The 105301-nt window shown below is 66.9% G+C and carries 106 protein-coding genes and 7 pseudogenes (1 of these 113 running past the window's edge); 38 read left to right on the plus strand and 75 right to left on the minus strand.

Going from position 1 to position 105301, the window contains the following annotated elements; translation table 11 throughout:
• The 12 genes from ligD to HWX03_RS32665 all read right to left on the minus strand — a co-directional run.
• Positions 1 to 1355: the beginning of a DNA ligase D gene (gene ligD / locus HWX03_RS32615; protein ID WP_175874096.1), read on the minus strand. The gene continues 1480 nt to the left of window position 1, outside the view; only the first 1355 of its 2835 coding nucleotides appear in the window; it begins with the start codon at positions 1353 to 1355; its stop codon lies beyond the left edge, outside the window.
• A gap of 39 nt (positions 1356 to 1394) precedes the next feature.
• Positions 1395 to 2408: a Ku protein gene (locus HWX03_RS32620; RefSeq protein ID WP_175874097.1), complete on the minus strand. Its 1014-nt coding sequence runs from the start codon at positions 2406 to 2408 to the stop codon at positions 1395 to 1397.
• An 82-nt stretch (positions 2409 to 2490) separates the two neighbouring features.
• The gene (locus HWX03_RS32625) at positions 2491 to 2646 is read right to left on the minus strand and encodes a hypothetical protein (protein ID WP_175874098.1); all 156 of its coding nucleotides are present in this window, start codon (positions 2644 to 2646) and stop codon (positions 2491 to 2493) included.
• 129 nt (positions 2647 to 2775) lie between these two features.
• Positions 2776 to 3162 (minus strand): DUF3022 domain-containing protein, encoded by a 387-nt coding sequence (locus tag HWX03_RS32630; protein ID WP_175874099.1) that lies wholly within the window; start codon positions 3160 to 3162, stop codon positions 2776 to 2778.
• Positions 3159 to 3320, minus strand: a complete 162-nt coding sequence (locus tag HWX03_RS32635) for a DUF1328 family protein (RefSeq protein WP_006498332.1) — start codon at positions 3318 to 3320, stop codon at positions 3159 to 3161. Before HWX03_RS32635 ends, HWX03_RS32630 begins: the two co-directional genes overlap by 4 nt.
• A 46-nt stretch (positions 3321 to 3366) precedes the next feature.
• The gene (locus HWX03_RS32640) at positions 3367 to 3555 is read right to left on the minus strand and encodes a DUF3008 family protein (RefSeq protein ID WP_174434824.1); all 189 of its coding nucleotides are present in this window, start codon (positions 3553 to 3555) and stop codon (positions 3367 to 3369) included.
• Positions 3556 to 3627: 72 nt separating this feature from the next.
• Complete coding sequence (locus HWX03_RS32645; RefSeq protein WP_175874100.1) at positions 3628 to 5061, minus strand: RNA polymerase factor sigma-54; 1434 nt, start codon at positions 5059 to 5061, stop codon at positions 3628 to 3630.
• Positions 5062 to 5279: 218 nt separating this feature from the next.
• The gene (locus tag HWX03_RS32650) at positions 5280 to 5717 is read right to left on the minus strand and encodes a DUF892 family protein (protein ID WP_244132836.1); all 438 of its coding nucleotides are present in this window, start codon (positions 5715 to 5717) and stop codon (positions 5280 to 5282) included.
• Between the two features lie 76 nt (positions 5718 to 5793).
• A complete protein-coding gene (locus tag HWX03_RS32655; protein ID WP_175874101.1) occupies positions 5794 to 6108 on the minus strand; it encodes a hypothetical protein in 315 nt (104 codons plus the stop codon).
• A 47-nt stretch (positions 6109 to 6155) separates the two neighbouring features.
• Complete coding sequence (locus tag HWX03_RS32660) at positions 6156 to 6467, minus strand: hypothetical protein (RefSeq protein ID WP_175874102.1); 312 nt, start codon at positions 6465 to 6467, stop codon at positions 6156 to 6158.
• Positions 6464 to 6721, minus strand: a complete 258-nt coding sequence (locus tag HWX03_RS37115) for a hypothetical protein (RefSeq protein ID WP_244132837.1) — start codon at positions 6719 to 6721, stop codon at positions 6464 to 6466. The genes HWX03_RS32660 and HWX03_RS37115 overlap by 4 nt, the downstream gene beginning before the upstream one ends.
• Before the next feature lie 182 nt (positions 6722 to 6903).
• Positions 6904 to 7206 (minus strand): hypothetical protein, encoded by a 303-nt coding sequence (locus tag HWX03_RS32665; RefSeq protein WP_175874103.1) that lies wholly within the window; start codon positions 7204 to 7206, stop codon positions 6904 to 6906.
• 158 nt (positions 7207 to 7364) lie between these two features.
• On the opposite strand from HWX03_RS32665, the gene HWX03_RS32670 reads away from it, so the two are divergent.
• From HWX03_RS32670 to HWX03_RS32680, 3 genes are all read left to right on the plus strand, one after another.
• Positions 7365 to 7619, plus strand: a complete 255-nt coding sequence (locus tag HWX03_RS32670) for a hypothetical protein (RefSeq protein WP_175874104.1) — start codon at positions 7365 to 7367, stop codon at positions 7617 to 7619.
• Between the two features lie 88 nt (positions 7620 to 7707).
• Positions 7708 to 8139 (plus strand): CBS domain-containing protein, encoded by a 432-nt coding sequence (locus tag HWX03_RS32675; RefSeq protein WP_175874105.1) that lies wholly within the window; start codon positions 7708 to 7710, stop codon positions 8137 to 8139.
• Positions 8140 to 8230: 91 nt separating this feature from the next.
• On the plus strand, positions 8231 to 8713 hold the full coding sequence (locus HWX03_RS32680; protein WP_175821395.1) for a PRC-barrel domain-containing protein: 483 nt from the start codon (positions 8231 to 8233) through the stop codon (positions 8711 to 8713).
• Positions 8714 to 8844: 131 nt separating this feature from the next.
• Here HWX03_RS32680 and HWX03_RS32685 read toward each other — a convergent pair whose 3' ends face one another.
• Positions 8845 to 9324 carry a response regulator gene (locus HWX03_RS32685; protein WP_175874106.1) on the minus strand — a complete coding sequence of 160 codons (480 nt, stop codon included), beginning with the start codon at positions 9322 to 9324 and terminating at the stop codon, positions 8845 to 8847.
• 232 nt (positions 9325 to 9556) lie between these two features.
• Between HWX03_RS32685 and HWX03_RS32690 the strand changes: the two genes are divergently transcribed.
• On the plus strand, positions 9557 to 10219 hold the full coding sequence (locus HWX03_RS32690; protein WP_175874107.1) for a UdgX family uracil-DNA binding protein: 663 nt from the start codon (positions 9557 to 9559) through the stop codon (positions 10217 to 10219).
• Positions 10220 to 10275: 56 nt separating this feature from the next.
• On the opposite strand, the gene HWX03_RS32695 is transcribed toward HWX03_RS32690, so the two are convergent.
• The 7 genes from HWX03_RS32695 to HWX03_RS32725 form a co-directional block, all read right to left on the minus strand.
• The gene (locus HWX03_RS32695) at positions 10276 to 10887 is read right to left on the minus strand and encodes a hypothetical protein (RefSeq protein WP_175874108.1); all 612 of its coding nucleotides are present in this window, start codon (positions 10885 to 10887) and stop codon (positions 10276 to 10278) included.
• Between the two features lie 58 nt (positions 10888 to 10945).
• Positions 10946 to 11560, minus strand: a complete 615-nt coding sequence (locus HWX03_RS32700) for a DUF4142 domain-containing protein (protein ID WP_175874109.1) — start codon at positions 11558 to 11560, stop codon at positions 10946 to 10948.
• A gap of 40 nt (positions 11561 to 11600) precedes the next feature.
• Complete coding sequence (locus tag HWX03_RS32705) at positions 11601 to 12458, minus strand: SDR family oxidoreductase (protein ID WP_175821401.1); 858 nt, start codon at positions 12456 to 12458, stop codon at positions 11601 to 11603.
• 127 nt (positions 12459 to 12585) lie between these two features.
• Complete coding sequence (locus HWX03_RS32710) at positions 12586 to 13152, minus strand: hypothetical protein (protein WP_175874110.1); 567 nt, start codon at positions 13150 to 13152, stop codon at positions 12586 to 12588.
• A gap of 60 nt (positions 13153 to 13212) precedes the next feature.
• On the minus strand, positions 13213 to 13512 hold the full coding sequence (locus tag HWX03_RS32715; protein ID WP_174389227.1) for a DUF2795 domain-containing protein: 300 nt from the start codon (positions 13510 to 13512) through the stop codon (positions 13213 to 13215).
• A 27-nt stretch (positions 13513 to 13539) separates the two neighbouring features.
• Positions 13540 to 14568 carry an SDR family oxidoreductase gene (locus tag HWX03_RS32720; protein WP_175874111.1) on the minus strand — a complete coding sequence of 343 codons (1029 nt, stop codon included), beginning with the start codon at positions 14566 to 14568 and terminating at the stop codon, positions 13540 to 13542.
• Between the two features lie 27 nt (positions 14569 to 14595).
• Positions 14596 to 14997 carry a BON domain-containing protein gene (locus HWX03_RS32725; RefSeq protein WP_175874112.1) on the minus strand — a complete coding sequence of 134 codons (402 nt, stop codon included), beginning with the start codon at positions 14995 to 14997 and terminating at the stop codon, positions 14596 to 14598.
• Positions 14998 to 15241: 244 nt separating this feature from the next.
• On the opposite strand from HWX03_RS32725, the pseudogene HWX03_RS32730 reads away from it, so the two are divergent.
• Positions 15242 to 15394, plus strand: a pseudogene (locus HWX03_RS32730) (glycosyltransferase family 1 protein); the annotation flags it as partial.
• A pseudogene (locus HWX03_RS32735) lies at positions 15389 to 15610 on the plus strand (SDR family NAD-dependent epimerase/dehydratase); the annotation flags it as partial. The pseudogenes HWX03_RS32730 and HWX03_RS32735, both read left to right, overlap by 6 nt.
• Positions 15611 to 15632: 22 nt before the next feature.
• Here the strand turns inward: HWX03_RS32735 and HWX03_RS32740 are convergent.
• The gene (locus tag HWX03_RS32740) at positions 15633 to 17939 is read right to left on the minus strand and encodes an ATP-binding protein (RefSeq protein ID WP_175874113.1); all 2307 of its coding nucleotides are present in this window, start codon (positions 17937 to 17939) and stop codon (positions 15633 to 15635) included.
• Positions 17940 to 18043: 104 nt separating this feature from the next.
• Here HWX03_RS32740 and HWX03_RS32745 point away from each other — a divergent pair.
• Positions 18044 to 18169, plus strand: a pseudogene (locus tag HWX03_RS32745) (PIG-L family deacetylase); the annotation flags it as partial.
• Between the two features lie 77 nt (positions 18170 to 18246).
• Here HWX03_RS32745 and HWX03_RS32750 read toward each other — a convergent pair.
• Entirely contained in the window at positions 18247 to 19614 is a 1368-nt protein-coding gene (locus tag HWX03_RS32750; RefSeq protein WP_175874114.1) for a sigma-54 dependent transcriptional regulator, read from the minus strand.
• Between the two features lie 341 nt (positions 19615 to 19955).
• On the opposite strand from HWX03_RS32750, the gene HWX03_RS32755 reads away from it, so the two are divergent.
• Complete coding sequence (locus HWX03_RS32755; RefSeq protein ID WP_175874115.1) at positions 19956 to 21005, plus strand: sigma-54 dependent transcriptional regulator; 1050 nt, start codon at positions 19956 to 19958, stop codon at positions 21003 to 21005.
• 38 nt (positions 21006 to 21043) lie between these two features.
• Here the strand turns inward: HWX03_RS32755 and HWX03_RS32760 are convergent, their stop codons facing one another.
• From HWX03_RS32760 to HWX03_RS32785, 6 genes and pseudogenes are all read right to left on the minus strand, one after another.
• Positions 21044 to 21994: a glycosyltransferase family 4 protein gene (locus tag HWX03_RS32760; RefSeq protein ID WP_175874116.1), complete on the minus strand. Its 951-nt coding sequence runs from the start codon at positions 21992 to 21994 to the stop codon at positions 21044 to 21046.
• Positions 21984 to 22427: a glycosyltransferase family 9 protein gene (locus HWX03_RS32765; RefSeq protein ID WP_347879545.1), complete on the minus strand. Its 444-nt coding sequence runs from the start codon at positions 22425 to 22427 to the stop codon at positions 21984 to 21986. Before HWX03_RS32765 ends, HWX03_RS32760 begins: the two co-directional genes overlap by 11 nt.
• 66 nt (positions 22428 to 22493) lie before the next feature.
• The gene (locus HWX03_RS32770; protein WP_175874117.1) at positions 22494 to 23021 is read right to left on the minus strand and encodes a hypothetical protein; all 528 of its coding nucleotides are present in this window, start codon (positions 23019 to 23021) and stop codon (positions 22494 to 22496) included.
• A gap of 171 nt (positions 23022 to 23192) precedes the next feature.
• A pseudogene (locus HWX03_RS32775) lies at positions 23193 to 23911 on the minus strand (ABC transporter transmembrane domain-containing protein); the annotation flags it as partial.
• Between the two features lie 5 nt (positions 23912 to 23916).
• On the minus strand, positions 23917 to 24780 hold the full coding sequence (locus HWX03_RS32780) for a BON domain-containing protein (protein WP_175874118.1): 864 nt from the start codon (positions 24778 to 24780) through the stop codon (positions 23917 to 23919).
• 186 nt (positions 24781 to 24966) lie between these two features.
• Positions 24967 to 25338 carry a chemotaxis protein gene (locus tag HWX03_RS32785; RefSeq protein ID WP_175874119.1) on the minus strand — a complete coding sequence of 124 codons (372 nt, stop codon included), beginning with the start codon at positions 25336 to 25338 and terminating at the stop codon, positions 24967 to 24969.
• Between the two features lie 293 nt (positions 25339 to 25631).
• Here HWX03_RS32785 and HWX03_RS32790 point away from each other — a divergent pair, with 293 nt between their 5' ends.
• On the plus strand, positions 25632 to 27224 hold the full coding sequence (locus HWX03_RS32790; protein WP_175874120.1) for an ATP-binding protein: 1593 nt from the start codon (positions 25632 to 25634) through the stop codon (positions 27222 to 27224).
• 19 nt (positions 27225 to 27243) lie between these two features.
• Here HWX03_RS32790 and HWX03_RS32795 read toward each other — a convergent pair.
• The 3 genes and pseudogenes from HWX03_RS32795 to HWX03_RS32805 form a co-directional block, all read right to left on the minus strand.
• Positions 27244 to 27540, minus strand: a pseudogene (locus HWX03_RS32795) (alcohol dehydrogenase catalytic domain-containing protein); the annotation flags it as partial.
• 145 nt (positions 27541 to 27685) lie between these two features.
• Positions 27686 to 28156 (minus strand): hypothetical protein, encoded by a 471-nt coding sequence (locus HWX03_RS32800; protein WP_175874121.1) that lies wholly within the window; start codon positions 28154 to 28156, stop codon positions 27686 to 27688.
• Positions 28157 to 28186: 30 nt separating this feature from the next.
• A complete protein-coding gene (locus HWX03_RS32805) occupies positions 28187 to 28825 on the minus strand; it encodes an NAAT family transporter (protein ID WP_175874122.1) in 639 nt (212 codons plus the stop codon).
• Between the two features lie 122 nt (positions 28826 to 28947).
• On the opposite strand from HWX03_RS32805, the gene HWX03_RS32810 reads away from it, so the two are divergent.
• Entirely contained in the window at positions 28948 to 29166 is a 219-nt protein-coding gene (locus HWX03_RS32810; RefSeq protein ID WP_071336166.1) for a DUF6566 family protein, read from the plus strand.
• A gap of 49 nt (positions 29167 to 29215) precedes the next feature.
• Here HWX03_RS32810 and HWX03_RS32815 read toward each other — a convergent pair whose 3' ends face one another.
• Together HWX03_RS32815 and HWX03_RS32820 are read right to left on the minus strand one after the other, a co-directional pair.
• Entirely contained in the window at positions 29216 to 29593 is a 378-nt protein-coding gene (locus tag HWX03_RS32815) for a DUF5594 family protein (RefSeq protein ID WP_175874123.1), read from the minus strand.
• A gap of 42 nt (positions 29594 to 29635) precedes the next feature.
• Positions 29636 to 31165: an FAD-dependent oxidoreductase gene (locus HWX03_RS32820; protein WP_175874124.1), complete on the minus strand. Its 1530-nt coding sequence runs from the start codon at positions 31163 to 31165 to the stop codon at positions 29636 to 29638.
• A 233-nt stretch (positions 31166 to 31398) separates the two neighbouring features.
• Here HWX03_RS32820 and HWX03_RS32825 point away from each other — a divergent pair, with 233 nt between their 5' ends.
• On the plus strand, positions 31399 to 32559 hold the full coding sequence (locus tag HWX03_RS32825) for an NAD-dependent formate dehydrogenase (protein ID WP_175874125.1): 1161 nt from the start codon (positions 31399 to 31401) through the stop codon (positions 32557 to 32559).
• Positions 32560 to 32586: 27 nt separating this feature from the next.
• Here the strand turns inward: HWX03_RS32825 and HWX03_RS32830 are convergent, their stop codons facing one another.
• From HWX03_RS32830 to HWX03_RS32850, 5 genes are all read right to left on the minus strand, one after another.
• Complete coding sequence (locus HWX03_RS32830) at positions 32587 to 34011, minus strand: PLP-dependent aminotransferase family protein (RefSeq protein WP_175874126.1); 1425 nt, start codon at positions 34009 to 34011, stop codon at positions 32587 to 32589.
• A gap of 361 nt (positions 34012 to 34372) precedes the next feature.
• Positions 34373 to 34621 (minus strand): hypothetical protein, encoded by a 249-nt coding sequence (locus tag HWX03_RS32835; protein ID WP_175821428.1) that lies wholly within the window; start codon positions 34619 to 34621, stop codon positions 34373 to 34375.
• Positions 34622 to 34654: 33 nt separating this feature from the next.
• Positions 34655 to 35110: a DUF1269 domain-containing protein gene (locus tag HWX03_RS32840; protein WP_174389202.1), complete on the minus strand. Its 456-nt coding sequence runs from the start codon at positions 35108 to 35110 to the stop codon at positions 34655 to 34657.
• 84 nt (positions 35111 to 35194) lie between these two features.
• Positions 35195 to 35647 (minus strand): phosphate-starvation-inducible PsiE family protein, encoded by a 453-nt coding sequence (locus HWX03_RS32845; RefSeq protein ID WP_175874127.1) that lies wholly within the window; start codon positions 35645 to 35647, stop codon positions 35195 to 35197.
• Positions 35648 to 35657: 10 nt separating this feature from the next.
• Positions 35658 to 36035, minus strand: a complete 378-nt coding sequence (locus HWX03_RS32850) for a LysR family transcriptional regulator (protein ID WP_175874177.1) — start codon at positions 36033 to 36035, stop codon at positions 35658 to 35660.
• A gap of 413 nt (positions 36036 to 36448) precedes the next feature.
• Between HWX03_RS32850 and HWX03_RS32855 the strand changes: the two genes are divergently transcribed.
• From HWX03_RS32855 to HWX03_RS32875, 5 genes are all read left to right on the plus strand, one after another.
• Positions 36449 to 37528, plus strand: a complete 1080-nt coding sequence (locus HWX03_RS32855) for a Dyp-type peroxidase (RefSeq protein WP_175874178.1) — start codon at positions 36449 to 36451, stop codon at positions 37526 to 37528.
• Positions 37521 to 38336: a family 1 encapsulin nanocompartment shell protein gene (locus tag HWX03_RS32860; RefSeq protein ID WP_175874128.1), complete on the plus strand. Its 816-nt coding sequence runs from the start codon at positions 37521 to 37523 to the stop codon at positions 38334 to 38336. The genes HWX03_RS32855 and HWX03_RS32860 overlap by 8 nt, the downstream gene beginning before the upstream one ends.
• Positions 38337 to 38428: 92 nt before the next feature.
• The gene (locus HWX03_RS32865) at positions 38429 to 38698 is read left to right on the plus strand and encodes a hypothetical protein (RefSeq protein ID WP_174432921.1); all 270 of its coding nucleotides are present in this window, start codon (positions 38429 to 38431) and stop codon (positions 38696 to 38698) included.
• A 617-nt stretch (positions 38699 to 39315) separates the two neighbouring features.
• Positions 39316 to 42168 carry an AAA family ATPase gene (locus HWX03_RS32870; protein ID WP_175874129.1) on the plus strand — a complete coding sequence of 951 codons (2853 nt, stop codon included), beginning with the start codon at positions 39316 to 39318 and terminating at the stop codon, positions 42166 to 42168.
• 123 nt (positions 42169 to 42291) lie between these two features.
• Complete coding sequence (locus HWX03_RS32875) at positions 42292 to 44571, plus strand: FdhF/YdeP family oxidoreductase (RefSeq protein ID WP_175874130.1); 2280 nt, start codon at positions 42292 to 42294, stop codon at positions 44569 to 44571.
• 134 nt (positions 44572 to 44705) lie between these two features.
• On the opposite strand, the gene HWX03_RS32880 is transcribed toward HWX03_RS32875, so the two are convergent.
• On the minus strand, positions 44706 to 46127 hold the full coding sequence (locus HWX03_RS32880; RefSeq protein WP_175874131.1) for a cytosine permease: 1422 nt from the start codon (positions 46125 to 46127) through the stop codon (positions 44706 to 44708).
• Positions 46128 to 46512: 385 nt separating this feature from the next.
• Between HWX03_RS32880 and HWX03_RS32885 the strand changes: the two genes are divergently transcribed.
• Positions 46513 to 47436: a LysR substrate-binding domain-containing protein gene (locus tag HWX03_RS32885; protein ID WP_175874132.1), complete on the plus strand. Its 924-nt coding sequence runs from the start codon at positions 46513 to 46515 to the stop codon at positions 47434 to 47436.
• A 66-nt stretch (positions 47437 to 47502) separates the two neighbouring features.
• On the opposite strand, the gene argE is transcribed toward HWX03_RS32885, so the two are convergent.
• The 4 genes from argE to HWX03_RS32905 all read right to left on the minus strand — a co-directional run bounded on the left by argE (position 47503) and on the right by HWX03_RS32905 (position 51256).
• Positions 47503 to 48666 (minus strand): acetylornithine deacetylase, encoded by a 1164-nt coding sequence (argE, locus tag HWX03_RS32890; RefSeq protein WP_175874133.1) that lies wholly within the window; start codon positions 48664 to 48666, stop codon positions 47503 to 47505.
• The gene (locus HWX03_RS32895) at positions 48659 to 49336 is read right to left on the minus strand and encodes a DUF1028 domain-containing protein (RefSeq protein ID WP_175874134.1); all 678 of its coding nucleotides are present in this window, start codon (positions 49334 to 49336) and stop codon (positions 48659 to 48661) included. The genes argE and HWX03_RS32895 overlap by 8 nt, the downstream gene beginning before the upstream one ends.
• Positions 49333 to 49782, minus strand: coding sequence for a RidA family protein (locus HWX03_RS32900; protein WP_175874135.1), 450 nt, complete (start codon positions 49780 to 49782; stop codon positions 49333 to 49335). Before HWX03_RS32900 ends, HWX03_RS32895 begins: the two co-directional genes overlap by 4 nt.
• Before the next feature lie 127 nt (positions 49783 to 49909).
• A complete protein-coding gene (locus tag HWX03_RS32905; RefSeq protein ID WP_175874136.1) occupies positions 49910 to 51256 on the minus strand; it encodes an NAD(P)/FAD-dependent oxidoreductase in 1347 nt (448 codons plus the stop codon).
• 319 nt (positions 51257 to 51575) lie between these two features.
• Here HWX03_RS32905 and HWX03_RS32910 point away from each other — a divergent pair, with 319 nt between their 5' ends.
• Together HWX03_RS32910 and HWX03_RS32915 are read left to right on the plus strand one after the other, a co-directional pair.
• Complete coding sequence (locus tag HWX03_RS32910) at positions 51576 to 52454, plus strand: AraC family transcriptional regulator (RefSeq protein WP_175874137.1); 879 nt, start codon at positions 51576 to 51578, stop codon at positions 52452 to 52454.
• Between the two features lie 77 nt (positions 52455 to 52531).
• Complete coding sequence (locus HWX03_RS32915; RefSeq protein ID WP_175874138.1) at positions 52532 to 54274, plus strand: thiamine pyrophosphate-binding protein; 1743 nt, start codon at positions 52532 to 52534, stop codon at positions 54272 to 54274.
• A 282-nt stretch (positions 54275 to 54556) separates the two neighbouring features.
• Here HWX03_RS32915 and HWX03_RS32920 read toward each other — a convergent pair whose 3' ends face one another.
• Both HWX03_RS32920 and HWX03_RS32925 read right to left on the minus strand, forming a co-directional pair.
• Positions 54557 to 56263: a GMC family oxidoreductase N-terminal domain-containing protein gene (locus HWX03_RS32920; protein WP_175874139.1), complete on the minus strand. Its 1707-nt coding sequence runs from the start codon at positions 56261 to 56263 to the stop codon at positions 54557 to 54559.
• Positions 56264 to 56573: 310 nt separating this feature from the next.
• The gene (locus HWX03_RS32925; RefSeq protein WP_175874140.1) at positions 56574 to 57179 is read right to left on the minus strand and encodes a TetR/AcrR family transcriptional regulator; all 606 of its coding nucleotides are present in this window, start codon (positions 57177 to 57179) and stop codon (positions 56574 to 56576) included.
• Positions 57180 to 57324: 145 nt separating this feature from the next.
• On the opposite strand from HWX03_RS32925, the gene HWX03_RS32930 reads away from it, so the two are divergent.
• Positions 57325 to 58275 (plus strand): hypothetical protein, encoded by a 951-nt coding sequence (locus HWX03_RS32930; RefSeq protein ID WP_175874141.1) that lies wholly within the window; start codon positions 57325 to 57327, stop codon positions 58273 to 58275.
• A 132-nt stretch (positions 58276 to 58407) separates the two neighbouring features.
• On the opposite strand, the gene HWX03_RS32935 is transcribed toward HWX03_RS32930, so the two are convergent.
• Genes HWX03_RS32935 through HWX03_RS37370 form a run of 6 tightly spaced genes read right to left on the minus strand, consistent with a single transcriptional unit; the run spans position 58408 to position 63376 of the window.
• Entirely contained in the window at positions 58408 to 59466 is a 1059-nt protein-coding gene (locus HWX03_RS32935; RefSeq protein ID WP_175874142.1) for a maleylacetate reductase, read from the minus strand.
• A 12-nt stretch (positions 59467 to 59478) separates the two neighbouring features.
• Positions 59479 to 59823: a Dabb family protein gene (locus HWX03_RS32940; protein WP_175874143.1), complete on the minus strand. Its 345-nt coding sequence runs from the start codon at positions 59821 to 59823 to the stop codon at positions 59479 to 59481.
• 11 nt (positions 59824 to 59834) lie between these two features.
• On the minus strand, positions 59835 to 60746 hold the full coding sequence (locus HWX03_RS32945) for an intradiol ring-cleavage dioxygenase (RefSeq protein ID WP_175874144.1): 912 nt from the start codon (positions 60744 to 60746) through the stop codon (positions 59835 to 59837).
• Positions 60747 to 60757: 11 nt separating this feature from the next.
• Positions 60758 to 61960, minus strand: a complete 1203-nt coding sequence (locus HWX03_RS32950) for an alpha/beta fold hydrolase (protein WP_175874145.1) — start codon at positions 61958 to 61960, stop codon at positions 60758 to 60760.
• Positions 61953 to 62930: an NAD(P)-dependent oxidoreductase gene (locus HWX03_RS32955; RefSeq protein WP_347879546.1), complete on the minus strand. Its 978-nt coding sequence runs from the start codon at positions 62928 to 62930 to the stop codon at positions 61953 to 61955. Before HWX03_RS32955 ends, HWX03_RS32950 begins: the two co-directional genes overlap by 8 nt.
• Complete coding sequence (locus HWX03_RS37370; protein WP_347879547.1) at positions 62927 to 63376, minus strand: YciI family protein; 450 nt, start codon at positions 63374 to 63376, stop codon at positions 62927 to 62929. Before HWX03_RS37370 ends, HWX03_RS32955 begins: the two co-directional genes overlap by 4 nt.
• A gap of 16 nt (positions 63377 to 63392) precedes the next feature.
• Here HWX03_RS37370 and HWX03_RS32965 point away from each other — a divergent pair, with 16 nt between their 5' ends.
• On the plus strand, positions 63393 to 65090 hold the full coding sequence (locus HWX03_RS32965) for an extracellular solute-binding protein (protein ID WP_175874147.1): 1698 nt from the start codon (positions 63393 to 63395) through the stop codon (positions 65088 to 65090).
• A gap of 130 nt (positions 65091 to 65220) precedes the next feature.
• On the opposite strand, the gene HWX03_RS32970 is transcribed toward HWX03_RS32965, so the two are convergent.
• From HWX03_RS32970 to HWX03_RS33000, 7 genes are all read right to left on the minus strand, one after another.
• On the minus strand, positions 65221 to 66453 hold the full coding sequence (locus HWX03_RS32970; RefSeq protein WP_175874148.1) for a porin: 1233 nt from the start codon (positions 66451 to 66453) through the stop codon (positions 65221 to 65223).
• Positions 66454 to 66663: 210 nt separating this feature from the next.
• Positions 66664 to 67386, minus strand: a complete 723-nt coding sequence (locus HWX03_RS32975; protein ID WP_175874149.1) for a TetR/AcrR family transcriptional regulator — start codon at positions 67384 to 67386, stop codon at positions 66664 to 66666.
• A 122-nt stretch (positions 67387 to 67508) separates the two neighbouring features.
• Positions 67509 to 68759 (minus strand): MFS transporter, encoded by a 1251-nt coding sequence (locus HWX03_RS32980; RefSeq protein ID WP_175874150.1) that lies wholly within the window; start codon positions 68757 to 68759, stop codon positions 67509 to 67511.
• Positions 68760 to 69551: 792 nt separating this feature from the next.
• Complete coding sequence (locus HWX03_RS32985; RefSeq protein ID WP_175874151.1) at positions 69552 to 69998, minus strand: hypothetical protein; 447 nt, start codon at positions 69996 to 69998, stop codon at positions 69552 to 69554.
• 212 nt (positions 69999 to 70210) lie between these two features.
• The gene (locus tag HWX03_RS32990) at positions 70211 to 70822 is read right to left on the minus strand and encodes a hypothetical protein (RefSeq protein WP_175874152.1); all 612 of its coding nucleotides are present in this window, start codon (positions 70820 to 70822) and stop codon (positions 70211 to 70213) included.
• Between the two features lie 29 nt (positions 70823 to 70851).
• Positions 70852 to 71145: a RebB family R body protein gene (locus HWX03_RS32995; protein WP_175874153.1), complete on the minus strand. Its 294-nt coding sequence runs from the start codon at positions 71143 to 71145 to the stop codon at positions 70852 to 70854.
• Positions 71146 to 71259: 114 nt separating this feature from the next.
• On the minus strand, positions 71260 to 71817 hold the full coding sequence (locus HWX03_RS33000; RefSeq protein ID WP_175874154.1) for a sigma-70 family RNA polymerase sigma factor: 558 nt from the start codon (positions 71815 to 71817) through the stop codon (positions 71260 to 71262).
• Between the two features lie 410 nt (positions 71818 to 72227).
• On the opposite strand from HWX03_RS33000, the gene HWX03_RS33005 reads away from it, so the two are divergent.
• Positions 72228 to 72902 carry a Crp/Fnr family transcriptional regulator gene (locus HWX03_RS33005; protein WP_175821444.1) on the plus strand — a complete coding sequence of 225 codons (675 nt, stop codon included), beginning with the start codon at positions 72228 to 72230 and terminating at the stop codon, positions 72900 to 72902.
• Between the two features lie 86 nt (positions 72903 to 72988).
• Here the strand turns inward: HWX03_RS33005 and HWX03_RS33010 are convergent, their stop codons facing one another.
• The 4 genes from HWX03_RS33010 to HWX03_RS33025 form a co-directional block, all read right to left on the minus strand.
• Entirely contained in the window at positions 72989 to 73312 is a 324-nt protein-coding gene (locus HWX03_RS33010; RefSeq protein ID WP_175874155.1) for a RebB family R body protein, read from the minus strand.
• A gap of 181 nt (positions 73313 to 73493) precedes the next feature.
• The gene (locus HWX03_RS33015; protein ID WP_174432907.1) at positions 73494 to 73862 is read right to left on the minus strand and encodes a RebB family R body protein; all 369 of its coding nucleotides are present in this window, start codon (positions 73860 to 73862) and stop codon (positions 73494 to 73496) included.
• A gap of 193 nt (positions 73863 to 74055) precedes the next feature.
• Complete coding sequence (locus HWX03_RS33020) at positions 74056 to 74388, minus strand: RebB family R body protein (RefSeq protein WP_069619142.1); 333 nt, start codon at positions 74386 to 74388, stop codon at positions 74056 to 74058.
• Between the two features lie 80 nt (positions 74389 to 74468).
• Entirely contained in the window at positions 74469 to 75110 is a 642-nt protein-coding gene (locus tag HWX03_RS33025) for a hypothetical protein (RefSeq protein WP_175874156.1), read from the minus strand.
• Between the two features lie 932 nt (positions 75111 to 76042).
• On the opposite strand from HWX03_RS33025, the gene trpS reads away from it, so the two are divergent.
• Positions 76043 to 77056, plus strand: a complete 1014-nt coding sequence (gene trpS, locus HWX03_RS33030) for a tryptophan--tRNA ligase (RefSeq protein WP_175874157.1) — start codon at positions 76043 to 76045, stop codon at positions 77054 to 77056.
• 9 nt (positions 77057 to 77065) lie between these two features.
• Here the strand turns inward: trpS and HWX03_RS33035 are convergent, their stop codons facing one another.
• The 4 genes from HWX03_RS33035 to HWX03_RS33050 all read right to left on the minus strand — a co-directional run bounded on the left by HWX03_RS33035 (position 77066) and on the right by HWX03_RS33050 (position 81063).
• Positions 77066 to 77479 carry a VOC family protein gene (locus HWX03_RS33035; protein ID WP_175874158.1) on the minus strand — a complete coding sequence of 138 codons (414 nt, stop codon included), beginning with the start codon at positions 77477 to 77479 and terminating at the stop codon, positions 77066 to 77068.
• Positions 77480 to 77571: 92 nt separating this feature from the next.
• Complete coding sequence (locus HWX03_RS33040) at positions 77572 to 78492, minus strand: bestrophin family ion channel (RefSeq protein WP_174432902.1); 921 nt, start codon at positions 78490 to 78492, stop codon at positions 77572 to 77574.
• A 160-nt stretch (positions 78493 to 78652) separates the two neighbouring features.
• On the minus strand, positions 78653 to 79660 hold the full coding sequence (gene cydB / locus HWX03_RS33045; protein WP_174432901.1) for a cytochrome d ubiquinol oxidase subunit II: 1008 nt from the start codon (positions 79658 to 79660) through the stop codon (positions 78653 to 78655).
• A 2-nt stretch (positions 79661 to 79662) separates the two neighbouring features.
• The gene (locus HWX03_RS33050) at positions 79663 to 81063 is read right to left on the minus strand and encodes a cytochrome ubiquinol oxidase subunit I (RefSeq protein WP_174432900.1); all 1401 of its coding nucleotides are present in this window, start codon (positions 81061 to 81063) and stop codon (positions 79663 to 79665) included.
• A gap of 422 nt (positions 81064 to 81485) precedes the next feature.
• Between HWX03_RS33050 and fdhD the strand changes: the two genes are divergently transcribed.
• The 7 genes and pseudogenes from fdhD to HWX03_RS33085 form a co-directional block, all read left to right on the plus strand.
• Positions 81486 to 82358 (plus strand): formate dehydrogenase accessory sulfurtransferase FdhD, encoded by an 873-nt coding sequence (fdhD, locus tag HWX03_RS33055; protein WP_175874159.1) that lies wholly within the window; start codon positions 81486 to 81488, stop codon positions 82356 to 82358.
• A complete protein-coding gene (glp, locus tag HWX03_RS33060; RefSeq protein ID WP_175874160.1) occupies positions 82355 to 83569 on the plus strand; it encodes a gephyrin-like molybdotransferase Glp in 1215 nt (404 codons plus the stop codon). The genes fdhD and glp overlap by 4 nt, the downstream gene beginning before the upstream one ends.
• A 217-nt stretch (positions 83570 to 83786) precedes the next feature.
• A complete protein-coding gene (gene moaA / locus HWX03_RS33065; protein ID WP_175874161.1) occupies positions 83787 to 84911 on the plus strand; it encodes a GTP 3',8-cyclase MoaA in 1125 nt (374 codons plus the stop codon).
• Between the two features lie 47 nt (positions 84912 to 84958).
• Entirely contained in the window at positions 84959 to 85531 is a 573-nt protein-coding gene (locus HWX03_RS33070; RefSeq protein WP_175821457.1) for a molybdenum cofactor biosynthesis protein MoaE, read from the plus strand.
• Between the two features lie 52 nt (positions 85532 to 85583).
• Positions 85584 to 85841 (plus strand): molybdopterin converting factor subunit 1, encoded by a 258-nt coding sequence (gene moaD, locus HWX03_RS33075; RefSeq protein WP_006498429.1) that lies wholly within the window; start codon positions 85584 to 85586, stop codon positions 85839 to 85841.
• A gap of 106 nt (positions 85842 to 85947) precedes the next feature.
• Positions 85948 to 86316: a LysR substrate-binding domain-containing protein gene (locus HWX03_RS33080; protein ID WP_175874162.1), complete on the plus strand. Its 369-nt coding sequence runs from the start codon at positions 85948 to 85950 to the stop codon at positions 86314 to 86316.
• A gap of 113 nt (positions 86317 to 86429) precedes the next feature.
• A pseudogene (locus tag HWX03_RS33085) lies at positions 86430 to 86528 on the plus strand (IS5/IS1182 family transposase); the annotation flags it as partial.
• Positions 86529 to 86538: 10 nt separating this feature from the next.
• Here the strand turns inward: HWX03_RS33085 and HWX03_RS33090 are convergent.
• Positions 86539 to 87090, minus strand: a complete 552-nt coding sequence (locus HWX03_RS33090; RefSeq protein WP_244132838.1) for a TetR/AcrR family transcriptional regulator — start codon at positions 87088 to 87090, stop codon at positions 86539 to 86541.
• Between the two features lie 747 nt (positions 87091 to 87837).
• Between HWX03_RS33090 and HWX03_RS33100 the strand changes: the two genes are divergently transcribed.
• The 4 genes and pseudogenes from HWX03_RS33100 (at position 87838) to HWX03_RS37120 (ending at position 90462) form a co-directional block, all read left to right on the plus strand.
• Entirely contained in the window at positions 87838 to 88506 is a 669-nt protein-coding gene (locus HWX03_RS33100) for an FAD-dependent oxidoreductase (protein ID WP_175874164.1), read from the plus strand.
• Positions 88466 to 88717 (plus strand): annotated as a pseudogene (locus HWX03_RS33105) (class II aldolase/adducin family protein); the annotation flags it as partial. The gene HWX03_RS33100 and the pseudogene HWX03_RS33105, both read left to right, overlap by 41 nt.
• Before the next feature lie 123 nt (positions 88718 to 88840).
• Positions 88841 to 90148, plus strand: a complete 1308-nt coding sequence (locus HWX03_RS33110; protein WP_175874165.1) for an MFS transporter — start codon at positions 88841 to 88843, stop codon at positions 90146 to 90148.
• 74 nt (positions 90149 to 90222) lie between these two features.
• On the plus strand, positions 90223 to 90462 hold the full coding sequence (locus tag HWX03_RS37120) for a DUF4147 domain-containing protein (RefSeq protein WP_244107298.1): 240 nt from the start codon (positions 90223 to 90225) through the stop codon (positions 90460 to 90462).
• A 175-nt stretch (positions 90463 to 90637) separates the two neighbouring features.
• Here the strand turns inward: HWX03_RS37120 and HWX03_RS33120 are convergent, their stop codons facing one another.
• A complete protein-coding gene (locus HWX03_RS33120; protein WP_174434541.1) occupies positions 90638 to 92062 on the minus strand; it encodes a PLP-dependent aminotransferase family protein in 1425 nt (474 codons plus the stop codon).
• 570 nt (positions 92063 to 92632) lie between these two features.
• Between HWX03_RS33120 and HWX03_RS33125 the strand changes: the two genes are divergently transcribed.
• Positions 92633 to 94807, plus strand: coding sequence for a DUF4132 domain-containing protein (locus tag HWX03_RS33125; protein WP_175874166.1), 2175 nt, complete (start codon positions 92633 to 92635; stop codon positions 94805 to 94807).
• Positions 94808 to 94829: 22 nt separating this feature from the next.
• Here HWX03_RS33125 and HWX03_RS33130 read toward each other — a convergent pair whose 3' ends face one another.
• From HWX03_RS33130 to HWX03_RS33140, 3 genes are all read right to left on the minus strand, one after another.
• Entirely contained in the window at positions 94830 to 95750 is a 921-nt protein-coding gene (locus HWX03_RS33130; protein ID WP_175874167.1) for a hypothetical protein, read from the minus strand.
• An 86-nt stretch (positions 95751 to 95836) separates the two neighbouring features.
• Positions 95837 to 96160 (minus strand): TfoX/Sxy family protein, encoded by a 324-nt coding sequence (locus HWX03_RS33135; RefSeq protein WP_174434104.1) that lies wholly within the window; start codon positions 96158 to 96160, stop codon positions 95837 to 95839.
• Positions 96161 to 96216: 56 nt separating this feature from the next.
• Entirely contained in the window at positions 96217 to 97953 is a 1737-nt protein-coding gene (locus HWX03_RS33140) for a site-specific integrase (RefSeq protein WP_175874168.1), read from the minus strand.
• A gap of 481 nt (positions 97954 to 98434) precedes the next feature.
• Here HWX03_RS33140 and HWX03_RS33145 point away from each other — a divergent pair, with 481 nt between their 5' ends.
• The gene (locus HWX03_RS33145; protein WP_175874169.1) at positions 98435 to 99616 is read left to right on the plus strand and encodes a tetratricopeptide repeat protein; all 1182 of its coding nucleotides are present in this window, start codon (positions 98435 to 98437) and stop codon (positions 99614 to 99616) included.
• Positions 99617 to 99696: 80 nt separating this feature from the next.
• Here the strand turns inward: HWX03_RS33145 and HWX03_RS33150 are convergent, their stop codons facing one another.
• Entirely contained in the window at positions 99697 to 99888 is a 192-nt protein-coding gene (locus tag HWX03_RS33150) for a DUF2964 family protein (RefSeq protein ID WP_027786097.1), read from the minus strand.
• 16 nt (positions 99889 to 99904) lie between these two features.
• The gene (locus HWX03_RS33155; protein ID WP_175874170.1) at positions 99905 to 100384 is read right to left on the minus strand and encodes a universal stress protein; all 480 of its coding nucleotides are present in this window, start codon (positions 100382 to 100384) and stop codon (positions 99905 to 99907) included.
• A gap of 297 nt (positions 100385 to 100681) precedes the next feature.
• Between HWX03_RS33155 and HWX03_RS33160 the strand changes: the two genes are divergently transcribed.
• Both HWX03_RS33160 and HWX03_RS33165 read left to right on the plus strand, forming a co-directional pair.
• The gene (locus tag HWX03_RS33160; RefSeq protein WP_175874171.1) at positions 100682 to 101443 is read left to right on the plus strand and encodes a fumarylacetoacetate hydrolase family protein; all 762 of its coding nucleotides are present in this window, start codon (positions 100682 to 100684) and stop codon (positions 101441 to 101443) included.
• Positions 101444 to 101477: 34 nt separating this feature from the next.
• Positions 101478 to 102890, plus strand: coding sequence for a 3-deoxy-D-arabino-heptulosonate 7-phosphate synthase (locus HWX03_RS33165; RefSeq protein WP_175874172.1), 1413 nt, complete (start codon positions 101478 to 101480; stop codon positions 102888 to 102890).
• 42 nt (positions 102891 to 102932) lie between these two features.
• On the opposite strand, the gene HWX03_RS33170 is transcribed toward HWX03_RS33165, so the two are convergent.
• Together HWX03_RS33170 and HWX03_RS33175 are read right to left on the minus strand one after the other, a co-directional pair.
• Complete coding sequence (locus HWX03_RS33170; protein ID WP_175874173.1) at positions 102933 to 103982, minus strand: AraC family transcriptional regulator; 1050 nt, start codon at positions 103980 to 103982, stop codon at positions 102933 to 102935.
• Positions 103983 to 104214: 232 nt separating this feature from the next.
• Positions 104215 to 105267, minus strand: coding sequence for an RNA-guided endonuclease TnpB family protein (locus HWX03_RS33175; protein WP_175874174.1), 1053 nt, complete (start codon positions 105265 to 105267; stop codon positions 104215 to 104217).
• Positions 105268 to 105301 lie beyond the last annotated feature (34 nt).

Genomic DNA, 105301 nt, shown 5'->3' on the forward strand with positions numbered 1-105301 from the left:
CGGCCAGCGCGATAGCGCGAATCCGCACGCTTGCCGATCAGCCCTTCGAGGCCCGCGTCGCAGGCGCTCGCGATCAGCGACGCGACGTCCTCGCCGAGATCCGGCGAAAAGCGCACGCGCGCCGGGTCGCTGTCCGCGAGCAGCGGTTCGAGCAGCGCGCGACGGGCCGTGAGCGGCGCGTCGCGCAGGTCGTATCCGTCGAGATAAGGCAGATCGAATACGAAGAAGGTGACCGTGTCCGAGCGGTCCGCGCCGAACGCGTTCTGCAGCGCCTGGAAATCGGGCAGGCCGTTTTCGCCGAGGACGACGGCCTCGCCGTCGAACCATGCGTCGTCGACGTCGAGCGCCGCGAGCGCGTCGCGCTGCGCGCGCAGCTTCGCGGTCCAGTCCCGGCCTTCGCGCGTCATCAGCGTGACGCGCCGGCGCGCGCCCTTGCCGGCAATACGCGCGAGGATCCGGTAGCCGTCGAACTTCAGTTCGTAACACCAGCCGCCGTGGGTCGGCGGTGCGTCGACCAGCGTCGCGAGTTGCGGCGCGACGCGCTCGGGCAGCGGCGCGCGCACCGCGCCTTCGACTTGCGACGGTTCGGCGGGGCGGGGGCTTTCGTGGCTTTCGTGGCTTCCGTGTTTTCCGTGGCTTTCGTGTCGCGCGGCACGGGCATCGCCGTCCGCGTCGTCCGCGCGGTTCGCGCCGTTCGACCCGTGGCGCCGCGTCGCGCGCTTGCGCGCCGCGCCGTTGGACGCACCGTCATGCACGCTGCCCGGCCGCTCGCCGACGACGTCGAATTCATCGGCGCTGCGCGCGGCGTCGTCGCGCTCCTTGATCAGCAGCCATTGCTCCTGACGCCCTTCCTGTCGCCCGCTGCGCACGAGCGCCCAGCCGCCATGCAGCTTCTCGCCGTCGAGCCGGAACGTCAGCTTGCCCGCCCGATAGCCTTCGCGCGCGTGCGCGACGCCGCCATCGGGCGTCCACGTGCCTTCGTCCCAGACGACGACCGACCCCGCACCGTAATGCCCGGCCGGAATCTCGCCTTCGAACGACGCGTATTCGAGCGGATGGTCCTCGACATGCACAGCGAGCCGCTTCACCTGCGGATCGAAGCTCGGCCCCTTCGGCACGGCCCACGACTTCAGCGTGCCGTCGAGTTCGAGCCGGAAGTCGTAGTGCAGCCGTCGCGCGTGGTGCTCCTGGATCACGAAGCGCAGCGGATGGCCTGCGCGGGCGGCAGGCTTTGCCTTCGGTTTCATGTCCGATTTCGTCCCCGCCTTCGCGCGACGTTTCCCGTGCGCCCCTTCGGGCTCGGGCGTCGCGCCGAAATGGCGCTTGCGGCGATACGGATCGAGCTTGCCGGCCATCGCGTCACCTCGTCGGAATCGGAGTCGGTGTCATCGGTATCACGCCGCGTGCTTGCGGCGCGCGGCGGTCTTCTTCGCCGCAGGGTCGCTCGTCGCGCTGCGTTTCGCGGCGGTCTTCTTCGCGGCGGTTTTCGTCGCCGCGCCTTTCGATGCGGGTTTCGCCGCCGGCTTGCGGCGCGCGCCGCCCCGCGACGACGACGACGCGCCGTCCTCCGCTTCGTCGCGCTCTTCACGCAGATCCGCCGCCCGCGCGCCGGCGCCGCCCTTCAGGCTGCGCTTCAGCAGCTCGGTGAGATCGACCACGTTGCTCGCCGCGCGGCCGGTCTGCGGGGGCCGGTCCTCGATCTCCTCGACCTTGCCCGCACGCACCTTGCGCTCGACCAGTTCGAGGATGTCGTTGCGGAACGTGTCGTGATATTCGTCGGGCGTCCATTTGCCGGACATGTCGTCGATCAGCTTCTTCGCCATGCCGAGTTCGCGCGCGGTGACGCCCGCGCCCTTCGCGTCGCCGGCCGGCACCGACAGCTCGTCGAGCGGCCGCAATTCCTCCTGCCAGCGCAGCGTATCGAGCGCGAGCATCGGCCCGACCGGGATCAGCGCGCCCAGATGCTGGCGGTCGCGCATCACCACGAGCGCGATGCCGATCTTGCCGCTGTCCTTCAGCGCGTCGCGCAGCAGCGCGTAGACCTTCTCGCCCTTGCGGTCGGGCACCAGGTAGTACGGCGTGTCGAGATAGAGAAACGACACGGCGTCCTCGTCGACGAAGGTCAGGATGTCGACGGTCTGCGTCGATTCCGGGTTCGCCGCGCGGATTTCGTCGTCGCTCAGCACGACGTAGCGTTCCTTCTCGTACTCGTAGCCACGCACGATGTCCTCGCGCGTGACTTCCTTGCCGGTGCGCTTGTTGATCTGCCGATAGCCGATCGGGTCCATCGAGCGCTTGTCGAGCATCCGGAACGACGGCTTCACGGTGCGCGTCGCCGGGAACAGTTGCACGGGCACGTGCACGAGCCCGAAGCTGATCGCGCCTTTCCATATCATCCGCGGTGCCATACGTGTTCCTCCTTGCCGAATGCGCGCCCGCCCGAGGGCAGGCGCGCCGTCCGGCGCAAGCCGCTGTCGGCCGCTTTCGGCCCTATGCCGGCAGCTCCGCCGCCTGCTGTTCGCGCGCCCACACGCGATGCTGGCCGATGTGATCCGACAGCGTGTTCGATTTCGCGCTGTCGTGCGGTGGCGTCGGTTGCGTCGGTTGCGTCGGTGGGGTCTCGCCGGCGGATGGGGGATTCTTCATTGTCAGGCATCCTCATGGAATTCTGTAGGGAGCCGCTGCCGCACGGTGACGCGCCGCGGCACGCGCGCGCGGACGGCAGGGAAAGCCGGCCCGGCGCGTCGCGAACGCGCCCGCGGGCCGGCTGCGGTGTCAGGGCGCGCGCAGCGCCGCGTCGAATTCGGCGCGCGTCACGTCGAGCGCCACGTTGCATTCGATCACGGTATCCTCGATGCGCGGCTTGTGCTCGTCCACCCCGCGCCGCGCGCGGTCGCATAGCTGCGTGCGCACGCGCAGCCGATCGGGCTCGTCGAGCAACGCGTAGCGTTCGATCACGTCCGCATCGAACCGCATGTCGACCGTGCAGCGCCATTCGCGCGCGTCCTCGTCGGACGGCACGCGCACCCACGACACGTGAACCGTCAGCCGGCCCGATGCGTCGTCCGGCTGCACGACGACGGTCGACTGCGACGGAAACCCGATCGCGAACGCGTGCTCGAGTTCCTTCACGCGCTGCGATCGGTCGGGGGTCACGCTCATCGTCGGACGACGCCCAGCAGCAGCGTGACCAGGAAGATCACGACGAAGATGTAGAACAGGATCTTCGCGATCTCGGCCGCGCCAGCCGCGATGCCGCCGAACCCGAACACGGCCGCGATGATCGCGATGACGAAGAAAATGATGGCGTATCGAAGCATGGAACCCTCCTGGATGACAGCAGTCGTCACTAAACGTCGGCGCCGGTCACGCATCGTGCTTGTGTTTCGGTTTGCCGTGCGTGGGCGTGGACGCCATTTTCTCGAGCTCTTTCTCGCTCATCGACTTGGCCATCGATTTCGCCGGCGGCTTGAGATCCTTCATTTTCGTGTCACCGCGCTTGGCCGACAGCGCGGCCCCTGCGGCGCGCTGCTGGGCCTGGGATTTGGCTGGCATGGTTGCGCTCCTCTCGTTGGCGCGCGAGCCGACGCAACGCGCGGCACGCGCGGGGTTGGAACAATCGGGCCGTCACGCGGCGTCGCGACGCCGCAGGTCGGCCGGCGGAATCTTCATCGCCTGGCGATACTTCGTCACCGTGCGACGCGCAAGAAGGATGCCGCGGCCCGCGAGGTTCTCCGCGAGCGCGACGTCGGACAGCGGGTCGGTATGCCGCTCGGCCGCGATCATGTCGCGGATCAGCACCTTCGCGGCAGACGCCGAACACACGCCCTTGCCGGCCGCCTCGAGCTTGCGCGGGAAGAAATGCTTGAACTCGAACGTGCCGTGCGGCGTGGCCATGTACTTGTTGCCGGTCGCGCGCGATACGGTCGATTCGTGCAGGTCGAGCTCTTCCGCGATGTCGCGCAGCACCAGCGGCTTCATCGCGATCTCGCCGTAGCGGAAGAAATCGCGCTGCCGCGCGACGATGCATTCGCCCACGCGCTGAATCGTGTCGAAACGCTTCTGCACGTTGCGGATCAGCCAACGCGCTTCCTGCAGTTGCTGGCCGAGCGGCGAATCGCGCTCGCCGCTCGACTGCGCGAACAGCGTCGCATAGCGCTCGTGCAGGCGCGCACGCGGCAGCACGGCCGGATTGATCGTGACGATCCACTCGTCGCGCACCTGGCGCACGATCACGTCGGGCACCACGTAATCGCCGCGCGTGCTGCCGTAGTGACTGCCCGGGCGCGGGTCGAGCCCGCGCACCAGCGCGCAGGCCGCGTGCAGCGTCGGCTGATTGCAGCCGAGGCGCCGCTGGATCTCGGCCGTCTCGCGCCGCGCGAGCCGCTCCAGATGCTCGCGCGCGATCGCTTTCGCTTCCGCGAGCGCCGGCGTGCCGGCCGGAATCGCATCGAGCTGCAACACCAGGCATTCGGATAACGAACGAGCGGCGATGCCCGGCCGGTCGAGCATCTGCACGAGCCGCAGCGCGACCGCGAGATCCTGCTCCGACAGCAGCCACGCCGGATCGGCGGCGACCAGAAGTTCGGGAAGCTCCTGACGCAGGTAGCCGTCGTCGTCCAGCGCATCGATCACGAGGCGCGCGGCTTCGCGGTCGCGCTTGTTGAGCGGATAGAGCCGCAGCGCATCGTGCAGTTGCTGATGCAGCGACGGCTCGGCAGCCATCCATTCGCCGGGCGACAGACCGTCGCCGTCCTCGCCCTGACGGCTCGTGCCGCGCGGCGCGGGCGCGGCGGTAAACGGCACCTCGCCTTCCGGCGGGCGGATGTCGTCGTGCTCGGGCGCCGCTTCGGGCGCGGCGGCTTCGATCGATTGCTCGGGTGTCTCCGCAGCGGTTTCCTCGTCGCCCTGGCCATCTTCGAGAAACGGGTTCATGTCGAGCGCCTGACGCAATTCCTGTTGAAATTCAAGCGAGGACAGCTGCAGCAGCCGCAGCGACTGCTGAAGCCTCGGCGTAAGTGCGAGATGCTGTCGCATCTGCAGCGCAAGCGAGACGGGCATCGAAAGCCTCCTGACGGTTCGGTTCGCGGTATGTCTTCTACCGGACGTCATGCAGCTTCCGTGCCAGTCGCGCGAAGCGCGATACGTCGCGGGTCTCGCGGGTTCGTACCCCGTCTCGCCACCCGCCGAGGCCGCTTTTTTACAAGCCGGGGGGAAGTTTGGGGAACGTATTTCGCTCACGGGAACGCGCGCCCCGCACGGTCGGGCCGAGCGCTCCGTCACCGCTTCGCATCGATGCGGTCGACCGCCGAACGATCGAGAAAGGCGGTCGTCAACTCGGGCAGATAGCGCAGCAGCCATGCGGCCATGTCGCGCTCCTGCTGCAGGATTCGCCCGCAACACGCGCGGATCTCCTCTTCGCCGGCCGCGTGCGCCGCCGCGACGAGCGCCGTGTACGCGGCAATCTCGAGCTGCTCGAACGCATAAGCGACCAACGCCGTCTTCACGACTTCGTCGTCCGCCAGCATGCCGCTCGCGATCTGCCCGTACGCGGCGACGCGCGCGGCGAGATCCCTGGTCGCCGACGGCGACGTGCCGAGCCGCATCAGGCACGCTTCGACGAGCGCCTGCTGACCGAGCGTCTCGTCGAGATGCAGCCGAAGCCGGTCCTGCAATGGCGGATAGTGGCCGACCCGCTTCATCTGCGCGCCGATCATCGTCTCGGCCTAGGGCCGCATCGCGGTGCGGCGTGCCGCGACGCGTCGCCGCGAGGCGTCCCCGCAACGCGTCGTGTCAGTACTGCTTCGGCGGCGGCGTGCCCGGCAGCGGCGGGTCGCCCTGCGTGCCGTTCGGGCCCGGCGACGGCACGTCGGCCGGTACGTCGACGGTCGTGCTCTGCGGCATCGTGTTGCCCGGCGACGGACGCGTGTCGTAGCGCGTATTCGCATCCGGCATCGTCGTGGTCGACTGCGCGCCGCGGCCGTCGGGGGGCGCGGGCGGCGCCGGATGCGCGCCATAGGGGCCGCTGGTCGGTTGCGTGCATGCGCCCAGCGCGCACGCGGCAGCGAACGCACAGGCGCCTGCGCGTATCGTCTGGATCGTGTTCATCGACATCCTCCTTTCGACGGCTCGGGGCAACGCCATGATGGCACCGCTCACAGCCGGTTGAAATGGAAATCGCCCGCGTACGCGGTCGGTGCGCGGCGCGCCATCATCGTGTCGAATTCGGCCGCGACGCGCGTGAGCGTGCCGCGTTGCCGTTCGACGTCGGCCCGTTCGAGCGCGGCGAAGGCGTCGGGGTCGAACGTGACGGTCAGCGACGCCGGACGGCCGTCGACGCGAAAACCGATATGCAACGCACCGGCCGGCTGTTCCTCCACATGGAACGCGATTGCGCGCGCTTCGAAATGGCGGCCGAACGTCTCGGCGATGTCGCGCAGCATGCCGGGATTCACGCGAATGCTCATGGCAGTCCCTCCCTTTTCGTTCGCGGCCGTGCGCCCACCGACCTTGCGCCCACCGACCCTGCACGCACCGGCGGCTCGCGCGACGGCGGCTCGTGTTCGGGCGGCGCATGCCCGGGCGGGTCACCCTCCGGTTGCCGGTACGGCTCGGGCAGGTCCGGCGGCACGTCGTCGGGATCGGGCGGCTCGGGGTCCGGCTCGATGTCGGGGAGCGGCGGCTCGGGCCGTTGCAGCCACTGCGCGGGTTCGGGTGTCATCGGCTTCCATCGTTGCGAGGCTCGGGTCGGGATCGGCGCGACGGCCGCGTACCGAAGGTTCGCAAACCGCGTGCCGTCCGTTCACGCCGCCCGCATGCGGGAATCGATACGCAGGCGCGCAGTCCAGCACAAAGCGCCATGTCTTCGCTACACCGCTCGCTGCAAAACTTGCAAGCGCGCCGCTACGCGTCGTACGCGGCCATCACGAGCCACAGCTCGCGGCCATCGTCCCGCACGCGCGCGGCGAGCGCATACGGATCCGCCGGCTCGCACGCGCGCTGCAGCGCAAAGCGCGCGGGTTCGGTCGCGCCGAACGTCTCGTCGCCGAGCCGCCGCACGTCGGCCTTGCCTTCGAACATCCGGCGCTCGGGCCGGTAGATCAGCGGTTCGTGCTTCCACGTATCGAAATGGATCTTCACCGAATCGAATCCGCCGCCGCATACGTTGATCTCATAGCGCACCCCTGGTCGTCGTTTCGGAATCATCGTCGTGCCTCCCGCTCGATGTGCGCGCAGCAGGCACGCTGTTGCGCTGTGTCGTCATGGTCGTCGTCGTTGCAGCTGCAAGTCGCGTGCCATGTGTGCGAACCGGGAACGCCGGTTGCGGCACAGCCGGCTCATCGTCCCCGATACGGAGCACCGCCATGAAGGATTCGACCCGGCACGGCTACGACGCACCGGCACACGAGCGGCAGCCCGACCCGCAACCGCCGCTGAAGGACCGGGACCGCACGCACACGCGCCACTCGGAGCGTCATATCGACAAGCAGCTCGAGGACACGTTTCCGGCGAGCGACGCGCCCGCGACCGGCGGCATCACGCGCATCGAGCCCGACACGCCGCCCGGCACGCACGACGACGGGCCGTGGCAGGACAAGCGCAAACGCGACGACGAATGACACGACGGCCGCGCGCACGGCATGCGGTTTGCTGGATCGAAGCGGCCGCATCGGCACATTGCTTCACCCCACTCGCAAGGAGAATTTCATGCATCGCGTCAACGAAATCATGTCGCAGGACGTCGTGCGGATCGCCCCGACCGACTCGATCCGTCACGCCGCCCAACTGATGGAGCGCTACGACATCGGCGCGCTGCCCGTGTGCGACAACAACCGGCTGATCGGGATGGTGACGGACCGCGATCTCGCGGTGCGCGCGATCTCGGCCGGCAAGCCGCCGGAGACGCGGATCCACGAGGTCGCGTCCGGCCCGACCGAATGGTGCTTCGACGACGATTCGCTGGACGAGATCCAGCACTACATGGCCGACGCGCAACTGCGCCGGCTGCCCGTCGTCGATCACGACAAGCGGCTGGTCGGCATGCTGTCGCTCGCCGACATCGCGACGCGCACGGCCAGCCCCGAACGCGACGACGTGGCGAACACGCTGGAAGGCGTGTCGCAACCGAAGCAGACGTGACGGAGCGATTTCCGCCCCGCCTCGACAACCCCGCGCGACCCGCAGGGCCCGCCCCGGGCACGGTCGCGCCCCACACAGCCTGGAGGAAACCATGCAGACTTCCGATCAAGGTCAGACCCGCATCATCGGCAAGGGCGCCGCGACGGCGGCCGGCCCCGGCCCCGACGTGATGGCGGCCGATACGCTGGAAGGCGACAAGGTCTATACGACGGACGGCGACGATGTCGGCAAGATCAAGGACATCATGCTCGACGTGCGCTCCGGCCGCATCGCGTACGCGGTGCTGTCGAGCGGCGGCATCCTCGGCATCGGCGACAAGCTCCACGCGATTCCGTGGAGCGCGCTGACGCTCGACACCGAACGCAAGTGCTTCCTGCTGTCGGTATCGTCCGAGCGGATTCGCAACGCGCCGGGGTTCGACAAGGACCATTGGCCGGCGATGGCCGATCCGCAATGGGCCCAGCCGCTGCACGAGTTCTACGGCAGCACCCCGTACTGGAGTGCCGGCGACGAGCTCGGGCTGACCGACCCGACCGAAGAGCTCGACGATCCGCGCACGCGCGGCCGCCACTGACCGCTCCCTGACGCGGCGCCGGTTCACCGGCGCATCCGTTCCGCATTCGTTCGATACGCCCCGCTCGCGCGGGGCGTTTTTTTGCCCGCGCCGCGGCGGCGGATGCCGCGCCCCACACGCCGCCAGCCTTTTTACAAGGGTCGTGTAACGCCCTCGTCCGGTGTCACCGCGCCGCCGCTCGCCGATTCGAGGTAGCCCAGCAGCCGGTGCGGCGTCAGCGGCTTCGCGCAATGCGCATCGAAGCCGGCCTCCTTCGCCTGTTCGCGATCCCGCTGCGACGCGAGCCCGCTGCACGCGATCAGCAGCATGTCCGACGTTTGCGGATCGCCGCGCAGCCGCGTCGCCAGTTCCAGCCCGTCGAGGCCCGGCATCGCGATGTCGAGCACGACCGCGAACGGCTGCCAGTCGCGCGCGACGTCGCACACGGCGAACGGATCGTCGGCGACCCGGCACTCGAAGCCGCGCGCCTCGAGCAGCAGGCGCAGCGCATCCGCCGCATCGCGATAGTCGTCGACGACCAGCACGCGGCGCGGGCGGCGCGGCACGCTGTCGGGCGCGCGCCACAGCAGCACGTCGTCGGCGGCCGGATCGTCGCCGGGGTCGGGTTGCATCTGCTTCTCCTGTCGTGGGACGGGCTTGCCACGCAAGGCGCGCGCCCATCCCGACTGCATGCGGCATGCCGGTTGCTGCCTCCGTCGCATCGTCGACACAGGAGTCTTTCATGCGCACGATGCGGCTTCGATCATCCGGTTTGCTTCCCTCTGCGCGTGCGACAGCACGCGCGCCCGCATGTTCCGCACGATCGCGCCGCGCGGCGGGTTCGGCCTGTGCCGGAGGCGCCGCATGACCCGCAAAGCGCCCGACCCTCCGGCGCCGCCGCCCGACGACGATGCTCCCCGCACGCTCGACGCGTGCCGCCGCTGCGCGCTGTGGGAACACGCGACGCAGCCGGTGCCGGGCGCCGGGCCCGTCGATGCGACGATCATGCTGGTCGGCGAGCAGCCGGGCGACCAGGAGGACCGCGCGGGCCTGCCGTTCGTCGGCGCGGCCGGCCGCATGCTCGACCGCGCGCTCGACGAAGCCGGGATCGACCGCACGCACGTGTACCTGACGAACGCGGTCAAGCACTTCAAATGGGAACCGCGCGGCAAGCGGCGGCTGCACAAGACGCCCGCGCAGCGCGAAGTGGCCGCGTGCCGCTACTGGCTCGAACGCGAGCTGGAAACCGTCCAGCCGCGCGTGGTGGTCGCGCTCGGCGCGACGGCGCTGCGCGCGGTGCTGCAGGACAACGACGCGACGCTCGAGCGCACGCGCGCGCCGGTGCGCACCGCCGACGGCCGGCTCGTCGTCGCGACCTATCACCCGTCGTACGTGCTGCGCACGCGCGGCGCCGATTCCCGCGAACACGCGTACCGCACGCTGGTCGACGCGTTGCGCACCGCGTCGCGCCTCGCGCGCGAGCGACGCCACGGCGACGGGCGCCCGTCGCACGGGGACGCCGGATGAGCGGACTGGACGAAGACGCGCGGGCGACGGCCGAGGCGCCGCCGCCCGCCCGGGCGTTACATCATCTTGCCGCGCGAGCGCTCGGCACGTGCCGCATCGGCGGCGGACTCCACCTTCTTCACTTCCTCCGGCGGCGGCAGCACCGCCTTGAAGCCCATCGACTCGATCCACATCTCGCGCGCCCAGCCACGCGTGTGATACAGGTGATGATCCTCGTCGGCCTCGACCTCGTCGTGCGCGGCCTTCAGCGCATTCGCGGCGTCACCGTCGGGCAACTGGTCGGCCGCATAGCCGATCAGCTCCCAGTTCAGGTGGTCCTTGGTTTCGGCCAACACCACGCACTCGGCCGCAACCACCTGCGCGACTGCCGGGTCGGCCTGCTTCTTCGCCTGCTCGATCACCTGCACCAGCGACTTGCCGGTGGCGGCCACCGCGGCGCGCCCCGGCGATTGCGTATCGGGATCGAGGCCGAGCGTGTCGAATACCTTGCGCAGCACCTCCTGGTGATGCAGCGTCTCGCGGTGATACTTCTCCCATTCCTTGTGCAGGTCCTCGTCGGTCGCGCACTGGAGCGCGGCCTCGTAGATCTGCGCGCCGCCAAGCTCGGTCTCGTATGCCTGACAGAGCAGTTCGAGGATACCTTCGTGCTTCGATTGCCGTTGGGCCATGACTGCTTCTCCGAAAAAGCGGGCCGCACGTGCGGCCCAGGGGTGAACCGGGCGCGCGTTATTGCGCACCCACCTTGCGTGCGACCGTCTCCGCCATGCTCAGGTGATGCTTGAGCGTCGGCAGCGTGGCCTGCGCGAACGCGCGCAGTTGCGCGTCCTTGCCGTCGCGCGCTTCGTCTTCGAACAACGCGACCGCCTTCTTGTGCGCATCGGGGCCGGCCGCCGCGAGATACGCGGTGTCGAAGTCGCGCCCGCTCTTGCCGCGCAGCGCCTCCACGTCAGGATCGGTGATTTGTTCAATCTGCGGCTTCATGCCCTGGCGCGTGGCGATTTCGTTCAGCTTCGCGTTCGCCTTGCCGTGATCCGCGACCATCCGTTTCGCGAAAGCACGCACGTCCGGCGACTGCGCCTGCTTCAGCGCGAGCTGGCTGGCCTGCACTTCCGCCTTGCCGGCCATCGCGGCCTTGTCGACGAACTCCGCGTCGACGCCCTTCGGCGCTTTCGCGATGCCGGGGTCGCCTGCGCCGGCCGCGCCCGACGACGGATTGATCACGCCGCCCGGCACATGCGCATTCGACGCGGGCGGCTCGCTCGGCATCTGCGCGCGGGCGAGCCCCGACGCGGCGAGCACGCCGGCGGCGAGCGCCGCGATCGTCCAGTGGGGTTGTCTCATCTGCTGTCTCCTTGTTCCTGGTACTTGCGTGAGCGCGGCATCAGCCGCCGACGATCGAGCCGCCGTTCGGATGCAGCGTCTGCCCGGTCATATAGCTCGCGCCGTCCGACGCGAGCAGCACGTAGCAGTCGATCAGTTCGTCCGGCTGCCCCGGCCGCTTGAGCGGCACGTTCGAGCCGAATTTCGCGACCTGTTCGGGCGTGAAGGTCGACGGAATCAGCGGCGTCCAGATCGGCCCCGGCGCGACCGCGTTCACGCGGATGTCGCGTTCGGCCAGCTCGATCGCCAGCGAGCGCGTGAACGCGACGATCGCGCCCTTGGTCGCCGAGTAGTCGGGCAGTTTCGGGCTGCCGTGATACGCGGTGACCGACGCCGTGTTGACGATGCGCCCGCCCGGCTTCAAGTGCGGCAGCGCCGCCTGCGTGCAGAAGAACATCCCGTACACGTTCGTGCGGAACGTGCGCTCGAGCTGTTCCTCGGACACGTCCTCGATGCCCGGCTGCGGATGCTGCTCGCCCGCATTGTTCACGAGCACGTCGAGGCGGCCGAGCCGTTCGACCGTGCGGGCGACCGCGTCGCGCGCCTGCCGCCGGTCGCCGACGTCGCACGCGATCGCCTCGCAGCGCCGGCCGGCCTGCTCGATCAGCTGCTTCGTATGCGCCGCGTCGTCGGATTCCGTCAGGTAGACGATCGCGACGTCCGCGCCTTCCTTCGCGAAACCGATCGCCACGGCGCGGCCGATCCCGCTGTCGCCGCCCGTCACCAGCGCGACCTTGCCGGCGAGCTTGCTGCTACCGACGTAGTCGGCCGCTTCATCGCGCGGCTTCGGGTGCATGTCGCGCTCGGTGCCCGGCTGATGCGCCTGCTTCTGCGGCGGCGGGGTCTGTGCGGTGGTCATGGGTTCCTCCTTGAACGGATGCCGCCGATGCTGCGCAAGCGGCGTGCCGCGCGCGGCGCACGCCGGCCCGCACGCGGCGGCCGTGTCTCGACGGTTGGCGTTGCAAGCGTTTGGAAAAAGGGCGTATTCAGCGCGGGCCGCCGGACGCGGCCTCGTCGGGCCGGCGCACCGGATCGAAATCGCGCCACTCGCCGTCCTGCCAGTCGCCTTCGACGCGCTCGATCGACTTCGCGCCGGTCGCGCGCAGCACGTCTTCCGCGGCCGGCGCGGTGTCGGGCGTCACGCGCGCGGCGAGGATCACGCCCGTGTCGCTCTGCGCGAGCGTGCCCTTGCCTTCGGCCTGCTCGCCGCGCATCCGGCCGAGCGCGCCGCCGAATGCGCCGAGATACGCGCCGGCCAGCGCGCCCGCGGCCGGCACGAACCAGTAGTGCAAGCCGAGCGCATACACGATCAATCCGACGACGACGCCGATCAGCAGCCCGCGGATCGCGCCGATCATCGCGCCGCGCCCGCCCGGCTTCGCCGCCGTGTCGGCATACACGTCGCCGCCGATCGGAAAGCGCGCGTGCTGGCCGCCGGGGTTCAGGAAGAAGATCGACACGTCGTCGGGCCCGAACGCGCGCTCGTAGAGGTGACGCGCCCCACCTTCCGCTTCATCGAACGTCGTGAAACGGCCTGCGACGATCATCGTCATGGTCGTGCTCCTCGTGATGGGTGCGCCGCGCGCTCCCGCACGCGGCGCGACGGGCGACGCTTACATCAGCCGCCCGAGTTCCTTCGATATCGACGCCGGCGTGTCGTACTCGCGCTCGGGAATCTTGCGCAGCATGTCGAGCACCTCGCGGGCCGCATGCGAGCGCTCCGCGCACTGCACGACGTCCGACTTGCTGGCCGGGTAGTCCATCCCCTTCAGCGCCTTCTGCACGTCGACCGGGCTCGGCGGCTTGCCGTGGCCCGTCTGATGGCCGCCCTTGTCGTGGTCCTGCTGCGTGCGCTCGCCTTCGTGCGCGCGCGAGTGGCTGTATTCGTGGCCCGTATGTTGTCGGGATGTCATGAAAGCCTCCTTGGAAAACGAACGAAATCACGCGGACGACCGGCGCGCCCGCGCGAACGCGGCAAACACCAGCGCCGCCGCGCCGAGCGCGACCGCGCCGGCGACCTTCGGCCGCTGCACCACCGTGTTGTACGCACAGGTGCGCAGCACCGGCCCTTCCATGCCTTCGCGCTCGTGCAGCGCGTGGCGCGAGTCGTACAGCGCGTTGTCATCGCGCGGCCGCGCGGGCCGCACCGTGCGCTGGCCGCGCGAGAACAGCGTGGCCGCGACGCGATCGAACAGGCGCGGCGCGTGATACGCGCTCGCCGACGTGAACTTGGCGGCGCCGCCGACGAACAGCGTGCGGCGCGCGTGCGCGGCCGCGAACAGGATCGCGTCGGCCACCAGATCGGGGTCGTAGATCGGCGGCGGCAGCTTCGCCTCGACGTTCATGTAGTTCTTCGCGTGCATCACGAACATCGTGTCGATCGCGGCCGGCTTGATCAGCGTGACGGACACCGGCAGGTGATCCGCCTCCATCTCGAGCCGCAGCGAATCGGTGAAGCCTTTCACCGCGTGCTTCGACGCGACGTACGCGCTTTGCAGCGGCACCGGCGCGTCGGACGCCTCGCTGCCCATGTTGATGATCGCGCCGCCGTGGAAATCGCCCTTGCGCCGGAAATGGTCGGCCGCGACGAGCGAGCCGTGCACGACGCCCCAGTAGTTGGTGTCGAACAGCCGGCGCTGATCCTCGAGCGGCACGGCCGCCGCCGTGCCGAAGATCGACACGCCCGCGTTGTTGACCCAGGTGTCGAAGCCGCCATACGTGTCGGCCGCCTTCGCGGCCGCGCGCTGCAGATCCTCGAGGTTGCCGACGTCGCCGGCAACTGGCACCGCGAGGCCGCCGTGCTGGCGGATTTCCTCGCACAGCGTGTTCAACGCTTCCTCGTTGCGCGCGAACAGCACCAGCTTCGCGCCGCGCCGTGCCGCCTTGCGCGCGGTGACGAGGCCGATGCCGCTGGTCGCGCCGGTGATCACGATCGTCTGTTCGCCGACCGGTTTGAGCATGCAGTTCATCGCTGGACTCCTGTTACGGCTGCGCGGTTATTTGGGCCGTATGGTCAACTGGTCGCGCACGGAATGCACGCCGTCCACCTGCTTCACGACGCCGACGGCCTGCGTGCGCTGCTGTTCGTCGGGCACGCTGCCGGTGAGCGTCACGGTGCCGTGCCGCGTCTTCACGTGGATGTCGCCGGCCGACAGGCCGCTCGTGCCGACCAGCTCGGCCTTCGCCTTGGTGGTGATCGTCGCGTCGCGGATCTTCGTGCCGGTGCTCGAATGCGACGACGACATCGACGACGATGCGGCGTCGTCGCCGGCGGCGACCGCGTTCGGCGCGACGACCACGCACGCGGTGGCCGCGGCGATCGCGACCGCCATGCCGGTACGCAGCGCGCGCTGGCGGCGGATGCGCGGGGAGCGAGCTTGCAGCTGGAATACCTTCATCGTGACCTCCTTTTCATCGGGCCGGCCGGGCCGGCGGGTGAACTGAGGTCGCGCAAGTCGCGTGCCGCGCCGCGTGCGCCGCATGCCTGCGGTAAACCGCGATCGGACGCCCTTTCATCCAACGCGTTGTAATTTTTTCGGCGCACCGGGAGGCGGTTTTGCCCGCGATGCGGCGGGCATGCCGATTGCCGAGCGACCGGTGACGGCGGCCCGTGTGCGCGGCCCCGATACCGGGAGCACTACCATGCAAAGAATCGCGTTGATCAGTGAACATGCGTCGCCGCTGGGGATGATCGGCGGCGTCGATGCCGGTGGTCAGAACATCTATGTCGCGAACGTCGCGAAGCAACTCGCGGAGCGCGGCCTCGACGTCGACGTCTACACGCGCTGCGACGATCCGCGCCAGCGGCGGCCGAATCTGGCCGCCGCGCAAAAGCGGCTCGGCTGGCGCGCGACGACGACGTTCGCGAACGGGCTCGCGCACACCGCGCGGTACTTCATTCAACGCCAGGTCACGCACCACACGCCCGGCGACCTCGTGCGCAGCACGCGAATCGCGTCGCATCTGCTCGCCCGGGTCCATACGCGGAACCGGCCGGCGCCGGCCACCTGACGCGGCCGCTGCGCGACGCGCGTCAGCCGTCGCGCTTCGTCACGTGCGCGATCTTGTGCGCCAGTTCGCGCACGTCGACCGGCTTGCACAGGTAGCCGTCGAAGCCGGCCTCGAGCGCGCGGCGTTCGTCGGCGAGGCCCGCGTGCGCGGTGACGGCCAGCACACGTACGTCGGGCGGGCCGCTGTCGCCGTTCGTCGCGCCGCGTCGCAACGCATCCAGCAGCCAGAAGCCGTCGCCGTCGGGCATCGCGAGATCGGACAGCACGACCGTCGGCTGCATGTCGGCCACCATCGCGAGCGCCTCGCGGCCCGACGACGCGATCGCGACGGCCGCGCCGAACGTGGTCAGCGCGGCCGTGAGGCTCGCGCGCGTGGTCGCATCGTCGTCGACGATCAGGATGCGCTGCGTATCGAGCATGAGCGTCTCGCGACGGCTGCCCGCCTGCACGATCCCCCACGCCATCGCGCCGGCCGGCTGCCAGCCGGCCGGCAGCGTCACCGTGAACGTCGTGCCGCGATCGCGGCCCGCGCTTGCGACGGTCACGCGGCCGCCGTGCAGTTGCGCGATGTGCCGCACGATCGACAGGCCGAGACCGAGCCCCCGCCGCGGCGACGCGGGTGAATCGTCCGCCCGGCGGAACATGTCGAACACGTACGGGACGAACTCCGTCGCGATACCCTGCCCCGTATCGACGACGGTCAGCACCGCATGCGCGTCGTTGCGCGCGAGCCCGACCGTCACGCTGCCGCCGGCCGGCGTGAATTTCAGCGCATTCGAGATCAGGTTCGACAGCATCTGCCGCAACCGCTCGGCGTCGCCCGACACGATGCACGCGGACGCGTCGCAGTCGAATTCGAGCAGGATGCCGGCCGACGACGCGGCGGTCTGGAACGTGCCGACCTGGTCGGAGAACAGCCGCACGACGTCGACCGGCGTCGCGTCGAGCCGCAGCTTGCCGGTCGCGAGCGACGACGCATCGAGGATGTCGCCGACCATCCGCGTGAGCGAACGCGCGCTGCGGTCGATCGCGTCGATCGCCTGATGCTGCAACGCGTGGTCGCCGGTGTTGCGCAGCACCTCGATCCACCCGTAGATCACGTTCAGCGGCGTGCGCAATTCGTGCGACACCGTGGCCAGCAGCTCGTCCTTCAGCCGGTTCGACGTGTCGGCCTGGTCGCGCGCATGGCGTGCGCCCTGCAGCGAGCGCTGCGCGCGCAGGTCGCGGCGGCGCTGCGCACCGGTTTCGCGCAGCGTCAGCGACAGCGCGACACAGGCGCGCGCATCGCCATGCACCGGGCACGCCGATACCGTCGCCCGAAAACGCCGGCCGTCGCGCCGCACGCACAGCAGTTCGAGCGGCCCGACCGGCTCGTGCATCGCGTCGAACGATCGGGCGAGCGGATTGAGCCTCAGCCAGCGCGGCGCGATCAGCGTGTCGAACCTGCGGCCGCGCGCGTCGGCCTCGCCGTATCCGAAGATCCGCTGCGCAGCCGGGTTCCAGCTCGCGATACGGCCGCTGGCGTCGATCCCGACGATCGCGTCCGGCGACGCATCGACGACCGCTTGCTGCAGCCGCGACGTGTCGACGCGCGCACGGTCCGCGCCGGCATCGCGCAGCAACAGCACCGCGCCGTCGAGATTGCCGTCCGCATCGTCAAGCGGCGACGCGACCGCGACGATCGGCACCGGATCGCCGTTGCCGGCCTGCAGCCAGTGCCGGTCGGACGTCGCCGCGGCGCCGCCGAGCGCGTGATCGAGCGGCGTGGTCGGCACGCGGCGGCCTTCGTGGTCGACGATCCGCAGCACGTCGCGCACCGGCCGCCCGATCGCATCGTCCGGCTGGCAGCCGACGAGTGCGGCCGCGGCCGCGTTCAGATAGGTGAGCCGGCCTTTCGTATCGGTCGCGATCACGCCGTGCGGCAGCGCGCCCAGCACGGCTTCGAGCTGCCGGCGCGCGGCCGCCTCGCGCTGGCGTGCGCGCTCGTTCGTGACCCGCGTGTGATGCAGCATCGACGCGATCGCGCACACCAGCGCACCGATCAGCATGAACGTGCCGAGCTGCACGAGCCGCTCGGGCAGCGGCGCCGGATAGGCGGCCGGATCGGACAGGAACAGCGTCCAGACGAGTAGCCCGCTGACCACGGTCGACATGATGCCGAACAGGAACGACGTCGCCCACGCGGCGCCGGCGAGCAGCGGGTAATACAGCACGAACGGCAAATTCACGCCGCCGAACCGGATCGCGAGCGTCTGCAGCACGGTCGCGATCGCGACCAGCATCACGGCCGTTGCGTAATTTCCGGCCTGCGGTCGTGCAATTTCGGTCATTGGAGACGCTCCTGCGGGGACAGTCGACAGCGGCCGGCGGGCACGACGCATGCGGGCCGATCGGCACCGCCGGCCCGGCCGCTCACGACGGAGATTTTCCCGCCCTGCCCGACCCGACACGCTGGCTCGTCGTCTCGCCGCATCTCGACGATGCCGTCTTCAGTTGCGGGCAACGGCTCGCGCAGTCGCCCGGCTCGATCGTCGTCACCGTGTTCGCGGGGCTCCCGCCGCGCGACACGCACCGCGAGGCTGAAACGGAAACATGAGCAGGGACATGAGCGGGAACATGAGCGCGATCGGGGCCGCATCAGGAATCCGGTTTTTCCGTTTCGTCTTCCAGTTGCGCGAGCCGGTTGTAGATCGTCTTCAGGCTGACGTCGAGCACCTCGGCCGCCTGCGCCTTCACGCCGCCGCATTGCGCGATCGTGCCGAGGATCAGCTTGCGGTCGACTTCCTCGAGCGGCGTGCCGAACGGCACCGTCACGCGATCTTCATGCGAATCGACCATGCTCGACAGTTCGTCCATGATCGGCGGCGGCAGCGTGTCGATCACGTCGGCATCGGTGAAGATGCTCGCGCGCTGCACGAAGTTGCGCAGCTCGCGCACGTTGCCCGGCCATGCGTAGGTCTTCAGCGCTTCGCGTGCAGCGGGTGCGAAGCGCAGGTTGCGGCCGCTCTCCTCGTTGTAGCGCTGCAGGAACGCGTCGGCGAGCATCGGGATGTCGTCGCCGCGTTCGCGCAGCGACGGCAGCGGAATCGGGAACACGTTGATCCGGTGGAACAGGTCGGGCCGCAACTTGCCGTCCGCCATCGCGGCTTCCGGATCACGGTTCGTCGCGGCGACGATGCGCACGTCGACGTCGATCTCGCGCGTCGAGCCGAGCCGCGTGACGCGCCCGGTCTCCAGCACGCGCAGCAGCTTGACCTGCGATTCGACCGGCATCTCGGTGATTTCGTCGAGAAACAGCGTGCCGCCGTCCGCGCGTTCGAAGAAGCCCTTGTGCTGACGTTCCGCGCCGGTGAAGCTGCCGCGGTCGTGGCCGAACATCTCGCTCTCGACGAGGTTCGCGGCGATCGCGCCGCAGTTCACCGCGAGGAACGGGCCGCGGCGGCGCAAGCTCAGGTCGTGCACGGTCTGCGCGGCGAGCTCCTTGCCGGTGCCCGATTCGCCGGTGAGCAGCACCGACGCTTCGGTGCGCGCGACGCGGCCGATCGCGTCGTAGACGGCCTGCATCGCCGGCGAGCTGCCGAGCATGCGGCCGAACCGGCCGAGGCGCTGCAGCTCCGAGCGCAGCTCCGCGATTTCCTCGTGCAGCGCGGTCGTGCGCGGCACGCGCGCGAAGATGCTGTTCAGCCGCTGCATGTTGAGCGGCTTCACCAGATAGTCGGTCGCGCCGCGCCGCAACGCGTCGATCGCGGTTTCGAGGCTCGCGTGGCCGGTGGTCAACACGATCTCGCAATGCCCGCGCTTGGGCAATGCGTCGAACAGATCCATCCCGTTGCCGTCGGGCAGCACGAGGTCGCACAGCACGAGATCGGGGGTATGCGTCGAGACGAGCGTGCGCGCTTCTTCAAGCGTCGCGGCCGTATCGCACGCAAGCTGCTGCGTGCGCGCGAGCGTGGCCAGCATCGTTCGCGTATCGGCGTCGTCTTCGACGATCAGGACGTAAGGCATCGAGGCTCCTTGTAATGCGGCCCGGCGCATGCGTAGGCCGGCACCGCGACATGCAGCGTCATGCACGTCACCGAGCCCACGACGGCATCTTCAACGCTGCACACGAATGAGCAGACAAGCTGTCCTGCACTGAAAACAGGTGCTTAGCAGTATAGAAGAACGGTGTCGTGCATTCGCCGCTCATCGAATAAATCTATCTGCCGGCGCGGGCCGCATTGCCAGATTCAATGTCGTCGAATCGGTATAAAAGGTATCCTGAGTACGTGAAAAGCGACGCATGCCACGTCATTTTTTACCTGATCCCGACGCGTTCGGTCAAAACTTCCAACTGGTCATACTTCATGTCGAAATCCGACGATGACGGCACGCGACTGTTCGGTCGTTCGCGAACAATTCAGGATTTGCTGCTGAAAGTGTCGCGCGTCGCCGCTACTCGCGTGAGTGTGCTGGTGGTCGGCGAAAGCGGCGCGGGCAAGGATATCGTCGCACGGCTCATCCACGACATGAGCCCGCGCCGGCGCGGGCCGTTCGTTCCGGTCAACTGCGGGGCGATTCCGAAAGACCTCGCGGAGTCCCAACTGTTCGGTCACGAAAAAGGCAGCTTCACGGGCGCCGTCGCGCAGCATGTCGGCATGTTCGAAGCCGCGCGCGGCGGCACGCTGTTTCTCGATGAAATCGCCGAAATGCCTGCCGAACTGCAGGTCAAGCTGCTGCGCACGCTCGAAACCAACACAATCGTGCGCGTGGGCGGCCACGAGCCGATTCCGCTCGACGTGCGGATCGTCGCAGCCACCCATCACGATCCGGTCGAGGCATTGCGCAGCGGCCGGCTGCGCGAAGACCTGTTCTACCGGATCGCACCGGTCGCGCTGCACGTGCCCGCGCTCCGGCAGCGCGAGGACGACGTCGGCGACATCGCGCTGCAGATCGTCGAACGGCTGAACGCGCGGCACCGCACGAGGAAGCGCCTGTCAGCCCAGGCGATGAAGGCACTGCGCACATACACGTGGCCCGGCAACGTGCGCGAACTGCGCAACGCGCTGGAACGCGCGTTCATCCTCGCCGACGAGCAGATCGAACTGCAGTTGCCGCGCCGCCAGCCGCCGCGCGAGGAAGTGCGCCACAACGCGATGACGCTGCATATCGGCACGACGCTCGCGCATACGCAGCAGCGCTTCATCGTCGCGTCGCTGCGGCATTTCAACGGCGACAAGCCGCGCACTGCGAAGGCGCTCGGCATCAGCCTGAAAACGCTGTACAACCGCCTCGCGCTGCTGTCCGAGAGCGAGCGCAATGCGGGCAGCGGCAGCGCGCCGGCGAGCGCGAATGCCGCGACCGGCAGCAGCACGTCCGGTTCGCAGCCCGGTTCGCAAGCCGCGCCACCGCCCTGAGCCCGGCGCGTGACGCCACCGTCACCGTCACGCCGTCGCTACGCCGTCATGTCGCACAGGGCCGCGTCCCAGTCGCGCACGAAGCGCTCGATGCCGAATCGCTCGCACGCGTCGCGCCTGGCCGCCGCGCCCCACTCGCGCGCGAGTTCCTGATCGCGGATCAGCATCCGCATCGCGTCGATCAGCACGGCCGGCCGCGTATCGGCCACGCCGTTGCTGCCGGTCTTCACGAGTTGCGCCATCTCGGTCGTCGCGAGCGCGACGATCGGCAGCCCGATCATCATCGCCTCGATCACCGCGAGCCCGAGGCTCGTGTAGCGGATCGGATTGAAGAAGAACCGGTAGTGCGACAGGAACTGCGGCAGCGCCGGGTTCGGCACTTCGCCGATCCCGCCGAGTTCGGCCGAGCCCATCCCGACCAGGTCGATCGGCACGCTGTGCCGCACGACCTCGAACACATCCGCGCCGAGGCGCCGGCCGCGGCGCGCGAGATTGTTCACCACGGCCACGCCCTTCGGCAGCGTGCCGTGATACTCGACGCCTTCCGGCATCAGCACGCCGTGCTCGATCACGCGCGTCGGCGTCACGCCGTTGTCCCACATCAGCGCGTTGAACGGCGTCACGTGCACCAGCAACACGTTCGGGTCCTGCACCGGATGCAGCGTGTCGGTCGGATGCTCGCGCGGCGGATCGTGCTCGACGAACAGCGTCGGCAGCGCGCGCTGCGCTTCGCTCAGCAGCCGCAGGCGGTCGTGCTGGTAATGCTTCACGTGCTGGTACAGCACGCAGTCGAATGCGGTGTCGCGCACGCACTCGGCCGGCACCTCGTGCACGTTGTCGCCCCACGGCAGGTGCCCGACGCGGCCCGCATAGCCGGGCGGATGCTGCGGCTTCGTCACGATGTAGAAATCGTGCGGCGCCTGCGACAGGTAATACAGGTAGTTGCCATGCACGTGCCAGGTCAGCACGCGCAACCGCTTACGTGACATGACGTCTCTCCTCCGCGAGCAGCTCGCCCGCCCGGCCGATCACGTCGCCGACGCCGATCGCCGTCGCGCACTCGTGCCCGTACGGGCACGTATCGAACATGCACGGCCGGCACGCCGGGTAGTTCGCGAGCACGCGATGGCGTTCGGCGTCGAGCGGCGCCCAGCGGGCCGTATCGCTGCCGCACGCGACGACGACGCTCGGCGTGCCGAGCGCCGCCGCGACATGCGAGACGCCCGTGTCGTTGCACAACAGCAGCTGCGCGCGCGGCGCAAGGCGCATCCGTGCGGGATCGACGTTGTACGGCACGTCGTCGAGCAGCACCTCATGTCGATGTCGGAAAGCCATCCGGCAGACGGCGACGCTTGTCGCCACAACCATCCGTGCATGAGGTACAGCGAAAACCGTGCCGGCCTGCGTGTGCCCGCGCCGCATCGGGCGCCGGTGTCAGGCCGCTGGCTTTTTTATAACCGGCTGTAAAAGCGGGCCCGGTCGGCCCGCTCAGATCGCGAGCGCGTCGGGCGTTGCCTGTGCGCGGTGCTTCGCGAGCGCGCGCAGGCAGTGCGCGATGCAGCCCGCGAACGCCTCGTCGAACCACGGCTGCGCACCCGACACGCCGACCACGATGCCGCCGAGCGCGACGCCGCCCCACAGGTTGGTATCGCCCGCGCGCAGCCGGTACGGCTCGAGCGCCTGCACGACATGGCCGTCGCGGCCCGTTTCCCATGAAAGCCGCGCCTTGGCCCGCGCATACGCGCGGTAGTCGGCGTCCCAGTCCTTCGGGTCGGGCAGCGAAAACTCATACAAGATCGCGTCCTCGAACGCCGCGTCGTGCGGCCCGAGCGCCGGGTCCATGATCACGATGTGCAGGCAACCGCTGTCGCCGACGAAATCGCTCTGCAGCGCGGCGGCCAGGGTCGGCAACAGCAGCTCGACGGCCGCCACCGCGGTCTGGCGGTCGGCGAACGCGCTACCGCCGCGACGCGCGTTCAAGGCTTCGGGTGTCGTCGGACTCAGAAGGTTCGGCATGGATTTCTCCGGAGGAAAACGCGAGCGCACGCAACGCCGCGATCAGGTCGGCCGCTACCGCGGGCTTGGTCAGGTACGCATGGAAACCGGCTTCGACCGCGCGCGTGCGATCGTGATCGCGCGCATGGCCGGACAAGGCCAGCGCCTCGAGCGGCGCGCGGCCGTCCGCGAATTCGACTCGGCCTCGAGCGCGTTCACGCGCCGCTGGTAACGCATGCGGCGGCGCGTGAACACGACCGTATACGCCGCGTAGACGGCGAACGTGACGAGAATGATCGCGGTAAAGCCGCCGCCGTACTGGCTGATCACGATCACGAGCACCGAGCCGATCTCGAGGGCCGTCGGCACGATCGTGAACACGGCGACGCCGAGCAGATAGCCGATGCCGACCGTGCCTTTCTCGAGGTCGCGCACGACGGCGCCCGTCTCGCGCTGCGCATGAAAGCGCGCGCCGAGCCGATGCAGATGACCGAACGTGCGCACGGTAAACGACGCGACCGTGTGCTGCGTGACCTGCACGAAGGTGATGTCGCGTACTTCGTTCAGCGCGTTCGACGCGAAGCGCACGACCGCATACGCGAACAGCAGCAGCACCGGCCACGCGATCGGCTGGCCGGCTGCGCGGCCGAAGCCGTCGACGATGTCCTTGAGCAGCAGCGGCCCCGAGACGGCCGCCGCTTTCGCGAGCACCAGCAGCACGACCGCCGCGAGCACGCGCGCACGGTAATGCCAGATCGCGCGCCAGAGTTCGCCCGTGATCCGCAGCCGCAGGCCGCGCGCGTCGCGGCGGTCGCGGCCTGCGGGGGCATCACGGTGCCTGATGGGCGGGTCGTCGATTCCGGTCGTCATGCACGCGTTGCCCGCGGTCGGGGTCGAGCCGTGTCACGCACGCTCGTCAGTGGCGCGGTTCACGCTCGCGGCCGGGCACGACGGTGCCGGGCTCGGGGTCGCGCGCGGCAGGCTGGGTCGGCGTGATGGTCCGCTGGTCCGGATGCAGCACCATGCCCGTATCGTGTTCGCCGTCGCGGCGCACGCGCACGCGATTCTCGACGTCGCGCACGCCCATGCAGCCGTCGGCCAGATCCTCGATGTCGTGCCTCATCCAGCGTGCCGGCACCGTGCCCTCCAGCTCGACGCGCCCCTCGTTCACCTGCACGGTGACGTCGCTCACGTCGATCTCGAGCGCACGCGTGAGCCGCTCGCATACGTCCTCGCGAATCCGTTCGTCCGAGCGCGTATAGCCTTTCGGCCCGCGGCGCTGGCGCAGCGCGTCGCGTTCGGCTTCGCTGCCGCAGCGCGACAGGTCGGAGGCGCGGCCGCCGTAGCGTGGGTCGCCGCGCGGGTCGTCGTTGCCGCGCTCGCCGCCGTACCCGCCCATCCGGTGCTGGCCGCGGAATTCCGGTCGCTCGCCGCCGTACCGGCCTTCGCGGCCCTCCGCGCGGCGGCCCGGCCCGCCGTAGCCGCGCTCGGGGTCCCGCGCCGGCTGGCGCACGCCGCCCGGCCAGTCCGGGTCGGCGCCGCCGCGCCGCTGGTCGACCGGGCGCGCGGCGCGCTCGGTCCATTCGCTGCCCCAGTCTTCCGGGCCCACGTCCTCGCTCGCGAAGCGGCGGTAAGCCGATTCATCGTCTTCGTCCGGCCACCGCGCCGGGTCGTCCGGGATGCCGCGCTCGCCGGCGCCCCGGTACGCGCGTTCGTTGCGCTCCTGCCAGTCGGGCGGGCCGCCGCGCTCGCCGTGCCGTCCGGGATATCGTCGTTGCATCGTGTCTCTCCTTGATCGCGCCTGCGCCGCGCACGGCCCCATGCCGCATCGCGGCGCGCGTCGGTCGGGTGAATGCAAATCGCGTGCCGGCGCCGTTGCCGCGCCGCGACCGTTGTGCGCCGCAGCGCCGGAAAGCCGCCAGGCGCCCCAATCTGCAACGCAATTGCAGTTTTTGCGTGCCGGGCGTCACGGCGCGCTGCCGGGGTCGTCCCGGTCATCCCCGTCGTCCGGTCCATCCGTGCGACCGGGTTCGCTCAGCCGCTCGGTGCGGTCCGGCTGGATGTCCGCGCCTTCCTCGAACGTCGAGTCGCCATCCGCCGACGCGCGCTCGCCGGTGCCCGCGCGGTCGGTATCGCTGTCGAGCGACGCGTCGCCGCGTTCGAGCGCGTGTTCGTCCAGCGGCGAATCGATGTCGAACGGATAGCGCCGCGCGCCCGCCGTGTCGCTGCCGCTGTCGGACGAGTCGCTCGGGCCGAGCGCACGGCCGTCGCGGCCGCGGCTGGCGTTGTCGTCGTCCGGGCCGGCCGGTTCGTTGTCGGGGTTCAGCGTGCTGTTCATGGGGATCTCCTTGCCTGCCTCGCCGCCGCGCGATCGGCCGGACGGCCGTGGCACGGCAGGCGGGCTGCAAGGTCGTGCAATCGGCATGCCGCGCCGGCCGCCGTCGGGCGCGCCGGCACGAATCCGGTTCGCCGGCGCGGCGGACGGCACGGCCGATGCGTACCCATTGATTAGCCGAATCGAGTTCCTTTATTCTTTCGGACGTGCCAATCCGGTTCGTGTAGCCGCCCGCCGGCGTGTCCGGCGGCGGCCGGGCGGCATTCGGCCGCCCGCATTTCCGACCTGCCGCTCCGATGACGAACGACGACGCCGATCTTCACCCGCCGCCCCCGCCGCCCGGCTCGCCCGGCTCGCGGGACCTGCTGCATCGCTTCGCCGAATTCCGGTTCCAGACCGTGGTGGAGTCGATCACCGACTACGCGGTGTTCATGCTCGACCCGCACGGCAACGTCGCGACCTGGAACGCCGGCGCGCAGCGCATCAAGGGCTACCGCGCCCCCGAGATCGTCGGCCACCATTTCTCGCTGTTCTATCCGTCCGACGCGATCGCGGCCGGCCGGCCGGCGCACGGGCTCGCGCTGGCCGCCGCGCATGGCCACTTCCAGGACGAAGGGTGGCGCGTGCGCAAGGACGGCACGCAGTTCTGGGCGAGCGTGACGATCACGCCGGTGCACGACGCGACGCACCAGCTGTGCGGCTTCATCAAGATCACGCGCGACATGACCGAGCGCAAGCGGCTCGAGGAGCTCGAAGCGTCGACGCACCGGCTCAGCGTGTTCATCGCGATGCTCGCGCACGAGCTGCGCAATCACCTCGCGCCGCTGCGCAATTCGGTCGGCGTGCTGCAGAGCCTGCCCGATCCGGCACCCGCGCTCGCACAATGCCGCGACGCCGTGCACCGCCAGGTCGGACAACTGACTCGGCTCGTCGACGATCTGCTCGACGTCGGGCGCATCACGGCCGGCAAGGTCGAACTCGACGATCGCCCCATCACCGTGCGCGACATCGTGTGCCGCGGCGTCGAGAGCATCCAGCCGAAACTGGCCGCGCGCGGGCAGTGGATCCGCGTCGACCTGCCGGCCGATTCCGTGGTGCTGCACGGCGACGACGCACGGCTCGTCCAGGTGCTGCACAACCTGCTCGACAACGCGTCGAAATTCTCGCCGCACGGCGGCCGGATCGACGTCGGCGCGCGTATCGACGGATCGTCGGTGGCGATCCACGTCGTCGATCATGGCGTGGGCATCGCGCCCGGCTCCCTCGAAACGATCTTCGACCTGTTCCAGCAGGAAGGGGCGTCGGGCCGCTCCCCGTCCGGCGGGTTCGGGCTCGGTCTCGCGATCTGCCGGTCCTTCGTCGAACTGCACGGCGGGCGGATCGTCGCGCAAAGCGACGGGCCCGGCCACGGCGCGACGTTCACGGTCTGGCTGCCGATCGTGCAAACGACACGCGACGAGCGCGCCGCACCGCTCGCGCCGGCCGCGCCCGCTCAGCCGGCCGCCGTGCCGCTGCGCATCGTCGTCGTCGACGACAACCGCGACTCGGCCGACACGCTCGCGGTGCTGCTGCAACTGAAAGGCCATGCGCCGCGCGTCGCGTACAGCGCGGCCGACGCGCTGGCCCTCGCGCGCGACTACGCGCCGCAACTGATGCTCCTCGACCTGACGATGCCGGATGTCGACGGCTTCACGCTGCTGCAGGAACTGCGCGCGGTCGATGCGCTGCGCGACACGACCTGCGTCGCGCTGTCCGGCCATGCACGCGCGTCGGATCTCGCGCGCAGCGAACGCGCGGGCTTCGACGGCCATCTCGTGAAACCCGTCGAGATGGCCGTGCTCGATGCGCTGCTGCAACGCGTCGCGCGCGACGTTCGGGATACGCCGTAAGCGCCCGCGCTCAGGCCATCGCGCGGCACATCGCCGCGCAGGCCTCGCACGCGATCGTCGACGGAATCAGCACGCGATCGCCGCGCCGCAGGTTGCGGACGTCGCGCCCGACCGCCTCGACTATGCCGATGCCTTCGTGGCCGAGGATCGTGCCCGGCTTCATGCCGCCGAGCGTGCCGCGCACCATGTGCAGATCGGTGCCGCAGATCGCGCTGGCGGTCAGGCGCACGACCGCGTCGGTCGTCGCGGAGACTGCCGGATCGGGCACCGTGTCGATGCGAATGTCGCCGATGTCGTGAAACACGACCGCTTTCATGTCTGGCCCTCCTTGTCGAAAGCGGCAACGGTGAATGTCACCGTCGAGCCGATCGAGCAAGGCATGCGCCTGCGCAGCGCGCGCGGCGCGCCGCGATGCACGGACAGGAAAGCTTCAGTTCCCGGAGAGGGTTCGTGCCGGCGCGTCAGTCCGTCGGCGGGCCGCTGTCGCCGCTACCGTCACGCGCCTTCGAGATCGCCTCGACGAGCTTCAGTTCGTCGTCGATCGACAGCGTCGTGTCGGTCACGTCGCCGCCCAGCGGCCCGAGCGCCGCGCTCAGCGCGTAGATGTCGACCTGCGTCGCGGCCAGCCCGAGCGACACCGTGCCGGGGCGCGCCTTGCGGGCAACGCGGTCGATCAGCGCATCGTCCACCGGCCGCTCGCGCCACGCGTCGAGCGACGATTCGATGTGTGCGACCACGCTGTCGAGCAGCGATCCGGACGATACGCGGCCCGGATCGACTGCATGCGTGCGCAACTGTCCGTCGGTCGAGCACTCGACGATCACGACACCCGCGAGCGCGACGACGTGCCGGTCGCGCAACGTGCCGAGTTCGGCCAGCGCGCGACGCGCCGCGTCGAGATCGGGATAGGACAACACGATCAGCGTGTTCATCAGCGACTCCATGCAATCGAACGGGCGCGCTCAGTGCGGCAGCCCGAATGCGGCTTTCAGGCTCGCGACGATCATCTGCATCGCGATCGCCGCGAGAATCATCCCCATCAGTCGCTGCGTGACGGCCGTCACGCGCGGCGACAGGTAATGGCCGATCAGCGGCGCCGACAGCAGCGACACGGCCAGCAGCACGAGAAACGCGCCAAGCCCGAGCGCGAACGCGAGTGCCTGCCCGGTCGAGACCGCGCTATGCCCGAGCACGATCATCGTCGCGATCGTACCGGGGCCGACCAGCAACGGGATCGTCAGCGGGTAGATCGCGACGCTTTCGGCCGCCGTCGGATCGGCGCCTTCGTCGTCGCCCGGCGAGTGCTGGCGGCTCGGCGCACCATGCAGCATCGACAACGCGATCAACAGCACCAGCAGCCCGCCCGCGAGGCGGAAATCGTCGATCGTCAAACCGAACACGCGCAGGATCGCGCCGCCCGCGACGGCCGACACGATGCAGCCGACCGTCACGCCGATCGCGGCCGTCAGCACGACCTTGCGGCGCACGCCGTCCGCCGCGCCTTCGGTCAGCGACAGGAACACCGGGATGTTCGCGATCGGGTTCATGATCGCGAACAGCGCCGCGAACACCTTGATGGAAAAAGTCAGGTCGAAGGCCACAGGGTCGCTCCCGTCTCGCGCGGCAAGTGAAACGCAGATGCCGGTTCGTTTTCGCTGCGCGGCGCACGCCATGCTGATAGGATCGACGCACCGCGTTCACGCATGACGGAGGGCCCCGACCGATGCAAGCCACCGACACTTTCATGGATCACGAAATCCGCGTCGACGCGACACGCAACGCGAATGGCGCGTGGGTCGCGCAGGTGCGGATCTTCCGCGACGGCGCGCCGGTCGATCTGCCCGCACCCGAACTCGTCACGCCCGAATGGCTCACGTGCGACGAAGCGCTGCGCGGCGGCATCGACCAGGGGCGCGTGATCATCCGGACGCGCGACCGGTAACGGCGCCCGGTTCATCCGCGCCTCGTCGGCCGGCATTGCACGATGCCGGTCACGCATCGAAATCGAGGTCGCCGATCAGGATCTCGCGGTCGCGCTGCGTCCGGCTGCTGAAATCAACGGGCAACTCCATCTGCCAGCGCTCGATCGTGACCGGCAGCGCTGCCAGATAGCGATCGAAGCGGCCGGGGTCGGGTTCGGCCAGCAGACCGGCAATCGCGTCGTCGCGCCACGCGAGCCGCGCGTTCAGCCGGTTCGGCAGGCCGACCGTCGACGTGAGGCCGATCACGTCGACGCAGGTCGGGCTGCCCTGCCCGTCGTGCGGCACGACGTCGACCTGCACTTCGCCAGGCTGATACAGGCCACGCAGGCGCGTCGCGATGCGCGGCGCGAATTCGGTTTCGAAACGGGCACGGACGTCGGGGTTCATCTCACCTCCATTAAAAGTTCGGTTGGTATCGTCATGCCGCCGTCACGCGGTCGCGATCTGCCGCTCGAGCGCCGCTTCTGCCTTCAGGCTGTCGAGATCGCGGCCGATCGTCGCGACCGCGAGCCGCGTGTTGCCGCGCCAGTACGCGATCGAGCCATCGTGCGCGCCGAGGTCGCCGTCGATCTCGACGCGATCCCATTGCTCCGCATGGCCGACATAGCGGATCGCCAGGTCGTAATGCTGACTCCAGAAAAACGGCACCGCGTCGAACGGCCGCTGCTGGCCGAGCATGTTGCGCGCCGCGACGCTACCCTGCCGCTCGGCGACGACCCAGTGCTCGACGCGAATCCGCTCGCCCGTCAGCGGATCGGGCCAGCGTGCGATATCGCCCGCCGCGTAGATGCCGGGCGCACTCGTCTGCAGGAAGCGGTCGACCGTCACGCCGCGCTCGACGGCGAGCCCCGCGTCCTGCGCGAGCCCGACGTTCGGATGCACGCCGATGCCGACCACCACGACGTCGGCCGGCAGCACGTCGCCGCTCGACAGCGTCACGCTGTCCGGTCCGATCTGCGCAGGCGTCACGCCGAGATGGAACACGACGCCGTGCGCTTCGTGCAGCGCCTTGATCGTGTCGCCGAGCGCATCGCCGAGCACGCGGCCCATCGGATGCGGATCGGGCGCGACGACGTGCACGTCGAGCCCGCGCGTGCGCAATGCGGCGGCCGCTTCGAGCCCGATGAAGCTCGCGCCGACCACCACGCAGCGGCGCGCCGTTTTCAGCTTGCCGATCAGCGCATCGCAATCGGCGCGCGAGCGCAGCAAACAGACGTGCGGCAGATCGGCGCCGGGCACGTTCAGCCGGTTCGGCTCGGCGCCGGTGGCGAGCAGTAGCGCGCCGTATTCGACACGGCTGCCGTCGGCCAGCTCGACCGCCCGCTGCGCCGGATCGATGCGCGCGACCCGCGTGTTGCAGCGCACGTCGATCCGCTGCTCGGCATAGAACGACGGCGCGCGCAGCGGCAACCAGTCGGCCTCCGCCGTGCCCGCGAGGTAATCCTTCGACAGATTCGGCCGGTCGTACGGCGGATCGGCATCGGCGCTCAGCAGCGTGATCGCATGCGGATAGCCTTCCTGCCGCAGCGTCACGGCCGCCGCGATCGCAGCGGCGCCGCCGCCGACGATCACGACCGACGCGGGCAGCCCGGCCGCCTTCAGCGCCGGCGGCGCGGCGGCCGGCCGTGCATCGAGTACGACCGCGCGGCCGTCGCGCCTCTCGACGCGCCAGCATGGCAGCCCGTCGAGCGCCGGCGCACGCTCCCTCTCGCCGGTGCGCAGGCAGAACGCCGCGTGATGCCACGGGCAGCGAATCGTGTCGCCGACCAGCAGGCCTTCGGCCAGCGGGCCGCCGTAGTGCGGGCATTGCGCGCCCACCGCAAACAGTTCGTCGCCGCGGCGCACGAGCAGCACCGACGCGTCGCCGACATGGCCCTCGATCATCGCGCCGTCGGCGAGATCGTCGAGCGCGATCCCTTGCGTGAGATCGGGTGAGGACGCAGCATCGCTTCCAGTCATGACGTGGCTCCCGGAAAGTCAGGTAACGATCCCATTATCGACATCCGTCCTGAAAAGAACAGGTACAGACGCGCCGCAGCGCACGCAAACAGCGACTGTAGCTTGTACGCGATCCGTGACCGGCGTAGAACGTGAGCAACGTTGCGGCGCAACACGCCGGCCGCTCTGCGAGGGGGCCGCGCGACCCGCGCAAGCCGCATGCCGCCTTCCCCTGTCAAAGGAGCGCTAACCCGATGGCCACCGTGCTGTGCGTGCTCTACCCCGATCCCGTCGACGGCTATCCGCCGCGCTACGTGCGCGACACGATTCCGGTCATCACGCACTACGCGGACGGTCAAACCGCGCCGACGCCGGCCGGCCCGCCAGGCTTCCGGCCCGGCGAGCTCGTCGGCTCGGTGTCCGGCGCGCTCGGCTTGCGCGGCTATATGGAAGCGCACGGCCATACGCTGATCGTCACGAGCGACAAGGACGGCCCCGACTCCGAATTCGAGCGCCGGCTGCCCGAAGCGGACGTGGTGATTTCGCAACCGTTCTGGCCCGCGTACCTGACGGCCGAACGGATCGCCCGCGCGCCGAAACTCAAGCTCGCGCTGACGGCCGGCATCGGCTCCGATCACGTCGATCTGGACGCCGCCGCGCGCGCACACATCACCGTCGCCGAAGTCACCGGCTCGAACAGCATCAGCGTCGCCGAGCACGTGGTGATGACCACGCTCGCGCTGGTGCGCAACTACCTGCCGTCGCATGCGATCGCGCAGCAGGGCGGCTGGAACATCGCCGACTGCGTGTCGCGCAGCTACGACGTCGAAGGGATGCATTTCGGCACGGTCGGCGCGGGGCGCATCGGTCTTTCCGTGCTGCGCCGGCTGCAACCGTTCGGCCTGCATCTGCACTACACGCAGCGCCACCGGCTCGATGCGTCGATCGAGCAGGCGCTCGCGCTCACGTATCACGCCGATGCGGCGTCGCTCGCGAGCGCCGTCGATATCGTCAACCTGCAGATTCCGCTGTACCCGTCGACCGAGCACCTGTTCGACGCGGCGATGATCGCGCGGATGAAGCGCGGCGCGTACCTGATCAATACCGCACGCGCGAAGCTGGTCGACCGCGACGCGGTCGTGAACGCCGTCACGTCCGGCCATCTCGCCGGCTATGGCGGCGACGTGTGGTTTCCGCAGCCGGCGCCGGCCGATCACCCGTGGCGCACGATGCCGTTCAACGGGATGACGCCGCACATCTCCGGCACGTCGCTGTCCGCGCAGGCGCGCTATGCGGCCGGCACGTTGGAGATCCTGCAATGCTGGTTCGACGGCAAGCCGATCCGCAACGAATACCTGATCGTCGACGGCGGCACGCTCGCGGGCACCGGCGCGCAGTCGTACCGGCTGACATGACGGCGCGCGCCGCGCGCGGCCGCGCACTCAGCCGACGCAGGCTGCGGCGAGCTTGCCGACGGCGACGACCGCGCGCTCGATTTCCGGCGACCACGGGCTGCTGTAGTTCAGGCGGATGAAATTCCGGTAGCTGTCCGCGATCGAGAACATGTAGCCGGGGCCGATCGTGATCCCCTGCTCCAGCGCGAGCTGGTACAGCCGCATCGCATCGACCTGCACCGGCAGTTCGATCCACAGCACGTAGCCGCCCGCCGGGCTCGAAATACGCGTGCCTTCCGGAAAGAACCGCGACACCATCGCGCGCATCAGGTTCGCCTGCTGCGCATACGCCTTGCGAATCCGGCGCAGGTGATGCTCGTAGCCGTCGCGTTCGAGAAACTCCGCGATCGCGAGCTGCGGCAGCGACGGCGTCGCGAGCGTATTCAGAAACTTCAGCTTCTCGACCTGCTCGCGATAGCGGCCCGGCAGCGCCCAGCCGATCCGGTAGGCGGCCGTCAGGCTCTTCGAAAACGACGAGCAATGCAGCACGATGCCATGGCGGTCGAACGACTTCAGCATGCTCGGATGCGCGTTGCCGAAATACAGTTCGTTGTACACGCCGTTCTCGATGATCGGCAGGTCCGCTTTCGTTGCGAACGCCACCAGTTCGCGCTTGCGCTCGTCCGGCATCTGGAAGCCCAGCGGGTTCTGGAAGTTCGGCATCACCATGCATGCAGCGATCGGCTGCGATTTCGCGATCGCGGCCAGCGCCGCGATGTCGATCCCGTACTCCGGGTGCGTCGCGACCTCGATCGCCTTCATCCCCATCCGCTCGATCGCGTGCAGCATCGCGTAGAACGTCGGCGATTCCACCGCGATCGTGTCGCCCGGTTTAGCCACCGCCTGCAGGCACAGGTTGATCGCCTCCGTCGCGCCGACCGTCACGATGATCTCGTTCGGGTCCACCGACATCCCGTTTTCCAGGTAGCGGCGCGCGATCTGCCGGATCAGCCGCGGATGGCCCGGCGGCAGCCCGTCGGTCACGCCCCACAGCGACTTGTCACGGCCGGCCGCGTACGCGTAGCGGTTCAGCTTCTCGAACGGGAACAGGCTCGGGTCCGGATACGGCGAGCCGAGCGGCACCGCATCGTCCGTGCCGATCGAGCGCAATGTCGACAGCACGAGCCGGCTCACGTCGACCGACGACGAGATCGCGATCGGCTTCGACGGCCGCAGCTCGCGCACCGGCGCGTGGCCGTCGTCGCGCCGCAGGTTCACGAAATACCCCGACTGCGGCCGGCTTTCGAGCAGCCCGCGGCTTTCCAGCAGCAGATACGCATGCAGCACGGTCGTGATGCTGATCCGGTGCTGCTGGCTCGCCTGCCGCACCGACGGCACACGATCGCCGTGTCGATATACCCCTTGCCGAATGAGTCGCTCTACGTCGTTTGCAAATTTCTCGTAGAGCTTCATCCGCCTCGCCCCGCCAGCGATGAACCGGCCTGCGGCGCATGGGCGGCACGGCCGCGCCGACGCACGAAGCCGGATAGCCGTCGCCGGGTGCGGGTGTCCCGCTGCGAACCTCGTCCGTTACCGAAATTGAAGGCGGATAGCAATGCGAATCTCATCAAGACAAGGTTCGGCATCCTACTGCGTCATTTCGGCGAATGTAAGTGACAGTTTGGCGGGGAAACGTCAAATCCGGCCGGCGTGGTGAACAGATGCGAACGCGGCCGCGCGGCAGCCGCTCGCCGCGCGCACGTCATGAAGGACCGCGGAGGGCAGGAAAGTCGGCGGCGAAGCAAAGCCCGGCCATGCGCGGGCTCGCTCGCACTCAAGCGTCGTCGACGTTGTCCGCGTAGTGGTCGATCGCGACCTTGCACTCGTCGAACACCACCGTCAGCAGCGCGACGTCGTTCGACTCGATCCACTTGCGGATCTGCAGGAACTGGCCGGTGCCGAGATCGGCGATGCGGTCCGGATCGTCGGTCGTCACGTCGACGACCGCGATCGCGCGGTTGCCGGGCAACGGCGACAGCGTCGCCGCGATGTCGAAGCGGCGGTACGATTGATCGATGCGCATGCGATGCTCCCGAATCGGTTCGAAAGGGTGCGCTCAGTCGAGCGCGTGGCGAAAGACCTTGCCGCCGAATCCCGTCACGACGTTGTCGACCGAGAACGGCGTGTCCTCCTTCGCTTCGAGAATGACCGCGACGCTGCCGGGCACGAGCCGCGCCGCGACCGTCTCGACGAACGTGCCGTCGAGCAGCGCGTTGCCGGCCGCTTGCGCGAGAATGCCGGCGCCCGCGCCGGCCGCCATGCCGGTCACCACGCCGAGCGGCCCGGCGAGCAGGCCGAGCAATCCGCCCGCGATCGCGCCGATCACGCCGCCCTTGAACGGCCGCGATTCGGCGTCGAGCACCGCGAGCTTGCCGTTCGCGTCCTTCTCGACGACGACGCCATTCTCGATGTGGAATCCTTCGTTCTTCTCCGACAGCGCGTCGAAATCGTTCGCGGCCTGGCGGGCCGTGTCGACGCTGCCGAACACCGCGACGATCAATTGCCTGGTCATGCGACACCTCGTGGGTTGGGTTGAGGGTGGGGCCGCCGCACCTCGCACGGCGCGCCGGGGTTCGCTTCGCATGCCGCCCGCGCGTTACTTGCGGGCATGCACGTCGTCCTCGACATCGTCCACATCCGCCGGAAAGCGATGCTGGCCGAAGCTCAGGATCAGCACGCCGACCGCGAGCAGCACGATCCCGAAGGTCGTCATCAGCATCCGCTCGGGGCTGTCGGTCGCGCCGCGCAGGATCAGGTCGCGCGCGAGCGACGTCATCGCGATGAACAGCGGAAACCGCACCGGCAACCGGCCGAGCCGCAGATAGCGCAGGTTCATCGCGAGCACTTCCAGATACAGGAACATCAGCAGCAGGTCGGTCAGCGACACTTCGCCCGCGAGCACGACCTTCCACGCTTCCTGCGTCATCGCGAACGCGGTCGCCAGACCGATCACGACCAGCCCGGCCAGTTCGGCCGCTTGAAGGAAATGGCCGAAGCGGCGACGAATGCGCTCGGCGGTCGTATCGGCGGATGCAGTGGATGTATTCAAGGCGTGATATTCAAGGCGTTAACCGGTGCTGTGTCGTAGGTGCCGCGATCGATGCTGCGTCGCTGCAGCGGATGGTCCCGGGCAAAGGAAAGCCTGCGGCGGGCGGACCGGAAACCGTTGCGCACGCACCGGCTCCGCTCGCGCCGGTCGCCTGCGCGACCGCGGACAGCGTCCGCCGGCAACACGCGTAAAACGCGACGCCGGCATCGGTGCACACGACCTCGTCGCCCGAGCGGTCCAGCAACAACCGGCAGCCGAGATAGCGTTCGAGGCCATCGAGCCGCGCGCCGACCTGCGCGACGTCGAGCTTCAGATCGGACGCCGCGCCGGACAGCCCGCCATGCTCGACGATTGCACCGAAAATACGCATCGCTTCCAAAAGGTTCATCATGATGGCCGTCGTCGGGCGGAGCGGAACCTAATCTACTGCACGCGACACGCACGCTCAAGAGCACAGCGCCGCGCGCGCCAGGAGTACAGCTGCGCCGGCGCCGCACAAAACCCGGCCCTGTTTGACCCATTCGAATGACAGATCGTGGATACGTGTTCCAAAGACCCTTCGAAGCTGCTAGATTGCATGCTCGACGACGTTACGCGGTGCGGGCAGTTCACACGCCGGGCGAACGCGCGGCGCCACGGTCTGCCTCCCCTTCGCGCCGGGGCCGGCCGCCGCCGCTGCGGCCCGTTGCGCGATGCCCGCGCAACGTCCTTCATCCGCATGTCACACAGAGAACAGTCGCATGACACAGTTCAACCGTTCGCCTTTGCGCGCCGCGGCTGCCGCGGCCCGTCCGTCCCGACCTGATTGACCGGCAGCCCGCGATGCAGACTACCCCTCCCCCGCTCTCCCAGGCCGTTCACAGCACGATCACGCGCAGCGCGATCTTTCTCGTGGCGACGATCAATCCCGGCGCCGATCACGCCGACACGATCCGTTCGTGGTGCGGCGACATCGCCGCGCTCGTGCGCTCGGTCGGCAAGCGCGTGCCGGGCGGCAACCTCACGTGCGTGTGCGGCTTCGGCTCCGATGCATGGGATGCGCTGTTCGGCGAGCCGCGCCCCGCGTCGCTGCATCCGTTCCGCGAATTCGGCGCCGGCCAGCGCGTCGCGGTCGCGACGCCCGGCGACATCCTGCTGCACATCCGCGCCGAAGCGATGGACCTGTGCTTCGAACTCGCGACGCAACTGCTCGGCGCGCTCGGCGACGCGGTCACGGTCGTCGACGAGGTGCACGGCTTCCGCAATTTCGACCAGCGCGCGATGATCGGCTTCGTCGACGGCACCGAGAACCCGGAAGGCCGCGCAGCGGTCGACTTCACGGTGATCGGCGATGAAGACGCCGAATTCGCGGGCGGCAGCTACGTGCTCGTGCAGAAGTACCTGCACGACATGGCCGGCTGGAACGCGCTCGCGGTCGAGACGCAGGAACGCATCATCGGCCGCACCAAGCTGGCCGACATCGAGCTCGCGCCGGACGTGAAGCCGTCGTGCTCGCACAGCTCGCTGACCACGCTCGACGAGGGCGGCCAGGAAGTGAAGATCCTGCGCGACAACATGCCATTCGGGCGCCCGGGCGCCAGCGAATTCGGCACCTATTTCATCGGCTATGCGCGCTCGCCGGCGCCGATCGAGCAGATGCTCGAGAACATGTTCGTCGGCCGCCCGCCCGGCAACTACGACCGCCTGCTCGACTACAGCCGCGCGGTCACCGGCTCGCTGTTCTTCGTGCCGTCGGCCGACCTGCTCGAAGCGCTCGCCGACCGCCCGGCGCCGGCCGCCGGCGCCGCCCGACCGGAATCCACGCCGTCCGCGCCTTCTGCACCGCAGCGCGACGGCTCGCTGAACATCGGCTCGCTGAAAGGAATCCCGACCTATGAATAATCTGCACCGCGAACTCGCGCCGATCTCGTCGGCCGCCTGGGAACAACTCGAGGAGGAAGTGGCGCGCACCTTCAAGCGCTCGGTGGCCGGCCGCCGCGTCGTCGACGTCGACGGCCCCGAGGGCCCCGAGCTGTCGGCCGTCGGCACCGGGCACCTGCTCGACGTCGACGCGCCGCGCGAGTTCGTGAACGCGCGGCTGCGCGAAGTGCGCACGATCGTCGAGCTGACGGTGCCGTTCGAGCTGAGCCGCGACGCGATCGACAGCGTCGAGCGCGGCGCGCGCGACGCCGACTGGCAGCCGGCGAAGGAAGCCGCGCAGCGGCTCGCGTTCGCCGAAGACAACGCGATTTTCGACGGCTACCACGCGGCCGGCATCATCGGCATCCGCGAAGGCACCTCGAACCGCCGACTCACGCTGCCGGCGGACGTCGGCGCGTACCCGGACGCGATCAGCGACGCGCTGGAAGCGCTGCGCCTCGCCGGCGTCGACGGCCCGTACTCGGTCGTGCTCGGGTCGGACGCCTATACCGCGCTCAGCGAAGCGCGCGACCAGGGCTATCCGGTCCTCGGCCATATCAAACGCATCGTCAGCGGCGAGATCATCTGGGCGCCGGCGATCAGCGGCGGCTGCGTGCTGTCCACGCGCGGCGGCGATTACGAGCTGCACCTCGGGGAAGACGTGTCGATCGGCTACACGAGCCACACCGACAAGGGCGTCCGCCTGTACCTGCGCGAAACGTTCACGTTCCTGATGCTGACGAGCGAGGCATCGGTGGCCGTGGCGCCGCAGAGCACCGCGGCCGTCTGAGCACGGTTGCCGGCGCGCGCTGCCCGCCCGGGCGTCGCGCGCGGCGGCCGCAGGTTCGTCGCCGATCCAGCCCATCTTGCATGGAAGATGTCATGAGCGAATCGAATGACGCATTACAGGCGCTGCAGGCGTCCGTCGCTACGCTGAAGCAGACGGTCGATGCAAACGCGGGCAGCCAGGCCGGCGACACCGCCGTGCTGTTTACCGTCGTGTCGCTGATGCTGGCCGAGCTGCCGCCCGACACGCGCAACCTGATCGAGGATTCGTTCTCCGTCTGGGCCAATGGTCTGCCGAATGCGGCGCTGTCGGCCGACGTGAAGCAGATCGCACGGCAACGGCTCGCGATGACACTGTCGGACTGATCGCGGTTCACCGCGGTTGTGCGATGTCCGGCGCGTCCCGTGCAACCCGCCCTCGCCTTCGCCGGCCCCTCGGCGCGCATCGGCTGCGGTGCGTGCGTGGCCGGACGTCACCGGTTCGCGCCCGCGCCGCGCGCGGCGCTCCGTCTCGCCCCCCGTTTGCCCGCTGCCGGCGCCCTGCGCGCCGATGTCGCACCGCGCGCCGTTCGCGCGCCGCCCTTCACCGCACCCGTTCCCGCCCCCTTCCACCGCAAGCCGCACGCGCCGCGCACGCCCGCGCCGCCGTGCGCGCGCCCGTCTGTACTCCTCGCCACCGAATCGCGCGCCCATGTGAGGGTGCAATTCACGGCCGGTCCGGCATGGAACTGTGTCTTGGATGGCCCGCGCCGATTCGCTATTTTGAACGCAGTCGAAGCGATGCCGTGGGCTCCTCGCAGCACTCGCGCTTCCCGCCCCGACCGCGACCGTGCGCCACGCCGGCGCGCGCTGCGCGACCGCACGGGTGCGGCACGCGCGCCGCCGCAGAGAAGTGTCGTGCGTGCGCGGTCGGGACGCGCGAGCGCCGCACCGCATCGGGCTTCACCCTTCGACCCACCTTCACAGACAGGAGCCAGACCACCATGCCCGCACTTTGCGATATCTGTCACGCCCGGCCGGCCGTCGCGCGCGCCACCGTGATGCAGGACGGCGAGCGCAAGACGATCTCGATCTGCGATTACCACTTCCGACAACTGATGCGGCATCAGAGCATGCTGAATCCGTTCGATTCGCTGCTGGGCGGTGGCGGACCGTCGTCGCTGTTCGGCGGGCTCGGCGACGAATCGCCGCTCGCCGCCGAGATTCCGCGCGAATCGGTCGACCCGACCGACGCGTTCAGCGAACAGACGCTCGAACTGCTGCAGCGCGCGGCCGAGAAGGCGCACGAGCTGCGCCGCAGCGAGCTCGATTCCGAACACCTGCTGTACGCGCTCGCGGACACCGACGTCTGCGCCGCGCTGCTGAAGGAACTGAAGCTGTCGCCGGAGGACATCAAGTCGTACATCGACGCGCATGCGCACACCGGCACGGCCGACCCCGATGCGCCGCTCGACAAGCTGTCGATCTCGCCGCGCGTGAAGAAGGCCGTGCAGTACGCGTTCCAGGCGTCGCGCGATCTCGGCCACTCGTACATCGGCCCCGAGCACCTGTTGATCGGGCTCGCCTCGGTGCCGGACAGCGTCGCCGGCACGCTGCTGAAGAAATACGGCGTGACGCCCGAGGCGCTGCGCCAGAAGGTCGTGAAGGTGGTCGGCAAGGGCGCCGAGGACGGCCGCGTCGATGCGCCGACCGGCACGCCGAACCTCGACAAGTTCGGCCGCGACCTCACTGCGATCGCGCGCCAGGGCAAGCTCGATCCGGTGCTCGGCCGCGCGCAGGAAATCGAAAGCACGATCGAGGTGCTCGCGCGCCGCAAGAAGAACAACCCGGTGCTGATCGGCGAGCCGGGCGTCGGCAAGACGGCGATCGTCGAAGGCCTCGCGCAGCGGATCGTCAACGGCGACGTGCCCGAAGTGCTGCGCAACAAGCGGCTCGTCGAAGTCAACATCAACTCGATGGTGGCCGGCGCGAAATATCGCGGCGAATTCGAGGAACGCGCGAAGCAGCTGATCGACGAAGTGACCGCGAAGCAGGACGAGCTGATCCTGTTCATCGACGAGCTGCACACGATCGTCGGCGCGGGCCAGGGCGGCGGCGAAGGCGGCCTCGACATCGCGAACGTGCTGAAGCCCGCGCTCGCGCGCGGCGAGCTGAGCCTGATCGGCGCAACGACGCTCAACGAGTACCAGAAGTACATCGAGAAGGACGCCGCGCTCGAACGCCGCTTCCAGCCCGTGTTCGTGCCGGAGCCGAGCGTCGAGCAGACCATCGTGATCCTGCGCGGGCTGCGCGACAGCCTCGAGGCGCACCACCAGGTGACGTTCGCCGACGACGCATTCGTCGCGGCCGCCGAGTTCGCCGACCGCTACATCACGTCGCGCTTCCTGCCCGACAAGGCGATCGACCTGATCGACCAGGCCGCCGCGCGCGTGCGGATCGGCGCGACGTCGCGCCCGATCGACATTCAGGAAGGCGAAGCGCAGATCGCGCAACTGAAGCGCGAGCAGGACTATGCGACCTCGCGCAAGCGCTTCGACGAAGCGAAGCAGTTCGAGGAGCAGATCAACGCGCAGCAGAAGGCCGTCGACGAGATGATGGAGGCGTGGCAGCGCAAGACCGGTTCGGAGACGCTCGAAGTGACCGTCGAATCGGTGGCCGAGGTCGTGTCGCGGCTGACCGGTATCCCCGTGTCCGAACTCACGCAGGAAGAACGCCAGAAGCTGCTGAAGATGGAAGAGCAGTTGCGCGAGCGCGTGGTCGGCCAGAGCGACGCGGTGGTCGCCGTCAGCGATGCCGTGCGGCTGTCGCGCGCGGGGCTCGGCCAGACGCACCGGCCGATCGCGACGTTCCTGTTTCTCGGGCCGACCGGCGTCGGCAAGACCGAGCTCGCGAAGGCGCTGGCCGAGACCGTGTTCGGCGACGAGCAGGCGATCATCCGCATCGACATGTCCGAATACATGGAGCGCCACGCGGTCGCGCGGCTGATCGGCGCGCCGCCCGGCTACGTCGGCTACGACGAAGGCGGCCAGCTCACCGAGCGCGTGCGGCGCCGCCCGTACAGCGTGATCCTGCTCGACGAGATCGAGAAGGCGCATCCGGACGTCTACAACGTGCTGCTGCAGGTGTTCGACGACGGCCGCCTGACCGACGGCAAGGGCCGCGTGGTCGATTTCAGCAACACGATCATCATCGCGACCAGCAACCTCGGCGCGGCGATCATCATGGACAACCTCACGCAGCCGGAAGCCGCGCGCAAGACCGACAAGGCGATCCGCGAGGAACTGATGCAGGTGCTGAAGGGGCATTTCCGGCCCGAGTTCCTGAACCGGATCGACGAGGTGATCGTGTTCCACGCGCTGTCGAAGGACGACATCCGCGCGATCGTGCAGATCCAGCTCGACCGCGTGGTGCGCACGGCCGCCGCGCAGGACATCACGCTCGTGATGGGCGACTCGCTCGTCGCGCACCTGACCGAAGCCGGCTACCAGCCGGAGTTCGGCGCGCGCGAGCTGAAGCGCCAGATCCGGCAGACCATCGAGACCAAGCTCGCGAAGGAGATCCTCGCCGACCGGCTGAAGTCGGGCGACAAGTGCGAGGTCGACTACGACAAGGACAGCGACGAAGTGAAGTTCAACACGCTCGCCGCGCCTGAAGCGAAGGAAGCGAAAGACACGACGGACGCGAAGCAGGACGCCGACGGCAAGCCTAAAGCGAACGGCAAGGCCGCCAAGGCAGCCGGCGACGCGAAACCGGACGACGCGCCCGCCGACGCCCCGCCGCCTGCCGCGAAGCCGTCGGGCAAGAAGTCGTCCGGCGCGAAGAAGGACGCCCACTAGAAAAACGCATGCCCCGCAACATGGGGCACGCATGACCGACTCCGTCCGCCGGACGGAGCCGCCCCACGCCGCGACACGGCGCAATCGAGCCACCCGCACCGGGCCCGGCTATTGGAGATTCACATGACAAATCGACGCGAAGTGCCAGGCATCAGGAAATACGATGGGCCCGCCGGCGGTTGGGGCGCGCTTCGCGCGACAGCCGATGCGGTGCGTACGCAGATGGAAACCATCGAGGCGCCGATCGTGCTGATGCGGACCAACCAGCCCGACGGCTTCGACTGCCCCGGCTGCGCGTGGCCCGACAAGGAACACAAGTCGACGTTCCAGTTCTGCGAGAACGGCGCGAAGGCCGTCACGTGGGAAGCGACGACCAAGCGCGTGCCGCCCGAGTTCTTCGCGGCGAACACCGTGTCGTCGCTGCTGCGCATGTCGGACTACGAACTGGAGGACATGGGCCGGCTCACCCATCCGCTCGTCTACGACCGCGCGACCGACACGTTCCGCGCGATCGAATGGGACGACGCATTCGCGCGCATCGGCGAAGTGCTGCGCGCGCTGCCGCCCGAGCAGGTCGAGTTCTACACGTCGGGCCGTGCGTCGAACGAAGCCGCGTACCTGTACCAGCTGTTCGCGCGCGAGCTCGGCACCAACAACTTCCCCGACTGCTCGAACATGTGCCACGAGCCGACCAGCGTCGGCCTGCCGCAGTCGATCGGCATCGGCAAGGGCACCGTGTCGCTGGAGGATTTCGACCACTGCGAGCTGATCATCTCGATCGGCCACAACCCCGGCACGAACCATCCGCGGATGATGGGCACGCTGCACGAGTGCGCGCGCCGCAACGTGCCGATCATCGTGTTCAACCCGCTGCGCGAGCGCGCGCTCGAACGCTTCGCCGATCCGCAGGACATGATCGAGATGGCGTCGTTCGGCTCGACGCGCATCGCGTCGACGTACTACCAGGTCGACGCGGGCGGCGACGCGGCCGCGCTGAAGGGCATCATGAAGGCGCTGCTGAAGCTCGAGGCCGAGCAAGGCAACGTGCTCGACCGCGACTTCATCGCGCAGCACACCAACGGCTTCGATGCATTCTCGGCCGACCTCGAAGCCACGTCGTGGGACGACATCGAACGCGCGAGCGGCCTCAGCCAGGAACAGCTGGAACAGGTCGCGCTCGCGTACGCGAAGTCGAACGCGACGATCATCACGTACGGGATGGGCGTCACGCAGCACAACAAGGGCACGGCCACCGTGCGCCTGATCGCCGACCTGCTGCTGATGCGCGGCAACATCGGCAAGCCCGGCGCCGGCGTGTGCCCGCTGCGCGGCCATTCGAACGTGCAGGGCAACCGCACGGTCGGCATCACCGAGAAGCCGTCGGCCGAATTCCTGAAGAAGATCGAGGACGTGTGCGGCTTCACGCCGCCCGCGCAGCACGGACACGACGCGGTGCAGGCCATGCAGGCGATGATCGACGGCACCGCGAAGGCGCTGCTGTGCCTCGGCGGCAACTTCGCGGTCGCGCTGCCCGATCCCGAGCTGTCGTTCCCCGCGATGGCGAAGCTCGACCTGAGCGTGCATCTCGGCACGAAGCTGAACCGTTCGCACCTGCTGGTCGGCAAGGAAACCTTCATCCTGCCGGTGCTCGGCCGCACCGAGCTCGACATGCAGGCCACCGGCCGGCAGTCGATCACCGTCGAGGATTCGATGTCGATGGTCCATGCGTCGGCCGGCAAGCTCAAGCCCGCGTCGGACCAGTTGCGCTCGGAGCCCGCGATCGTCGCCGGCATCGCGCACGCGACGCTGCCGAACAGCAAGGTCGCGTGGCTCGACCTGATCGCCGACTACGACCGCATCCGCGACCTGATCGACAAGACGGTATCCGGCTTCGAGGCGTTCAACGAGCGGATCCGCACGCCGGGCGGCTTCCGCCTGCCGCTGCCGCCCACCGAGCGCGTGTGGCCGACGCCGACCGGCAAGGCGATGTTCTCGGTCTACAAGGGCGTGAAGGAGGACGCGGACGTGCTCGGCGCCGAACAGGTGCTGCGGCTGATCACGCTGCGCAGCCACGACCAGTACAACACGACGATCTACGGCCTCGACGATCGCTATCGCGGCGTGTTCGGCCGGCGTGACGTGCTGTTCATGAACACGGCGGATCTCGAGAAGTACGGGCTCGAGCACGGCGACCTCGTCGACATCGAGACGGTCACCGCGTCGGGCCGTACGCTGCGCCTCGAGAAAATCACCGCGATCGAGTACGACATCGCGCCGGGCTCGGTCGGCGCGTACTACCCGGAAGCGAACGTGCTCGTGCCGCTCGACTACATCGACAAGGAAAGCGGCACGCCGTCGTACAAGTCGGTGCCGGTGCGCGTCGCGCGCTCGGCGGTCGTCTGATCCGCAGGCGGGCAGGGTCGCGGCACAGGCCGCGCCCTTCAGCCCGCCTGCTGCCCTGCGCTTCCCGCTCGCGGCCGCCGCATCGCAACCGATGCGGCGGCCTTTTCATTTGATCGCGCCGAACGACGCGGCACTTACCGCGCCGCCGTCGGCGGCATCGTCGCGCCCGTCTGCCGGCGCCGATACGCGCTGTCGCGCGTCGCCAGCCAGTAGTACAGCGGCGACGTCAGCAGCAAGCCCACGAGCCACGACAGGTCCGCGCCGCCCAGATGCGCGGGAATCGGGCCCGCGTACATCGGCGTGTTCATGAACGGAATCTGTACGAGAATCCCGATCGCATACGCGAGCAGCGCCTGCGGATTGAAGCGGCCGTAGATCCCGCCGTCCGCCATGAAGATCGACTGGATGTCGTACTTGCCCTTGTGGATCACGTAGAAGTCGATCAGGTTGATCGCCGTCCACGGCACCAGCACGACCAGCAGCGCGAGCACCAGATCGACGAGATTGCCGACGAAGTTCGTCGACGCGCCGATCGCCGCGTAGCAGCATGCGACGAAGATAACCACCGACACCACCGCGCGCGCCTTCGCGGTCGGAATCCACTTGTATGCGAACGTCTGCACCGACGTGATCACCGCGAGCACCGCGCCGTACAGGTTCAGCGCGTTGTGGCTGATCACGCTCAGCAGGAACAGCACGAGCATCAGCGGGCCGAGCGGGCCGGTCGCCTGCTTCACCGCGTCCATCGTGTCCGCGCCGGCCGGCACCGCGAGCACCGCGACAGCGCCGAAGATGAACGCGAGCGTCGAGCCGAGCGTGCAGCCGAGATAGGTCGCCCAGAACGTCGACGCGACGCCGACGTTTTCCGGCAGATAGCGCGAATAGTCCGACACGTACGGCGCGAACGCGATCTGCCACAGCGCCGACAGCGACACCGTCGCGAGCCAGCCCGCGAAGTCGAAGCCGCCGCGCGTCAGGAAATCGGCGGTGCTCACGTGCGACAGGATCATCCAGAAGCCGACGGCGATGCCGATGCCGAGCACCCACGTGCCGATGCGGTTCAGGATGTGGATGAACCGGTAGCCGACGATCCCGATCAGCCCGGAGCCCACCGCGCCGATCACGATGCCGACGGGCACCGGCACCGACGACGCGATGCCGTGCACCGACTTGCCCGCGAGCACGATGTTCGATGCGAAGAAGCCGACGTACATCACGGCCGCGATCACCGTGACGAGCAGCGCGCCCCACGAGCCGAACTGCGCACGGCTCTGGATCATCTGCGGGATGCCCATCTGCGGCCCCTGCGCCGAGTGCAGCGCCATCAGCACGCCGCCGACCGCCTGGCCGACGACGATCGCGACGATGCCCCATATCAGGTTCAGGTGGAACATCTGCACGCCGAGCGCGCCGGTCACGATCGGCAACGGCGCGATGTTGCCGCCGAACCAGAGCGTGAACAGGTCGCGCACCTTGCCGTGGCGTTCCGCGGGCGGCACATAGCCGATCGTGTGCTTCTCTATCATCGGGGACGCATTGCGTTCCGCGTTCGTCATGGTGATGTCTCCAGTCCTGCGCGGCGATGCGCGCGTGCCGTTTCGCGCCGGCGCGCGTCGGGGTGCGCGTCGGCAATCGGTCCGGATACGCGAGCGACGCCGCGCCGCGTGCACGCGCGGCGGTGCCGAACGAAGCGGCGCGTGCGCCGCAAGCGGGGACGGATGACATGTCCCGCAGGCGCGCACACGGCCTCGTCGCGATCCAGGTTGGAAACGATGGTGCGCCACGCGCATCGGGACCGGAAAATACTAAAAATATTTCCGCGACATACGAAAAAGCTCTGCAGCGGAAATTTCGGCGCCGATCGACTTCAGGTAAGGTGCTACGCGAAACCAACAGCATGCGCCCGCGGCGCCAAGCCGGGGCCGGGCATCAGAGGTGCTTGTGGCTCACTACACTTTGCGGCAACTGAAATACTTCGTCACGACGGTCGAATCCGGCAGCGTCGCCGAGGCATCGCGTCAACTGTTCATCGCGCAGCCGTCGATTTCCAGCGCGATCAAGGGGCTCGAAGAAAGCTTCGGCGTGAAGCTGTTCATTCGCCACCACGCGCAGGGCGTGTCATTGACGCCGAGCGGCACGCGCTTCTACCGGAAAGCGCAGGAACTGCTGCGCATCGCGCACGAGTTCGAACAGAACGCGCTCGCCGACAACGACGTGATCACCGGGCAGATCGACATCGGCTGCTTCGAGACGGTCGCGCCGCTCTATCTGCCGCAACTGATCGCGGGTTTTCGCGAGCGCTACCCTGGCGTGAACATCCGGCTGCGCGACGGCGACCAGCAGGAACTCGTGCAGGGCCTGACGTCCGGCACCTTCGATCTCGCGCTGATGTACGACCACGATCTCGACGGCACGATCGAAACCGAGCCGCTGATGCCGCCGCAGCAGCCGTACGTGCTGCTGCCGGAGCACCACCGGTTCGCGGGCCAGACGCACGTGTCGCTGCGCGACCTGTGCGTCGAGCCGATGATCCTGCTCGACGTGCAGCCGAGCCGCACGTATTTCGTCAGCCTGTTTCACGAGCTCGGGCTCACGCCGAACATCGTGTTCGGCTCGCCGTCGATCGAGATGGTGCGCGGGATGGTCGGCCAGGGCTTCGGTTTCTCGCTGCTCGTCACGCGCCCGCATTCCGACTATACGTACGACGGCCAGCGCGTCGTGACGATCGCCCTCAGCGAAACGGTCAGCCCGTCCGGGCTCGTGAGCGCACGGCTGAAGCGCGGTCAGCTCACGAAACAGGCGCAGTCGTTCGTCGATTTCTGCCGCGAGCGGCTCGCGCGGATCGTCGCTGAAGCGGCGCGATGAGGTTGCGATAGAGAACAGGACGACGCACGCGCCGCCGGATGCGGTGCGTGCGTGTCGGCCGCCCGTTCAGACGGCGGAAGAGAGATACGCGACCAGACGGCCCAGCATCGCGTCGCATCCATGCAGTTGTTCGAGCGTGACGAACTCGTCGGGCTTGTGCCCCTGGTCCATGCTGCCAGGCCCACACACGACGGTCGGAATGCCGGCCTGCCCGAACAGCCCGCCCTCGGTGCCGAACGCCACCGTGCCGAATGCGTCGGAGCCGCTCAGCAGCGCGAGCAGGCGCGCGGCCTCGCTGTCCGGCGCGGTCGCCAGCCCCGGATACGCGCCGAGCGGCTGCAACTGAATGTCGGTATCGGGCTGCACCGCGCGCATCCTCGGCAACAGTTCGGATTCCGCATAGTCCTGCAGCTTTCTCGGCACGTCGTGCGCATCGAAATCCGGCAGCGCACGCACCTCGAAATCGAACTCGCATTCGGCCGGCACGATGTTCAGCGCGCGGCCGCCCTTGATCAGCCCCGTCTGCACGGTCGAGAACGGCGGATCGAAGCGGCTGTCGTGATGCTGGGGCCGCGCGAGCGCCGCGCCGATCTCGCCGAGCCGGCCGATCAGCTTCGCCGCATAGTCGATCGCGTTGACGCCGGACGGCGCGTAAGCCGAGTGGCACGCGGCGCCCTTCACGTGGCAGCGCATCGCGAGCTTGCCCTTGTGACCGAGCACCGGCTTCAGTTCAGTCGGCTCGCCGATCAGGCACAGTCGCGGGCGATGTTCGCGCGCGGCCAGTTGTTCGAGCATCGGCCGCACGCCGAGACAACCGACTTCCTCGTCGTACGAGAACGCGAGATGCACCGGCAAGCTCAGCGGTCGCGCGACGAACGCCGGAACGGCCGCAAGCACCGACGCGATGAAGCCCTTCATGTCGGCCGTGCCGCGGCCATACAGGCGGCCGTCGCGCTCGGTCAGCCGGAACGGCTCGACCGTCCACGCCTGCCCGTCGACCGGCACCACGTCGGTATGGCCCGACAGCGCGACGCCGCCGCGATCGCGCGGGCCGATCGTCGCGTACAGGCTCGCCTTCGTGCGTTCCGCGTTGTAGAACAGTTCGCTCTCCACACCGAAACCCGCGAGATGGTCGCGGATGAAGGCGATCATCTCGAGATTCGAATCGCGGCTGACCGTCGCGAAGCCGATCAGCCGTTCGAGCAGCGCGCGGCTCGACGGATCACTCATCGCCCGGCACTCCATAGCTCGGCGCGGCGGTCGGGTTCAGCGCGCGGGTCTGATAGTCCTGCATCTGCGGCCGATACGCGCGCCACAGCGCATCGAGCTGCCCGATCGGATCGGCATCGGCCCAGTCGACGCGCAGATCGACGATCGGCCAGGTCACGTCGCCGGCCACCTTCAACGCGGCCGAATGCACTGGCCCGGCCTCGCCGCCGGCCGCCATCGCCGCGTGCATCGCGGCGAGCAGCCGATCGGCGAGCAACCCCGGCGCCTGCTCGAAGGCCCGCACCATCGCGGCGATCACGGCCGGCGCGGCCAGCAGGTTGCCGGCCGCCACGCATTGCTCGCCCTGCACCGCGTGATGTGTGCCGAGCGCCTCCTTGCCGGTGAAGCATGCCGTCTGCCCCTGCCCGTCGATCACCGTGACCTGCCGGTACTGGCTCCAGCCGTTCGCGCTCAACGCGCGGTCGAGCGCCGCGGCAGGGGCGAGCTGGCCGTGTTCGATCAGGTCGAGGATCTGGGGCCCAAGCGCCGGCAGCGTGATGTTCTGCGTCGCGACCGCGCCGACGCCCGCGCGCACCCACGGGCAGCGCGCGCCCACCGCGATACTCGACGAGCTGATCGCGATCCCGAGCTGGCCCGTTTCCGGGCAGCGCCCGACGATGGAGAAAGTCATGTCGCCTCCTGGGCGTGGTTCGGCTGCCAGTTGTCGGGGATCACCGCGATCACGTCGATCTCCATCAGCCACTGCGGCTGGCCGAGCGCGGAGACCACGAGCCCCGTCGAGATCGGATAGACGCCCTTCAGCCACTTGCCGACCTCCTGGTACACCGGCTCGCGATAGCGCGGGTCGATCAGGTAGGTCGTCGTCTTCACGACGTGCGTGATGTCGCTGCCCGCTTCTTCGAGCAACTGCTTCACGTTCTTCATCGCCTGCTCCGCCTGCGCGCGCGCGTCGCCGAGGCCGATCAGATTGCCGTCGAAATCGGTGCCGACCTGGCCGCGCACGTAGACGGTGTTGCCGGCCCGCACGGCCTGGCACAAGTCGTTGTCGAGCGTCTGGTTCGGGTAGGTATCCTTCGTGTTGAACATGCGGATACGCGTATGGGTAGGCTGGCTCATCGAGGTCCTTCGGGTGTCGGGGTGGGCGAGCGCCGCGCTGCAAGCGGGCGCTGCGCGGCGGAGTTCGGATTGGCGCGTGGCCGCGTCCGTGCGTCGTTTCGAGCGCGGGTCACCGCGTGGATGCGGATCAGCCGATCGCGTCGACCAGCCGGCCGGTATGGGCCTGAACCGTGTGCGGCGTGTTGCCGTGCTCGGCCCGCGGTTGCGCGCGGCGTTCCGATGCGTCGTGGTACGCGAGGTACTTGCGCTGCGTGACGATGTGATCGGCGATGTGCTTCGCGTCGTGCCACACGCCCCAGATGAAGCTCGAGCCGCGCCGCGACAGCCACGGCAGCCCGAGGAAATAGATGCCCGGCTCCTTCGACACGCCGCGCTGGTGCTGCGGCTTGCCGTTCGGCCCGAACGCGTCGACGTTCAGCCAGCCGTAGTCGACCGCATAGCCGGTGGCCCAGACGATCGACGTGACGCCCGCGCCGGCTAGATCGAGCGAGAGGATCGGATGCGCGACGCAGTCGGGGTCCGGCAGGATGCACCGAGCGTCCGGCTCTTCGGGCAGGTCGAGGCCATTGCGCGCCGCGTACGCGTCGGCCGCGTCGAGCAGCGACAGGTAGTTCTCGTCGCCGCGCGCGAGATTGACCGCGAGATCGGGTTCGAACACGGCCACGCCGCCGTCGAACGACTTCGTCAGCCCGACCAGCGTCACGCCCTGGTTCGCGAGCGCACGGAAATCGACCGTATGGCCGCCGCGCGCGCCGCTCACCGCGATCGTCACGTGTTCGCGGCCGGGCGTCGCGACTTCCTTGTCCCATTCGCCGAGCACGCCGAGCCACCAGCAGAAGTCGCGGCCGCGATACGCGCGCGGCGGACGATCGTGCGGGCCGACCGACAGGTAGACCTGCCGGCCCGCGCGCTGCAGTTCGTCGGCAATCTGCACGCCCGACGAACCGGCGCCGACCACCAGCACCGCGCCGGCCGGAAGCTGGCCCGGGTTGCGATAGTCGGCGGAGTGGATCTGCACGACGCGCGCGTCGTCCGGCGCGATCGGCGGAATCACCGGGCGCTGGAACGGCCCCGTGGCGACCACCACACGGTTCGCCTCGATCGTGCCGTCGGACGTCTCGACGACGAAGCCCGGCTTGCCCGTGTTATGCACGACCTTCTTCACTTCGACGCCGGTGCGGATCGGCGCATTGAACTTGCGCGCATACGCTTCGAAGTAGTCCGCGACCTGGTCTTTCGATGCGAACGCGTCGGGGTCGAGGCCGTCGAATTCGAGGCCGGGGAAGCGGTCGTGCCACGCGGGGCCGTTCGCGACCAGCGAATCCCAGCGCCCGGTGCGCCAGCGTTCGGCGATGCGGCTGCGCTCCAGCACGAGATGGGGCACGCCCAGCTTGCCCAGATGCTCGCTCATGGCCACGCCGGCCTGCCCGGCGCCGACGACGAGCGTATCGATTGAGGTTGTTTCGACTGCCACGGCTGTCTCCTTCTGAAGTGCGGCTCATGCGACGCTCGTGTCGTTGCGTGAGTGGGAATGGAGACATTCTGCTGACAGGCTGTCTGGCGCGAAATGAGGTTTTTTGTTGGTGTTGACGAGCAAAAAGCTGGGGCGGGTGGGGCTCGCTCACGCAGCAGTGCCGGGCCAGTCTCGGGATACCGGGCGCATCTCCGGCAAAATCGTCGTCGCACGCACGCTGGCAAGGTCGATACGGATTGCCGGCGAAACCGCGTCGGCGAAGATTTCGTTTTGACGCTATTCTTCGGTTCGAACAGGGATGACCGTGCCCGAGTGACCTATGCCTGCAACCGACTCCGACGATATCGAGCAACACGCGCTTCAGGCGAACGGCCGGGCGACGCGCCGGAATGACGCGCGCGTCTGGCGCTCGACGCTGATTCCCGGCGGAGAGATGGTCACGGCCCGGTTCACCGACCATGTCTACGCGCCTCACTGGCACGACGCGTACACCATCTCGGTCATAGAACGGGGGGCTGAACGTTACGACTACCGCGGCACGCGGTTCGTCGCCGATGCCGGGTCCCTGCCGGTCATCAATCCCGGCGAAATCCATACGGGCTCGAGCGCGGCCGACGCAGGCTGGCAATGCCGCACGTTCTATTTGCCGGTCGATTTCGTGCAGGGCGTGGCCGAAGAAGCCGGGTTGTCCCGTCACGATACGCCCTGGTTCGACTCGGACATCATCAAGGATCCCGACCTCGTCGGCCGCGCGCTGCGAGCGCACCGTGTGCTCGAAACCGGCACCGACATGCTTGCCGTGGAGTACGCGCTGCTCGATGCCGTGTCCACGCTGCTGAAGCGCTACGGGCGGATGCGTCCGCCTTCCCGGCCAATGAGCATCGATCGCATGCGTGTCGAGCGCATGAAAGCGCGCATGCTCGACGAGCTGACCGCGTCGCTCGACCTCGCCGAACTGGCCCATGTCGTCGGATTGTCGAAATTCCATGCGGCGCGCATCTTCTCGCGCGAGGTCGGCATGGCGCCGCATGCGTGGCGCAATCAGGTCCGGCTGGCCCGCGCGTGCGATGCGCTTCGTGCCGGAATGCCCGCAACGGAAGTGGCCGCGGCTTTCGGCTTCGCGGACCAGAGCCACTTCAACCGTCACTTCAAGAAGGCCAACGGCGTCGCGCCGAGTCGCTGGCGCGACACTCGATAAAAAGCGCGGAAACCACAAGAACGTTCAAGCGCGCGCGTCGTACCGCGTCCTATCCTCGCCCTCAATGGGAGGAAGACATGAACGCAGATCAACGACGCAGCCCCGTGACGATCGGGGAAGCAGAAGCCGCTACGGGTTTCGTGGCCCTCGACGACATCCGGCCGCGACGCGGCTCGGAGGTGCTGGTCGAGGTGCTGAGAAGCGAAGGGGTGCGCTACGTTTTCGGCAATCCCGGCACGACCGAGCTGTCATTCATCGACGCACTGACCGACGCCCCCGACCTGTCGTATGTGCTGGGCTTGCAGGAGGCCGCGGTCGTTGCGATGGCGGACGGCTATGCCCAGGCTTCCGGTCGGCCCGGCTTTACGAACCTGCATACGGCGGGCGGCCTCGGCCACGCGATAGGCGCCCTTCTGAATGCAAAGGCGGCCAGAACGCCGCTGGTCGTCACGGCCGGCCAGCAGGATACCCGCCATGCCCACACCGATCCGCTGTTGTACGGCGATTCGCTGGGCGTCGCCCGCCCGGCGGTCAAATGGGCACGGGAAGTCGCGCACCCGGACGAAATCGGCGTGCTCGTGCGGCGGGCATTCAACGACAGCGCGGCCGCACCGTCCGGGCCGGTGTTTCTGTCGCTGCCGATGGATGTGATGGAGCGCACCACGTCCCTGCCTGTCGCGCGCCGATCAGCGATCGACCGCACCTCGATCCCGTCGGCGCTGCCCGATCTGGCAACGGCATTGGCATCGATCCGCCCCGGACGCCTCGCGATGGTGGTCGGCGACGAAGTGTTCGCGGCCGGCGCCAGCGCGGAAGCCGTGGCCGTCGCCGAAACGCTGGGCGCGTCGGTATTCGGCCCATCCTGGCCGGCCCACCTGCCGTTTCCGACATCGCATGCGTTGTGGTGCGGCAACCTGCCCATGACGGTCGCCGACATGCATGAAACGCTCCGCGCCTTCGATGCGGTCTTCGTACTGGGCGGCCACTTCAGCATCACGATCCTCTACTCCGTCGGCCCGGCCATTCCGTCGACCTGCAGGCTCTATCAGCTGGCAAGCGACCCGCAAGACCTGGGCCGGATCCATGCAACCGCACTGGGCTGCGTCGGCGCCCTTCGCGCCTCCCTTCATGCACTCCTGCCGATGCTGCGCGAAGCGTCGCAGCATCGGCGCGCTGAAATCGACGCGTTGCGGGCCGACGCGCAGCACGATCGCGCACGACAACGCGTCAGCCTCGACGAGCAGGTCGCGTCCGGGTTGAACGCCGCCATGACGATGACGCTCGTCGCCGCGCACGAGGTCGCGCGGGCGCTGGGTCCGACGACGCCGCTCGTCGACGAGTCGCCGGCGACGATGCCGCTGATTCGCAGCGCACTTCATGCCAGCGGTACCCGGCAGTACTACGGTACCCGGGGCGCCATCCTCGGCTGGGGCATGGGCGCGGCGGTCGGCATATCGCTGGGGCTCGGACGGGAACCCGTCGTCGCGATCATCGGCGACGGTTCCGCCCTCTACGCGCCGCAAGCGTTGTGGACCGCGGCGCATGAATGTCTTCCGGTCACGTTTGTCGTGGTGAACAATCAGGAGTACAACATCCTGAAGAAGTACATGAAATCGCAGCGTCATTTCGTCAGCGCCCACGCCGATCGCTTTGCCAGCATGGACCTCAAGGACCCGCCCATCGACTTCCTGGCGCTCGCGAGATCCTGGGGTCTGGCGGCCCGCCGCGTGGCGCGTGCGGGAGACATCGCGGCCGCTGTCGAGTGCGGGATCGCATCGGGACAGCCGAACCTGATAGAGATTCCGGTCAGCGTGACATAGCCGGTACGCATGGTCCGGATTCGAATGGTCTTGTCGGGATCACGCCGCGCCGTCAGAGTCCATTCAAACCGGCTGCCGGGCGGAAGCGGAAACGTCTCCGATTGCCCGACGTATCGCCGCGAGCTCCGCCGGAGAACGAAGATCGAGGATCGTCTCTATGTTTCGGCAACGCTCTCCCGAGCGGCACGACAGCCATTCGGCGCCGCCTCCTTCGGCCGCGCCCCCCCGCAATTCCTGACTGTGCCCACATATGGGCCGACAGTTGCCGGGCCGAAGGCGCGCTCAACCCTCCGACGTGTCGACGCTTGCGACCGCCCGCGTGCGGCGATCGCGGGCGCCGATTCGATCCGCAGCCATTTCGGCGAGCATCAACGTGGGCAGATTCGTGTTCGCGCTCGGTATGAGTGGCATCACCGAGGCATCGACCACAAAGAGGTTCCGGGCGCCGTGAACACGGAAGTCGTCGTCGACCACGGCCATCGGATCGTCCGCGCTGCCCATCGCACAGGTACCGACGGGGTGCCCCATCGGGCTGATCGACGACAGAATGTCGTCGTCGGTAATCTCACGACCTCCGCTACGGTACGCAACAGGCGGGCCGCTTCGAAACGCGCGACCGAATATCGCACGACGCACGAAACCCGGAGAGTTGGCTGCCGCCTCGGCCGCCATCGCCAGAACTTTCCCGGTCAACCCGGTGCGATTGAATTGCGTCACGGCAAGCGTGCCGGGCAACAGAAAGGCCTCGTGATATTGAGCCGCGACACCCGGTTCGCGCAGCAACCGCTCGGTGAGCCGCGCCGACTGGATCATCCGCGGAGGATCGGCCGGGTCCGACATGAACCGGAAGTTGACGACCGGATTCACGCGCGGATCAGCACTGCCGAGCGTCACCGAGCCGCGCGACTTCGGCGCATACAGCGCGCTTCCGACCAACGCGAAATCGGGCCCGAAAGATGCGCCGCTGACTCGACCGATCACGAACGAAAACAGGTCGCTCCCCGGGCAGCCCGGCACTGCCGACGACGCGCGCAGCCCCGCCACGGCGAACCGTCTGAGGTCCGCCGCGATGCGCTTGCCGCGAGGGAGCGTGAGCGCAAAGAACATGTACGGATGATTTTGCAGGTTCCGGCCCACGCCCGGTCGATCGACCACGCCCCGGATGCCCAGCGACGACAATTCCGCAGCCGGGCCGATTCCCGACCGCAGCAACAGGGCCGGAGAAAAGATGCCGCCTGCCGACACGACGACGTTGCGCGCACTCAATTGCACGATCGTGCCGTCCCGCACGGCCTCGACGCCCTGCACGACATTGCCTGTCATGCGCAATCGGGTAACCTGCGTGCCAGGCAGGATCTCAAGATTCGCGCGCGCCCTGACTTCCCGTGTCAGATAGCAGCCCGTACTGGTCACACGCGTGTCCGAATCGATTGCGAGCGGCATCGGGAAGAACCCGTCACCGGGCGTGTCGTTGATGTCCGGCACGGGCGGGAATCCGAAGCGCTGCGCGGCCTGCTCCATCGCGCGCACGAAGGTCGGCCATTGCGCCTTCGGCATCCTCGCGATGGCGTGCGGACCACGCGAATCACCCGGACGATCGCGATCGTCCTCGACCTTGCGAAAATACGGCAGCACCGAATCCCATGAAAAGCGACCGGCTCCGACCTCGGCCCACCGTCCGTAGTCCGACGGGATGCCGCGAAGCGCGAACATGCCATTGATGCTCGAGCCGCCTCCCATCACCCTTGCCTGCGGATAGGGCGCCGGCTGGCCGCCGTCCGTCGCTGTCGCAGTCAGGCCGCGCCAGAAGTAGTTCGCGTTAAGGGTTGAAGCCGGAAATGCGTCCTGGATATCCGCCGGCTCGCCGCCCGGCGGGCTGTCCGCACCCGCCTCGACGAGCAGCACGCGACAATCCGGATTGGCGGAAAGACGCGATGCCATCACCGCGCCGGCGGTGCCGCCACCTACGATCAAGAAATCGAACTCCATGGTCTCCTCATGCATGAGCGGTGAGTCGCGGCGCAGAGCGCACCGTCTCGAAACGCGACCTCACACGTGCAATCAGCTTAGCGACCGTGGTTCCCGTCACCAATCGCAGACTCGTCCAGAATGGACATCTCGGGCATGAAACGCGTCGGGCCGGTGCCGCGCACGCGCCCCCAACGCAAAACGGCCTGGCACAATGAACTGCACGCCAAAGATTGGATCCACGTCCAACTTTTGGCGTGCAGTTCACAAGGCCAGGCCGTCATGATTCGCATCCTGCCGGGTTGCGCTGCTGCAACCCGTGGCTTCCTTCTCAGATCTTGTACAACTCGAACGGATCGACACGCTTCATGCTGTCGAGCACATTACCCACGATCCCGACGATGCGATTCGAGTCGGCCCCAAAGCCGAACAATGCCGCACGCAACACCGAGCGTATCCGCTCCTCCATGCTCAGGAGATCCCTCGACAACTTGTCCTCGACAACGGCGGCCATCGCGCCCTTCAACACGAGCGTCGCCGCATAGAAGTCGTTCTCCGTCCAGTCCGGCAGCAGCTTGCCGAGCCAGCTGCGATGCCGCAGGGTGGACGACGCAATGATCTCCGCCGAGATCTTCTTCGATGCATATGCAATGTCCAGCAATTCCGCCACGCGCCTATCCATCGATGCGGCCACGATCAACATCGCCCACTTCAGGCTGAGTCGCAGATAAGGATCTCGTGCTTCGGAAAATTCGCGATCGGTGATGTGCTGAATCTCGTCGAATGCTTCCGTGACGAGGGCAAGAAAAATGCCTTCCTTGTCGGCGAAGTGATGGTAAATGCTTCCGTGAGAAACACCGGCGGCCGTTGAAATCTGGCGCAACGTGGTCTGGTCGTATCCGTGTTCGAAAAACAGGCGCTTCGCCGTATCGATCACCTGTCGCCGGACCCGCTCGCTTTGATCTGACCGATTCATCTCTAATGGCTAACCCTGAATTGACCACGTCGGGGCCGCATCTTACATTAGATCACAATCTAGATTTTGATCCACACTCTCGATCCCCCCGCCGCTGGAGCCAGACATGACAATGCGTCGCCGGAATTTTCTGCAAACGACCGCCGCCCTCGGTGCGTCGACCCTGCTTCCATTCAGCCTGTCGGGTTGTGGCGGCGAATCGGGCTCGGGAGCCGCCCGCGGCGCGTCGGTCCTCGCCAGCAACCCGAGCGCACCACCGCTCGCCAAGCCTCCACTGATGCTGACGTCCTATCTGAACGGCGCGACGGTCAGCCGGGACCAGGTACTCCAATGGGAAGCCCGTCGCGTGCAGGTTGTCGCCAACAAGATGACGAACAACCTGCCCGCCTATCTCGTGTCGGATCTCGCGGCACTCATCGTCCGGCCGCCTGCTTCCATCGCCAATATCGACCAGGAGCGCAATGCCCTTGCGGATGCAAAGATCCGTGCGGGCGACGCCGCGATGAAATCACTGGTCGCCGCGGATTTGCTGGTTTCCGATCCGCTGACGACAGTGGCGGCCAGCACCAGCTTCGGCAATTACTCGCCGAGCAGGACCGAAGTGACCAGCAACCGGGGGACCGCGGCAGGATTCGCGAACTGGTTTCTGAAGAAGTCGATTCTCGACTTCGACGAAAGGTCGATACTGGTCGCCTGTCCCGATCACTACTTCTTCGCGCCTTTGCAATCCGAAGGCCAGGATGTCATGGAAGAAACCGGCGGGGCGCTCATCGTCACCCACTTTACGATCGACTACGATCGTTCAAACACGCTTCCCCAGTCCGATGTCGACCCCGCCTACCCCATTCGACTGGCCGGCATGGCCGTGAATGGCCAGGGCGCCACCGTCGGTGGCGTCATGCATCAATTCCGCGATCTCGACCAGGGATTTCACTGCAAACTCGCGATCTATTTTCCCAGCACGCTGCCGTTCTGGATAACTACCGAACACGCATGGCATCTCGCATGCGAGTTTTCGAACTGGATTACCGCCTATATCGCCGAAACCGGTGATTGACGGCAACCTCGCGTGCCCGCCGTCGACAGACATGACCGTCAGCGGCGGGGGCCCGACGCGCACAGCGCGTTTCACCGAGTCACGACACGCCGCCAGCCGATGCACCGCGCACCGGCTGGCAGCAACTTCACGTCAAATACCCTGCCCGTGCCACGCACGCGTCAGCAACTCGCTCAGCGAATCCGCATCGACCGTTCTGGGGTTGGCGTACGGATTCGCGACAGCCTGTTCTACCGCGGCGGCGATGCCGCTCTCGGGCATACCGATGTCGCGCAGTGCAAGCGGTATCGCACAATCTCGCTCCAGCCGGAATATCGCGTCGATGGCATTCGACGTTTTCATCGCGCGAGCAAGACGTTCAAGCGCGTCCGGAATCCGCGATGCGTTGTACGCAAGCGCATAAGGCAGCACGATCGCGTGCGTCTGGGCATGCGGCAGATCGAACAGGCCACCGAGCGTGTGGCACAACTTGTGGTGCAAACCCATCGTCGTCGCGCCCAGGCAGCAAGCGCATAACCACGCGCCATAGAGCAGCGATCCACGCGCGTCGACATCACCCGGCGCGCGCATGACGCGCGGCAATGCGTCGGCGATCGCCCGCACGCCCTCTTCCGCCATCAACGCGACGATCGGGTTGCCGTCCGGCGCATAGAGCGCTTCGGCCGCATGCGCAATCGCATTGAATGCCGACAACGCCGAAATTGCCGGCGGAAGCGACAGCGTCAGGTCGACGTCGTAAATGACGACTTCGGGCTGAATCTTCGGGCCGCGCTGGGTCACCTTGCGCCCATCCCGTGTCTCTCCCAGAATCGGCGTCATCTCGGAACCCGCGTAGGTCGTCGGCAACACCACCTGCGGCAGATCGGTCCTGAGCGCGATAGCCTTGCCAAGGCCCGTGGTGGAGCCACCGCCGACCGCAACGATACCGTCGGCGTCGTGCGCTTTCACCACGTCGAGCGCACGCTCCGTGACATCCACCGGCGTGTGCATGGTCGCGCCATTGAACGTGCCGATCGCTTTCGAACCCAGCAAGCGACACACGTCGTCGGCCAGCGCAGCCTGCTCAGGCGTCGACAGCACGAGCAAACGCCTCAAGCCAAGGCGGTCCGCTTCTGCAGCCAGCATCGTCCGCGTGCCTTGCCCGAACACGACGCGCGCCGGCAGCATCTGATAGGTGAAGGCATTCATCATGATCCGTCCTCCTCAATGGTCCGACGCATTCGCACCGTAGCCGGGACGCCCGGCGGGCACGACGTGGTAGTCCACCTGATGCCGAGCAATACGCATGTCGCCGAGCTCGTTCTTCACGCGCACATGTTCCGCATGCACGGCGTACTGCGCCAGCGATTCGTGGGAATCGAATTCCGAGTACAGCACGACATCGCACGCGTAATCGACGCGACTCGAATCGACGCCGATCTCCAGATGCAGCAATCCCGGGATTCTTCCGACCAGGCTTTCGAATGCGGCTTTCAACCGGTCGATTGCCTGCGTGCGTTGTTCCGGCGTATCGCCCCTTACATTCCACATCACGATGTGTTTGATCATGCGCCCTGCCTCTAATGGTTCGTATCGCTGCTTGCAGCCCGATTCGGTGCGGCCGCATCAGGTTCGGTGCGATGGAGCACGAAACTGAAATCGAGCGTGCTGAACGGCGTATCGACAAGACTGCCGTCCGGTGCCTTACCGGGCGCGTGCTGCACCCAGTCCGTGATCAGTGACGACCTGACGCCGAATACCGCATCGGAATCGAGGTACTTGTCGCCGGAGCGGAACACATGGGTAATGAGCCGCTCGTAGCCCGGCGCTTCGATCAGGAAATGCAAATGCGCCGGCCGCCATGGATGCCGGCCCAGCGCCGTCAGCATGCGACCCACCGGGCCGTCGTGAGGAATCGGATAAGGCTCGGCGGTGATCGAGCGGAAATGGAAGGAGCCGTCGGCCAGGCTGCGCAACATGCCCCGCCCCTGACTCCCTTCGACGTCGCTGTACTGCACGTCGTAGAAGCCGTCCGAATCGGCCTGCCACACCTCGATTCGTGCATTCGGCACCGGCTCGCCTGCCGGCCCGGCGATCCGCCCCGTCACGAAACACGGTTCGCCTTTCGCGCCGTTCGCGACATCGTCGCCATTCCGGTACGCCGGCGCGTTCTCCACGAAAAACGGCCCGAACACCGTCGATTCGGTACAGCCGTGCGGCTTGCGGTTGTTGAGCGCATTGACCAGCATCGACAACCCCAGCGTGTCGGACAGCAGGATGAATTCCTGCCGCTTGTCATCGGTGATATGCCCGACTTCGGTGAGAAACCTGATCCCTTCGAACCACTCTTCCTCGGTCAGTTCGACATCGCGCGCGAACGCGTGCAGATGCTGCACGACGCTCGTCATGAGCTGCTTGAGACGCGGATTCTCCGCATCGGCATGCCGCGCGAGAACGATCTGCGTAATGGTGTCTTCGTCGACGTTTCGCATCATGTCTCCATTTAAAGGCCCGACGGCCTCGATTCGTATTCCTTCACGTGTTCCGCTGAACGTCGGACGAGCACATCCGCAATCCAGTCCGCCATGAAGTCGGTCGCGAGACTCATGTTGCCGATACTGCAGTGCTGCTCACCACCTTCCTGCGCGGTAAAGATCCGAAGCTCGCGATGCGGACTGTTGATGCATCCGTCGTAAGTGCGATACGCATCTTCGACCGAGATCTGGCGATCGAGCTCGCCGTGCGTAATGAGGATCGGCACACGGATACGATCGAGCACGCGTTCGAGCGTGAAGCGCTCCGCAATCGGCAGCGCCTCCGCGATGGAGTTCGCCCCGAAGACCCACAGGATGTGTTCGACGAGATGCGGCACGGACGGCGCCAGCCCGGGATCGATTGCGCCGTCGACACGTCGGCGAAAACGCGCCGCGAAATCGTAGTTCGCGCCCCACGCCACACAGCACTTGAACCGGCTCTCGAACGCGGCCGCGCGTGGCGCGTGATGACCGCCCATGCTCAGCGCGACCATGCCTATCCTCTCCGCATCGACATCGCCACGGCCTTCGAGATAGTCGACACACGCGCTCGCCGGCCGTTCCGCCTCCGCGAAATTGTGCAGATCGTGCTTTCTCAGTGCTTCCCCGACCCCCGGGTTGTCGACGACAAGCGTCGACACGCCGCGCCGCGCAAGCGCCGTCGGGAAGCCGGACAGGAACAGGAACTCCTTCAGGCCGTCCAGCCCGTTGAAGTGCACCATGCACGGCGCGGAGCCCTCGCCCTGCGCGCGCACGAACAGCGCCGGCAAAACCGATCCTTCATAGGGCACGAGCACGCGCTCGCAATTGACGCCGCCGAGCGACACGTACCGGGAAAAACACGCCAGCAGCCGGTCATACGCGTCGATGCGCGGCGCATAGTCATGCGGCGGCATCCGCTCCGCGGTGATATACAAGACGGCGGCGCGACGATACTTCTCGGACGCACTCAGACTATTGCCGTTCCGCTGATCCAGCTCGGCCTTCTCGACCAGTTGCGCGGCGGCATCGGCCCAGGCGTGGAAAAATGCCTTCGCAGGATCGCTGTCATCCTGCGTGCTTCGATCGCGCAGCGTGCGTGACGCACGATCGATCTCGTCCATGTTGGCCCCCATGTCGAGCGCCATGCCGAGCGCAAGGTTCCACGCGTAATCGTCAAAGTACTCAAGCACCTTCCACCTCGACACCATTACCGGTCACGTTCGCCGCGTGCTCGATCACCTTGATGACTGCCGCGTAGTCCTCGTCCGCATAGCCGCACGCCGACGCGCTGGACAACAACTGAGCCGTCAGCGCCGTGAGGCCCAGCGGGACGTTCAATGACCTTCCGGCATCGAGGATGAGCCCGACGTCCTTGCGCATCTGCTCGACCGTGAAGGTTGCCGTGAAATCCCGCTTCGACAACGCGCCGGCCTTCGCCTTCAGAATGGGTGACCCGACTGCGCTGGCCTCGACGACCTGCCACATGTCCGACCATGCGAGCCCGCCTTTTTGCCCGAGCGACAACGCTTCGGCCAGCATTCCCGCAGTGTGGGCAATCATGAGATTGATCGACAGCTTCATCAGCTTGGCCTGTTCGGCTTCGCCCAGGTAGAAGCACTTGTCTCCCCAACTATCGAACAATCCGTTGCATGCATCGAATGCCGCGCGGCCGCCCGAGACCATGACGGTCAGTTTCGCGGCCTCCGCCATCACGGTGTTTCCGGACACCGTGCAACGCAGATACGTGATGCCTGCACGCGCGAGTTGCTCCGCGACCCTGGCCGACGCGTCGACCGAAACCGTGCTCGTATCGATGAAGATCGAACCGGCTGCCGCATGCCGGGCAATCTGCTCGCCCACGCTCAGAAGCGCGGCATCGTTCGGCAGCGAAGAAATGACAACGCCACTCGATCCCAGGAGACTTTCGAGCGCCGACGTCACGGTCAGCCCGGCGTCTCGCGCCGCAGCTTGACGCACGCCGGACGTATCGAATCCCGTGAGCGCATGGCCGCTGCGGGCGATATGCGCGGCCATCGGAAGCCCCATCTTTCCGAGCCCGATGAATGCAATGGTGTCTTTCATGATTTCATTTCCGATCTCGACGTCGCGACGGCGTTCGCGCCTGGCGCTGACCGCCAGCGACGTCCGTACGTGCGTCATGCCCGGATGTCTACGCGCTTGAGGAACGGGTGGATGCTGACTTGCCCCCAGACTTCTGCCGCGCTGAACGGGTCGTTCCGGTTGAATGCGATCACCTCTTCCTTGCCTTCGGCCTCGACCAGGAAAAAGCTTCCGATCATCGTTTCTCCGTTGTCCGATACCAGCGGCCCGGAAATGATCGATCGCACCTTCGCGCCGGCCAGATAGGCCTTGTGTGCTTCGTAGTTCGCGAGCCGGCGCTCCAGCGCGCCTTCACGGTCAACACAATGGATGACGAAATACATGCTTCCCTCCTCGGTTAAGTAGTCGGCGCCCGGTTCGTTCATCAGCACGCCAGCGACGGAACCTAGACTAAAGGGGATCGCTCTGGACACCAATCGCCCGGTCGTCCAGAATGGATATTCCGCTCGGTCGGCACGTGCGGTCGAGCCGATGGCGGGAGACATCACTGACGTCAACACGATGAACGAACACGAATTTCTAAGAATCATTGAGTTCATAGACGACACCCGGGCGCCGTTCGCGGCACAGATAGCCGGCATGTCGCCCGATTCGGACTGGGCGCTGACCAGCCACCTGGTTCGAGCGAAACTGTTGCAGCAAGCGGTATCGATTTCGCAACTCATCGCGGCATCCGGCCTTCCATACGGAACCGCCCACCGGCGCATCAACATCCTGATCGACGAAGGGTTGATCGACATCGCGCCGGCATCGCCTACCGGAAAAGCCCGCGTGCTCCTTCCCAGCAGCAAGCTGCTGCAAGGGTTCGAAGCGCTCGCGCTCCACGTCAAATCCCTGGTCGCTATGCTGGTGGGGCAGCGTGACGACAGCCAGAGCTCCGAGCAATATTATTTTGGTGAACCGAGGAAATCGCTTCAGCATCTGGTGCCCCCGTCCAATCTTCTCGAATCAAAAGACGGCAACGGAAAGCGGCTGCGGTTCCTGTTTCACGACGACAATTATTTTTCGGCGCTGCGCAATCTCTGGATCGACTTCCGCGCCAACGCCGGCAGAAGCGAGGACTTCGAACTCGCGCACCTGCAGGATCTGTACGAGAAGGCACTCGCCAACGGCGCCCGGAACGAATCCGAGTTCGACATCATCACGCTGAACTATCCGTGGCTCGCCGAATTTGCCCAGAAGGAGTTGATCTCGCCACTGGACATCGATGTTCATGGCGCATCCGCCAATCTGCCCGATTTTCATCCGGCCGCCCTGGAATGTGTCACGTACGACGATTGCCTCTATGGATTGCCGGTTTACGTCACGGTCGAAAGCCTGCTCGCACGCCGGGACATTTTCGAGAGCAATGCGCTGGCGTACCCGACGACCCCCAGGAATCTCCTTGCCGTGGCGCGTCGCCTGCACAAACCCAAGCGTGACCAGTACGGCCTCGTCTGGAATGCCGCACGCGGCATGCCGATCGCCAGCGCCTTCATGTTTTTCCTGAACGCGCACGGCGGCTCGATCATCGCCAGCAGCGCATCGACGGGTCGAACGCGCGCACGCCACCCGGGCGGGCGTGCCGGCCTCGACAGCAAGGAGGCGCGCACGACACTGGCATTCATGGAGCAACTGCTGAGCGTTTCCCCGCCCGATACACTCACCTTCGACTGGGACGACAGTCTCGGCGAATTCATGTCCGGACGCGCCGCACTTTGTTACGCATGGTCGATGCGTGCCGCTCGCCTCGAGCTGGATATCCGGTCCAAAGTAAAGGGCAAGGTGACGTTTCTTCCCCATCCCAATATCCACGGCGTACGACGATCGGTGCCCATCGGCGGCTTTTTCCTCGCCGTTCCGAGCAACCTCCCACCCGAGCGGGCAGCACTCGCTCACCAGGCGATCCAGTGGATGACTTCATCGCAGGCGATGAAGTCGAATGCGCGCAATGAACTGCCGGTTGCACCGCGCTTCAGCGTCAGCTCCGACCCTGAACTGAACATCGTGTCGCCGATCGTCAGCTTCGTCGACAAGCTGGCACGCAACGGCCTCATTTCCAATACGATGCGGCCAATTACGCCGGTGTATAGCCGAATCGAGGAGGTCGTGGGCATCGAGATCCACGACGCCCTCTGCGGCCGGATCTCGCACGAAGATGCGCTGCAGAAACTGCAGGGCCGAGTGCAGGACCTTCTGGATACCGTGCTGGACGACTAGCCGCGCATCAGCGGCCGCTACCGGCCACGCCGCGGGCGCCGCATATTGACCCTCGTCAACCGATTCCGTGGGCGAACGACAAACACGTGTTGCATGCGCGGCAGCCCCGGCCGCGCATGCAGCGTCCCGGTCAGAATCGATGCGCCAGGCCGATCGCGTCGACGAACTGTTGCCGTGACGCCGACGGCGTCATGCCGTTGATGGACGCCACTGCGGCTTGCCCGAGCGAATCGACGCCCGATGCCCGTTGATAGACCGCGACCATGTAGACGTCCGTCCGTTTCGACAGCGCGTAATGGATGCCGGCGTTGGCCTGGTTGTAATGCGCATTGTTGGCTTCGGGACCGTGTGCCAGCGTGTACGAGTATGCGGCGCCCAGCGACAACGCGGGCGTGATCCGGTACGCGCCATTGACCTCGATCGTGTTGAATGTGGCGCTGCCGGCGTAGCCCAGCGGGTTCGGGCCGGCGGCCGAGCCGAGGCCGATGAAGCGTGTGTTCGTGTAGATCGCGCCCAGCGTCGCACGACCGAGTGCATAGCTCGCGCCGGCACCTGCCGTCTGCAACCGGTGCGCGGACGCATAGCCGGCAATCACCGGATTCTTTTCCGGCGTGGTCGCCGAGCCAAGCGAGCCGATGTTGTTCACCTCACTGCCGCCACCGTTGGGCTGACTCCCCCATATCGAGACATTCGGATCGTACGCGCTCATGTAGCCGAAGCCGATCCGTAACGCCCCACTCGTGTAACCGAGGCCGGCGGCAATGGTCTGATTCTGCGACGCATGTCTCGCTACACCGCCGACTCCGTACATCGCACTTGCCGACCATCCGTGCCACGTAGGCGACGCAACTTTCACCGCGTTGTTCTGGCGAGCCGTCATGCCGAGGTTGTCGATATCGTCGGGATGCGCGGCGATAAAGCCGCCCCATTGCACGATTGCCGTCATCGGCGACAGGAAATCGACGACGGGCGAATATTGCCGCCCAAGCGTCACTTTGCCGATGCGCTCGTTGGCCAGCCCGACAAATGCCTGTCGGCCGAACAACGCCCCGCCTTGCCCGAGTGCGCCGTTCGCCGCATTGAAGCCGTTCTCCAGGGTAAAGATCGCTGACGTCCCGCCGCCCAGGTCTTCCTTCCCCTGGAGCCCGAACCGGCTGCCGGCATACGCCGACGTCGACGCATCCAGCATCGAGACCTGGCGGTGACCATGAAGGGCGCCGCCCGCCTTGTTGACTTGCGCGTTGCTGACAAACACCACATCCGGATCGATGACCCCGTACAACGTGACGCTGCCTTGCGCACATGAACCGTACGCCCACGCGCAAGACATTGCGGCCACCATCACCCGTACGACTCGTTTCATCTCCATACCTCGCCTTTATATTTAGTCATGCAAAATTAATACAACGTTCTTCTATCGATCCACGACGAGCCTCACACCGCTCGATCAGCGGATTTCAATTGATACGTTCGCCCCTCTTATTTTAGTTATCCGAATTTTTATGAATACCAGATGGAAATATTTCGATCTGACTGCCTGCATGACGTGGTCGCCAGGTTCCGGCAACAGGAACTATACGGACAAGGTGAGCCCGTCAAAACCGCTGACCAGAAACGGAACGAGCCGCTGGTAGGCCTGCGTCAGATCCGTCGATGCAAAGCGCCCCGCGGACAACAACTCGACGCGCCCCGGTTCAGCGCTGAGCGCCACCATCGCACCGACCATGAAACTGAAGCCGTGGTAAACGTCCGTTTCCGCAACACCCGGCATCGCCCGGCGAAACTCCACCAGATACTGTCGAGCGACCGCATCGAAATGCTTGCTGATCACCTTCGCCGCACTCGGCGAGTTGGCCAGCCGAGAGATCACCAGCGAGTAATGCTTCCAGCCCTGCCCGCCGTTGACACTGCGCTCGACGAAGGGCCAGACATAGCCCTCGACGAGATCCTTCACCGGAATCGGGCCATCCGAAGCGCGCAACCTCGCAAGATCCAGCGCCTGAATGCGATGATGCGCCATGACGGAAGCACGCCGCTCAATCACCTTGTCGAACAGAAGATCCTTGGTGCCGAAGTGGTAAGTGACGAGTGCAATACGCACATCCGACGCCTCCGCCACCTGTCGCATCGACGTACCGTGGAAGCCGTTTTCCGCAAAGAGCGCTTCCGCGGCATTCAGGATCTTCTCCCGCGTCGCATCGCCGGCCTTGCGTGTCCGGGCCCGGGCCACACCCGGCAGGTTTGTCGCGACGCGGCTACGCTGCGCCGTTCCGCTTGAAAGGGAGGGCTTCTTCATAGGACTGGAAATGGACCGCGCGAAATTGGACATCTGTACAGTTTCAATTATCGCACGGCGCTTTTTCCCGATTTACGCGTCCCCGGGCCCCAAGCATGCTGCTTCGATCGATTCTCCCGCCGTCATTCCCTTGCGAGTTGCACGCCGGAGGCCGGTCGAGCCGGTGATACACGGCGCCGTTGAGCGCGCGAGAGCATGACCGTGAAGATCGCGGCGAAGCCGAACGCTATGCTGCAAAGCGCAATGCCGGTCGCCAAACTGGATTTCGTGGCGATCGCGCCGAGCGCGAACGGCGCAAATGCCGACAGTCCCCGTCCGAAGTTGAAGCAAAATCCGGCGCCCAGACTTCGGACGCGAGACGGGTACAACTCGCCGAAGTACGCCCCGAAAAGACCACCGAACGGAAAGAAGAGCGCAGTCAGCGGACCCATCCAGAGCAACATCGTGTCGTTTCGCATCACTGCATAGATCGGCAACATCACGGCGGCCCCGATGAACGACACGACGACGGCCCGATCGCGCCCGATCCGGTCCCCCAGCCAGCCGAAGAAGTGCAGTCCGGCGAACATGCCCACATTGAGCAGGATCACGAAGGCCGTCATGCTTGCCGTGCCGAGTCCGCGCTCCTTGACCAGGTAAGTCGGAATCCATGTATTCGCGCCCCAGTAGCCGACCAGCGCGCAAGTGGCCGCCAGGGTGCCCAGGATCGTCGTGACGCGCAGCTCGTCCGAGAAGATTTCCCAGACGGACACCGAACGCCTGGCCGCCGACGTCGACGCACGATCGGCGAGCCACGCTTCCGATTCACGCACGAAGACCTGCGTATAGAGTGCCGCCACCACCGCGCCGACCCCGCAGAAGAACAGCACGCGCCAGCCGTACGCCGGCAGCACGAATCGCGCGAGCAGGGCCGCGGCCCCGAACCCGATCGGCCATGCACTGATGACGAACGATGCGGCGCGACCCCGTTGTCGCGACGGAAAGACCTCGCTGATGAAAGCTGCGGCGACGCCCCATACCCCGCCGAGACCGAGGCCCGCCAGGAATCGGAAGATCATCAAATGGCTCCAGTCCTGCGCAAAGCCCACGGCGGCTGTAAACACGCCAAAGACGAGCAGGCTTCCGACCAGCGCCTTCTTGCGTCCATGGTTGTCCGCGTACCAGCCGATCAGGACGCTGCTGAACCCTACTCCGATCAGCGTTGCCGTTCCGATCAGTCCGGCCATCGTGAGGGACAGGTGCATATCCGCCATGATCGCCGGCATCGCGACGGCGAGCAGCATGAAGTCCATTGCATCGAACATGTAGGCGAGAAAACTCGCGAACAAAACATGCCACCGGTTCGGTGACCCTACTTCAACCTTCGTCGACATCGCCTCGCTCCTAAGTAACCCCTGTCCGCCTGTAGCCGGATTCCGCTCCTTCCGCCGCTGCCCGTGCAAGGAGGCGCTCGGCAATGGAATCGGCTGCCGGACTACCTGCCATTCCCTGATCGACGGGTGTGGGCGACAGGTTCAGGTGCGCCACCTTCCGCGGTATCGCACGATGCACCCGAGCACCCCGTCAATTCGCCGCCATTATCTGTACGAGTGTCCAACCAGATATCTAGAGAAAACCCGGTATGGTCCTGCCTGGCATCGAAAAGCGGCGGGATTTATCGAAACTGGACAGATTCGACGCGAATCCGTCGGGTAACGGATAGTTGGTTGCCTGTACAGCCCCCTTCGTGACGTCTTTCTCGTCGTTACCGTGGGCATGGACGCGGGCGAATCCTCGTCATGCGGAAGCCCCGGCTCAGTGGAGCGAAAAAGATCGGCTGGTTGAAGGAGGTCGAAGCACAAATGAAGGTCGCGAACATGTGCCGGCCGCGTGGCATATCCACGATTACCGGCCGATGACCGGCCTGCTGCACCTGGCCGGACAGGCTGCTTTGCGCGAAACGATGTTTGGTTTCGTGTCGACGAGTAAAAAGCTGGACGCGACATGGGTAACGTGCGGCGTGAGCAGTTCGACTTGGAATGCCCGCCCGGAACGGTTCAACACATGCGTGTTAGTGTCGACAAATGGATTTTTCGACGCAACCAAGCGGATAGTCGATACCCCCAGCCGATATGTCACCGGCGCCCGCTCGCATCGCGGGCACCGGTTTCGACGGATCGTGCCGACTACACGTTGGTCCAGGCGTCGGTGCCCTTCTGATACTGCATCACGCCGCCGTGGATCCGCACCCGCAGGTTGCCGTCCGGCACCTTCACCCATTGGGTCATGGCGAGGCTCATCATCAATCCGGCGAAGAAATCCTGCACCTCTTGCGACTCGTTGGCCTGCCAGAGGTCGATGCGCCCGAGACACGCACGCATGTCGCCGCTCTGCTGCATGATCGTCTCGACCTGTCCGGCGACATCCGCCGCCGAATCGTAGACCTTCGTGCCGTCGGGGCTGACGATCGACAAATGGATCCCGCGCACCAGCGTCGGCTGGCCCGGTGTCTGCTCGACGAGCGCGATGCAGCTCGTCATCGCGCCGAAATCGATTTCCGTCGCATCGCCCCATTCGCGCTCGCCAACCCCCAGCGGCGCGGGACCGTGTACGTTCTGAATGATGTAGGACATGGGTTCCTCACATGATTAGACAGGACTGCAGATAGCAGGCCGCGACGTGTTCAACCAGGAACGTGCGTCGCTCCCGCCGCTCACACCCCGCATCGGGCCTGACGGCCCGGCGGGTCGTGTCGATTGATACCGTGTCGCTGCACGCGCGGCAGTCGATCGCCCGCGGTTCACGGCGCATGATTGCCCGCGACGTTCGTCATCGACGCCGCACCCTACGCGCCCTTCTTGTCCAGCAGCGCCTGATACTTCTGCAGGCTCTCGTCGATCCGGTCGAGCGCGACGCTCGCGGCCTCCCCTTCGATCGCCTCCGCGGCGCCCGCGACGATCGCCGCGGTCGCGACGAACAGGTCCGTCAACAGCAGGCCCACCGCATCCATCGCCATGCCTTTCACGTTCTCGTCGACGGTCTTCTGCGCGAGGTCCTTCATCAGCACGCTCTTGCCCGCGATCGCCAGCGACGTCGTCGCCTCGAAGTAGTTGGCCGCCGCCTGCGCGACCATGCCGCCGGCCTGCGTGATCATCATGTTCGGGCCGACGGCGATCTGCGTCGTCGCGTAGGACGCCACCTCCGCGTTGATCGCCTGCACGGTCCGCAGCGCCGACGGGGCGGACCCGGTCGCACCCGCGATCTGGTCCGGCGCCTTCAGCCCATCGGTGAACCTGCGCAACCGGTTGACCGGCCACGCGCGCTTGCCTGCTGTCGGCGTCGCATCGTGCGGCGCAACCTCGGCCCGCGCCGCTGCTTCTGCTGCGGCGTCCGCGACATCGTCCGGCGCCTGCGTCGCGTCGTCTCCGCGTCCGCCCAAAAGACCTTTCATGTTCATGATTCAGGTATCCCGATAGTCGTCGCGTGCTAATGCGTGGAACCCGTCGGCGAGCCGCCCGCCGCGGGCAGCGACGCGCCGCCCGATGGCGGCTTCGGCGATGCTTCGACGGACAGGATCATGGCCACGGCCTTCGACACGACGGCGTTCGAAATCTGGTTCAGCGCCGCCTGCTGCTGCGTCATGTTCTGCGCCGAGATGCCGACGGCCTGGCTGAACATCTGGTAAAGCATGCCCAGCGCCTGGGACGGCGAGCCCGCGACGACGTTGACGTTGGTCTGCGTCAGCGCATCGGTAATCTGCTCATTGACTTTGTCTGCCACGAGGCCTCCTCGGATCTCGGCTCCGGCATGCGATTGAAGGAACGGGCGGGCCGGCAGGCCATCGACCCCGCGCATGCCGTTAGGAACGCTGCGTGCCCGCATTCGTGAACGCGCTCACGCGAGTTCCTCGCGCAACTTCTTGCGCAGCAGCTCGACGCGCTTTCTGGCAAGCGGCTCGTTGATCCCGAGCGTCGCGGCGATGTGCAGATAGGGCCGGTCCTCCTCGAACTTCAGAGTGAACAGCATCTGCTGCTGCGGGGACAGCATGGACAGCGCCTGCTCGAGGCGCAGCAGCTGTTGCCGGAGCAGCAGATGCTGTTCCACCGACGGCGCGTGGCCGGCCAGCTCGACGGCGTGATCGTCGTCCCAGGCCGGGTCGAATTCGAGCATGCCGCTTTCGCGCAGACGGCGGCGCGCGCCATCGAGGAACGCGTGGTTCAGCGCCAGAAAAAGAAAGCCCGACAGGTTCCTGACGCGCTCGGGCGAGCGCTGCAGGTAAATGTGGACCTTCAGGGCGGTATCGGAAAGCAGTTCGTCGGCACGGTGAATATCCCCCTTGCACAACAGGCGCGCGCGGCGCCGCAATTTCCCCTGCATTTCCCGCCACGTGCGGTCGAGCTGCTGCGCCGAAGACTCGGGCGTCGGGGCAGCGTGCTGGTTCGAGGTTGTCATCCCGTGTCTTCCTTTTTATGGAAAACACAGAATCGATTCGATGCCGGGAATGGCGCTGTTACCCGTGTAACACCGATATAACGATAATCTGTTTCGGTAAATTTTCTTGATTATTATGAACGGAAATTTTAATTCACCGGCATAGCCCGATCCGTCGTTTCAGGTGCGCCGCCGGGCCAGACTGAATAACGGCATTGCGATGAAAAAGAACGACTACCGCCGCGATGCATCCGTGCGCCGGCATGCTGCTTTCCATGTCGGTCGATCAAGCGCGCTTGCCGCCAAAGTGCCGCTCTGTCCGGACTGCCTGCCGATTATTTCAATACTTTCATTATTCATTTTTCACGTAATGCCGAAGGCAGCGTTTTTCGCTAGGTGGCCGCATCGTCAAACAACCTCGCGCGGAAAACATGCCTGCCCTTGCTAATGCTCGAACGCTGCGCAATATATCGATACTCGCCGATCTCCCGGAAAGCCTGCTCGCTCACATCGAGCGGCACGTCACGCCGTGGCCCGAACACGGCAATCGCCTGTTGTTCTTCAAGGGCGATCCGGGGGATTTCGTCGCGTTCGTGCACCATGGCCGTGTCTACAGGACGCTGCACGAACCCGGCGGGCGCGAGATCATTCTCGGCCACTCGATACCGGGCGACCTCATCGGCGAAAACACGCTGATTCGCGCACACCGGCGCAGCTTCACCGCCCAGTTGAGCCCCGACTGCCGCATTTCGCTGCTGCATCGCCAGCACTTCGCGCCGCTGCAGGCCAACGCGGAATTCATGGTGCGCATCCACGAGCAGCTGTGCCGGCACATTCACCAGTTGAGCGACTTCGTCGAGTCGGCGTGCCTGTACCGGCTCGAAGCACGGCTCGCGCGCCATCTGCTGAACCGCATGCAAGGAAACGATCTCGAGGTGCCGCTGCCGGAGAGCCAGAGCATCCTCGCCGCGATGCTCAACGTCAGCCGGCCGCGACTGAACAGCAGCCTGCAGAAGATGCAGCGCGACGGACTGATCCGGCTACACGAACACGGTGTGACGATCCAGAAGCCGGAGCAGCTCCGGACCATCGTCGACGCCAATTGACGCCCCGCCCCGGCAAGCGCGTGCGTCATGCAGCGCCGCCGTGCGGACGAGTTGCGCGCGCCGCGTTGCGCGGCGCGTGGTGAAGGTCAGCCGCGCCCGTGGCCGATGGCGTTCATCAACTGCGCGACGGCGGCCAGTTGCGAGACGAAGCTGTCGTTCGCCGACCGCGCCGCACTGGCCTGCGCCACCGGCGAGCCCGCATAGAGCTGCATGATGCCGACGGTCGTGGCGGCAAGGTTGGACGCCGCCTGGTTCGCCTGCATCTGCACCGCGTTGTGAAGCAGGATCGCGGACGCATGGCTGTTCGACTGCATGAGCGTGCCCAAGGCCACGGCGGGCGCTTCGCCCACCACCTTGACGTTGGCTTGCGTGACTGCATCGGTCATCGCAGGGGAAACCTGTTCCGGCATGTCGTTGCTCCTGGTTTGCTCGCCGCTGCGGCGCAGTCACGGCGAAAGCATGGATGGGATCGGTCGGCGCCGTCGATACGCGCCAGGATGTCCGGCGTCACGGGCGTCGACAGGACGTCGGGCGCCGGGCGACAGCCACCGCGATCGGGGCCGCCGCCCGGCGCCGACGCCGGGTTACGCGTCAGGCCAGCGCCTTGCCGAGCGCCAGCACGTCAGCCAGCACGGACAGCACGCCGTTCGAGCCGATTTCGGTCGCGGCGGCGCCGGCGCTCGCCGGCCCGAGCGTGTACAGCTGCATCGTGCCCACGTTCGTCGACGTCGGCAGCTGCACCGCGGACTGCGACTGCTGCTGCACGGCGTTCTCGAACAGCACGCTGAGCGAATGGCTCTGCGCCTGGTACAGCGAGCCCGTTGCCATCGCGGGCGCTTCGCCGACCACCTTGACGTTGGTCTGCGTGACCGCGTCGGTGATCGCGGCGTTGACCGCGCAGGTCTTGCAGGGGTCCTTCGAGTCCTTCTTGTCATTCGAGTCGTTTTCGTCGTTCGGCATCGTATTTCTCCTGGTTCGCGAACGGGCGCCGCATCGAATCGGCTCTGCCCGCTCTGTCGGTTACTCCGGAACACCACGCGGCACCGCTGGTCAGGCGCCGGCGGTCATGCTGCGGATCCGCGGCACGGCGGCGGTATCGGCGGCGCGTGCCGCTTGCGCCGCCGCTCGACCACGGTGCTGCGATGACGCCTTACTACTTGGTCACGGCCTTCCCGATCGCGATCACGTCGGCCAGGATGGAAATGATCCCGTTCGCGCCGATTTCCGTGGCGGCCGCGCCCGCGCTTTCCGGCCCGATCGTGTAGAGCTGCATCGTCCCCACGTTCGTCGACGTTTGCGACTGGATCGCGGCCTGCGACTGCTGCTGCACCGCGTTCTCGAACAGGATGCTGAGCGAATGGCTCTGGGCCTGGTACAGCGAGCCCATCGCCATTGCCGGCGCTTCCGCGACCACCTTGACGTTGACCTGTGTGACCGCATCGGTAATCGCGGGATTGACCTGGCACACTTGACACGTATCAGCCATTTGTTGCTCCTTGGTTCACGTAGTTGAGAGGTCGCACATCGGGGCCGGCCGGTTTCGCGTTCGGCCGCATGACCCGCGTGCTACTCCATGGACGCTGGGCCGGGCGTATCGTGAACGGCAGCGGTGCATTCGTGCGGTTCGGCCGGACCGGCGCCGATGTTTCGCAACCGGTCCTCCATCGCGTCGAGCCTCGCGGCGAGCGATTCGGCAAGCCGTTCGGCGAGCGCATCGCCGTATTGCCGGAAGCATGCTTCGATTTCCTGCCGGATCAGGCCCGTCAACTGTTCCCCGATCATCGTCAGCGCCTCGCGGGTGCTGTCCTGAATCTCGGCTGCGCCGGATGCCTGCGCGTCGCCGTCCGGCGCGTGCGCATCGAGTACGCCCGATACTTTCCGCTGTTCCGACGCCAGCATGCCGAGGGTCGTCTCGTTCTGCGTGTCGATCGTCTGCAGGATGCCGCGCATCTTCTCGTACGCCTTTTGCTGGTTGAGCTGCAGAAAATGCTTGACCTGTTCGCGCGCCTCTTGCCGGGTTTTGAACTGCGGCAAGGGCGGCTTCGCGGCGCTCGCCTGCGTGGCCGGGCCGTCGGCGGGCGCCGGCTGGTTCCCCTGCCGGCTCGGCAGCTGCTCAAGCAGCGCCTGTTCTTCGCCAGGCTCGAGAGGTCGCCCAAGTCGCTTCTCCGCGAACTGCCGCAGCAGGGGGTCGAGTGCTTCGTTACTCATGGCTTACACCTCCTCGAGGTTCGCTCGCGACACGGGTACGTGCGGTTCGGGGTTGGATGGACGCCGCGCCACGGCGGCTTGGTCGGCGTGCTGCAACGGATATCGCATGGGGTCCTCCGGGAAAGGGATGTGCGACGGTCCGCCGGAAATTTCGGCGGGACTCGCTGCAAGGACGAACCGTGCGACCGGTCTGTGAAGTCGGTCGGCACCGCGCGCGCGGCGGGTATCGGGTAGCCGATATCGACAACGTTCGAACCACGCGTGACAGCGCTCATCGGCCGACTGGCGGGCGACGCGCCTTCGGCGCTGCCGCGCCCGTTCCCGACAATTCTTGACTGTGTCCGGCCCATCGAACTGGTAGGATGCCGGTCGCCTCGACGCGGGCAGCTGGCACGGCCCCTCAACCGTCCCCTTTTTCAAGGCCCCGCGGCTGGTAAACTTCGCGCTCGTGCCCGGACGACCCGGGCACCGAACAGCACCCCAGCCCGTAAAACCCGTCATACCCGGCCTCGCCCCGCGCGACCCGTTGCAGTAACCGTTGGAGTGGCGCCCCCCGCGCCTGCAAGCATGAAGAAATCGACGCAGTCCCCCCGTCCCTCGCACCACAAAGACCGCATGCCGCTCGTCCGCGCCGGCGCGTGGCTGCTGATGGCCGGCTTGCTGTACCTGCTGTGGCCGTCCGCCGAAACCGCCTATCTCGCGATGGAGTCGGTGATCCGCTGACGCACACATCCGCCCACGCACTACGCTATACTGCCGCGATGAAAACGAAACCCGCCTCGCCGATCGTGCATTGCTGGTGGCGCGCCTGACCCAGGCGGCCCGTTTCCTTTTGCATGTCCCAAACGTGATGCCGCCAGCGATGGCGGCATTTGCGTTTCTGCGCTGACATCATGGCTGGCGGCTTCGATAACCCGGAACCAACGACGACCATGACGCAACCCGCCCGCCCGACCATCCTCACCGGCGACCGCACGACCGGCCCGCTGCATCTCGGCCACTACATCGGCTCGCTGCGCGCACGCGTGCAGATGCAGCACGAGGCGACGCAATTCCTGCTGCTCGCCGATACGCAGGCGCTCACCGACAACATGGGCCGCCGCCAGCGCGTCACCGAAAACGTGATCGAGGTCGCGCTCGACTACCTTGCAGTCGGCATCGATCCGGCAATCTCGACGATCGTCGTGCAGTCGCAGGTGCCCGAACTCGCCGAACTGTCGCAATACCTGCTCAATCTCGTCACGGTCGCGCGCCTCGAACGCAATCCGACCATCAAGGAAGAAATCCGCCTGCGCGGATTCGAACGCGACATCCCGGCCGGCTTCCTGACTTACCCGGTGAGCCAGGCGGCCGACATCACCGCGTTCAAGGCGACCCACGTGCCGGTGGGCGACGATCAGTTGCCGATGATCGAGCAGACCAACGAACTCGTGCGCCGCTTCAACGCGACCGTCGAGCAGCCGGTGCTGGTCGAATGCGAGGCCGTGCTGTCGGCGGTCACGCGGCTGCCTGGCATCGACGGCAAGGCAAAGATGAGCAAGTCGCTCGGCAACGCGATCACGCTCGGCTCGACGCCGGACGAGATCGCGCAGGCCGTGAAGGACATGTACACGGACCCGAATCACCTGCGCGTGAGCGACCCGGGCCAGGTTGAAGGCAACGTCGTGTTCACGTTCCTCGATGCGTTCGAGCCGGACGTGGCGAAGGTCGACGAGTTGAAGGCCCACTATCGCCGCGGCGGCCTCGGCGACAGTGTCGTGAAGCGCGTGCTGAACGAGCGGCTACAGGCGCTGATCGAGCCGATCCGCGCGCGCCGCCGTGAATTCGAGGCCGACAAGGCCGAAGTGATGGCGACCCTGAAGCGCGGCACGCTGCATGCGCGGGAAGTGGCAGGAGCGACGCTTGCGGACGTGAAGGGTGCGATGGGGCTCACGTATTTCGATTGAGCGGCGCCGTCATGGTCGCTCGCGCTCCACCGCCGCCACATGACACACGGCCTCGATCCGGTTACCGGCCGGATCGACCAGAAAAGCCGCGTAGTAGTCGCCGTGGTAATGCGGCCGCAACCCAGGTTCACCGTCGGACTGGCCGCCCGTAGCGAGGCCAGCCTCGAAAAACGCATGCACCTGCTCGCGGGAAGCGGCCTTGAAACACCAGTGCCGCTTGCTCGTCCCGACTTCGGCGGGATCCAGATACACCGCCAGAAACGTCGATGCGGGGTCGTCCGCGTTGCAACGTTCGCCATAGCCGAGCGCAGTGGGCCGGTCGTAGACCTTGGCTGCGCCCAGCACAGCCATGACGGCATCGTAGAAGGGGCGTGCCCGGTCGATATCCGGCACGCCGATCGACACGTGATCAAGCAGTTGCATGGTGTGGGCTCCATTGAACGAGCACGAGTCTACACACCCGTCATCGATCCGGCCGAGCAACCTTACCGACGACTACACTACCGACCATGCGCCTACGTGATCTGATACGTCGACGCCGGCACGAACTCCTCGGGCATCGGCCGATCGCCGAGTTCCAGCACCGACCGCTCGATCGTGCGCGTGATCGCATCGAGTGCGAGCGCATTCGGCGCGAGGCCGAACGGCTCGGCCACTTCGTTCGCGATCGCTTCGAGCGCGATCAGCGTGTAGGAAATGAACACGCAGATCAGCGGCGTGAAGAACTCCGTCGAATCGACGAGCCCGAACGGCAGCAGCACGCAATACGCATACACGGTGCGATGGAGCAGCACGCTGTACGAGAACGGGATCGGCGTCGACTGGATGCGCTCGCAACCACCGACCGACTTGCCGAGCTCATCGAGCTGCGTCTCGAACATCCAGCAGGTCGCGTCGCTGCCGGGCGCGCGCCCCAGCGCACGGACGATGCCGCCACGCAGTTCGTCGAGTATCGCGACCGGCTTGTAGCATTTGCCGCCGAGCGCGGCCGTGCGCTCCGCCCCGAGAATCCGCCGCAGGTCTTCGGTCGGATCGGTATGACGCAGCTGGTGTTTCAGCGCATACGCGAGCGCGATCAGCAGATCGGCGAGCCGGTTGCGCTCGGCGTCGCTCACGCCGTCGGGCAGGTAGCGATGCAGTTGCGACGTCACGGCGCGTGCGGCGATCAGCAGGTTGCCCCACAGATGCCGCGCCTCCTTGAAGCGCTCGAAGCTCGCGTTGTTGCGAAACCCGAGGAAGATCGCGAGCGCGAGCCCGAACAGCGTGAACGGCGCGGTGTTGAGCGGAATCTTCTCGCCGAAGATGCGCCCGTTCGTGAAGACCGCCAGCGTGCTGACGATCGCCATGAACACGAGCTGCGGAATGATCGATTGCAGCACGGAGCCGTTCCATACGAACAGCATCCGGAGCCAGTTCTGTCGTGGTCTGACGATCATGATGTTTTCTCGACTGCCAAAGGAATACGCCACCCGTTGCGACCGCACCCGATGTGCAACGGCCCGCGCGTGGCGGGCCGCTTTTCGTCGGGTGCCGGGCCGGGCGCCGCGCTGCGCGTGATGATACGCAAGCGCCGCGCCCCGTCACCTCGCTTGGCGCTCAGTGATAGCCGATGTCGCCCTCGCGCACCTTGCCGCGGAACACGCGGTACTGCATCGCGTTGTACACGAGGATGATCGGCAGCACGATCACGGTGCCGACGAGCGCGAACAACTGGCTCGAATGGCTCGACGACGCGTCCCAGATCGTCAGCGACGGCGGCACGATGTTCGGCCAGATGCTGATCACGAGCCCCGTGTAGCCGAGGAACACGAGCGCAAGCGTCAGCAGGAACGGCGTGGCCTCGTGCGCACGCTTCACCGAGTGGAAGATGCCCCACACGCATGCGACGACGAGGATCGGCACCGGCAGGAACCAGCCGAGGTTGCCGCTGCCGAACCAGCGGTGCGCGACGGCCGGCAGCCCGATCACGGTCCACAGGCTGACCACGCCCATCACCGCGAGCAGCACGCCCGTGAGCGGCTTCATCAGCAACCGCATCTTGCGCTGCAATTCGCCGTCGACCTTCAGGATCAGCCAGCCGCAGCCGAGCGTCGCATAGGTGACGAGCACGCCGATCCCGCACAGCAGGCTGAACGGCGACAGCCAGTCGAACGGCCCGCCCGCGAACTGGTTGTTCTCGATCTTGATGCCCTGCAGCAGCGAACCGAGCACGATCCCCTGGCAGAACGCCGCGAGCGCCGAGCCGCCGATGAACGCGAGGTCCCACATGTGCTGCGTGCGGGTGGCTTTCGCGCGCAGCTCGAACGCGGCGCCCCGGAAGATCAGCCCGACCAGCATCAGCACCAGCGGCAGGTAGTTGGCCGGCAGCAGCGTCGAATACACGACCGGGAACGCGCCGTAGAGGCCCGCGCCGCCGAGCACGAGGAACGTCTCGTTGCCGTCCCACACCGGCGCGACGGTGTCGAGCATCACCTGGCGCTCGGCCTTCGCATCGAAGAACGGAAACAGCAGCCCGATGCCGAGATCGAAGCCGTCCAGCATCACGTAGATGAATACGCCGAGGCCGATGATCGCGGCCCAGACGACAGGAAGATCGATGTGCATGGTTACTCCGCCTCGGTGACGTTCAGCGGCGTGGACAGCGCGCTCTTGCGCAGCCCCGGATGCCGGTGCAGCTCGATGTAGCCGGCCTGGGCAGCCGGCCCGCGCTTCATCAGTTTCATCATGTAGTAGATACCCGTTCCGAATACCAGGAAGTACACGACCACGAAGATCAGCAGCGACACGCCGACCTGTTGCGCGCTGAGCGGCGCGACCGAATCGATGGTGCGCAGCACGCCGTACACGGTCCACGGCTGCCGCCCGACCTCGGTCGTGATCCAGCCGGCCAGCAGCGCGACGATGCCCGACGGCCCCATCGCCACCACGAACCACTGGAACCAGCGCGTTTCATACAGGCGTCCGCCCTTTCTCAGCAGCAGCCCGAGCAGCGCGGTCAGCAGCATCAGCATCCCGAGGCCGGCCATGATCCGGAACGTCCAGAAGATGATCGGCGAATACGGGCGGTCCTGCGGCGCGAATTCCTTCAGCCCGCGGATCTCGCCGTCCCAGCTGTGCGTGAGGATCAGGCTGCCGAGGTGCGGCACCTGGATCGCATAGCGGGTGGTTTCGGCCTGCATGTCGGGCAGACCGACGAGGTTCAGCGCGGTGCCGCCCTTCTCGGTTTCCCACAGCCCTTCGATCGCCGCGATCTTCGCCGGCTGGTATTCGCGCGTGTTCAGCCCGTGCGCGTCGCCGACGACGATCTGGATCGGCGCGAGCACCAGCAGCATCCACAGCGCCATCGAGAAGCTGCGCTTCACCGGCTCGTCGCGGCGCCCCTTCAGCAGGTGCCATGCGCCGCAGGCGGCAACGATGAAGCCCGCGACGATGAACGCCGCGATCGTCATGTGCACGAGACGGTACGGAAACGACGGGTTGAAGACGATCTTGAACCAGTCGACCGGCACGACGAGGCCGTTCTCGATCTTGTAGCCTTGCGGCGTCTGCATGAAGCTGTTCGACGCGAGAATCCAGAACGTCGAGATCAGCGTGCCGACCGCGACCATCAGCGTCGCGAAGAAGTGCGCGCGCGGGCTGACGCGCTGCCAGCCGAACAGCATCACGCCGAGGAAGCCGGCTTCGAGGAAGAACGCCGTCAGGACTTCGTACGTGAGCAGCGGCCCCGTGATGTTGCCCGCGACGCGCGAGAAGCCGGCCCAGTTGGTGCCGAACTCGTACGCCATCACGACGCCGGAGACCACCCCCATCCCGAAGCCGATCGCGAAGATCTTCGACCAGAACTGAAACATGGATTTGTAGGCGGCGTCGCCGGTGACGAGATAGCGCCATTCCAGCACCGCCAGGAAGCTCGCCATGCCGATGCTGATCGCGGGGAACACGATGTGGAACGACACCGTGAATGCGAATTGCAATCGGGCGAGATGGAACGCATCGAAGATTTCCATGACCGTAATTTGCTCGTGGTTGTGAGGACGTACGCCCGAAGCAGGAAATCGCGCGACGGCTTGGCGACAACACATGCGAGCACAATCGGTCGCTCGCACGGCATCGAAGCGTGAATGACGATATCGCGTTTGCAACGATACTCGCAATCACTCGAACGTGCGCTGAAACTGTGCTGCTTGCGCCGCCAAAGATGTGTGCACGGAAAATAGTTTTCGTGCCGGCGGGACCATCAGCTGTACTGCTTTCCGCGTGGCGGCGCTGTGCCTCCGGCGCACTGTTCACTCCACTTAACATGTTATGCAACGCCTGCCCGCGGCGGTCGTGCGCCCTTCGGCGTCCGCCCGGCAGCATCGATTCCCGTCGTTCGGCGCATGCGCCGAGCCCGGCCGGCCCGCCGGCCGCCCCGCCTGGAGAAACCTGCATGGAGTCCTGCACCCGCCGCGACGATCCGACCGGCAGCACCGCGTGTCAGGTGACGCGCCATCGTGCCGGCGACGCGTGCGACACCGTCGATCGCGTCGTCGACGAAACCCCGGTTGCACTCGTGTTCAACGGCATCTCGCACACGGTCATGATGGCGACGCCGATCGACCTCGACGCGTTCGGCCTCGGCTTCGCGCTGAGCGAAGGCATCGTCGAGCGCGCGTCGGACGTTTTCGACATCGAAAGCGAATGCCGGCCCGGCAGCGCCGAAGTGCGGCTCACCGTGTCGCAGCAGGCGTTCATGGCGCTGAAGGCGCACCGCCGCGCGCTGGCCGGCCGCACGGGCTGCGGCGTGTGCGGCATCGAAAGCATCGCCCAGCTCGACCTGCACCCGCCGCGTATCGCGGCCGCCGGCACCGCCGCGGGCATCGGCGCCGACGCGATCGCGCACGCCGCGCGTGCGTTGCCGGCCCGGCAGACGCTGATGCGCGAGACGGGCGGCATCCACGCGGCCGCGTGGTGCGACCGCGACGGCGCCGTGCTCGACGTGTTCGAGGACGTCGGCCGCCACAACGCGCTCGACAAGCTGATCGGGCAGCTCGCGCGCCGCCGCGCCGACCTGCGCGCGGGTTTCGTGTTCCTGTCGAGCCGCGCGAGCTACGAACTGGTGCGCAAGGCCGCGCGGATCGGCATCCCGATGATCGCGACGATCTCGGCGCCGACGTCGCTCGCGATCGACGTCGCCCGCGAAGCCGGCGTGCGGCTGCTCGGCTTCTGCCGCAACGACGGCTTCGTCGAATACGTGTCGCCCGCTGCCGTTCACCTCGACCCATCGACGCCTGCACAGGCGCATCCGGCCCACTCGTCATGAAACACCTGTTCGATTTCGATACCGCGCAGCAACAATTCGCCGGCGCGTTCGCGCCGCTCGAGGCCGCCGCGTCCGTGCCGGTCGCGCAAGCAGCCGGCCACGTACTGGCCGCGCCGCTGACCGCGGTGCTCGACCAGCCGCCGGCCGACCAGAGCGCGATGGACGGCTACGCCGTGCGTCATGCGGACCTCGCGCACGGCGAGCCGCTGCGCGTCGCGCAGCGCTGCTATGCCGGCGACATACCGGCGCCGCTGGCGCCGCGCACGGCCGCACGCCTCTTCACCGGCAGCCTGATTCCGCCCGGCGCCGACACCGTCGTGATGCAGGAGCATGCGCACGAACAGGACGGCGGCGTCACGTTCGACACGCCCCAACGCAGCGGGTCGCACATCCGCCGCCGCGGCGAGGAAGTGCGCGCCGGCGACCGGCTCCTGCCGGCCGGCGTGCGGATGGGCGCGATGCACATCGGCGTGGCCGCCGCGCAAGGGTTCGCTCGGATCGACGTGCGCGCGGCGCTGCGTGTCGGCATCCTGACGACCGGCGACGAGTTGGTCGTGTGCGGCGAGCCGCGTGCGCCGCAGCAGATCTACAACAGCAACGCGCCGATGCTCGCCGCGCTGGTCGCGGGAACCGGTGCCGACGTCGCGATGCGCATGCATGCGGCCGATACGACGGCCGCCGTCGATCGGGCGCTGCGCGACCTGCACGCGCAGTGCGACCTCGTGATCTGCGTCGGCGGCGCATCGGTCGGCGACAAGGACCTGCTGCGCCCCGCGCTGGCCGCGCTCGGCGCGTCGTTCCTCGTCGCCGGCGTGCGCATGAAGCCCGGCAAGCCGGTCGCGCTCGCGCGGCTCGATGCGCGGCCGGTGGTGCTGCTGCCCGGCAATCCGGGTGCCGCGATGACGGCGTTCGCGCTGTTCGTCGCGCCGCTGATCCGCCGCCTGCAAGGGCGCGACGCGTGCCTGCCGATCGTGCCGTCGCTGCCGATCGACACCGGCTTCGAGCCGGATGCGCAGCGCGAGCGCTTCGTGCGCGTGTGCTGTACGGTGGGCGCCGACGGCGCGCCGGTGCTCGATACGCTGCGTCAGCAAGGCGCCGGCACGCTGCAGTCGCTGGTGCTGGCCAGCGGGCTCGCGCGGCTGCCGGCCGGGCGGCGCATCGCGCGCGGCGACGCGGTACCGTACTACGAATTCGCGCGTTGGCTCGCATGAGCACGACGTCGAATATCCGCCCGATGCGCCGCCTTCGCCCCATTCGCCGCGCCTGTTGCGCATCCCGCTCGGCGAACTGTATTCCTGCAATTCGGGCGCGATTGTGTCTCTGCCGGCAAAACCCGGCGGACTATGCTCACGATGAGGCTCGTCACGACCTGTGCGCCGACACGTCGGCACCCGCACGGCCGAGCGGCGACGCCCCTCCGCTTACTTCATGCAGGCCGACGACCCGATCGTGAATGCCATCGTTTCCGCCGCGCCGGCCGCCGCCGCTTCATCCGGCGGCGCAGCGCCCGGCGCTTTCCCCCGCCCGTCCGACACGCTCGGCCGTCCGCTGCGCGACCTGCGCCTGTCCGTCATCGACCAGTGCAATTTCCGCTGCGGCTACTGCATGCCGCGCGAAAGTTTCGGCGCCGACTACGCGTTCATGCCGTCGTCCGAACGATTGTCGTTCGCGCAACTGGAAAAGATCGCGCGCGCCTTTACGTCACTCGGCGTCGAGAAGATCCGCATCACGGGCGGCGAGCCGCTGCTGCGCCGCCACCTCGAAGCGCTGATCGAACGGCTCGCCGCGTTGACGACCGTCGACGGCAAGCCCGTCGAAATCGCGTTGACGACCAACGGCTCGCTGCTCGCCGCGAAGGCGCACGCGTTGCGCGACGCGGGCCTGTCGCGCGTGACCGTGAGCCTCGATGCGCTCGACGACGCGATGTTCCGCCGGATGAGCGACGCCGACGTGCCGGTGTCGCGCGTGCTGGCCGGCATCGAGGCCGCGCATGCGGCCGGGCTCGCGCCGGTGAAGGTCAACGCGGTGATCGAGCGCGGCGTGAACGACGACCAGATCCTGCCGCTCGTGCGGCACTTCCGGCATACGGGCGTGGCCGTGCGTTTCATCGAATACATGGATGTCGGCGGCGCCAGCTTCTGGTCCGGCGACAAGGTCGTGCCGGCCGCGCGGATGCGCGAGCTGATCGACGAACACTACCCGCTCGTGCTCGTCGGCGAGCCGGGGCACGACGCCACCGCGATCCGTTGCGCACACATCGATGGCGCAGGCGAAGTCGGCTTCATCGCGAGCGTGTCGCATCCGTTTTGCGGCACCTGCTCGCGCGCCCGCGTGTCGGCCGACGGCCAGCTTTATACGTGCCTGTTCGCGACGCAAGGCACCGACCTGCGGCCGTGGCTCGGCGATGCGGCCTCGACCGGCGACCTCGCCGCCGCCGTGCGCGCACGCTGGATGCAACGCGACGACCGCTATTCCGAGCGCCGGGCCGCACGGCCGGCCCGCGCGTCGGGCAAGACCTATCCGACCGTGCGCATGTCGCTCGTCGGCGGCTGACGGGCCGCCGCGCGACACCGGATGCGCCGCCCACTGGAGAACCTGTCATGACGACCTTCACCGAATCCCGCGCCGGGCTGCCGGACGATCCGCTGCGTGCCGGCAGCCCCGCGCCGCCCGTCGATGCGACCGACCCGCACCCCGAACCGGCGCCCGCGATTGCGGCCGGATTCGAAGTGCGCGTGCAGCATGCGCCGATCGACGCGGGCGCGGAGCTTGCACCGATCGTTCGCAATCCGAATGTCGGTGCGGTCGTGAATTTTCTCGGGGTGGTGCGCAAGGAAGGCGACGTCGACGACGTCGTCGCGCTGGAAGTCGAGCACTACCCGACGATGACCGAACAGGCGCTGTGGAGCATCGTCGAGGAGGCGACTGCACGCTGGCGGCTCGAGGCGGTCAGGATCGTGCACCGCGTCGGCCGCATTCCGCTCGGCCAGCCCGTCGTGCTGGTCGTGGTGGCCGCCGCGCATCGCGCGTCCGCGTTCGATGCGTGCGAATTCCTGATGGATTTCCTGAAGACCCATGCGCCGTTCTGGAAGAAGGAAATCCGGCACGACGGCGAATCCGGCTGGGTCGAGGCAAAGGCGCACGACGACCAGGCGATGCGGCGCTGGGGTTGACCGCGTTCGCTGCGCGTTTTCCGATTCCGCCGCTCCTGCTCGAGACATCACAATGAAACTGACGATCAAATACTTCGCGAGCATTCGCGAACAACTGGCGCTCGATGAAGAAACCGTCGAAATCGATGCCCGCGAACTCACCGTCGACGCGCTGCGCGGCACGCTGGCCGCGCGCGACGCGCGCAGCGCGGACGCGCTGCGGATGGACCGCCCGGTGCGGGCGGCCGTGAACCTCGAAATGGTGACCGGGGAATTCGTCGTGCGGGAGGATAGCGAGGTCGCGTTCTTTCCGCCGGTGACGGGGGGATGATGCGGATCACGCGGCCGCGATCTTCAATGCAGCCACTTCAACACTTTCGTGGCGAACACGACCATTGCGGTGGCGCCGATGCGCGTCGAGATCTGCGGCGTGATGGATGCGGTTCGATGCGGCACCCTTCGCGCAAAAGAAACCGGGAGCAGGTCACATCAACGGAACGTTCTGTAGTGACAACGGTGAGGTATTACGGGAATGGTGTGTGGCCGGTCTGGGGATTTCGCTGCGCGAGACATGGGACGTACACGACGACCTGCGTAGCGGCCAGCTGGTGCGCGTGCTTCCCGAATGGGAGGGCGTGGCATCCAAAATCAGCCTGGTTCGAGCGCGCCGGGAGCCGGTGCCGCGGCGCCTGACTGCGTCCAGCGATTTTCTGGTCGCACGATGGCAACAGGCCCCCCTGGGATGCCCGAGTCAAAGTCATTTCGAACAGGTGGCTTGGGCCAGAGTCTGGAAGCAAACTTGGTGACCCCACAAGGCCTTTGCCACTCAAAACCTACTTCAGGACGCTCGGGTTCATCTGCCTAATACGGCTAGGCTTTGTTGCACAAAATCGGTCCAGAGAGCAGGTAGCCTCGGGACATGAGTGAACCGAAGAGGTCAAAGGCCAGCTACAAGACCATCAACTGGGCAGCGTACAACGCCGCGCTCAAAGCCAGAGGGTCGCTGACCATCTGGCTGGTCCAGTTTTTCAGCTGGCTGGCGACGAGATGGACGGTAATGCCGCCAATGCCGGAGCGATCAACCGCCTTAGCACCGCCTGCGTTGCTCCATCTCGCGCTTGAAACGAAATAGCCTGAGTCACCCCAAGAAAGTGGGCCGCGAGCGTCTTAACATCAAGCTCACCCGGCAAATCACCCTCTATCATGCCTCGTTCAAGACGTTTTCGTATGAGCGTCAACGTCTGATGCCGGGTTTTTTTGAGATATGCCCAGACCTCATCGTTCTCAGGCAAATTGTTGACAACACCCAAGACCAACAAACAGCCCCCTGCTTTATTTGACGTGGCTATGTCTATAGTGACCTTGAGCATCTCGCTCAACCCGTCACGAGCCGTTGGGGCACCATTGAGAGCCTCCGACGACCTTGCACCGACAGTCTTGATATAGAGATCAACCACTTCGCAGAAGGCGTTCTTCTTACTACCGAATGCAGCATAAAAGCTCGGGGGATTGATCCCCATCGCGGCGGTCAGATCGACCAGTTGTGCCCCTTCGTACCCCTTTTGCCAAAACACCTCCATAGCACGTTCCAGTGCAACACTCCGGTCGAAGCTAGGCGGGCGCCCTCTACGTGACATGCCATTTCCTCTTCTTTATTTCGTATCGAGAACAACAGAATTCTGTATCGAGAATAACATAAATGTGTTGACGATCCAAAAATTGCCAGTTAGATTTCTGTAGTGATATTTATGAAATTGTTGGAAGGTGACGACTCGTTTTGATTTCCAGACCTTAGGGGACCATCTCGGTTGGTCCTGCGTGGCAGGTCAGTGGTGCAGGATGTGGCATGCCAGAACAAAAAAGGGGACCCTTGATGCAAAACAGAACGCCTCAGAGAATGCGACCTCTCTACGAATTTCAAGCTATCAGAGGGGCTGTTCAAATCGCTGTCGATAGGCCTGATGAAATCGCAATAGGTACCGTTGCGATGCTCAGGCAGCTCGTCGCGAAAAATAGGCTGCGCCGCGGCGACCCAATCAGCTTCTTCTTTACAGTCACGCCAGACCTCTCTAGTGAATTACCCCCCTTGGTTGCTCAAGAGACTGGGTGGGCTCATGTTCCGATGCTGTGTGCGGCCGAGTTGCCGAGTCAGTTGATGATTCCGAGAGTCATACGCGTCTTGGCTCATGTTCATTGGCTTAATAAAAACCTCTCCCCTCGGCATATTTACCTCCCAGGGACAACCCCTGTCAGGCCAGATCCTGCTCGGTTAAGCGAAGCTGCGAATGGTAGCAACTGGACTCCCCCATGCTGAGCCGGAGGCACTGATGACTTCAACAACAGAAGCAAGCAAATGGTTCGGAACATCTATCTTGCAACAAACTCTGATGCAAGTTGAACGGCTAGTCGGTCGCGAAAACATAACTTGGTTCAACCACAACGCAGCAGACGACGAGCACCGAAGAAACGTCAGCTTGTTTAGACCACGAAACGTTCATGCAATAGTTCGGCCTGGTTCTGTCGAAGAAGTGCAAGAAATCGTTCGAGCCTTCAATCGAGTAAAGACACATATCGGTCTTCATGCCATCAGCACAGGCCGCAATTGGGGGCTTGGCTCCTCCGAACCGGCAACCGACAATGTCGTCACCCTCGATCTTCAGCGGCTAGACACAACCCGTCAGCTTGATTGCGCCTCTGGTTGGGTCGTGATTGAGCCCGGAGTTACCCAAATTGAGCTTGCCCAAATGTTGGCCGGCAGCGAGAGGATACTTAATGTCACGGCATCGTCTGGTTTTACCAGCATCGTTGGCAACGCGCTAGACAGAGGCGTCGGACTTCGGAGGCAGCGAACCGAGGATCTTGTGGGGCTGGAAGTTGTTCTACCGGATGGCGAACTCGTTCGTGTTGGCTGGTGGCCCGATGCCTCGAAGAACACTGCCATCAATCCGTATGGACATCCACCAGAATCACGGCCTTCTGACCGCCAGCCGTCATAGCATCGACTCGGCCGCGTTCTGGTTCATTGCGCTGGAGCGCTGCTGCCAGCAGCAGTTGATGATTGAAGCCACCGGCACCACGCCGAAGGAAGTCACGCCTGAGAGCGCTCGCTACAGCCGCGAGCACGTGGGCAGCGACTACATTGGCTGGCTGCACTTCCAGACCATCTGGAGCGACCTGGTGAATACGCAGCCGGACATGTTCGACTGAGCAACGCGCGCAGTGCCCGGTTTGCGCGCCGTTCGTCTAACGCGCGCACGAACCAAACGCCGGTGGAGAAGAACCCAAAAGCAGGTCGCCCGCCGCTCACAGGAAGGCCCTTAGGAGACGTATGTGAGTTCCCACAGCCCAGCCACCTATGTGGAAAGCGCAAACACGTCCGCTTTTACGAAAGCGACGTGGCGCCTACTACCATTCCTCTTTGTCTGTTACCTCTTCGCCTATCTCGACCGTATCAATGTTGCTTTCGCGAAGCTGCAAATGCTCAGCGACCTTGGCTTCAGCGAGGCGGTCTACGGATTTGGTGCAAGCGTTTTTTTCGTCGGTTATCTGCTGTTCGAGGTTCCAAGCAATCTCGTGCTTTTGCGTGTCGGCCCCCGGCGCTGGATTGCACGAATCATGGTTACTTGGGGCCTCATCTCTTCCGCAATGATGTTCGTCAAAACGCCGACGATGTTTTACGTCATGCGATTTTTCCTGGGCGTCGCAGAAGCGGGCTTCTTCCCCGCGATTGTGCTCTACCTGACTTACTGGTTCCCAGCATCACGGCGCTCGAAAGTGACTGCACTTTTCCTCACCGGTATCCCAATGTCAGGCGTCGTTGGGGGCCCACTTTCCGGCTGGATCATGACGGCGTTCAACGGTGCGCACGGCTTTGCTGGCTGGCAATGGCTATTCCTCGTTGAGGGCGTTCCGACGGTGCTCTTGGGTCTCGCCGCATTTTTCTATCTCGACGATAAGGTGCGAGACGCATCGTGGCTGACGGAAGACCAGAAGGATTCGATCGAACAGAAGCTGAAAGAGGAGGCGCCGGCCAACGCTTTGCACTCCCTGAAGGACGGTCTGCTCAGCCCGAAAGTGCTACTGGTCAGCGCCATCTACTTCTTCTACACCATGGGCTTGTATGGCGTCAGCTTCTGGCTTCCTACTTTGATCAAGTCGAGCGGGGTGTCTGATCCGTTCCACGTAGGCTTGCTGACTGCGGTTCCTTATGCCGCTGGCGCGGGCGCCATGGTGTTCGTGAGTCACCACTCGGACCGTACCGGCGAACGCCGCTGGCATCTGATTATCCCGGGGCTCATCGGTGCATTCGGCCTCGCGATGAGCGTATGGTTCTCGGGCTCTACGCTGGCGGCGATGATTGCGTTGACGGTGGGCACAATGGGCGTGATGACCACCATCTCGCAGTTCTGGGTAATTCCTCCCGCCTTCCTCGGCGGCGCAGCTGCCGCAGCGGGTTTGGCGCTCGCAAACTCAGTCGGCAGTATTTCCGGCGTGGTCAGCCCGTCTCTGATTGGGGTCATCAAGCAGGCATCCGGCTCGGCAGGCGCTGGGGTACTCGCACTTGCAGTGAGCCTCGTCATCGGCGGGCTGCTTGTCTTCTTTGTTCCGGCCGCTCTCGTGAACAATCGTCGCCGATAGCATTCCCGTTTTAATGATGTCAAAAACCGACACGAATCAACACTCGTGTCGGCTTCTTTGTTGCCGTTATCTCCATGGTTAGGTTAGGCCCCCTTCCGAGCGAAGAAGGCTATCGTGCATCGAAAGAAATCATCGCGCGTGTCGATCAGGCAGGACCGGATGATTTGTTCATCGCAGTAATCGGCAGCGGCAGTTCGGCACTCATGTCATGCCTCAAATACCAGCCAGGCCATGACAGTTCACAACAAACTATTGCCGGAGGTTCCTGCATCTCGTCCATTCCGCGCATCGCTCTCATCTACCTAAGGCCATGAACACGATATCTCTAACGCACCGCTCGCAGCGCCCGTTTACACCGTTCCGAATTTCAACAGCCTGCTAAGTCCGGAGTGGGTCCGCAAGACATTCACGTGAATCCACGAAGACTCAAGAAAAAGCCGGCACCATGCCGGCTTCGTCGTCGAAGCGCAAGACAACGCACGCGCCCCTTCACCGCATGCACGCCGCGGCCAGCTTCCCGACCGCGATCACCGCCTGCTCGATCTCCGGCGACCACGGGCTGCTGTAGTTCAACCGGATGAAGTTCCGGTAGTTGTCGGTGATCGAGAACATGTAGCCAGGCCCGATCGTGATCCCCTGCTCCAGCGCGAGCTGGTACAACCGCATCGCATCGACCTGCGCGGGCAGCTCGACCCACAGCACGTACCCGCCCGCCGGGCTCGACATGCGCGTGCCTTCCGGAAAGAACCGCGACACCATCGCGCGCATCAGGTTCGCCTGCTGCGCATACGCCTTGCGCAAGCGCCGCAGGTGGTGCTCGTAGCCGTCGCGTTCGAGAAATTCCGCGATCGCGAGCTGCGGCAATGACGGCGTCGCTAGCGTATTCAGGAACTTCAGTTTCTCGACCTGATCGCGATAGCGGCCCGGCAGCGCCCAGCCGATCCGGTACGCGGCCGTCAGGCTCTTCGAGAACGACGAGCAATGCAGCACGATCCCGGTTCGGTCGTAGGATTTCAGCGAACTCGGATGCGTGTCGCCGAAATACAGTTCGTTGTACACGCCGTTCTCGATGATCGGCATCCCGGCCTTCGTTGCGAACTCAACCAGTTCGCGCTTGCGCTCGTCCGGCATCTGGAAGCCCAGCGGATTCTGGAAGTTCGGCATCACCATGCACGCGGCGATCGGCTGCGATTTCGCGATCGCGGCCAGCGCGGCGATGTCGATCCCGTATTCCGGATGCGTGGCCACTTCGATCGCCTTCATCCCCATCCGCTCGATCGCGTGCAGCATCGCGTAGAACGTCGGCGATTCCACCGCGATCGTGTCGCCCGGTTTCGCGACCGCCTGCAGGCACAGGTTGATCGCCTCGGTCGCGCCGACCGTCACGATGATCTCGTTCGGGTCCACCGACATCCCGTTTTCCAGATAGCGCCGTGCGATCTGCCGGATCAGCCGCGGATGGCCGGGCGGCAGCCCGTCGGTCACGCCCCACAGCGACTTGTCTCGACCGGCCGCGTATGCATAGCGGTTCAGCTTCTCGAACGGAAACAGGCTCGGGTCCGGATACGGCGAGCCGAGCGGCACTGCGTCGTCCGTGCCGATCGAACGCAGCGTCGACAGCACGAGCCGACTCACGTCGACCGACGACGAGATCGCGATCGGCTTCGACGGCCGCAGCTCGCGCACCGGTGCGTGGCCGTCGTCGCGCCGCAGGTTCACGAAATAGCCCGACTGCGGCCGGCTTTCGAGCAGCCCGCGGCTTTCCAGCAGCAGATACGCATGCAGCACGGTCGTGATGCTGATCCGGTGCTGCTGGCTCGCCTGCCGCACAGACGGAATCCGGTCGCCGTGCCGGTACACGCCCTGGCGGATCAGGCGCTCGATATCGTCCGCGAGTTTTTCATAGAGTTTCATCGTGCGTCTCCCGCCGGCATACGCAGCCGCCCCGCCCTGCCGTGTGCGTCCAATACGCACGTGCTGCACGTGTTTCGCCCGCCGCCCGGGCCGTCGTGATTCCTGATCTTTCCCTCCGGTTTTGCCTTTTCCATCGCACTGGCTCTCTCTTGAAGATGCGCCGACAGGGTTCCGGACCAGCTGGATCTGCGGCACTGTGCACTTGATGATCGAATCTTAAGAGAAGAACAGTTGGCGGCGAGTACACACATCGAACGCGCGAACAAGAGTACAGTTCGGCGCGAATCGCGCATGGCGGGAAAACTGTACGTCTTATGAAATGGCCGGACGGCCGGTTGGGTGACACGGCGCGGCCGAATCGGCCCGGAACGCCCGCCGCACGGGCCTCCGCGCGGCCGCCGCAATCGGGGTGCAATACTGTGCGCCCGCAGGTTTTTCAGGGTGAGAGCCACACGATGCAGTACACGGTCGAACACGTAGCCGGCCCCGGCGGCGCGATCCACGCCTCCCGGTCAGTACAGAACAGAAGGAAATCGAGCCAGAACGACACAGCCAACCAGGAGCGCGCACATGACTGATCGCGCCCTCGTTGCGCTGCTCATCGCCCGGCTGACCGACCCGGCCGACCACCCGCGCTTCACCGGGCCGCCAATCGACCTGTCGACGCTCGACGCACCCGCGCTCGGCACCGTGTGGCCGGCTTTCCGGCGCGTCGAGCACGAGATCCTGATGCGCGACCAGGCGTTCGACGATCCGCGCGCCGTATTCGCGGGCTGGCTGCGCCGGCAGATCGACGCGCTCGGCCTCGTGCCGCTCATCGACGCCGACGCGGCGCTCGAACTGTTCCGCGCCATTCCGGCCGGCGGATGGAAACGCGCGCTGGAGGATCTGCCCTGTCTCGACACGCTGCCGTCGCCCGCGCTGCAGGCCGAACTCGCGCGGATCGCCGGCGAGCCGGAGGAAGGCGGATTGCGCGCGGCATCCGTATATGGCGCGTATGCGCTCGACTGGTTCGCGGGCCGCCGCGACTTCTCGGCCCGGCACGATGCGTATGCGCAGGCGCTGGCGGACTCGCCGTTTCGCGTGCGCGAGCTCGACGTGCTGCCGGCACTCGGCCCGGCCGCGCTGCTCGCGCTCGCCGCGACGGACAGCGGCTATTTCGCGCCGAAGCGGCTGTGGATCGACTTCAGCGATCCGGCCGTCACGCTCGCGGAAGACGCCGCGTATGTCGCCTTCGCGCGCGAGGCGCTGACCGAGGCCGCGCGGCAGGTCGCGGCGCTGCATGCCGGCGCCGCGCCCTATGCCGCCGATCGCGCGTTCACGACCGACGACGCGCAAGTCATCTCGCGCGCCGCGCGCGTGGCCGCCTATCGCGACGAAACGTGGCTGCGTCCGCTGATCGGGCCGCTGCTGACCGGCGTGTGCGTCGCGCCGACGGCCGCGAAAACCGCGCCGTCGCAGTCGCTCGCCATCGCGCTCGGCCATGCGGTCGAGACGATCCCGACGCCCGAGAGCGTGCGCGCGCTGCGCGACGCGCTGGCCGTCGTCCGTCACGCGGGCGTGCAGAAGAAACTCGCGCGCAACCTGAAGCCGGCCGAACGCGCGCTCGGCGAGCGGCCGCACACCGCGCTGCGGATGACGCTCGACGCGAAGCCCGACAAGAAGCAGCTCGCGATGCTCGCCGCGTGCATGGAGGCCGGCTTCTGGCAGCCGATGACGCTCGGCCACGCCGAATGGCGTGAGCGGCTCGTCGATGCGCCGGCCGGCGCCGCGTTCTCGGCGCGGATGATCTGGCAAGCACACGGCAGCGACGGCGCGACGCAATCGTTCATGCCCGACATCGCGAAAGGCAAGATCGTGCTGCGCGATGCGGCCGGCCACGCGTGCGAGATCGCCGACGACTGCGCTATCCGGCTATGGCACCCGCTGCTGGCCGACGCGGACGAAAGGCTCGCGTGGCAGCGCGCGATCGTCGGCCGTGCGCTGCGGCAACCGGTCAGGCAGGCGTTCCGCGAGTACTACGTGCCGAGCGACGACGACGCGTCGGCCAGCGATTCCGCGATGTTCGAAGGTCACGTGCTGTCGAGCCGGCCGCTGCTCGGCGTCGCGCGCCGCGAAGGCTGGTCGATCCGCGCTTACGACGACGCGCTCGTCCGCGAATTCGGCGACGTGCGCGCGACCTTCTTCGTCGATGCGCGGCTTTATCCCGGTTCGGAAAACCACGGCACGTCGCGCCGGCTGGTCGTCGAACGCCGGCACGGCGAGCGCTGGGCGCCGCTGCCGATCGGCGAAATCGATCGCGTGGTGTTCTCCGAAGTGGCACGGGCGGTCGACCTGCTCGTCAGCGTGGCCGCGTTCGCGCTCGACGACGACGCGACCCGCGCGGCGACCGCTGCGCTTGCGGCGGACCCGGTCCGCCTGCGCGACCTCGAATCCGAACGCTGGCAGCGCCTGAACCGGTTGTCGGATCTGCCGCTCGGCGTGATGGCGCGGCATCGCAAACACGTGCTGTCGCTCGTATTCGCCGAACCGGTTGCGCAAGGGAAGATCACGCTCGACGAGCGCCACGTGCGCGTCGGCGCGTGGTCGGTGCATTGCGCGACCGGCCGCGTGACGCGCGACGGCGAGCCGGTCGAACCCGCGACCGCGCCGCCGCCGTCGCCGCTGCGCGCGGTACCGTGGCTGCCGTACGACGAAGCGCTGCTGCAGCGGATCGTCGACGTCGTCGCGGGGTTGCTCGACTGAGCCGCGAGCCGGCAGGCGTCACCTACCGCGCCGCCTGCTGCCGCTGCACCTCCTGCGCTTTCATCTGCATATACGCGCCCCGCTCGATTTCATGCAGTTGCTGCGGATACTGCTCGGTCGCGTCGAACCAGCGCGCGAGGCGCTGGTCGAGCGGCTTGTCGAGCGTCGCGAGATACGTGTCGATCGCGAGGTAGTAGCGCATCGTGTTGCGCTCCAGCAGCCCGCGCACGCCGCCGATGTACTGCGGCTGCGCGGCCGAAGCGGCGCCGACGGTCGTAAACCCGACCTTGTCGCTGCCGACCGTCGCAAGATAGGTCTTCATCGCCATCCGGCCGACCGTACCGAAACCATACGAATACGTGAGATGCAGGAACGTGCGCGACGCGCCGACCGGCACGGCCTCGAGCGCGATCCGGTAATCCCGGGTGCCCATCGGGCCGCTGTCGGCGGTCAGGTCGACCTGGAAATAGTCGGGCGTCGCGGCCGCGACGCGATAGCGGAACTGCACGCGATAGGTGTCCGACAGCTTTTGCTGGATCTTGCGGCCGAGGTTCACGTCGAGCACCGGGCCGTTGTCGCCGCTCGACGCGTGACAGTACTTCGTGTTCAGGTGCAGGATCAGCACCGCGCACCAGTTCGCGGGGCCTTGCGCAGGATCGTTGAGCTGGCCGTTCACCACCGCGAACGGATAATCGACGACCGCATAGATGTCGCCCTTCAGCGACGACGACGCTTCAGACGATTCGAGCACCACCGGCCGGTGAAACGCGTTGTCCTTCAGTTGCGCGCCGAGGCTGCGGTAGCGGTCGAGCAGCGCGGCCGCGCCGTTCGCGCCCTCCGCGCCGAACGACAGCGCGCTCCAGCCCACACACAGGGTCACGACGAGCGCGTGCCAGGCGCGGCGCGCCAGCCGCGTGCCGCGCGAAGCTCCGGATGTCTCCATGTTGTTACTCCCTGGCGCACGATGGTCGCGCGCATGTGTCACAGAATACGCCTGCCCGCTGCGCGGCGTGGCAGGCGGCGCGATCGCTAACGGCTGCGCTTCACCGGCAGCGGCAGTTGCGCGGCGGTGATCCGGATCAGCGCGGACAGCCATTCGCGATCGTCCCAGCGATCGCCGGCGATGACGAGATGCGGCTTCGCGCTCGGATACGGCGGGGCTTCGTCACACGCGCCGAGATACGCGCGGCCTTCGGGCGTCGGCTTGACGAACAGCCGGTCGTCGCAGACGAGCGCGACCATCCTGCCGTCGCAATAGATGCCGTATTCGCCGAACATCTTGCGCGCCGATACCGTACCGGCCGCCGCGATCTGCTCGACGATGAAATCGACCGTGCTCTGGCTCGATGCCATACGAATCTCCAGGACCGAAACATCGTCTGACCTGCGTCGATGCCGCGCCGTTCAACTCATTTGTCGATACCGAACGCACTCGACATCTGCCGCGCCCGCTTCACGTCGTCGCCATGCAGATAGATCGACGTCGTCGAGATCGACGCATGCCGCAGGTTGTCGCGCACCGTCGTCAGCTCCGCGCCGCGCGCCAGCGCGTGGGTCGCATGCGTATGCCGCATCCAGTGCGGGCTCGCCTGGCGCAGCTTGTGCGCGAGCGCCGGATGGTCGGCTTCGACAGCATCGGCCGTCTGCGCGAAGAAACGCTGCATCACCTTCCACAGCCGCACGCTCGTGATCGCGGCCGCGTCGTCTTCGGCGAGGCTCGGAATCAGCGGCGTATCGGGCCGCCAGCGCGCCGGCGTGACCGGCAGCCGGCGCGCGGCCAGATAGCGATCGAGCGCCGTGCGCGCGAGCGGCGGCAGCGCGACGCGGGCGGCCTTGCTGCCCTTGCCGATCACCTTCAGCCACGCGTCGCCGTGCGCGTCCGTCTCGATGTCGCCGAGCGTCGCGCCGACCAGTTCGCTCGCGCGCAGCCCGGTCGCATAGCCGAAATCGAGAATGAAGCGCAGCCGTTGCGCGGCGGCCGGCGTCCAGCCCGACTGCGGCGCACCCTTGATCGAGCGCTTCTGGAATTCGAGCCCGTCGGCGATCGTGCGGACCAGCAGCCACTCGCCTTCGGTGAACGCATGCGACGTATCGAGTGCGGTCGCGCCGCGCGTGTCGCGCACCTTCACACCGGCGAACGGATTCGCGAGCAGGTAGCGCTGCTCGATCAGCCAGCGGAACAGCGCACCGAGCACCGACAGCGTATACGCCGCCGACCGCGCGGACAGCGCCCCCGAGAACGGCCGCCAGTCGGGCGCACCGCGCGGCCGCACGGGCCCGACCCAGCGTTCGTGCGGCGTCGGGCGCCGGATGAATGCGCGATACGCGAGCGCGTCCTCGGTCGTCAGCGACGACAGCGCGCGGCCGCGCTCGACGATCGCCCACAGGATCAGCCGCTCGGCCTCCTTCCGGTACGCGCGCCGCGTCGCGGCCGATTCGTGCAGCGACAGCCACGCGTGCACGGCCGCGTAATCGTTGTCCGCGTCGAGCGTGCTGGTCGCGCGCGGCGCGCGGAACGTGCCGGCCGAGCCGTCGACTTCGTGCGGCAGCTTCAATTGCTCCCACGGCACGATGCTGCCGCGTGGCGTCGCGGCGATCAGCGCACGCGCCCGTTCGGTCAGGTCCGGATGCGCGGCGAAGAACGCCTCGATGCGCCGCGCGCTGGCCATGCCAAGTCCCTCGATCGCGCGCCACCACTGGCGCCGGCGCGGAATCCGCACGGTCAGGTCGGCAAGCGTCGCGATTCCGTGCGCACGCAGTGCCACGACCGCGCGCGCCGGCAGCCACAGGCCGACGTCGTCGCTGATCTGCGGGACCGGCGCGCGCGCATGGCGCAGCTGGCCGATCGCGTCGGTTGCGGCCTTCGCCTCCCGTAAACGCTCACCGTCGGAATGACCGAGCCGTTCCGCGAGATCGGGGCGGCCGACCTGCCGCGCGACGCGCACGAGGCGCCGGCGAATCGCGCCGATCACGCCGCGCGCCGACCGCCCGTCGCCGAGCCGGTCGGGCAGGTAGCGCTCGACGGCCTGGCGCACGGTCATGCCCGCGTACCACGCGCGCAGTGCGGCCAGTTCGTCGGCGTCGGGAAAACCTGCGGGCGCAGGCGCGGAATCGGGGGAAAGCGGTGCAGTGAGGCGCGGTTTCATGGGCGCCAGTTTGACAGAAGCGCGCGTGGCCGGATACGTCGCGCGCCTCCTCCCGAATCCTCCGGGCATCGCGCACGCACATCGAGTCGGTCGAAAGGATGTCGGCCCGTGACGACACCCAGGTTGTCCGCGAAATCGTCTGCAACGTACTTGAAGGTCGACGCCATCCCGAGCACAAACACCGCGCCGAGCACGAAGGTCAGCGCGCGCCGCGCCCGCCCGCTACAACGAAACCGGACAGCGAAAGCGCGCACCGCGCGGCCTGTTATGCTGCGCACTGCATTCCTGACTCGCCCGCCCGCGCCGTCCACGCAGCACGCCGGCGCATGCGGGGTTCGCATTGATCTGCACGGGATGATCCGACGTATCCGATCGGGATTCGCAAACCGGCGCCTGTCGTTTATTAAAAGCCGTGCGATTCGTTCCGTGTATTTCCGGCCGTCGAACAATAAAAACCTCTACCGATAAGAACTGCAAATTCATGACATCCCGACTTCTCGCCACGCTCGTTGCCGCGGCCTTGAGCTGCATTACCCTGCCCGCCGCCCACGCACGCACCTACGTCGCGCCGACGGCTTCGTTCGGCAAAGGGGCTTACGTTCATCAATTCGTGCTGCGCGACCCGGCCACGCAACAGCCGCTGCCGAACGCGCGCTATCGGCTGTTCCTGCCCGGCCAGGTAATCGCGGGGCTGCCCGTCAAGCCGGATCAGCACGACAGCGTGATTTTCGGCACGACGGACGCGGCCGGCCGCACGGCCAGGATCCGCCTGCCGAAATTGCATCCTCAGAAGCAATGGGTGTTCAACGCGATCGTCGGCGACGGCGACCTGGGCGAATCGTTCCGGCTGGTCGACCCGGGCGGCACGGCGACGCTCGGCCACGTCCCGTACGTGCTGGACGTGAATAACGAATATCTGGCGTGCGGCTATTCGGATGCGAACGGCTACACCCACTACGCGCAGTCGCGCACGCCGAGGAACGTCGATCTCTACGTCGGCACGCTGGCCGGCTCTGCCGATACCGACTGGTGCGCGGGCCCGGGCCTGACCATCGCGAACAGCACGAACGTCCCCGGCGCACCGGACCTGTATACGCAGTACCTCGGCACGCTGGTCGCCAACGGTGACCGGATCAGCAGCGAATTGCGGCGGCAGATCGTCGCCAAGCTGCTGTCGCTCGCGATCGCCGAACGCGACGCGAGCCGCGTGGCCGCCGTGCTCGATCTCGACAGGATTCCCGACGATCGCCTGAACGATATCGGCTATCGGCTCGCCGATGCGGGCGTCGAGGTCGACCGTGGGCTCGCGATGATCGACGCGCATCTCGCGCAATCGCCGGACGATCCGTATGCGCTCGACAGCAAGGGCTGGGCGCTGTATCGCCTCGGCCGCAACGACGAAGCACTCGCGTGGTTCGACCGCTCGATCGCGATCTTCGCGAAGAAAGACGGCGACGGCGACGCACGCGAAGCCCGTGCGACCGGGTTGGCGCACAAGGGCGAAGTGCTGTGGAAGCTGGGACGCCAGGATGAAGCGCGCGATGCGTTCGCGCAGGCAGGGAAGCTTCAGCCGCAGAACGCCGAGCTGGCGGAAACGTTGAAGCGACTGATGATTCAGATCGGGCAGGACGGCACGAAGACGCCGACGACGACCAGCGACTAGGCGAACTCGCGGCGGGGCAACGGCTGTCGCCGGTCGTCGCGAAATCGTGGCCGGACGTGCGCCGCCGCCTCGCCCATGGGTCACTCCTCGCCTTTCGGCCCCGGGTTCAGCATCACGACGAAGCCGGCCACGCCGACGATCAACGCGAGGGCGCCGCCGCGCAGCGCCGTCGCCGCGTCGAACAGCAGGCCCGTCACGACGGCCATCATCCCGGCGAGCGACACGAACACGGCGATCGCCGCGACGACGATGCGGTACTGGCGGCGTATCATCGCGCGCGCCGCCGCATCATGCCGCGGCCGCGGCGACCGGCGCGTCCGCGTCGTCGCCGCGAATCAGCAGCACCGGGCACTTCGCGCCGCGCACGAAACGCTCGGCGACGCTGCCGAGCAGCACGCGCCGGATGCCGCGCCGCCCGTGCGTACCGACCACCGCGAGATCGATCCCGCGTTCCTTCACGTAGCGTTGCAGGCGTTCCGCGATGTCTTCGCCGATGCTCTCGGTCTCGACCAGTTCGGCTTCGCCCTTCGCGCCGGCCAGCGCGATGATCTGTTCGGCTTCGCGCAGCACCTTGCGCCCGTCGTCGCGGATTTCCTCGACGAGCGCGTGCGGATCGAGCCGGCCGGCATACGTGAACAGCACCGACTTGTCGACCACATACACGACGCTGACGTGCGTGTCGCCCGCCAGCGCCACCTTCACGGCCTCGGCCAGCGCCTGTCTCGACGACGCGCTGCCGTCGACGGCCACCATGATCTTCTCGTACATGCGAACCTCGCTGGGGTGAGTTGCCGCGCGCACTGTCGCGCACGGCCATGTCTCCATCATCGGCCGACGGCGGGTTTGAATATTGACGGCGGTCAAGCCTGGCGGCGACCGCACATGCGGCAAAACGGCGCGACGGGAAGGGGAAAGCTTGCGTCGTCGGCAAGGCCGCGAACCGGGCCGGCAATGCGTGCGCCGATGCGCTTTCGAGCGGCCATCGCGCCGAAGGCGCTATCATCGACTATGCGACTTTCGTCCGGCCCTTTTTTGCCGGTCCCACTTTCAACTCGCTCAACCGACATGACAACGACTACCGAACGCGTGGACGGCGCCGCCCAGCATCTCGTCGCCGCCCGCCATGCCGGCTCGCCCGGCCCGCTGTTGCCCGATGCACTGCGCCCCGACGACATCGACACCGCGCTCGCGATCCAGCAGCGCGTGGCCGACCTGCTCGGCGAACCCGTCGGCGGATGGAAATGCGCGCTGCCGCCGCCCGATCGCGTGATCCTCGCGCCGATCTTCGCGTCGACGATCCGCGAAGCCGATGCGCCGTACCGCGTCGTCGGCGGCCCGATCGTGCGGATCGAACCGGAAATCGCATTCGTGCTCGATCGCGACCTGCCCGCGCGCGAGCAGCCGTATGACGAAGGCGACTTGCGCGCGGCGATCCGCGAAGTACGCCTCGTGCTCGAGATACTTGGCTGCCGCTATGCGGAGCCGGCGCGCGCGTCGAAGTTCGAGCTGCTGGCCGACGGGCAATTCAACCAGGGGCTGTGCGTCGGCCCGGTCGTGCCCGACGGATTGAACCTGCCGCTCGCGACGCTGGCGCTGTCGTTCGAAGGCGCGCTGAACCGCACGATCGACGGCCGCCATCCGGACGGCGATCCGCTGAAGCCGCTGGTGTGGCTCGTCAATTTCCTCGCGTCGCGCGGCGATGCGGTGCGCGCCGGCCAGATCGTGACGACCGGCTCGTATGCGGGCGCGATCGACGTGCCGCTCGGCGATGTGCTGACGGTGCGCTTCGGCGAGCTTGGCAGCCTGTCGGTGACGTTGACCGCGTGACGGGTCAGGTCACACTTTCACGCCCGAACCCGCCATGTCGCTGACACCGCTGCCCGCCCTGCTCGACGCCACCCTGCGCACGGTCGCGCGCCGTTACCGGCTGCCGCCGCTCGACCGCGCGTCGTCGCTGACCGCCGCGACGAACCCGGCCACCGCGCTGGCGATCGTGATCGAGGAAGCGCGCCGGATGCGGGCGGACGGCCACGCTCCCGGCGCCGACTTGCGGCAGCGCTTCATCGATGCGCTCGCACGGATGATCCGCGACGCGATGAATCCGTCATCCGGCGATCCGTCGTTCCAGGCCTCGGTGCTGCGTCACGATGCGCCGAACGTGCGCGAATACGCGTCGCTGTCCGCGCACGCCGAGCAGGACCGGCGCGCGCTCCACTCGGCCGTCAATGCGATCGCGCACCCGGCCAAGCTCGAGCGCAGCGCACAGGCCTGGCAACGCGACGGCCTCGCGCGCCTGCATGCGGCCGCGACCGCGACGTCCTGGGCCGAGCTACATGCCGCGCTCGCGCAACTGCTCGCGCTGCCCGAGATGGCGATCGACGAAGCGTTCGAGCAGGACATCGTCAAGCTCAAGGACAGCCCCGCGCTCGAACGCATGCTGCGGCTCGATGCACTGGCCGCGGACGAGGACGTCCGTCGCTACCGCGCGCTGTGGGTCCGCCAGGGCCCGCTCGTCGGCAGCACGGTCGCCGTCGCGCAGGGCGCCGCGTCCCAGCAGCGCGGCGCGGCCGTCGAGGCGCTGGCGGCGCAGGCGCTCGACGCACTGGCGCGCAGGCTCGACGCGGTGGACGAGCAACGCACCTACCGCGTGGTCACGTCGATGCGCGTGCCTTCGTCGATCCCGGGCCGGCACGACCGCGCGAAAACCGAATGGGACGCGATCCTGCTCGAGCGCGCGCGCGGCAGCGACCCGGCGCCCGCGTGGAACGTGCGCTTTCTCGTCGAAGCGAAGGCCTCCGCGGATGCCGCGACGACCGATCTGCCGCGCCTGCTGCGCGGCCTGAACCTGCTCGCGCAGGCGGCGCCCGACACGGTCTATGCATTCGAGACGCACCAGGGCACGGTGCGCGTGCAGGGCGCCTCGCTGCACGCATTGACGACCGACGAAGCGGCGCTGCCACGCGAAGTGCTGTATTGCTGCGACGCGTCCGCGGACGCGACGCCGCGCCTGCTGGGCGCCGCGAGCCGGATGCAGTTGCTGTCCGCGCAAGCGAGCCTCGAATACGCGAGTGCGCTCGCGCAGCGGTCGGATGCCGATCCGGACGGTCTCGGCGTCATCTGGCACGCGCTGCTGACCCTGCCGCAATGGCAGGCCGTGCTGCATCAGTACCCGTCGTTGCGGCAGGTCCGCGAACTGATGGTGGCCATCGACGACTTGCGCGCCGCGCTCGACGAGATGGACGACGGAGGCATCGCCAGCAGCGTGTGCGCGTGATGCGCGATCGCGACCGGCGCGCGACGCCCACGTGCTGCCCACTCAGTTGGTGAGCACCCCGAACGGCAGCGTCCATCCCGCCAGCCCGCCGCCGTCGCCCCAACGCGCATCGGTTGCACCGCACGGCAGCAGGATCGGCGCGGCCGCGCACTCGAGTGTCTCCTTCGGCGTGTGGCCGAATTCCGCCTTGAACAGCCGGTGAAAATACTTCTCGTCGGGAAAGCCGTGCGCCCACGCGATTTCCGCGATGCGCTGATGCCGGCGCTGTGGATCGCCGAGCACGTGATACGCGTGACGCAAGCGCCGCCGCGTGATCTGCCGCATCACGCCGCCCTCTTCCTTGAACAACTGATAGAGCCGCGCCCGCGACACGCCGATGTCGCGGCAGATCCGGTCGGGCGTGAGGTCCGGCTCCAGCAGATGCGCGTCGATGTAGCGACGCACGCGATCGACCAGCGCATGGTCGATCGGGCCGCGCGCGTCGTTCAACGCCTGCGCGGTCGGCGACACCGCCGCGGCCAGCAGCAACAGCATCGATTGAACGATGCTCGGCACGTCCTGCATGCGCAGGTTCGGCAGGTTCCGGAACAGCGACAGCATCTGGTCGGCGACCAGCCGGCCCACGCCGCTCGTCAGCGTCTGGCCGTGCGCCTGGGCCGCATGGCCCGGCAGCAGGTATCGGGGCACGACGAGGCTGATCACGTCGCCGGCCTCGACCTTGCAGTCGTTGATCTGCGCGACGTCGTAGACGAACAGGTCGCCGGCGCCCTTGATCAACGCGGGCCCGCCGGTATGGCTCGCGAGCCGGCCGCCGAGCAGCAGCGTGAAGCGGATCGAATCCTGCCCGTCGAGCCGGATCCGCCGCGGCGTACGGTGAACCGTATAGGTCGGCGCGCGCGAGCGCCAGTGCCGGCCCGACAAGATCAGCGGGCCGAGCGCCGCGCCGCTGGCTTCCGCGTCGCACGCGCCGTGGCTCCCGTCGTCGAGCCGGTAGTCGCACAGCATGTCCTTGACCCAGACGTGGAACCGGTCCGGCTCGGGGTAGTCGATCGTGCGGAACGTGAAAACAGGGACAAATGCAGCTTGATCCATGACAGTTTTTTATCGAACCGGCGGGACAGGAAAGAATCGGTTCGTCGATTATCGGATCAAATTGCGCCGGCGCAAGGCCCACGCGGTGCATCGTCCCCCGAAGCGGTCGACCGACGCCCGGCGGCGGGCGTCGTCGTCATCGCGGCCATCAGCGTTGCGGATGGCATTCCCAGTTGTTGTACGTCGGCCGATCGATCGGCGTGAGCCCCGGAATCTTGACGTCCCCCTCCGCCTAAAGGCGGAGGATTCCCACACCTGGCGATGCACGTCCGCATCGGAGAATGTTCAGCGCAGCGTTGATATCGCGATCATGCACGACACCACATCCACTGCAGGCCCATTCTCTTACTCGCAGTCCCGCAATACCTTTCGGCCGCGTCGTGCTGTCTTTCGACCCGCACGCCGAACAGGACTGGGTCGAACCGCTTTCGTCCACTTCCTCGAACGTGGCCCCGTGCGCGATCGCTTTGTAGCGGAGCTTGTTTCGGAAGGACGACCAGGATGCGTCGTAGACGCTCTTCGCCATCCTGGTTCTGGCGAGCTTCGCGGCCGACACGTTGCCGACCGCGATGTAATCGAAACGCCGCACCAGATCGAGCGCGAGCTTATGCTGGAAATCGGCACGGGCATTGGCGATCTTTGCGTGCAGCTTCGCGATATGTCGCTTGTGCTTTCGTGCTCGCTGCGCTTTCGCGAGCTTTTCCGCCGCGCGTCGACCGAACTGGTCATTGGGCAGCTTCTCGCCGGTCGAAAGTGTGGCGAAGTCTTTCAGGCCGAGATCGATGCCAACACCGGAACGGATAGGTCGGGCCGGAACATCCGGCATCTCGATCACGATGTTGAGAAACCAGTTGCCGCGCGCATCCTGCGCAAAGTTGGTCCCGTCTTTGATCTTGCCTTCGGGAAGCGGCCGGCTGTTGAACACGCGAAACGTGTTGCCGGCGAAACGGAACGCGTCGCCCTCGCGCTTCAGGTCACGCCCCTTCAGCGGCACCCAGCCCAGCGATTTCCTGCCGCGATAGCGCAGGTAGGGCCGACGGTGCTGACTGCGCGACTTCGCATATTGCTCGCACGTTGCGTTGACCGTGCCGGAGTGAATACCGAGTTCCTTGCTGCTGCCGGTCGTCAGCACGTTCAGGTCGAATCCTGTAGGCCACTTCTTGCCCCACTTGAGCGCGTGCTTCTGCGTGTCGTTGCAGAAGTTCCAGACGTAGTTCACCGCACGGCTCTGCTTGTTAAGCAGTCCGTTGAGCGATTTCACCCGGTAGCGGTAGACAAGAATCATGCAGGTGATCCTAACCCGTGGAAGAAGCAGCCTG

It is taken from the genome of Burkholderia sp. BCC0397 (genome assembly GCF_902832865.1).
Taxonomy (GTDB): domain Bacteria; phylum Pseudomonadota; class Gammaproteobacteria; order Burkholderiales; family Burkholderiaceae; genus Burkholderia.

What these genes read in the sequence shown, in the direction of transcription:
- HWX03_RS32620 (WP_175874097.1), bottom strand. Translation starts at nt 2,408, where the DNA reads ATGGCACCGCGGATGATATGGAAAGGCGCGATCAGCTTCGGGCTCGTG.
- HWX03_RS32625 (WP_175874098.1), bottom strand. Translation starts at nt 2,646, where the DNA reads ATGAAGAATCCCCCATCCGCCGGCGAGACCCCACCGACGCAACCGACG.
- HWX03_RS32630 (WP_175874099.1), bottom strand. Translation starts at nt 3,162, where the DNA reads ATGAGCGTGACCCCCGACCGATCGCAGCGCGTGAAGGAACTCGAGCAC.
- HWX03_RS32635 (WP_006498332.1), bottom strand. Translation starts at nt 3,320, where the DNA reads ATGCTTCGATACGCCATCATTTTCTTCGTCATCGCGATCATCGCGGCC.
- HWX03_RS32640 (WP_174434824.1), bottom strand. Translation starts at nt 3,555, where the DNA reads ATGCCAGCCAAATCCCAGGCCCAGCAGCGCGCCGCAGGGGCCGCGCTG.
- HWX03_RS32645 (WP_175874100.1), bottom strand. Translation starts at nt 5,061, where the DNA reads ATGCCCGTCTCGCTTGCGCTGCAGATGCGACAGCATCTCGCACTTACG.
- HWX03_RS32650 (WP_244132836.1), bottom strand. Translation starts at nt 5,717, where the DNA reads ATGATCGGCGCGCAGATGAAGCGGGTCGGCCACTATCCGCCATTGCAG.
- HWX03_RS32655 (WP_175874101.1), bottom strand. Translation starts at nt 6,108, where the DNA reads ATGAACACGATCCAGACGATACGCGCAGGCGCCTGTGCGTTCGCTGCC.
- HWX03_RS32660 (WP_175874102.1), bottom strand. Translation starts at nt 6,467, where the DNA reads ATGAGCATTCGCGTGAATCCCGGCATGCTGCGCGACATCGCCGAGACG.
- HWX03_RS37115 (WP_244132837.1), bottom strand. Translation starts at nt 6,721, where the DNA reads ATGACACCCGAACCCGCGCAGTGGCTGCAACGGCCCGAGCCGCCGCTC.
- HWX03_RS32665 (WP_175874103.1), bottom strand. Translation starts at nt 7,206, where the DNA reads ATGATTCCGAAACGACGACCAGGGGTGCGCTATGAGATCAACGTATGC.
- HWX03_RS32670 (WP_175874104.1), top strand. Translation starts at nt 7,365, where the DNA reads ATGAAGGATTCGACCCGGCACGGCTACGACGCACCGGCACACGAGCGG.
- HWX03_RS32675 (WP_175874105.1), top strand. Translation starts at nt 7,708, where the DNA reads ATGCATCGCGTCAACGAAATCATGTCGCAGGACGTCGTGCGGATCGCC.
- HWX03_RS32680 (WP_175821395.1), top strand. Translation starts at nt 8,231, where the DNA reads ATGCAGACTTCCGATCAAGGTCAGACCCGCATCATCGGCAAGGGCGCC.
- HWX03_RS32685 (WP_175874106.1), bottom strand. Translation starts at nt 9,324, where the DNA reads ATGCAACCCGACCCCGGCGACGATCCGGCCGCCGACGACGTGCTGCTG.
- HWX03_RS32690 (WP_175874107.1), top strand. Translation starts at nt 9,557, where the DNA reads ATGACCCGCAAAGCGCCCGACCCTCCGGCGCCGCCGCCCGACGACGAT.
- HWX03_RS32695 (WP_175874108.1), bottom strand. Translation starts at nt 10,887, where the DNA reads ATGGCCCAACGGCAATCGAAGCACGAAGGTATCCTCGAACTGCTCTGT.
- HWX03_RS32700 (WP_175874109.1), bottom strand. Translation starts at nt 11,560, where the DNA reads ATGAGACAACCCCACTGGACGATCGCGGCGCTCGCCGCCGGCGTGCTC.
- HWX03_RS32705 (WP_175821401.1), bottom strand. Translation starts at nt 12,458, where the DNA reads ATGACCACCGCACAGACCCCGCCGCCGCAGAAGCAGGCGCATCAGCCG.
- HWX03_RS32710 (WP_175874110.1), bottom strand. Translation starts at nt 13,152, where the DNA reads ATGACGATGATCGTCGCAGGCCGTTTCACGACGTTCGATGAAGCGGAA.
- HWX03_RS32715 (WP_174389227.1), bottom strand. Translation starts at nt 13,512, where the DNA reads ATGACATCCCGACAACATACGGGCCACGAATACAGCCACTCGCGCGCG.
- HWX03_RS32720 (WP_175874111.1), bottom strand. Translation starts at nt 14,568, where the DNA reads ATGAACTGCATGCTCAAACCGGTCGGCGAACAGACGATCGTGATCACC.
- HWX03_RS32725 (WP_175874112.1), bottom strand. Translation starts at nt 14,997, where the DNA reads ATGAAGGTATTCCAGCTGCAAGCTCGCTCCCCGCGCATCCGCCGCCAG.
- HWX03_RS32740 (WP_175874113.1), bottom strand. Translation starts at nt 17,939, where the DNA reads ATGACCGAAATTGCACGACCGCAGGCCGGAAATTACGCAACGGCCGTG.
- HWX03_RS32750 (WP_175874114.1), bottom strand. Translation starts at nt 19,614, where the DNA reads ATGCCTTACGTCCTGATCGTCGAAGACGACGCCGATACGCGAACGATG.
- HWX03_RS32755 (WP_175874115.1), top strand. Translation starts at nt 19,956, where the DNA reads ATGTCGAAATCCGACGATGACGGCACGCGACTGTTCGGTCGTTCGCGA.
- HWX03_RS32760 (WP_175874116.1), bottom strand. Translation starts at nt 21,994, where the DNA reads ATGTCACGTAAGCGGTTGCGCGTGCTGACCTGGCACGTGCATGGCAAC.
- HWX03_RS32765 (WP_347879545.1), bottom strand. Translation starts at nt 22,427, where the DNA reads ATGCGGCGCGGGCACACGCAGGCCGGCACGGTTTTCGCTGTACCTCAT.
- HWX03_RS32770 (WP_175874117.1), bottom strand. Translation starts at nt 23,021, where the DNA reads ATGCCGAACCTTCTGAGTCCGACGACACCCGAAGCCTTGAACGCGCGT.
- HWX03_RS32780 (WP_175874118.1), bottom strand. Translation starts at nt 24,780, where the DNA reads ATGCAACGACGATATCCCGGACGGCACGGCGAGCGCGGCGGCCCGCCC.
- HWX03_RS32785 (WP_175874119.1), bottom strand. Translation starts at nt 25,338, where the DNA reads ATGAACAGCACGCTGAACCCCGACAACGAACCGGCCGGCCCGGACGAC.
- HWX03_RS32790 (WP_175874120.1), top strand. Translation starts at nt 25,632, where the DNA reads ATGACGAACGACGACGCCGATCTTCACCCGCCGCCCCCGCCGCCCGGC.
- HWX03_RS32800 (WP_175874121.1), bottom strand. Translation starts at nt 28,156, where the DNA reads ATGAACACGCTGATCGTGTTGTCCTATCCCGATCTCGACGCGGCGCGT.
- HWX03_RS32810 (WP_071336166.1), top strand. Translation starts at nt 28,948, where the DNA reads ATGCAAGCCACCGACACTTTCATGGATCACGAAATCCGCGTCGACGCG.
- HWX03_RS32815 (WP_175874123.1), bottom strand. Translation starts at nt 29,593, where the DNA reads ATGAACCCCGACGTCCGTGCCCGTTTCGAAACCGAATTCGCGCCGCGC.
- HWX03_RS32820 (WP_175874124.1), bottom strand. Translation starts at nt 31,165, where the DNA reads ATGACTGGAAGCGATGCTGCGTCCTCACCCGATCTCACGCAAGGGATC.
- HWX03_RS32825 (WP_175874125.1), top strand. Translation starts at nt 31,399, where the DNA reads ATGGCCACCGTGCTGTGCGTGCTCTACCCCGATCCCGTCGACGGCTAT.
- HWX03_RS32830 (WP_175874126.1), bottom strand. Translation starts at nt 34,011, where the DNA reads ATGAAGCTCTACGAGAAATTTGCAAACGACGTAGAGCGACTCATTCGG.
- HWX03_RS32835 (WP_175821428.1), bottom strand. Translation starts at nt 34,621, where the DNA reads ATGCGCATCGATCAATCGTACCGCCGCTTCGACATCGCGGCGACGCTG.
- HWX03_RS32840 (WP_174389202.1), bottom strand. Translation starts at nt 35,110, where the DNA reads ATGACCAGGCAATTGATCGTCGCGGTGTTCGGCAGCGTCGACACGGCC.
- HWX03_RS32850 (WP_175874177.1), bottom strand. Translation starts at nt 36,035, where the DNA reads ATGAACCTTTTGGAAGCGATGCGTATTTTCGGTGCAATCGTCGAGCAT.
- HWX03_RS32860 (WP_175874128.1), top strand. Translation starts at nt 37,521, where the DNA reads ATGAATAATCTGCACCGCGAACTCGCGCCGATCTCGTCGGCCGCCTGG.
- HWX03_RS32865 (WP_174432921.1), top strand. Translation starts at nt 38,429, where the DNA reads ATGAGCGAATCGAATGACGCATTACAGGCGCTGCAGGCGTCCGTCGCT.
- HWX03_RS32870 (WP_175874129.1), top strand. Translation starts at nt 39,316, where the DNA reads ATGCCCGCACTTTGCGATATCTGTCACGCCCGGCCGGCCGTCGCGCGC.
- HWX03_RS32875 (WP_175874130.1), top strand. Translation starts at nt 42,292, where the DNA reads ATGACAAATCGACGCGAAGTGCCAGGCATCAGGAAATACGATGGGCCC.
- HWX03_RS32880 (WP_175874131.1), bottom strand. Translation starts at nt 46,127, where the DNA reads ATGACGAACGCGGAACGCAATGCGTCCCCGATGATAGAGAAGCACACG.
- argE (WP_175874133.1), bottom strand. Translation starts at nt 48,666, where the DNA reads ATGAGTGATCCGTCGAGCCGCGCGCTGCTCGAACGGCTGATCGGCTTC.
- HWX03_RS32895 (WP_175874134.1), bottom strand. Translation starts at nt 49,336, where the DNA reads ATGACTTTCTCCATCGTCGGGCGCTGCCCGGAAACGGGCCAGCTCGGG.
- HWX03_RS32900 (WP_175874135.1), bottom strand. Translation starts at nt 49,782, where the DNA reads ATGAGCCAGCCTACCCATACGCGTATCCGCATGTTCAACACGAAGGAT.
- HWX03_RS32910 (WP_175874137.1), top strand. Translation starts at nt 51,576, where the DNA reads ATGCCTGCAACCGACTCCGACGATATCGAGCAACACGCGCTTCAGGCG.
- HWX03_RS32915 (WP_175874138.1), top strand. Translation starts at nt 52,532, where the DNA reads ATGAACGCAGATCAACGACGCAGCCCCGTGACGATCGGGGAAGCAGAA.
- HWX03_RS32920 (WP_175874139.1), bottom strand. Translation starts at nt 56,263, where the DNA reads ATGGAGTTCGATTTCTTGATCGTAGGTGGCGGCACCGCCGGCGCGGTG.
- HWX03_RS32930 (WP_175874141.1), top strand. Translation starts at nt 57,325, where the DNA reads ATGACAATGCGTCGCCGGAATTTTCTGCAAACGACCGCCGCCCTCGGT.
- HWX03_RS32935 (WP_175874142.1), bottom strand. Translation starts at nt 59,466, where the DNA reads ATGATGAATGCCTTCACCTATCAGATGCTGCCGGCGCGCGTCGTGTTC.
- HWX03_RS32940 (WP_175874143.1), bottom strand. Translation starts at nt 59,823, where the DNA reads ATGATCAAACACATCGTGATGTGGAATGTAAGGGGCGATACGCCGGAA.
- HWX03_RS32945 (WP_175874144.1), bottom strand. Translation starts at nt 60,746, where the DNA reads ATGCGAAACGTCGACGAAGACACCATTACGCAGATCGTTCTCGCGCGG.
- HWX03_RS32955 (WP_347879546.1), bottom strand. Translation starts at nt 62,930, where the DNA reads ATGACGCACGTACGGACGTCGCTGGCGGTCAGCGCCAGGCGCGAACGC.
- HWX03_RS37370 (WP_347879547.1), bottom strand. Translation starts at nt 63,376, where the DNA reads ATGTCTCCCGCCATCGGCTCGACCGCACGTGCCGACCGAGCGGAATAT.
- HWX03_RS32965 (WP_175874147.1), top strand. Translation starts at nt 63,393, where the DNA reads ATGAACGAACACGAATTTCTAAGAATCATTGAGTTCATAGACGACACC.
- HWX03_RS32970 (WP_175874148.1), bottom strand. Translation starts at nt 66,453, where the DNA reads ATGAAACGAGTCGTACGGGTGATGGTGGCCGCAATGTCTTGCGCGTGG.
- HWX03_RS32975 (WP_175874149.1), bottom strand. Translation starts at nt 67,386, where the DNA reads ATGAAGAAGCCCTCCCTTTCAAGCGGAACGGCGCAGCGTAGCCGCGTC.
- HWX03_RS32980 (WP_175874150.1), bottom strand. Translation starts at nt 68,759, where the DNA reads ATGTCGACGAAGGTTGAAGTAGGGTCACCGAACCGGTGGCATGTTTTG.
- HWX03_RS32985 (WP_175874151.1), bottom strand. Translation starts at nt 69,998, where the DNA reads ATGTCCTACATCATTCAGAACGTACACGGTCCCGCGCCGCTGGGGGTT.
- HWX03_RS32990 (WP_175874152.1), bottom strand. Translation starts at nt 70,822, where the DNA reads ATGAACATGAAAGGTCTTTTGGGCGGACGCGGAGACGACGCGACGCAG.
- HWX03_RS33000 (WP_175874154.1), bottom strand. Translation starts at nt 71,817, where the DNA reads ATGACAACCTCGAACCAGCACGCTGCCCCGACGCCCGAGTCTTCGGCG.
- HWX03_RS33005 (WP_175821444.1), top strand. Translation starts at nt 72,228, where the DNA reads ATGCCTGCCCTTGCTAATGCTCGAACGCTGCGCAATATATCGATACTC.
- HWX03_RS33010 (WP_175874155.1), bottom strand. Translation starts at nt 73,312, where the DNA reads ATGCCGGAACAGGTTTCCCCTGCGATGACCGATGCAGTCACGCAAGCC.
- HWX03_RS33015 (WP_174432907.1), bottom strand. Translation starts at nt 73,862, where the DNA reads ATGCCGAACGACGAAAACGACTCGAATGACAAGAAGGACTCGAAGGAC.
- HWX03_RS33020 (WP_069619142.1), bottom strand. Translation starts at nt 74,388, where the DNA reads ATGGCTGATACGTGTCAAGTGTGCCAGGTCAATCCCGCGATTACCGAT.
- HWX03_RS33025 (WP_175874156.1), bottom strand. Translation starts at nt 75,110, where the DNA reads ATGAGTAACGAAGCACTCGACCCCCTGCTGCGGCAGTTCGCGGAGAAG.
- trpS (WP_175874157.1), top strand. Translation starts at nt 76,043, where the DNA reads ATGACGCAACCCGCCCGCCCGACCATCCTCACCGGCGACCGCACGACC.
- HWX03_RS33035 (WP_175874158.1), bottom strand. Translation starts at nt 77,479, where the DNA reads ATGCAACTGCTTGATCACGTGTCGATCGGCGTGCCGGATATCGACCGG.
- HWX03_RS33040 (WP_174432902.1), bottom strand. Translation starts at nt 78,492, where the DNA reads ATGATCGTCAGACCACGACAGAACTGGCTCCGGATGCTGTTCGTATGG.
- cydB (WP_174432901.1), bottom strand. Translation starts at nt 79,660, where the DNA reads ATGCACATCGATCTTCCTGTCGTCTGGGCCGCGATCATCGGCCTCGGC.
- HWX03_RS33050 (WP_174432900.1), bottom strand. Translation starts at nt 81,063, where the DNA reads ATGGAAATCTTCGATGCGTTCCATCTCGCCCGATTGCAATTCGCATTC.
- fdhD (WP_175874159.1), top strand. Translation starts at nt 81,486, where the DNA reads ATGGAGTCCTGCACCCGCCGCGACGATCCGACCGGCAGCACCGCGTGT.
- glp (WP_175874160.1), top strand. Translation starts at nt 82,355, where the DNA reads ATGAAACACCTGTTCGATTTCGATACCGCGCAGCAACAATTCGCCGGC.
- moaA (WP_175874161.1), top strand. Translation starts at nt 83,787, where the DNA reads ATGCAGGCCGACGACCCGATCGTGAATGCCATCGTTTCCGCCGCGCCG.
- HWX03_RS33070 (WP_175821457.1), top strand. Translation starts at nt 84,959, where the DNA reads ATGACGACCTTCACCGAATCCCGCGCCGGGCTGCCGGACGATCCGCTG.
- moaD (WP_006498429.1), top strand. Translation starts at nt 85,584, where the DNA reads ATGAAACTGACGATCAAATACTTCGCGAGCATTCGCGAACAACTGGCG.
- HWX03_RS33080 (WP_175874162.1), top strand. Translation starts at nt 85,948, where the DNA reads ATGCGGTTCGATGCGGCACCCTTCGCGCAAAAGAAACCGGGAGCAGGT.
- HWX03_RS33090 (WP_244132838.1), bottom strand. Translation starts at nt 87,090, where the DNA reads ATGGAGGTGTTTTGGCAAAAGGGGTACGAAGGGGCACAACTGGTCGAT.
- HWX03_RS33100 (WP_175874164.1), top strand. Translation starts at nt 87,838, where the DNA reads ATGACTTCAACAACAGAAGCAAGCAAATGGTTCGGAACATCTATCTTG.
- HWX03_RS37120 (WP_244107298.1), top strand. Translation starts at nt 90,223, where the DNA reads ATGGTTAGGTTAGGCCCCCTTCCGAGCGAAGAAGGCTATCGTGCATCG.
- HWX03_RS33120 (WP_174434541.1), bottom strand. Translation starts at nt 92,062, where the DNA reads ATGAAACTCTATGAAAAACTCGCGGACGATATCGAGCGCCTGATCCGC.
- HWX03_RS33125 (WP_175874166.1), top strand. Translation starts at nt 92,633, where the DNA reads ATGACTGATCGCGCCCTCGTTGCGCTGCTCATCGCCCGGCTGACCGAC.
- HWX03_RS33130 (WP_175874167.1), bottom strand. Translation starts at nt 95,750, where the DNA reads ATGGAGACATCCGGAGCTTCGCGCGGCACGCGGCTGGCGCGCCGCGCC.
- HWX03_RS33135 (WP_174434104.1), bottom strand. Translation starts at nt 96,160, where the DNA reads ATGGCATCGAGCCAGAGCACGGTCGATTTCATCGTCGAGCAGATCGCG.
- HWX03_RS33140 (WP_175874168.1), bottom strand. Translation starts at nt 97,953, where the DNA reads ATGAAACCGCGCCTCACTGCACCGCTTTCCCCCGATTCCGCGCCTGCG.
- HWX03_RS33145 (WP_175874169.1), top strand. Translation starts at nt 98,435, where the DNA reads ATGACATCCCGACTTCTCGCCACGCTCGTTGCCGCGGCCTTGAGCTGC.
- HWX03_RS33150 (WP_027786097.1), bottom strand. Translation starts at nt 99,888, where the DNA reads ATGATACGCCGCCAGTACCGCATCGTCGTCGCGGCGATCGCCGTGTTC.
- HWX03_RS33155 (WP_175874170.1), bottom strand. Translation starts at nt 100,384, where the DNA reads ATGTACGAGAAGATCATGGTGGCCGTCGACGGCAGCGCGTCGTCGAGA.
- HWX03_RS33160 (WP_175874171.1), top strand. Translation starts at nt 100,682, where the DNA reads ATGACAACGACTACCGAACGCGTGGACGGCGCCGCCCAGCATCTCGTC.
- HWX03_RS33165 (WP_175874172.1), top strand. Translation starts at nt 101,478, where the DNA reads ATGTCGCTGACACCGCTGCCCGCCCTGCTCGACGCCACCCTGCGCACG.
- HWX03_RS33170 (WP_175874173.1), bottom strand. Translation starts at nt 103,982, where the DNA reads ATGGATCAAGCTGCATTTGTCCCTGTTTTCACGTTCCGCACGATCGAC.
- HWX03_RS33175 (WP_175874174.1), bottom strand. Translation starts at nt 105,267, where the DNA reads ATGATTCTTGTCTACCGCTACCGGGTGAAATCGCTCAACGGACTGCTT.